A 115,343-nucleotide genomic window follows, 5' to 3' on the forward strand; every position below is an offset into this window, starting at 1 on the left:
ATGTGAACGAATACTTAATTAACCTTCACTTTTTGAAAACAGAATTCGATATTATGCCAGAGCTAGTTGCCAACTATCGTATTGAAATGAATTTAGATGGTCAGTGGCAAACGGTAGATTCAATCAAATCTAACCGAAAAAGAAAGCGCGTCCATCATTTAGAAACCTTTACTACTGATAAAATACGTATGGTTATCGAGGAAACCAATGGTTCACAGCACGCTGAACTGATCGAAGTGAGAGTCTACTAGTATCTAAATTAATAAACTCTCACAGGTGAACAGATATGCTATTGTAATAATATCTCAAAAGAAATCGAATTTTCAGGTAAGAAAGTCTGTCACCAAAGAACAGTCTAGGAGGGAATTCATGAATGCAAAAACAGCTGTAGAGTCAGAGAGGTCACTTTATACGAAATCGGAAACAAAGAAGAAAACGCTGATGACAAACTTATGGAAGTACAAAAGCTTCTACATTATGCTTGCACCGGGGTTAATTTGGTTTTTCATCTATAAGTATCTACCAATGTACGGCGTTATTATCGCGTTTAAAGATTACAACGTGATGGAAGGCATCACGGGGAGCAACTGGGCTGACCCATGGTATAAATATTTCCAAATTTTCTTTGATTCCCCTTATTTCTACCAACTATTATCCAACACATTGATCATTAGTTTATACAAAATTCTTTTTGGAATGGTTCCGAGTATTGTACTCGCTATCTTTCTAAATGAATGTAAAACAATGTGGTTTAAAAGATGGATACAAACGCTAAGCTACATGCCACACTTTCTATCTTGGGTAATCATTTATGGAATTTGTATCGCTTTCTTGTCAGAAAGCACAGGGTTATTTAATCGTTGGTTAACAGAAGGGGGAGCATCAAGCATTCCTTTCTTAACATCAACAGACTGGTTCCGTTCGATATTAGTAGGATCTGAAGCATGGCAAAGTCTCGGATGGGGAGCCATTATTTATTTAGCAGCGATAGCCGGAATTAATCCTTCTCTCTATGAAGCAGCAAAAGTAGATGGGGCGAATCGCTTTCATATGATCTGGCACATTACACTACCAGGAATACGTAACGTTATCATCCTTTTGTTTATTTTAAAGCTAGGACATATGCTTGATGCTGGTTTTGAACAAGTTTACATCATGTATAACGTCCAAGTATATGAAGTGGCTGACATTATTGATACGTGGGTTTTCCGAACAGGACTTGAACAGATGAACTTCAGCCTTGCTGCATCAGTAGGATTATTTAAGTCAGCAATTGGCCTTATTCTTGTCATCGGAGCGAACCAAATTGCGAAGAAATGGGGCGAAAACATATGGTGAAAAATAAAGGAGACCGCGCCTTTGATCTACTTGTAACGATATCTCTCATCCTAGTTGGTGTACTATCCGTTTTCCCTTTGCTTTTCGTCGTTGCAGTATCTCTAACCCCGATCGAAGAAGTATTGAAAAATGGTGGATTTGTTCTGATTCCTGAAGCGATTAACTTTGATGCGTATACTCACCTTTTATCTCAACCCAAAATACCAAAATCGTTTATGGTCACCATTTTTATTACAGTTGTTGGAACGATCATTAACTTGATTCTTACTACGTTAATGGCGTATCCATTAAGTCGTAAAAATTTACCTGGTCGCAACATTTTCATTTTCCTCGTCGTCTTTACACTCTTATTTAACGGCGGGATCGTACCAACATACTTAATTGTAAAAGCAACTGGTTTACTTAATTCGGTGTGGGCAATGATTATTCCGAATGCGATTTGGAGCTTTAATGTTCTGATCATGAAAAGCTTCTTTGAAAACTTACCAGAAGATATTTTCGAAGCAGCTCGAATTGATGGTGCAGGCGAATTTAGAATTCTCGGGCAAATTGTACTCGCTCTTTCGAAACCCGTTATGATTACAATTGGGTTATTCTATGTCGTTGGTCACTGGAACGAATTTTTCCAGGCTGTTATGTACATTACAGACCCTGCCCTAAATCCTCTCCAGGTTGTGGTTCGAGATATTCTTGTACAAAATCAAGACCAAATCGAGAACGTGGATGCAGTTATACCGACAGCTACCATTCAAATGGCAGCCGTTATTATTGCAAGCTTACCAATCATTGTGATTTATCCATTTGTTCAGAAGCATTTAACAAAAGGTATGCTACTAGGTTCGATCAAAGGATAGAAAACGATCATGTCAGAAGCAGAACATAGAATGAATGCCATACTCGTAGGGGAGAAACAATGAAACAAGTAAGAATTGGATTAATCGGTATTGGATTAAGAAGTTCTATTGCAAAATATTGGCATCAGCCGGATGGAGAATCTGTTGTTGTAGCAGCAGCAGATCTATCCATCTCTAGATTAAAAGCCTTTCAAGAAGACATAAACAAAGAAACATTTATTACGACAAATTATAAGGAACTTTTGGAACGACAAGACGTGGATGCCGTTGCTATTACAACACCTGATCACTTACATGAGGAACATGCCATTGCAGCATTTAGAGCAGGAAAACACGTGTATTGCGAGAAACCATTAGCCATTTCAGTGGAGGGGTGCGATCGTATTCTCGATGAGTGGGAGAAGTCAGAGAAGCATCTTATGATCGGGTTTAATATGAGGTACATGAATATGTTTCGAACGATGAAAGGAATTGTTGACTCTGGTGTAATAGGTGACATTAAAGCCGTTTGGGTTCGCCATTTTGTAGGGTTAGGTGGAGAGTATTACTACCATGACTGGCACGCTAACTCTGCAAATACGAATTCTCTTTTACTCCAAAAAGGTTCTCATGATTTAGATATTATCCACTGGATAACAGGAAGTTACACCAAAAAAGTCTCAGCATTTGGTAGCCTTGATTTCTTCGGAGGAGAAAAAAATAACAATCTTACGTGTCCCACTTGTGATCAAAAACATGACTGCACGGAATTTAGCACTACTCCATTGAATCAATGCGCTTTTCGCAATGAAGTGGATGTAGAAGACAATAACATGGTCATTATGGAATTAGAAGGTGGCATTAAAGCTTCTTATTTACAGTGTCATTTCACCCCAGATTATCAACGCAACTATACGTTTATTGGCACAAAAGGAAGAATTGAAAACTCCGAACCGGATGGAAAAGTATATGTGAAGACGAGAAAATCTAACACCTGGCATGAATATGCTGATCAAACGTACGACATAAAGACGGCAGAGGGAAGTCATGGTGGAGCCGATCCAGTCATATGTCAGGATTTTGTAAATCTTGTTCTTCATAATAAACAACCGCTCACAACTCCTTATGCTGGAAGAATGAGTGTCGCAGTTGGTTGTGCGGCGTCAGAATCCATTCGGGCTGGAGGAAAAGTGGTACAGGTCACTCAGCGAGTTGGATCTGAAAAGGCACAAAGCACAGGTATGACTTAACTAAACATCACGAGAAAAAGAAGGATAAAGAGGTGTATCTGAATGGTTGAATTAAATGGCTTATGGGGCAAATTTTATCGCATTACAGAATGGGTCGCTCGTCTTGTATACGTTCAATGTCTATGGCTCGTATTCTCGATTGTTGGGCTTTTGGTCGCAGGAATTTTCCCTGCAACAATAGGCATGTTTGCAGTCGTACGCCGCTGGCAACTCGGAGAGACAGATGTTCCTGTTTTCCCTGAGTTTTGGACTACCTATAAACAAGAATTTATAAAGGCCAATCTTGTTGGCTGGTTGACGACGATCGTGGGAGGGTTATTGCTCTTTAATTTAACCCTGTTCAGAGGCTATGAAGGAGTATTTTTCCTCATATGCTACCTCTTTACCTTAACAATCATATTTTTGTATAGCTTGACAGCGCTTTTTGTTGCTCCTGTTTTTGTTCAATATAAATTATCAGCCCTTAAAGTTATCAAATACGCGGCCATCATTGCATTATCTTATCCGTTACATGCTTTGATGATGGGGGCAATCATGATTGCCTTCTATTATGTCCTTTTATTAGTTCCAGGGTTATTACCGATTTTCAGCTTTAGCTGGCTTGCCTTTCTACTCATGTGGGTAGCGAATCTTGTTTTTCGTAGAATGGATCAAAAAGAAGTTCAAAAATAACATTTATGGGAGATGAAAATATGGAAATCAGACATGCAACAAACCCGACAGAAGCCAAACACTATACAACAGATCAATTAAGAGAACGGTATATGATGGAGAGGGTTTTTACTGAAGGGGAAATCAATATGCTTTATGCTCATGACGATCGTATGGTGATCGGAGGAGCTATTCCAACAAGTCAGGAAGGACTTTCGCTATCCGCAACAGAGACATTAAAAACATCTTATTTTCTAGAACGTCGAGAAATCGGGATCATTAACATCGGTGGGCATGGAACTGTTCAGGTTGATCAAGAAACGTTTGAACTCGATAAGCGTGATTGTCTTTACATAGGAAAAGGCAAGGAAAACGTTACGTTTTATCCTGGTAACGCCGAGAGTGCAGCGAAGTTTTATTTTGTCTCTACACTAGCTCATAAAGAATATCCTACTCAGAAATTAGCGATTAAAGACGCGGAGCCTAACCACCTCGGTTCTATTAAAGAGTCAAATGAACGAACGATTTACAAATACGTTCACGCAGAAGGAATTCAAAGCTGCCAACTCATGCTAGGGATGACAATGCTAGAGCCTCATAATATGTGGAACACGATGCCAGCTCACATTCATGATCGCCGAAGTGAAATCTATTTGTATTTTGATATGCCTGAAGAAGGACGTGTTTTTCATTTCATGGGAGAACCAGACGAAACAAGGCATTTGCTCGTTTCTAATGAACAAGCAGTCATTTCCCCATCCTGGTCCATCCATAGCGGTGCTGGAACTTCAAGCTATACGTTTATTTGGGCTATGGCTGGAGAGAACTACACGTTTACGGATATGGACTTTATTGATATGAAAGACTTAAAATAGGAGGCCAATGATGGGATACTTAGATCGGTTTTCATTAGAAGGGAAAACAGCACTCGTCACAGGAGCAGCTGGAGGAATTGGTCAAGCAATCGCCGTGGCTTATTCAAAAGCAGGGGCAAAGCTCATACTACTTGGTCATCGAAATAACTTAGATGAAACAACGCAACTGATTGAGGAAGGAGGTGGGAGTGCTCATCAAGTAATTATTGATTTAGAGGATGTTGAATCACTTCCAGCATATTGTGAAGATCTATTAAGTCAATTCCAAATCGATATCTTGGTTAATAACGCTGGGATCATTAGACGAGAAGAGGCTTCTAATTATTCAATAGACAACTGGAATGCTGTGATGAACACGAACGTCAATGCCTTATTCCTTCTTACTCAACACCTTGCTCGTCCGATGCTTGAACGAAAGGAAGGGAAAATCATTAATATTGCGTCTTTACTATCATATCAAGGAGGAGTGTATGTACCAGCATACACAGCAAGCAAACACGCTGTTAACGGTTTAGTAAAAGCGTTTTCGAATGAATGGGCAAAGGATGGAATTCAGGTAAATGGCCTTGCGCCAGGCTACATTGCCACAAATAATACAAAAGCCATTCGAGAAGATGAGAAACGCAACCAATCTATCTTAGAGCGCATCCCTGCTGGAAGATGGGGAGAAGCGGAGGACTTAACAGGCGCAGCTATTTTCCTAGCTTCTGAGGCTTCTAATTACATGAACGGACATACGTTAATTGTCGATGGCGGTTGGATGGCTCGGTAGTAAGTTGCTCTAAACGGAAGGGGGTGAGAAGTTGCAACGCATCTTACTTAGAGGAGGAAAAGTTTACACTCCTAATCCAAATCGTCAAGAAAATACTATTCTCATTGAAAATGATAAAATCACCGGTATCGGTTCAGATATTTCAAGAGATTTACCGGTTGATCAAGTGATAGATCTCCCTTCCCAATACGCTATTCTACCAGGTATGATCGATGTCCACATTCATGGTGCAGCAGGTTCAGACGTCATGGATAGTACCCCTGAAGCCTTAACAACGATTGCCAAGACTCTTCCCTTAGAGGGTACGACTAGCTTTCTAGCTACAACGATGACGAACCCCTCTTCAAATATTGAACATGCATTAAGAAATGCTGCTACTTATCATCAAAAAAATAACCATCCTGGCCAAGCTGAAATGATTGGGATTCACCTAGAAGGACCATTCATTAATCAAAACCGTGCCGGTGCTCAACCTACTTCCTCCATTATTAGACCTGATGTTTCAACATTCAAACACTACCAATCTCTCGCAAATGATTTAATAAAGCTTGTCACACTTGCTCCTGAGCTCGATGATCAATCAGAATTAACGAGGTATTTATATGAAAATGGGATGATCGCTTCAGTTGGTCATTCCGAAGCTAATTTTGTACAACTATCCCACGCTGTTAACTTAGGCATTCGACACGCGACACACCTTTTTAATGGAATGAACGGCCTTCATCATCGGGACCCAGGTTCGGCTGGTGCCATTCTATTAAATCAAAACATTTTAGCTGAAATCATCGTAGATGGGATTCATGTTTCTAAAGATATCGTAGATTTAACTTATCGGCTCAAGGGAGCAGAAGGACTTCTTTTAATCACAGACGCGATGAGGGCTAAATGCTTAAACGAGGGCATCTATGATTTAGGTGGTCAGGAAGTGGAAGTAAAAGATCATAAAGCCATACTAAAGAGCTCTGGCAGTTTAGCTGGAAGCATACTAAAAATGAACGAAGCTGCCCGAAACATGCTGGAATTTACTCATTGTTCCATGTATGACCTTATGAAGATGACATCTGAAAACGCAGCGAGAGAATTAGGTATCTGGAAGAGAAAAGGAAGTATAGAAGTGAATAAAGATGCTGACTTAATCGTACTTGATGAACATATGAATGTGCAATTAACGATATGTAGAGGACAAATAGCAAATCGATCACTTCAAGAGAGCAAATAGCATAAGTTGATCCGTCAACCAATCCACTAATTGGGAGGATATTATGCAGAAACCGTTTGGATACTCTTTACTAGCCGTCTTGACCTTAGTTATCTCCTTACTTGTTTCATCATCGCTTCATGCAGAAGAAAACAACATGATTCGTAATGGTAGCTTTGAAGATTCGAATGGTTCATTGAACAAATGGGGAGTATGGAAAGCCTCTGGAAACCCAACGATTGAAGCTATTACTGACTCGTCGATTGATGGAAGTCACGCACTATCTATTCAAAGTCCTGATGAAAATGCTCGCGCCTCGGTGTATCAAGATATTCTTGTGGAGCCAGGGGAAAGTTATCAAATTTCTGAGTGGATTAAGCTTAGCAATGTTCAATCCTCTTCAAAGGGAGCCTATATAAGAGTATCCTTCTATAAAGCGGATGGGCAAAGAAGTAAAGAATTCACGCTGTTTGAAGGGAAGGGAACAACCGATTGGGAGCAAGCCTCCCTAACGCTTGATATCCCTTCAAACATCACAAAAATACGCATCGAGAATTTTCTTGAAAACGGGACAGGGCAAATATTGATCGATGACGTTCAAGTTGTACCAACTACTAATATACTTCCAACAAAACTAGAATTGAATACTTCTTATAAAGCAATGGAAATTGATGAAACATTCCAAGCAGAAGCAACAGTATTACCTGAGAACGCTACAAATAAGGAAGTTACATGGACTAGTTCTGACAACACTGTTGCAGAAGTTAATCAAACAGGACTAGTGAAAGGTTTAAACAATGGTTTCGCAACGATTATAGCCACAACAGCATCTGGCGCGTTAACCGCCTCATTTACAGTAGAGATCGGTCAGGCTAATTATATTCTAAATGGAGCATTTGAGGATGGTGATCCTGGCTCCGTCCCTCCGAAGTGGAGTACGTGGAAGCCGAAGGGAAATGGAGAAATAAAGCTTGTTACAGATCAGGTGAAGGAAGGAACACAATCTGCTTATCTACACAATACAAATCCTGATGATAGAACGTCACTCGTTCAAAGAGTTCCGATACAAGCGGAAACAACATACGCACTATCTTATTGGATGAAGACGGAAGATATTAATGAAGGTTCAGGGTCTATGGCCGTACGTATTCAATTCAAAAATGAGACATGGCAAAATACGTCAGGCATGATTTTGGTTGGAGCAAGGGAAGGTTCAAATGAATGGACAAAAATAACTAAACTCCTGAACGTCCCTAAAAACACGGTTACATTATCCATTGAACCAATGATGGATAGTCGAAATGGGAAAGCGTGGATTGATGATATGCAATTAGTAAAAGTGAACTATGATGAGCCACCTGATATCAGTGCGTTTCAAGCAACGACAATCACAACAGGAGCTGTCAAGTTAAAATGGGATGTCCCTCCCGGATATAATGACCTTTTAACATATAACATTTATCGAAGCACAGAAGAGGAGTTTCCACTTGATGAGGAACATCTATTAAATAAGAGTGAAACAAACGAATGGATCGACTCGAGAACTTCCTTAGGTGCTACCTATTTTTATAAGATAGAAGCAATAATGAAAGCCACAAAGGAAAGTAGTCAATCCAATACTGCATCAGTTGAAATCACAAACGTCGAACCACCATCTAAGCCAGAGGCATTTAGCGTCCTTACTCATATAGAAAATGGCGCTGTAGGAACGTGGGGATTATCTCCAGAATCGCGCCTTGAGTTCATCAGAATTTATTCTTCTCCAAATAAAATTGAAAATTTAAACGAGGCCACTCTTGTAGCGGAAGATCAAGCTCAACATCCTTCACTTTGGATGAATGAAGACATTACTGATGAGTATTTCGCCATGACTGTCGTTGATGCGGAAGGAAATGAGAGCGATTTCATAACTGCTAAACAAAAAGATATTCTCCCTAAAGTCCAAGATGAACCAATAAGTCTTGATCATCCTTATTTGTATTTTAGTGAAAATGACATAGACGAACTAAAAGCTAAAATAGAAACAGAAGCATATGCAGAAGATGCATTTAAAGACTTACAGAAAAACGCAGATGAAGCAGTCCAACGAACCACAGGGGAATTTTCACTCCCGCCTACTAAGAATAACCTTCACTTGCATTTAGGAGAAATCGCAAGAGATGCCGGACTCGTTTATTGGATAACAGAGGATGATAAATACAAAGAAGCTGCCATTACGATAATGAAAGAATACGCAGATCATTACCCCGATTATCCCCTGACAGGAAGTTATGATGGGAGACTTACAGCACAAACTCTTGAAGAATCGGAATGGTTGATCAATATAGCTTGGGTATACGATATGATGCATCCTTTTCTAGATGATAATGAGAGATATAAAGTAGAAGAGAATGTATTGAAAAACGCAATAGAAGTAATTGATCGCTACCAACGAGGTCTCTCCAATTGGCAGGTCTGGCATAATGCTGCGATCGGTAATGCAGCACTCGTTTTGAAAGACATGTCACGCCTTGATCAAGTTATCAATGATCAAAAGCATGGGGCAATAAAGCAGCTTTCGGAAGGAATCCGTCAAGATGGTCTATGGTGGGAAGGTCCAAGTACGTATCATGAATATGCAATTAAACCCCTTATGTACCTTTCTGTTCCGCTCTATCAATCGAATCAAGACTTATTTCATGTGAAAAATGGTGAGCAATATGCTATTAAAGAAATGCTCGATTCATTAATGAATTATACGTTTGGAAATATGGCTCGCCCTGCAATCGGAAACGCTGCATATAAAACATTACAATCAAAAATGATATATGAAATTGGCTTCCATTACTATCAAGACCCAAAATACGCCTGGCTGATTAAACAATCCGTTGGAGAAAATCGTGAAGGTTCACTCACAGAGCCTTGGGCGATATTATTTGCAGATAAAGATCTTTCTTCTGCTGATTTTTCTATTGGTACAAATGTCTTTGCTCCAGAAGGGGAAAATAAGAACGGGAGCACCTTTTATCGAGATTCCGGTTTAACGATTATCCGCAATCATAAACCGGCTGAGGAAGCGATGAATGTTAGTCTTTTTTATAGTCCTCCCGGAACTCCAAATGGACACCTTCATGCAGATAAATTAGGCATTATGATGTATGCTGATTCGAAAATGTGGCTGAAAGATGCTGGTTCCCTTGGGTATGACAATCCTATGCATGTGAGCTGGGCGAAACAAACGCTAGCCCATAATACACTCGTTGTTGATCAAACGAGCCAGTATCCGCAGGGGGACTCAACATATTTATGGCAAGCTGATGAACCAGGAAACCCTTCTTCAGGTTACTTAGAACATGACTTCATTGGTCCAGTTGTGAAGCAAACCCGTGCAATAACTGAGGCAGTTTATGAAGGGGTTGCCATGGAACGTACCACTACGATGTTAGATGAGTATGTGCTAGATTGGTTTCATGCTGAAAGTGAAGACAATCATACGTACGATCTTCCTTTCCATATAGATGGAGACTTAAAGGATATCACTGTTGACGATCGAAGTAATGTCGATCAACTTCGAGATAAAGGCGGCTATCAACATTTGAATAGTTTGGAGAAGGGGATATCAGACGAGCTATGGGAAGCAACCTATCAAAAAGACGATCAGTTTTTTACCCTTACGATGCTAGGTGAAGAACAAACATCTATCTATACCGGAAATGTCTTCACTGAAATGTTGATGCCACGTAGATCGGCAAGAAAAACTGATTTTGTTTCTGTCATTCAACCTTACGAGGAAGAAAATGAAAAAGTAAATGTCATGGAAGTCCCTGTAGTGAGCGATCAATTTGCTAAAGGTGTTACTGTTTCTAGTTTGGATTTTGAAGATGCCATTATCATTGGAAACAAATTAGAACAAAAGAAGATGAACGAAATGGAATCCGACGGTGCTTTCGCTATGACAAGACATTCATTAAATGATCATAAACCAATAGGGCTTTCACTTCAGGAAGGAACTTATCTTAGTTTGGGTGAAACCAACCTAACACTAGATCAAGAGGGAAGTATCGAACTTAGTAAGATGGATGAAAACTTTCGAATTGACTATCAAGGTTCTGACAATGTGATCACTCTTTCAGGTGATTTGATAAAGCCACAGACAAAAGTATGGATGTATGATGAAGAAAAAGAGAAAATGAAAAAGTTGAAAATGAATCAGAAAAACCAGCTTACTATATCCGTTAAAAATAATGATCAATTTATTTTGACGGATGGTGGGAATCCGAAAGAAGTAGCACAGCTTTATTCACATGTAGAACCTATCTTTAAAGAGCAGCAAACAGAACCAGAAGTTACTGGAGAAGTTTCCATAACCTCTGCAGATGAAGGAGTTATTGTAGAGGGCGAAGATTTTGTTGATCAGGGGGGTGGAGAGGTCGTAATCACTCCAAAAGCCGGAGCATCAGAAGGATTAGCTCTGAAAAACTGGGATCATGAGAACCACTGGTTGAAATGGAAAATCACGGTTCCAGATGGAGGAACTTACAAGGCGATTGTACGCTATTCCACTGATATGCCGAATGCTTATCGAGAATTTAAGGTAGACGACGGCCCAACGAATAGCTTTCATTTTCCTTCCACATATGGATGGGAGAATTGGGAAGATGTACGATTGGGTACTTTAGATAACCAGCCGCTTCTATTTGAACTTGAAGCAGGTGAACATGTCATTTATATGAACAACTTACTTTCCCCTTTAAATATTGACTATATTAAATTAGTAAAGAAAAATAGCTAAAATTTCATCATTATCAAAAAGCAAGCCTGGATTCGAATGAGTTATTCGAATCCAGGCTTGTTGTTTTATGAAGCTTTGGATTGAACGAGAGAAGAGGAAGTTGTTTTTTCTTTTCTAAATACGTGAAAAACAATATTTAATGTAATTGCCGTTAAACTACCTGCTACAATCCCATTGTCTGTTAGAATTTGAAGGCTTTGTGGCAGTTTTTCAAAAACAGATGGAGCCGCTGTAACACCTAGACCAACTCCAATCGAACAAGCAATGATAAAGAGGTTCTCTTGAGATTGAAAGTCTACGCGAGAAAGCATTTTAATGCCATAAGCCATTACCATACCAAACATAACAATCATAGCTCCACCAAGGACTGGTGGCGGGATAATAGTTGTGACAGCACCGATTTTTGGCACTAAACCGATCAAAATCAGCATTGAACCAACGAGATAAATAATTTGCTTCTTCTTGACACCAGATAGTTGAATTAACCCCACATTTTGTGAATAGGTCGTATAAGGAAATGCGTTAAATAATCCACCTAATACAATCGCTAGGCCTTCTGCTCTGTAGCCGTTTCTCACATCTTTCTCAGTCAGTTTTTCATCACAAATATCACTTAAAGCAAAGTATACACCTGTAGATTCTACAAGGCTTACAAGAACAACGAGAATCATCGTCAAGATAGCCGTCCATTCAAATGTAGGTACCCCAAAATAGAGCGGTTGAATTAAATGAAACCAGCTAGCTTCTTTAATAGGTGTTAGGTCAACCATCCCCATGAATCCGCCAACGATCGTACCAACTGCAAGTCCTATTAAGATGGCAACTGAACGGATAAACCCTTTAAAGAATCGAGTCAATAACACAATAAAGAGAAGCGTACCAAATCCAAGACTAATATTCTGTAATGATCCAAAATCAACCGAACCTTCCCCACCTGCTATATTCCCCATAGCAACGGGAATCAAGGTAATTCCGATGATGGTGACGACTGAACCAGTCACAACCGGTGGAAAGAATGCTATTAATTTGCTGAAAATAGGTGAGATTAAGATCACGAATAAACCTGCAGCGAGAATGGCTCCGTAAATGGCAGTAATACCATATGTTCCACCGATCGCAATCATTGGACCAACTGCGGTAAAGGTACAACCAAGTACTACCGGCAAGCCAATACCGAAGAAACGATTTTTCCATACTTGTAGAATACTAGCCATTCCACACATAAAAATATCAATTGAGACAAGATAAGTGAGTTCCTTTCCACTTAACCCCAGGGCCCCTCCTACAATGAGTGGTACAACGACAGCTCCTGCATACATGGCAAGAACATGTTGAATGCCTAGTGATAAATATTTCAGGCTATTCATACGAAACTTCCCTCATTCACAAAGGTGACTTTTCCAGCTTCTAGTTTAGCGATTTTCGCTAACGATTCCACCCTAATCCCTTTTGAGCGAAGGCGTTTCCCGCCATCTTGAAATGCCTTTTCAATAACAATACCAATTCCAGCTACCGAAGCACCTGACTTAGAAACAACTTCTATGAGACCTTCAGCAGCTTGGCCATTTGCAAGGAAGTCATCAATAACAAGAACGTGATCTTCTTCATTTAAAAATTTACTCGAAATGGTGATTGTATTCGTTTCTTCTTTAGTAAAAGAATATACATCTGCCGTTAACAAGTCCTCCTGTAATGTGAGCGACTTTCGCTTTCGAGCAAAAATAAGCGGTACATTAAGGGTGAGGGCAGCAAAAACAGCTGGTGCAATACCAGATGATTCAAGTGTAACGACTTTTGTAATGGAGTCTCTTTGAAATTTACTCGCAAATGTCTCACCAATTTCCTTCATAAGTACTGGATCCACTTGATGATTTAAGAATGAATCTACTTTTAAGACAGCGTCAGATAAAGCTAAACCTTCCTGACTAATTTTGTTCATTAAATTTTCCATATAAATTCCTCCTTCAATACAAAAACCCGAAGAACATCGTTGCTCACAGAAGAGTGAGCAACATGCCTCCGGGAATATAGATAAAGAAAGAGTCTACAGTAATTAAACTGATGGTTGCTCACTCATAGTCGAATCATTTAAGGTGATCCGGTAGAAACTTGCAAGCCATATTCTTGCGGTTATATGAGTGATGTTCTTATTCAGGTTATGATTGGTATTATAAACCAGCACTCAAATCAATGTAAAGACAAATCTTAACTATGACTTACTATTAATTAAACTTCGTTCGGGTTTCAAAGAAATAACGTTATTTGCAAACACCAGAACATTTTAACTCACGTGTTATAGGAGAATTGATTAATCAGTCGTTAATTCTGATAACAACTTATAGGACTTTTTCCGCTTTTCATAATCATATACAGAAGAGATCACCATCATTTCATCCGCTTGCGTTTCATCAAGAAATTCCTGCATTTTTCGTTTGACTGTTTCAGGACTACCAACAATAGAAGTAGCTAGCTGCTGATCAAGTGCCGCAAGCTCATATTCACTCGCATTTAGCTTTTCAACAGGCGGTTGAATAGGCGCTTCATGATTACGAATCAAATTTAAAAATTGCTGTTGTAAAGTCGTAGACAGATAATTTGCTTCTTCATCTGTATCTGCCACAATCACGTTTACACCTACCATCGTATAAGGTTTATCGAGTGCTTTCGAAGGCGTAAAACTTCGGTGATACGTTTGGAGCGCACTAACTGTATTTTTAGGAGAAAAGTGACTTGCGAAAGAATAGGGCAACCCTAGTTTTCCAGCAAGCTCTGCACTGTATAGGCTAGATCCTAATAACCATGTTGGTACGTTAAGACCTTTACCAGGAATAGCTCGTACTGGAGATGATCCCGGGCTCATAGAAGGATCAAAATATGAGCGAAGTTCAGCGACTTGTTCTGGGAAATCCTGAGCCATGCTTCCAGTGCCTCGTCTTAATGCAAATGCTGTACGCTGATCAGTTCCAGGAGCTCGTCCAAGTCCCAAATCAATCCGTCCAGGGAATAGCGATTCTAGTGTTCCAAACTGTTCAGCAATGACAAGAGGGGAATGGTTTGGAAGCATGACTCCACCAGATCCAACACGAATGGTTGAGGTACCCGCAGCAACATGTCCAATCACAACAGATGTAGCAGAGCTTGCGATGTAGGGCATATTGTGGTGCTCAGCTAGCCAGAAACGATTGTAGCCAAGTTTCTCTACGTGCTGAGCGAGATTTCTTGTTCGTTCTAAAGCATCGGATATAGTTTCTCCATCCATAACAGGAGCTAAATCTAGTACTGAGTATTTAACATCAGATAATTTTTTTTGACTAGTTGACATAATTTCATCTTCTTTCTCTATTCAGAGTGTAAAAGGGAGATTTTCTTTCAAGAAAAACCCATTTTCAATTTTATCAGCAGGTATACTAATTGAAAAACAATATGCTCTAACACTCCTATCTTGACTCGCTACTCGTAAAACAGAGGTTTGCTTATCTACTATTTTGTACATACTGATAAAAAAATAGTAGGAGAGAATAATATGAGCGAAGCACGATATCGCATTATGTTTTCGTATCGAATGAGGAGCGTTGGATTTCTATGTATACACTGCTTCGATACACTAGATAAACAAATTGTAACTATTCCCATTTACTCGAGTTATGAAGGAATTGACGTCCATCACGAGACTTTTAAGAAGCTTCCGGAACTGTTGCAAAACACCCTATTAGAAGAGAAACAAAAGCTTGATGCTGGATTCTATTCAATTCGTACTTGGAACATCGAAAACTTAGGATAATCCTTTAAACGTTCTCACAGAGAGAACGTTTTTTGTAAATTCAAAATTACAAATGGGAGGGGGGAACTACTAAACTTTCAATCAATTGCATTTCCATCCAGATTTTGGTTGAAATAAAGTATAAATAAATGACTCTATATTCTATTCTCATAAGCTTGTATTATTTATATACTTAATTTAGAAAATTTAGAAAAATAAAAGCTAAACAGACTAAAGGGGGTAAGACACAATTGATCAAGGTGAGAAGTGAAGGCTCTAGTTTACCTTAAAAGCGAATGTAGAAGAGGATTTAATTAAATAATCAGAGCTTTATTTTTCCGTTAAGTTGACCCGACAACCCTATCAATCCAAAGCTGAACTGATTCATTATTATGATAAACTAGAAAAGATTGGTTTCAGGAAAAAGTGAAATGAACTTCATCTATTACGATTGAAAAAGGAGAGGTTTTATGAAAAGCAAAAAGTTGCGTCATGTCCTTATACCTGCGTTATCTCTTTCATTATTGCTTTCTGCTTGTAACTTATCGTCTGGAGCTGACAGCGAATCTGGTAGTGAGGAAGTAGAAGTCATTCGACAAGGGGTAAACTTACCTGACCCAGAAAATGACGTTATTAAGCAAGAACTAGATGAGGCACTTGGTTATTCTGTGAACCTCTCCGTTAATCCTAATGACTATGAAAACAAATTAAACGTTCGTTTATCGGCAGGGGATTATCCTGATTTGTTTCAAGTTAGTCGAGCTGCTCTAGTAGAATATGCTAACAAAGGTTTACTACTAGACCTTGACCCTTATATGGACGACCTTAAGGAAGTTGAGGATTTTATTGGAGAAGATAATGTTGAAAAAGCGAAGGTAAATGATAAAGTTTATGCGGTGACTGTTCCTGCAAGCATACCTTTCTATACGTACTGGGTTAGGAAAGATTGGTTAGAAGCATTAAACATGGAAATGCCTAAAACAGTAGATGATTTATATGAAGTAGCAAAAGCCTTTCGAGAAGATGATCCAGATGGGAATGGGCAAAAAGATACTTATGGTCTTACCGGATCAGGAGTAAGCGCTTTCCAACCGATACTTGGTGCTTATGGTGTAGGAATGCCAAAAAGCTTTTATAAAGAAGACGGTGAATTAGTGAACTCATTTCATGATCCTGATATGAAAGAAGCTCTCACTGCAGTTACAAAGTTTGTTGAAAACGATGTAACGGACCCTGAAATTTTTAGTAATACAGGTAACGAGCCTCAACAAAAAGCGTTTCAAGGTAAATTTGGGATTTTATTTGATGGATGGGCGAATTTAACGAGTGATGCTTATATTGAACAATACAAAGCAGTAGATCCAGATGCTGAGTGGGTACAGCTTACGGCAATTGAAGGACCTGCAGGAAAATCAGCAGGAACGTGGGATATAGGTCAAGCTAATGGCTTTTATGCTATTCCGAAAGCACTTGAAGACCAACCAGAAAAGCTCGAAAAAATATTTAAACTTCTTAACTATGTAGCATCTGATGAGGGCTCTAAACTCGTTCAGTATGGAATAGAAGGAGAACATTATAACAAAGAAGACGGCAAGATTGTTCCAACGGACAAACTGGCTGAAGAGGGTGGCTACTTTTGGCTTTACCAATTCACTGGTCGACCTGAAATGGAGTACCTATCAACGAAATTCTCAAAACAAACGGAATATATCGAAGCTTCCGCAGACGCTCCGCGAATTGAATCTCTAAATGGGTATATTGATTATCCAGAGGGCTATAATTCGGCAGATGCTGATCGATTCTCTGAAGAAGAAATGATTAAATTTATAAGTGGACAACGTGACCTTAGTGAGTATGATGAATTCTTGAATAAATTAGATACAACATTTAATTATCAGATGATGCTTGATAAAGCAGAAGAAGATATTAATAAACTAGATCAATAATTATACTACCAAAGAAACAGCGCCTTCTCTATCAATTGAGAAGGCGCTGTTCTTTAGTGAGACTTAGAGCAGCATAATGGCAATCCATCCAATCCCCCCTGTTGCAATAGCATAGAACAACATAGGACCAAGTGTCATTCGGATAATGGTTCCTTCTTTTCCAACCATGCCAACAACAGAAGCAGCTGCAACAACGTTTAATACACAAATCATATTTCCCGCGTTTGCTCCAAGTACTTGAAGTGAAAGAACGAGCTGTTCATTCATTTGAAGCTGATCAGCTACGCTAAATTGAAAAAGTGAAAACATCATGTTACTAAATGTTGCACTACCAGAAATGAATGAACCGAGAGCACCGATAAACGGGGCAACAAGTGGCCACGCATCACCAACCGCATTTGCAACAAGTGTCGCTAGCTCCATTGGCATACTCATAAGATCAGCACCATTCATTCCTGAGTTAATAAAAATCCGAACCATCGGAACAGCCGTTCCAAGTGCAATAACCGTACCAACCATCGTTTTCATAGAATCTACTACTGTATTCTTAACCGATTTTAGAGACATTTTATGAAGAAAGACTGTAGCTACTATGACAACAATAAATAGGCTTCCAGGTAGATACAAAGGTTCAAACGAAGTGCTGATCTCTGTACCTAGAATTTGGTTCCAACCAATTTTAACCGACCTTAGCCATCCTTTTAAAGGTAATACGTCCAAGCGTGTTAGCACTAATAAAAGCGCAACGAGTAAATAGGGCAACCACGCAAGCCACAAAGGTAGCGCTTTTGAAGGTTTCACATATGTTTCTTTTGCATTGTTGAAATTCCAGGCCTCATCAGGTAGAAGGAAGCCTCTTTTGGCTGCCGGAACGACAATTGTGAGTCCAACAAGACCACCAATGATGGATGGAAATTCAGGTCCTAAGAAGGTTGCTACGATAAATGCGGGCAGTGTAAAGCTCACTCCTGCAAATATAGCGAACTTCCATAAAGAAAGACCTTCCTTCCAAGAATGGTTTTCACCAAAAAAACGTGTTAACATCATGATTAAAATAAGTGGGATAAAAGTACCTACGAAAAGATCAATCATGACAGCACTTTGAGTGACTGCCTGCAAATATTCAGGCATCGATTGCTGTCCAATGGAAGCTGTTACTTGATCCGCGACAGCTGAACCCTGTCGGAGTCCTTGATCTACACCGACGATAATTGGTGTTCCAACTGCGCCAAAAGAAACTGGGCTGCTGTCAGCAATAAGGGCCATCGCAACTGCGGCAAGAGGAGGAAAGCCTAATGCTACAAGGAGTGGTGCTCCAATGGCTGCTGGTGTTCCAAATCCCGCTGCTCCTTCAATAAATGCCCCAAATAACCAGGCGATAATAATTAGCTGAACCCTTCGATCCATGGATATTCCCATAAATCCCGTGCGAATCGCGTCAATCGCTCCGCTATTTCGTAGCGTGTTTAATAATAAAATCGCTCCGAATACAATCCAAATAATCGACAAAGCTATGATTAATCCTTCAATGAATGCTGCTGTCATTTGTATCATTGGTATTTTCCATATCGCATAGGCCATTAATGCGGTGAGGAGTAAACTTCCCGGCATAGCTTTCGTTGCAGGTAAACGCAAAAGAACAAGTAAGATAAACACCGCTAAAATAGGAGTCAATGCTGTAAAAAGTTGAAGTCCATTCATTTTCATCACCTTTTCTTGTATATGCTTATATGTGACATCTTTCACATATAAGCATATACGAAATACAGTTCCCCATATGTGATAAAAGTCACTCTTCTAGTAAACCATTAAACCTAACAATAAAAAATCTGGTAAAATAACTGTGAAGCAATAATGAAGGAGCTGCTAATATGCTAAAAAAGGTAGATTATTTTTTCTATCCAGTCGAAGTTACTCAGCCTACTGGAGCAGAGGTGACGTATTACTGGGAAATTAGCGTGGCGGAATACGAAGGCAAAATCTATGCTTATGCAAAGGCAGATGAATTCGGAAGAAAAATCCGCTGGCATCAGAGTGATCAGCCTGACAAAGAAAGTGCTCTTGCTGTCATTCAAGAAAAGTGCAAATCGCAAAGCAAATAGCCTAAAAGCTAACGAAGCATATTTCGTTAGCTTTTTACTTTTAGCACATCATTACATATTCAAGCTGTTCAATTTAACATGCGTTCGATACATTCAGGGTAGGATGTTAAAAAGAGGCAACAAGATAGGGTGATGAAAATATGAATCAGAAAATCATAATCCTTAGCACACTTATATTAGCTCATATTCTGCTTTTTTTAAGCTTTGTTCGGTTCCCAGGAACATTTTGGCCTGTTTTTACAGTAACACTAGCCATCTTAATTTTCTTAAGTATTAAAACAGGCGCACTTAAGTTCAAAAAAATCACGTTCAAGCATTGGCTTTATATCGTCATTAGTGCCTTATTTCTATATATACTTTCCTATGTAGGGATAGAGGGAATCAAGTGGGTTTATCCCTCTTTATTCGAAGAGATGGAGCGGTTTTATGATGTGGTCCAACCCGTAAAAGCCTGGCATTTCATTAGTCTTGTTCTGATCGTCATTCCTGGAGAAGAAATCTACTGGCGAGGATATATTCAGCAACAGTTAAAGAAGTACAAAGAGGGAGACACCATCCTTATAGCGACCATTTTATATGCGACGGCTCATCTTTATTCCGATGCGTATTTATTAGTACTAGCTGCAATCGGAGGTGGGATGGCCTGGGGATGGCTTTATGAAAAAACAAAGAACTTCTGGGTGCCATTATTATCACATATCCTCTTTGATTTACTCATTTTAGTTATTATTCCATTACTGTAAGTAACACGATTAAAGACTTTTCCAGAAGGGAGAAGTCTTTCTTTGTTTTATAAACGTAGTCACTATATGTTACAGTCTAATAGGTAAACGAGCGAAGCTTCTTGAAAACATACGCTATTTTAAATAATGCACTTCACTATTCTGGACTAAGCGGTTGCGACTTGGTTATACTTCTAGTAATATTAGACTGAATGGCTAAGAATTGAAAAGAGGGTTATAAATGAAAGAATCTATATACGGATTAACGTTTGATCAGCTAACTGAATGGTTGCTAGAACGTGGTCACAAAAAATTCCGTGCCTCCCAAGTATGGGATTGGCTCTATAAAAAGCGTGTTAAAGAATTTTCTCAAATGAATAACGTAAACAAAGACTGTATCAAACTTTTGGAAGAAAACTTTGCGATCCAGACATTAACTCAAGAAATCAAGCAGGAATCTTCTGACGGTACGATCAAGTTCTTGTTCAAATTACAAGACGGAAACGTTATTGAAACGGTACTCATGCGTTTCCATTACGGTCAATCTGTCTGTGTAACAACACAAGTAGGGTGTAATATCGGTTGTTCCTTCTGTGCAAGTGGACTTCTTAAGAAGAGCCGTGACCTTACAAGCGGTGAGATTGTTGAGCAAATCATGAATGTGCAACACGCACTTGATGAAAAGGCGAAAGAAGAACGCGTAAGTCATATTGTTATTATGGGAATCGGTGAACCTTTCGATAACTATGATAATATGATGGATTTCCTTCACATCGTTAATTCTCAAAAAGGACTTTGTATTGGCGCGCGCCACATTACGGTTTCAACAAGTGGTCTTGCGAAGCAAATTTACGACTTTGCCAATGAAGATCTTCAGGTGAACCTTGCGATTTCTCTACATGCTCCTAATGATGAGCTGCGTACGAAGATTATGAAAATCAATAAGGCTTATCCACTTGGAAAATTAATGCCTGCGATTGATTACTATCTTGAGAAAACCAACCGCAGAATTACGTTTGAGTATATTATGTTGAGAGACGTCAATGATCACGTAGAAGAAGCGAAACAACTTGCCAATCTTCTCGCTGACAAACGTCATCTTTCTTACGTAAACTTGATTCCATACAATCCAGTTGATGACCATTCTTATCAGCGTAGTGAAAAAGAATCGATTCTTGCGTTCTATGATACGCTTAAGAAAAACGGTATTAACTGTGTGATCCGTCATGAGAACGGAACAGATATCGATGCTGCATGCGGTCAGCTTCGCAGTAAACAAGTAAAGAAACTTGAAAATGCAGGTAAATAATTCAATTAAGACGCACCTTTAACGGTGCGTCTTTTTTATGTATAGTAGGTGACACACTCTCAAACGGGGGAAGCATACACTGTAAACAAAAACGTTTATTTTTAGAAAATAGATGTTTATATATGGGAGATGAATTATGAAAGGATTTATTATTGTCCTTTGTTTTCTCTTTTTATGGATTGCTTCAGGTATTTCTTCCGATTATAACCGCTCAAATCCACCTTTCGAATTAAGTGGTGAGGAAGCAAGCGTAAGATCTGGTTACAATTATCTTCACGTCATCATGACGAACGATCAATTATCAAGATTGGACGTTTATGATCAAAATGGTGATCTTGTGAAGGTTTATTATGAGGAAAGCTTAAAAGAGCTCTATCCATCTGCTACCTATCTCAATGCAGAAATTGATGATGATAAATTGTATCTCATTTTTGAAGAAGAGAATGGTCAAATCATTTCAAAAAGGATTGTCGTGGGGGCGAGAGGATCTTTATCGTTTATGCCTGAAAGAAAATAGAAAGGGCTGATAGAATAGATCAGCACCCTCCATGACACTCTTTGTTCACACAGTCTTGTTTCTTATGTGACTTCTTTTTATATCCATTTACATGGTAATAAATAGTTAGACAATAGCGTCCCGTACAGACGGAGTGCTTCTTATGTCCATGGGGGTGATGAATAGAACCGGTTTCTTTTCGACGATCTCTTGCAACAATCGTTACTTTATAAAGTTGTTGATATGTTCTCGTTCTCGTATTCCCCTCTGGCACATAAAATGCGGGTTCATGACAGTGATCTATTAATACCTCAACTTCCTCACAAACCCCACCATCGTAATAAATTGATAGAGTTCCTGATACTGGTCCTATATCTCCAACCGCCTCCCATATTGGGGCATAAGGATTGAGAAGTGGATCAATTCGAAAGACACCACAGATATTTTCTTCTACCAGCTCTCCCTTTGATTGATGGGGGCGACGCTTTTCACATAAGGGGTGATCTTCTTGAAACAACGATTTACTTCTTGACATAAGAGCACATCCTTAAACTTCCTTTTATATAGTAAATGCATGGACATTTGTTTTGTATAGATAAGCGTCCAAGTAGACTTTAAAAATTAAGTATGATAATAATTCCTAATAATGGTTTACTATATAAAAAAACACTCTCCGTCGTAAGACTTCATCGAGTGCAATATATTATAGTCCTGCCGTATATTGAAGATCCATTTCAACTGTAGCTGTACAGAAAACATCTGGAGTTGGAGGTGCAGCAGAAGTACACTGAATTTGAACCAACGTTACGTTCGTTAGTTCTAATACTAAAGAAGATTGTGCATCAATCGTATACTCCGTTGCAGCGCCAGTATCGTCCGTTACAATAAGAGTCATAACACAATCATTTGCTACTGAACTAGTGTTAATAATTGATAAAAACCCACTAGCTAGTGAAGGTGCTGGAGTACCTACTGGAGCAACTAGCAGGTCAACTGGAACTGGTGCTGCCTCATCTTGACATATAGTACGAATTGGAAGACATCTTTTAATAGCCATTAACGTTGGGTTGTTACCAAAGAAGTTCGGAGTGGAACAAGGGGCAGGACAGCAAAACGATGAAGCTGAGTTTGAATTACACATAAAATATTTCCTCCTGAAGACTTTTATTTTTTCTTTACATCCTCAATGTATGTCCCAGGATATGTACATGTATAAACGGATGTCCAAGTTTTACGAATTAAGTTGATTAAACTTGAAAAAATGTTTAATTAGGTCCATTCACCCGTGTCTCCTGAAGCATTTTCTACTATTTTCAAAATTTTTATTTGAATTCCAAACATTTATTAACAATTATAGGTAAACTAACATTGGGTAAAATGCTTCAATACTTAAGGGGGAATACATATGAATATTCAGGGTACCGAATATGAAGGTATTCCAATTCTATCCGCAGGCGCTCCATTTAAAGCGGGCGGTCGAGGGGGTTCGTCCTACTATACAGATATTCCTGCTGGGGACATTGCGATTAAAAACACAGCTGATCTTTACGTTTATCCCAATACACTGAAAGCGGTGCTGTTAAATGGTGACGAACTGAAGGATTGGCTTGAAATGTCAGCAGGCCAATTTAATGTGATCAACAAAAAAGATAAACAGGAACAGCCTTTAATTAATCCTGATTTCCCTTCTTATAACTACGATGTGATTGATGGCGTTACCTATCAAATCGATGTTACTGAACCGGCGAAATATGATATGAGTGGGAGTGTAGTAAATGCTGATGCGAATCGAATTAAATCGCTAAAATACAACGGAGAAAAGGTAACGAAAGATATGTTCTTTATCGTCGCTACAAATAATTACAGAGCAACAGGCGGTGGGCATTTCCCGCACTTAGACGGTTCGAATATTGTCATTGATTCACCTGATGAAAATAGACAAATTTTAATTGACTATATTCTTGAAAACAAGACAATTAATCCAACAGCTGATCAGAACTGGTCATTTCACACAGTCAATAAGAAGAAACTGAACGTCACTTTTGAATCCTCGTTACAAGCCAAAACCTATGCGGAAAGCATTCAAACGATTCATTTTGTTGATGAAACAGAAAATGGTTTCGCTAAATATACACTCGACTTAACGAAACAGAAAAAAGAAAAGCATCATCATAATCATAAGGGCGAGCACGGCCGCCATCGTTAAGAACGAATTCACGCCAATTCATCAGAATTGGCGTTTCTTATTTTAAGAATTTATCCGATGCAAACAATATTGGAATATTTACTGATATAATGGCATTACTATCGTACAGAAAGGGATTTATATGACACAAAGCCTGACAAGCACCCAAAGAGATGAGCTTTTTTCAGATCTGACAAATGAGCAACAAACGTATGTAATGAATTTTCTTAAACGCGGTAAAAAAACGGCTTTTGCGAATGTAATTGCTAGAAGTAAAGGGCGGATGATTCCAAGTGGGGCAACGGATGAAGAAATCAGGATGCTGCTTGATGATTGGATACTAGAAGATTACATCGATGCGGGCTTCGTTTCAGATGATTTAAAATGTGAGTGCGGTCGCTCTTTACGGTATCAGTATGTTGTTCGACATGCAAAAACAGGAGAAACGCGGCGTTTCGGGATTAATCATTTCGAAGAGCATACCGGATTATCCGCTTCCATTGTGAGAGAAGTTGTGAAGGGATTTATGGAAATAGATTATGAGTTGGATGAGCTACTGTTGAAAAGACAGAACGGCTATCCTACATACGACATTCCTGAAGGATTGAACCTTCCACAAGACATTGAACAGCTACTTTCATTAAATCTTCCATTACTAGATTTACAAGAAAAAAGGCTAAACAGTTTAATCAGATCTTATCGTGAAGAAAAAGAAGCTCTTCAAAGAGGAAGCAACACTGTAGAACAAGTAGTCAACCCGAAAAGCAACCAGGAAGAACCGAAACCAGAAGAGGAATTACAAGGCGCTTTTGATTTGTTCGCGGAAGATGTTCAAGAACCTTTACAAGAAAAGACAAGCGAGAAACCTAAGGAAACCTATTTTGTAGGGGACCTTTCATTTACAACACAGGAAGAGGTAGACTCTTATATTCAGCAAGGTATGGAAAGCGCCCTAATGATTTGTGAGCTTTTGATTAAGGAAGGAAAGGTACAAGACAAGAGATACTCCACAAAGAAACCAAAAATTTATTATGCTGTTTGTACCTACCTCGATTCATTTGTTGCATCTGGATCAATGTCAGTCGAGCCGATAGGGCGTGAAGATCGCATCTATCGTTTGAAAAGCAAGTGAATATCCTAACATTTCGTAATTATCAGATAAGTGATTGACATTTCCAGTTAACCGGTCTATAATTTCACACATGTTCAAAAATTAAATCAACACTCTTATCAAGAGCGGCGGAGGGAATAGGCCCTATGATGCCCGGCAACCTTTCAACTTCAGTTGAAGCTGGTGCCAAATCCTACAGGTGATATCACCTGGAAGATAAGAGGAGGATTATGTTAGCAATCCCTCTTCTTATTGTTTAAGAAGAGGGTTTTTTATTTTATCCAGAAAAGGAGCTGTTACACATGAAAAGAACACTTGAAGAACGATTGCAAGATGGTCCAGTTATTTGCGGGGAAGGTTATCTATTTGAACTAGAGCGTCGTGGTTATTTACAAGCAGGATCATTCGTACCCGAAGTTGCCCTAGACAACCCTGAAGCGCTAAAACAAACGTATCGTGATTATATGCTTGCAGGTTCAGATGTCGTACTTGCTTTTACGTATAATGGTCATCGAGAGAAAATGAGGATTATTGGAAAAGAAGATTTGTTAGAACCGCTCAATAGACAAGCCATCCGCCTGGCTAAAGAAGTCGCGAAGGAACACCCTGAAGAAGAAGCGCTAGTTGCTGGAAACATTTCAAATACAAACTTATTTGATCCTGAAGATGAGGAAAGTAAGGAACAAATTCGGTCAATTTTTGCTGAAATGGTGAAATGGAGCAAAGAAGAAGGCGTTGATTTCATCAACGGCGAAACCTTCTACTTCTATGAAGAAGCCAAAATAGCGCTAGAAGAGATTCAAAAGCAAGGTCTTCAAGCTGTGATTACACTCGGACTTATGAGTGAGAACATTTTAAGGGACGGCTATACGGTTGAGGAAGCTTGCCGTTTATTAGAAGAGCAAGGTGCACTAGTTGTTGGCATGAATTGTTTTAGAGGGCCTGCCACAATGCAGCCTTACATTGAAAAAATTAGACAGTCTGTTAACGGCTATGTTGGTGCTCTTCCAATCCCTTATCGTACAACAGAAGAACACCCAACATTCTTTAACTTACCAGACGGTGGCTGTGCGTGTACATTGCCAACAGAGACGACCTTTCCAACCTCTTTAGACCCGCTTTATTGCAATCGCTATGAACTAGCGGAATGGGCTAAGAAAGCAAAGCAGGTTGGCGTCAATTACTTCGGACTCTGTTGCGGGGCTTCTCCAAGTATGCTGCGAGAGGTGGCTGAAACAGTTGGCAGAACAACTGTAAACTCGGTATATTCTCCAAATATGGAAAAGCACTTTTTGTTTGGAACGGATGAGACATTGAAAGATCACAATACGGCTTATCGAACAAAGGCCTAATTTATAACAACAACCGGAGAACTTAATTTCTCCGGTTGTTGTTTTTTTACCAAAAACCCTATCTGTACACCTGTACTACAGTATTAAAATACATTCATACATAGGATATTATATCTACTACATTTTTTCTATAAGCTGATTATTTTTGATAACGTTGGCGATGATTAGTAACAGTATCTGTAGAAGAGTAACGAATACAATGATTTATGCATTTGATAGGATAACAGCATTTTTCCAATCACGATGTCTGAGATTGATTTTTCCGCTATATAAGTTTCTTTCCAAGTAACATTCTTTTCGAATTAAAGGCTTCTTTTATGAAAAACATCATATTTATCAAGTAGTTGTGTTATTATTTTAAATGTGTTTGAATATGTCCATGAAACATTATTGAACTCAAACCACAATGAAAACGAACTGTTTTATAAGCGAGGTAGCCTATGAATAATCAAAATGTATTAAATGAACTCCGCTCCATTTTACCCAGTGCGGAACTGAAGATAAATGAGCCATTAAATGCACATACGTATACAAGAATGGGTGGATGTGCGGATGTCCTTGTGTTTCCTAACACGTTAGAGGACGCACGAGCAGCAGTTGAGTACGCCTATCAATCTAATTATCCATTAACCATTTTAGGAAAAGGCTCTAATGTTATTATCCAAGATGGAGGCATTAGAGGAATTGTCCTGAATCTTTCTTCACTAAAAGCCATTCAAAAAGATGAAGAAAAAGTTATTGCTCAAGCTGGCGCACGTATTATTGATGCTTCTGAATTTGCTCGTGACAGCAAACTAAGTGGACTCGAATTCGCATGCGGAATCCCAGGCTCTGTCGGCGGAGCTGTTTATATGAACGCAGGAGCATACGGTGGAGAAATCGCGGATTGTCTCGAAAGCGTTCTTGCTGTAACAAAGGAAGGAAAGCTCGTTAAATTGACAGCTGATGAACTTGATTTATCTTACCGTCATAGTAATGTAGAAGAAAATGGTCTTCTTGTCCTTGAAGCTACTTTCAAGCTTAAAGTTGGAGAGTATGAGGATATTAAAGCAATCATGGATGACTTAACGGAAAAACGTGAAACAAAGCAACCGTTAGAATACCCTTCATGTGGCAGTGTGTTTAAACGACCTCCTGGCCTTTTTGCTGGTAAGCTCATTCAGGACTCACAGCTTCAGGGTACACGAATCGGTGGAGCTGAAGTCTCCAAAAAGCATGCTGGCTTTATTGTAAATATCGATAATGCGACAGCGACTGACTATCTGGACGTGATTCATCATGTGCAGCGAACAGTAAAAGAAAAGTTTGATGTCGATCTTGAACGTGAAGTTCGCGTGATCGGGGAACCACCTGAAAAACCATAATTCACATGACAGCCGCTCTTACAGAAAGAGCGGCTTTAGCGTTTTGTACTGATGTTAAAACATCGGCCGTTTTCCATAGAACTGATCATTATCATTTTACATATAAGGTGTTTTTACACATGGGAATACGCACCAGTATATTAAGGCCGAGTTGACTTAAACTAATCTGTGTGACTAACAATTGATTAGAAACACACCTTTAAACTTTTAGTTAAGGAAGTGACCTGAAGTGTACAATAAAAAGCGTAATCAAAAAGGGAAAGGGAAAACCGCTACCGTCATGGCTTTAAGTGCATTAGGAGGAGCGGCTGCATACGCACTAACTAGTCGGATGCAGGATGGGTTTATGGGCATGCAACAGCATCATTCTCAACAAAATTCTTCCCATCAATCTCACTCTCAACATCAGGATCCAGAATCTTTGAAGCAAATGGCTTCCGCTCAAGGAATTGATAATGATGCCATTGCCCAATTCACAAACGCAATAAAAGACGATTTGCGCTAATTTAAGCACTCCCACTTGGGGGTGCTTTTCTTACGAATTACCTATATCAGCTTAAACTGTTAAATGAAGAGAACGGATCAGCTGAATCCCCTATAATTAGTTGGGATTACCCTTACCTTTTACGTTAAGAAGAATAGAACTTAAAGAGACAGCAAACCGTTCTTTTATCAATTACTAAAGGTCAGTCACTTCTTTTGTAGAATAGATAGAATAGTACGAGATTACCCTTAAACAAAAGGAGTGTTTAAATGATTAATCAAATCGGTCAAATCATGCTGTACGTGGACAATCAGGAAGAAGCATTAACATTTTGGACGGAAAAAATCGGTTTTCACTTAGTTTCGAAAGAAGATAACGATAGTCCAATGAAATGGATGGAGATTGCGCCTACTATGGAAGAAAGAGCGGCAAGTATCGTCCTTCATGATAAAGCATTCATTGCCAAGATGGAACCCGAGTTAAATCTCGGAACACCATCGCTTATGTTTTTCACTGACGATATAGATCGGCTATATGAAGATTTTAAAGGCAAGGAAATAACTGTTGGAGAGATCGTATCGATGCCTTCAGGACGAATTTTTAACTTTGCAGATCCAGAAAATAACTATTTCGCGGTAATGGAGAGAAACAAAGCATAAAAGAAAGATCTTCTCTTCACATGATTTTATGACGAACACTGTCGACTACTCGATAGTGTTTTTTTGATGTAATGAAACAGAATCTTATATAGGGTGGTGATTAAAATCAGAATAATCGAAAATAAACTAGCACTGAAGTATTTAATGCACTATAATAACAAACAAGAAGGATATACTTCACAAAATCAAAGGAGTAGTTATGAAGAATTTATCGATTAATCAAATGGTTAAAAAACACTATTCATCACTTTCTCCAGGTCAGAAGAAAGTTGCAGAATGGATCACTCAAAATGATGAGGAAGGAGCATTGCTTACTGCTTTTCAAATGGGGAGGAAAGTAGGTGTAAGTGAAACAACTGTCATTCGATTCGCCTATGCACTAGGATTTAAAGGATATTCTGAAATGCAAGAATCCGTGCGGCGTCAGTGGTTAGAGAAAAAGCAAGATCATGAAGAGTTTCCTTCACACGTACAAGAACCAACAGAGCAGACTCTTTTCAAACAGGTGATAGAAAAAGAAACATCTGTCCTAAAGCAATTATTAGCACAATTGGATGTAGAAGAGGTCTGGAAGGTAGTCGATCATTTCATTGAGGCAAAAAGTGTATACATTGCAGGATTTGGGAGTTCCTACGGAGCGGCGTACTGGTTGTATTATAACTTAAAGCAATTCAGAGCAGGTGTATTTCTATCTGAATCAATGGCTTTTTCTCCTGAAGATCTTTGTGACCTTACGCAAGATTCAGTCGTTGTTATTCTTTCATTCCCTCGTTATCACAAAGAAGCGATCGAACTTGCTACATTTACTCAAAGGCTAGGAATTCCTGTCATATCCATTACTAATCGGCACTTATCTCCAATTGGTCCGCTTTCTACAATAACGTTAACAACCGAAGAGAAGATGGACTCAGGACACCATTCCATTGCCTCTGTCATTAGCCTTCTAGAAGTGATCATTCAAGGGGTACAATTCAAAGATCGAGAACGAATAAGTCTTCGCCAACAAACGTTGGAACAACTTTATAGTGAGCGTAATTGGTTTGTGGAATAAACTTTGAGAATAAAGGTGGAATGGGAATGAATGAATTATCAAAACGTAACGAAACAGTTAAGGTTTCACATTTTTCTACAAAAGATATCTTAACCTTTTTAATTCCGTCGTTAATAGGGATCCTCTTATTTATTGTGCCGATAACACAGGATGGAGGTATCACGATCCCTGTGGCGTTTCTAGCGGGACAAATTAACGCTTCAATCGGCGAACTCATACCTGCTATAACGGTTTTTATTATGGTGGTAGCGACAGTAGGATCATTTGTAGCAGTAACGATTAAACCTCAATTTTTAGCAAGAAACCCAGCTTTACATACGTTATTACACGTTCGTCCATTCTGGTTAATTGCGCGTTTACTCGGAACAATATTTGCTGTCATGACGCTATACCAACTAGGACCAGAAATGATTTACTCTGAAAATACTGGTGGGCTTTTAATTTATGACTTAATCCCAATCTTATTTTCAACATTTTTACTAGCTGGGCTATTGTTGCCGCTTCTTCTCAACTTTGGACTTCTTGAGTTTTTTGGGGCATTGCTTATTAAAATCATGAGACCGCTCTTCAAATTGCCTGGTCGATCATCTCTTGATTGTCTTGCATCATGGGTAGGAGACGGAACAATCGGTGTTCTTCTCACAACAAAGCAATACGAAGATGGGTATTACACAAAAAGAGAAGCCGCTGTTATTGCGACCACTTTTTCAGTTGTTTCCATTACATTTACAATCGTCATTATTTCCTATTTGAATTTGGAGCAGTATTTTCTACATTACTATGCAACCATCATTTTTGCTGGACTTGTAGCGGCACTCATCATGCCACGCATTCCACCATTGTCTCGAAAGTCAAATAAAGGATATGAACATACAGAATTAAAGAAAGAAACGGGGATTCCAGAACAATTTTCACCCGCTAAATGGGGCTTTCATCAAGCGGTTTCAAAAGCCCAAAAGAATAAAGGACCGATGAGCGTAATAAAAGAAGGTGTACAGAACGTATTAGACATGTGGTTAGGCGTTTTACCAATCGTAATGGCTATAGGTACCATTGCTTTGATTACAGCAGAATTCACCCCATTCTTTACGATTCTAGGGAAGCCGTTTGAACCGATCCTAACATGGATGCAAGTGCCAGAAGCTGGTGAAGCCGCTCAAACAATGGTTGTCGGATTTGCGGATATGTTTCTACCAGCTGTGATTGGTAGTGGCATTGAAAGTGAATTAACCCGCTTCGTCATTGCCTGTGTATCTGTAACACAATTAATATACATGTCTGAAATGGGTGGATTACTCCTCGGATCTAAACTTCCTATCAGCATTGTCGATTTAATCATCATTTTCTTAATTCGCACATGTATTACACTGCCGATCGTTGTTGCTATCGCTCACCTTATCTTTTAAAAGAAAGGAAGTTCGAATGTGAATTTCGTAGAAGAAAACCATGATAAGATTTTAAAAACATATCATGAGCTACATCTACTTGCTGAGCCAAGCTGGCAAGAAGAGAAAACAGCTCATTACTTAAAGGAAAAGTTAGCGGAAGTCGGTTATCACATCCAAACCTTTCAGGGGCACTTCGGATTTGTTGCAGAGTTTAAAGGAAAAAAGGCTAATGTGATCGCTCTTCGTGCAGATATGGATGCGCTTGTTCAAGAGGTAGAGGGGGGTGTTAAGCCCAATCACTCCTGCGGTCATGATGCGCATAGCACAATGGTGCTATTTGCAGCATTATCACTCATAAAAGAGCCGATGCAGCATACCATTCGCTTTATCTTTCAACCTGCGGAAGAAATGGCTGAAGGAGCACTAAAAATGATAGAAGAGAATGTGCTAAAAGACGTTATGTTTCTAGCCGGGATTCATTTGCGTCCATCGATGGAGATTTCTTACGGCAAAGCCGCACCGATTATTTCGCACGGCTCAACCACCAGTATAAAAGGTTGGATCAAAGGCGTGCCTTCACACGCGGCTAGACCTGAGACAGGTAATAACCCGCTTGAAGCAGCAGCGGTTTTAATTCAGGAAATCCAGCGTATTCGGTTAAATGTTCCTGATCCTTTTTCAGTGAAGATTACTGAGCTTCATGGCGGGGAAGCATCTAATTCGATTCCCGCTAAAGCTCGCTTCACACTGGACTTAAGGTCAAGGTCCAACGAAACAATGAAGAAACTGATCGACCAAACGAAATACATCATTTCTAAAGTAGGAGAGCTAACAGAAACAGAAATAGCGTCTGAAATAGCCGAATATTCTCCAGCCGCTGTTAAGAACGATTTGGCCATTACCCTCGCTAGAAAGGCAATTGCTTCTTCTTTAGGTGCTAACAATGTAGTGGATGAGTGTGTATCACCAGGAGCGGAGGATTTTCATTTCTATTCATTAAAGTATCCTCATCTTACTGCAACCATGATTGGGCTAGGATGTGATTTAACGCCTGGATTACATCATCCTGATATGCAATTCAACAAGGAAGCATTGATCGATGGCACGAAAATCCTCACTCAATTGTTGTTAGAAGCCGATCAAAATGAATGGTAAGAAAGAAGGGATACGAGTTGAAAGCAAACGTACTTAAATCATTAACGATCCGTACCCTTCATTCGGTTGAAGAGCTTGAGGAAGTGAGACGATTAGAAACAATCGTATGGAGCTTTAATGATTCCGTACCAGTGAATCAAAGTATGGCCGTTGTCAAAAACGGTGGATTTATATTAGGAGCCTATTATCAAGACAGACTTATCGCTTTTCAATATAGCTTTCCAGGATTTAATGGTGAGAAAGTGTATCTTGTTTCTCAAAGTTTAGGCATTCATCCAGATTATCGAAGACTAGGAATTGGTGAAAGACTGAAAATCGAACAAAGAAAAACAGCGTCAAACATGGGATACGATTTCATTACGTGGACGTATGATCCGCTAGAGACGGTTAACGGCACGCTAAACTTACACAAGTTAGGGGCCGTCGTGAGCACGTACCTTCCAAATGTCTACGGTCTCATGGATGATAATCTCAATGCAGGGATACCAACTGATCGCTTTTTAGTTGAGTGGGATACGAATGAGATGAAGCGAAGTACTGAAACGAATCCAACGATACCTTATGCTCTTATACCAGGTGGAGAGAACCTTTTTAGCAAGCCTGAAAAACTAGACCTTTCCCTTAATGCTAGTAAGATATTTGTACCTGTTCCAGGAAACTTTCAAGAAATCAAAAAGTTCGATCTATCACTAGCTATTGACTGGAGAGAACAAACAGGACTTGTTTTTTCTAACTACCTAAAGAGAGGGTGGAAAGTGACTGATTTACTAAAAAGTGAAGAGTATCCACATCATTATGTATACCTCTTAGAGAAAGGTGATCAAAACAATGAAAATTAGTAGCATTATCTTAAGACAAATCAAGATGGACCTACTTCATCCTTTTACAACAAGTGTTGGAACCGAGCGAGACAAAGATATTATACTAGTTGAAGCGAGATCTCATTCTGGCCAATCAGGATGGGGCGAATCGGTCGCCATTATGGAACCAATTTATAACGAAGAAACCGTTCGTACCAATTGGCACATGATGAATGACCATTTAATTCCGCTGCTTCATCAACAAGACATCACTCACCCTGATGAGGTATCAGAACGTTTCAAGAAAATTCGCGGCAATTATAACGCCAAAGCGGCGATTGAATGTGCGATATGGGATCTTTATGCTAAAGAAAACAACCTTCCGTTAGCTCAAGCACTTGGCGGGGTGAAGAATAAAATAGAAGTTGGCGTCAGCGTAGGAATTCAATCTTCACATGAAAACATCTTAAAGCAAATAGATGAATATCTCCAGAGCGGGTACAAACGCATTAAGATTAAAATCATGCCTGGTTGGGATATTGAGATTCTAGCTATGATACGCAAAAAATTCCCAACGATCGAGTTAATGGCCGATGCGAACTGCGCTTATACACTCGATGACATTGAACACCTTAAGAAGCTAGATCAGTTCCATTTAATGATGATTGAACAGCCTCTTGCTCACGACGACATCATTGATCATGCCAAACTTCAAGCTCAATTGGATACACCTATTTGTTTGGATGAAAGCATTCATACTTATGAAGATGCGAGAAAAGCCATTGAACTTGGAAGTTGTCGAATCATTAACCTTAAAATCGGTCGCGTTGGAGGCTTAACTGAATCTAAGAAAATCCATGACCTATGTACAAAGCATCATATTCCTATGTGGTGTGGCGGGATGTTGGAAGCAGGGATTGGCCGAGCCCATAACCTCGCCATCACTTCACTCAGTCAATTTACATTGCCAGGAGATACAGCTCCATCAGCTCATTACTGGAAGCGGGATATTATTAAACCAGAAGTAGCAATGAACAATGGTTATATCGACATCCCTGAAGGTCCGGGTATAGGATTTGAGCCTGATCTAGAATATATTAACGAATTGACGGTACATAAACATGTAGCAGTGTTGAAATAGAAATTAATAAATGCGGAAGTCACTTATTTTAATAGAGATAAGTGACTTTTTTGTTTTCTAAGTACCTTTTTTGGAAAAAGAACTGTAATTCATAACAAATATGAAGATTATAAGATCAAAAAGTGCCAATTTTACGACCACGGAACATTTGTTCTCCGTCAAATTTGTTTAGTATTTTGTGTAGGTGAGCTATTTTACTAAAATCAACTAAAAGTGAGTGGAATTTAGTAAAATATGACGTTCTAGATACAAAAGTGCCAATTTTACGAGGTGGCGAACATTTGTTCTATCTTGTGTTTATAATATAAAATAGATGAAAAGGAGGTTATAAAATGTCTAAAATGAAACTCAGTATGAATGAAGTGATATCTCTCTAAGAGAGCGGTTCTAGTACTAGCGAAATAAGCTTATTAGCAGGAGTTTCTGACAGACACATTCGGCAGCTACTGACCACTAATGGCGTTGAAAAGCGAGCAAGAGGGAGCTGGAAAAGGAAATACTCCTTTAATGAAGATTATTTTAAGCATTGGACGAACGACATAGCTTATTTACTTGGATTTTTTATTGCTGATGGATATATTGCCTCTCAATCACAACCTAATGCTTTTACGCAGAAAGATCCAACTATTCTGGAAGAAATCAAGAACGTTTTCGATTCAAATCAACCTTTATATAAAAATATCGGGGTATACACTTTGCTTTTTCACAGCAAAATTATGAAAAACGATCTTCGAACGCTATTTAATATTACATCTTAGAAAAGTTACAATATCACGTTTCCGATTGTATCAGAACAATATATTCATTATTTTATAAGAGGATATTTTGACGGCGATGGTCACGTAAATATATGGAGACTTTGCTAACAACGCTAACGCAGTATGGATTTGATCCATATATGAGTGAAAATGGAAAACACTACCGAGTTTTTATTACTAGCAGGAAATCAATTAAACAATTCGCCGATTGGATTTATCATGACAAGTCACTTTATTTAAAACGTAAATATGAAGCTTTTGCTCAGGAAACATTTACAGCTGATGAACTGCATGATCGAAAACGAAACCGAGATCGCAAGTAAGTGTTCAATGAATTGATATGAATCCAAATGAAGCAAGTAGAGGAGTACACAAAAGTTCATTTGTACTCCTTTGCTGAATTTTTATTTTAGTTTACATATTATATATTATAGGAAGTCGATCCAAAATAGTGAATTCCGTCTCATTCGTTAAGTAAACTTAAGATAGTGAGACGGAATTGAAATTTTATCCGATTTTTAAAATACGCGCTAAATCATCGTTTAAATCATAGCTATTAATTAAATAAGAATGAAATTCTTTATTTTCATTATCGTTTCTAGAAATAATAACAGTATCTTCATCTAGGTTGATTCTAAGTTCTTTGCCAGTTTTTAAATAAATGATGAAATCAGCATCTTTAACTTGAACACGATGATTCGGTAACTGTGTTAAATCATTGTTATCTAGTTTATTAACCCAACTAACTAATGTTGATTCATCCTCATTTGACGTGATAACTTCACTTTCTTGCTGATCGCTTCTATGTACCTGTATTTCATAGATGTTCTGTTCATCGATCTTTTGATGCAAGCTGCTTTCAAGACTTGTGGCACTTGCAGTATGCGAATATTTATCATTCTTGTAGTCTATATAAACTTCAGCTGTTTTTAGATATCCAAATGCGAGAACAGAGAAAAGTAGGATGGTTAGAAGTCCTTTTGTTGCTTTTTTCATACAAATCACCCGCTTTCCTTTTCCAGCTAATGCTGTGGTTAAATGCCTAAACACTTCACCTCTTTCATCATAACAAAATTTTATTATATTTCATTCAATTATGGGAGTTTTTTTATAATTTTCTTAGCGTTTTAATAGTACTTTTGTTTTATTTTCGTAATCATCTTATCCTATTAAAGGGGTAAAACATTGGATAGCGAATTAGTGCATAGTACATCTATTCTTGTTAAATCGGTATAGCACTTCTATTCATCTACTTACGAAGGAGATTATTCCATGCCATTTTTTATTGCAGTCCTCCCTCCTCACCAGATTATCGAGAGAATTCATTCCTTTCGAAAGAAATGGGATTATCATGAACCTTCGCCACCACATATCACAGTAAAAGCTCAAAGTGGTTTAACAGCAACCGATGATTGGGTTGAAAAAATTGAGCGTATTTGTCGGAACTTTCCCGCTTTTGAATTGAAGCTAGGTGCCCCAGCTACATTTGGCTCAAATGTTTTGTTTAGTAGCGTATTATCTAAGGAGATCATCTCGCTTCATTTACTATTAGTTGATGCTATTAAGCCTTCACTACAAGAACAAAAAATGTATTATGAAGTAACTGATTTTATTCCTCATTTAACGATTACTCAGCAACATGAACCAATAGATCCCATTCAATTCAATAAGATAAAACGAGATGCAGAACAAACACTAGACGAATTCGAGCCCTTTTTGGTTCAATCCATTCATATTTTTTCAATGAATGCCTCCAAAACTTATACACCTGTTCTTGAACTTCCTTTACGTCCAGTAAACAAACTGTATTAAGGTTAGCCGGTCCCTCTAAATCAAAAAAACGCCCGTGATGTTCCAGGGCGTTTTTTGAATCATTATTTTGATTTCAAGGCTTTCTCCAAACGTTCTAAGCCTTCTTGCAATACTGAACGTGGACAGGCAATATTAATGCGCTCAAAGCCTTTTCCACCTTCCCCAAATATATAACCTTCATCAAGAGCCAACTTAGCTTCTTCCTGAACGAATTGTTCAAGTTCTTCATGTGTCATCGACAGGTTACTGAAATCCAACCATACAAGGTAAGTACCCTCTGGTTCAATCACTTCTATTTCTGGTAGACGCTCATTAATAAATTGAGTAAGATACGACAGGTTACCTTGTAAGTACTCCATCAACTCTTCAAGCCATTTCTCGCCATGAGTGTATGCCGCTTCTACAGCAATAATACCAAATGGACTTGGTGCAAACAGACCCAATTTCCCCATATAGGCGTTAAATTGCTCCCGCTTCTTCTCATCTGGAATAATGATCGTCGATAGCTGCATGCCTGCAAGATTAAATGTTTTACTTGGTGCGATGCACGTAATCGTATTTGCTGCGATCTCCTCTGAAAGAGTTGATAGAAGCGTGTGCTCATACCCTTTGAAAATAAGATCAAAATGAATATCGTCTGAAACGACTAGCACATCGTTCGCTAAACAAAGCTCAGCAAGCTGTCTAAGCTCATCTTTCTTCCACACTCTTCCTACAGGGTTATGCGGATTACATAGTAGTAACATGGTCACTTCAGGATCTTTAAGCTTTGTTTCGAGGTCATCAAAGTCCATCGCATACTTGCCATTTTCTTGTATGAGAGGATTATCAACGACTTCCCGCTCGCTCTTTTCAACCATATCACGAAACGGATAGTAGACAGGCGATTGAATAACCACTTTCTCTCCCTTGTTCGTATACGTGTTAACAGCAGCGGATAGCGCTGGAACAACTCCTGGCGTGAAAACGATCCAATCCTGTTCAATTGACCAATTATGACGTCGACTAAGCCAGCTTTGCACCGCTCCCTTCGTGTCTTCTGTCGGCATAGAGTAACCAAATATCCCATGCTGAATTCGCTTTGTAAGAGCATCAATTACTGCCTGTGGAGCACGAAAATCCATATCCGCTACCCACATTGGCAGCAAGTTTTCCTTTTCAAATATGGTATCTGTGTGATCCCACTTTACTGAATGTGTATCAAATCGGTTAATTCGTTCATCAAATACGCTCATAGTGTGCCTCCATTTGTTCAATAGTCCATCTTTTACTTTATCAAAACTTATCCGATCTGTCAGAGACGGCGCTTCTCTCTATCTTCTCGTACATTTAATTTAAAAAGACAGTAACATAGGTTGATGGTAGAATGAATGAAAGTAAGAATACTTATAGCTTATATCCATTTCAATAAGGTATACCTGAGATACTATGTTTAAAGTGAGGGTTAATTCATTATGAATACATTACACCATGCCTTCTGGAGCTATTTTTTCTTTCGGAAAAAAAGTAGGCGTACCGTTAAGTATCTTGTTATAGGTGGCATTGCACCTGACATCATTTATTATGTGATGTTTTTATACTTATTAGCTGAACGAAGTATCGAGAAAATCATCAATCCAGAAATAGAACTGTCCCTCCATTATTTTATCCACGGCTTGTTTGAACATCCTATCGTTGATGTATTGCGGAAACTTGGTCATTCTATCGTGATCTGGTTCATTGCCTTTATTCTTCTCATGATCATTCATCGAGGTTTTAAGCTGACCGCTCTGTCTGGGTTTATATGGGGATGGTTTTTACATGTTTTAGTGGACTTTTTAACACATGTGAGTGATGCTGTGCCGATCTTCTATCCTATTAACAATACCGTAATCCCTGGAGTTGTTTCTTATTGGAATCGTGATTACTATGGTACTGAGTTTAGTATTACTCATGGTATTGTTCTCGTATCAACGATCATCTACCTTATCCTGGAACGGCGTCGTACAAAGAAAGTGATAAATGAAGCTCGAAGTAAAGAAATTCAATCATAATAAAAAAGGAGCAAGCGTCGGTTAACGACCTGCTCCTTTTGTTATTTCGTATTCTCGTCAAGCGTCGGATCCTTTTTGGTTACTCGATTCCGAATGAGTATTGGAATAACCGAAAGTAAAATAAAAACGCCTACCGCAATGGCAATAATCTTTGGATCACCTGAGACTAGGCTACTACCTAAAAAGTTGTATGCAAATGTCCCTGGAATGATACCAATAAGCGTACCAAAAAAGAATGATGCAAAACGAATTTTAGATAGTCCTGCTGAATAACTAATTAAGTCAAAGTTAAAAAGAGGAACGAACCGAAAGAATAATACATAAAAGAATCCGTTCTTCTCAAGCTGTTCTTGTAATTTACGTCCTTTTCCTTGCCAATCTTTATTTGCGATCGATTTACCTAGCTTTCTTGCTACAATAAATGATAACACTGCTCCTCCTGTTGCCCCAATCACTGTATAAAAGGTTCCAAACAAAGAACCAAATGCTAGTCCACCTGCAATGGACAAGACAGAGGCTGGGAAAAAAATAAGAGGACGAATGGTGTAAATCACTATATAAACAATCGGTGCGAGTATGCCAAACGATAATATCCAATCCCTGATCTCTTCTACTTTAAAATCAAGGTACGAACGGCTGAACCAAATTAATAAACCAACAACGATGACTATTGCAAACCACTTGAACCATACCTTTGGATGTTTCATCTTCCCATCCTCTCTCAACACTTCTCATGTCTACCTTAACTGAATGACATGAAATTTGCTGTAACATGGCTTACATCATTTGTTTGTATACTAGAAAAAGCGTTAGGATGATCAAACTACTTGATACGACACCTTCGCCCTTCGATGCCGTTTTCAAATAAAGCGGAAATCGTACGCGAAGAGGGATGGGGTAAAACAATTGAATACCTCTTACTGTCATGGCATCCAGCACAATATGACTAACGATGCCAACTAGAAGTCCAATTTGAATCAAGTGGTCGAATTGAAAGCTGAATGTTGACATCAACCAGTAGATTAGAATGATAAAAAGAATACTGTGAGTGATGGTACGATGACCAAAAAACCTGCTTATCCCTTTGGATAATGTCCTGGCCCTGCGTCCCGTCCATGATCCCGGATGACATATGTCCGGAAGAAGTGAACCAAAAAGACACGCTCCGTAAAAGACGATCAGTTCTGGTGCATCTAATTTATCTGTTATGTAGTAGCTTTGAGCGGCTACGCCAAGGCATATACCACCAATGGCGTGTGTTTTCCCCTCCATTTTATTCCTCCTTCATCTGTGTTTTCTTGTTCGTATTGTTGGAAAGTGCCATTTTAGAGGGGGTGCAATCATATGTTCGCATATCATTAAGTATAACACAAATCGATCACCACAAATACTAAAAAAAGACCCGCTCTGAAGCGGATCTTTTGATTGGTTATTCGGGTTTGTCGATTTTTTTGATTTCGATGGCATCGCCAGTTTCACTTATATCTACAACGAAAGAACCATTACTATAGCGATCATTAGGTCTGTACGTAGATGGATCGACTTCTACCGGCTCACCTTTTTTCGTTCGAACGATAATCAAGTCTTGTTTAGTTGTCGCGGCCACACCAACGACACGATGAGGATTTGATTTTAATTCTCTTAGCATCACGACACCACGCTTGGCCCTTGTGGTAATCTCAAATTCACTTAACTGCATTTTCTTGACTGCCCCTCTATGAGTGACAAGGAAAATGTCATGCTTAGCTGTTGGTTCATAAATAATTCCGCTCACAACGTAATCATCTTCTTTTAAATTAATGCCCTTCACTCCGCTTGCCCGCTGCCCGACAAGACTTATCTCTTCTTCTTTAAACCGAAGTCCGTAGCCGAAGTGTGTAGCTAGAAAGACTTCTTTACTTCCGTTTGTCCGGTATATATCAATCAATTCATCTTCTTTTTTTAACTTAAGAGCCATGAGAGGCTTTGAATAACGCTGAGCTTTGTATTGAGAAAGCTCTGTTTTCTTAATCATCCCTTGCTTGGTCACAAAGACGAGGAATTGATCATCTTTAAACTCTTTGACTTCCATAGCTTCAATAATTCGTTCGTCAGATTCAATGGAAACAATGTTTGCAACGTGCTGTCCTAAATCTTTCCACCTGATTTCTGGTAGCTCATGGACAGGCAAGTAAAGATAGCTTCCTTTATTCGTAAATAGCAAAATCGTGTGAGTCGTATTGCTATCAAATTGCCGTAGCAGCGTATCCGTTTCTTTCATTCCGAAGTCTTTTCCATTCGATGCCGCGTAAGAACGAGGGCTCGTCCTCTTAACATAGCCATCTTCTGTCACCGTTACAATCACGTCTTCAGATGGAACCATGACTTCAAGATTAACTTTGATATCTTCAATTTCATCTTCGATCACAGTCATACGACCATCTGCATATTTCTTACGGATTTCTAATAATTCTTTTTTGATAAGATTGACAAGTCTTTTCTCACTTCCAAGAATCGTTTCAAGCTTGTTAATAAGCTGGCTAAGCTCCTCAGATTCCTTTTGAAGCGTTGTGATATCCGTGTTTGTTAAGCGATATAGCTGTAAGTTTACAATCGCTTCGGCCTGAGCGTCTGTAAATTCGTATTGAACCATTAAATTGTTTTTAGCATCACGCTTATCCTTTGATGAACGAATCGTCGCAATCACTTCATCCAGAATAGAAATGGCACGAATGAGGCCTTCTACAACGTGCTGACGGTCTTTCGCACGTTTTAAGTCATATTCTGAGCGACGAATAACAACTTCCTTCTGATGTTCAATATAAGCCTTTAGAATTTGTTTTAATCCCATTTGCTTCGGTGTTTTGTTGTAAATGGCCACCATATTATAGTTATACGTAATTTGAAGGTCAGTTGCTTTGTATAAATATTTCAATATACCGTTAGCATCTGCTTCTTTTTTCAACTCAATAACGAATCGAAGACCTGTACGATCCGTTTCATCACGGACCTCTGAGATCCCTTCAATTTTTCGATCTACTCTTAGTTCATCAATTTTCTTCACAAGGTTCGCTTTATTGATTTCATATGGAATTTCCGTCACAACAATTTGTTGACGTCCTCCGCGAACTTCTTCAATCTCTGCTTTGCCTCGTAAAATGAATTTTCCTTTGCCCGTTTCAAATGCTTTACGAATGCCTTCTGTTCCCTGGGCAATGCCACCAGTTGGGAAGTCAGGTCCTTTAATAACGCCCATTAACTCTTGAAGTGTTACGTCAGGATTCTCCATTTGCATAACGGCAGCATCGATAACTTCTCCAAGGTTATGAGGAGGAATGTCCGTTGCATAACCCGCTGAAATACCCGTTGAGCCGTTAACGAGCAAGTTAGGAAAACGTGCTGGTAAAACAATAGGCTCATTTTGTGTATCGTCAAAGTTTGGAGCAAACTCAACTGTATCTTTATCAATATCTCGTAGAAGTTCTGATGAAATTGCTGCAAGGCGAGCTTCTGTATAACGCATCGCAGCGGGTGGATCTCCATCGACACTACCGTTATTACCATGCATCTCAACAAGGATGTTCCTTACTTTCCAATCCTGCGTCATTCTGACCATTGCATCATACACGGACGTATCTCCGTGTGGATGGTAGTTACCAATAACGTTACCGACCGTTTTAGCCGATTTTCGAAATGCTTTCTCTGCTGTGTTACCTTCATGGTGCATCGCATAAAGAATACGACGTTGCACAGGCTTCAGACCGTCCCTTGCATCGGGCAGGGCACGGTCCTGAATAATGTATTTACTATAGCGACCAAAAGCGTCTCCAAGGACATCTTCCAGTGGGAGATCTAAGAATTTTTCTGCGTTAGCCAATGTTACGCCTCCTCTTCAATAATGGAAATGTTCTCATTCTCGATGATATTTGTTTCTTCATTTAATCCGAATGCCACATTGGATTCAATCCACTGTCTTCGCGGTTCGACTTTATCTCCCATAAGAACGGAGACGCGTCGTTCTGCACGAGCAATGTCTTCAATCTTTACGCGAATCAATGTGCGGCTCTCAGGATTCATCGTTGTTTCCCATAATTGATCGGCGTTCATTTCACCTAGACCCTTATAGCGTTGAATCGTATAGCCTTTACCAACCTTTTTCATAGCCTCTTTCATGCCATCTTCATCCCAGGCGTATTCCACAACTTCCTTCTTGCCTTTACCCTTACTAATTTTATATAGCGGTGGAAGAGCAAGGAATACCTTTCCATGTTCAACTAACTGCTTCATATAGCGGTAGAAGAAAGTTAATAGAAGCACCTGAATATGAGCGCCGTCGGTGTCGGCATCCGTCATGATAATTACTTTATCGTAATTTGAATCTTCTATAGTAAAATCAGGTCCGACTCCCGCTCCAATAGCATGAATAATCGTATTGATTTCTTCGTTCTTAAAAATATCCTGCAACTTCGCTTTCTCCGTGTTGATAACTTTCCCTCGTAGCGGAAGGATAGCTTGCGTACGACGATCGCGTCCTTGTTTAGCTGAGCCTCCAGCTGAATCTCCCTCAACCAAGTATAGCTCATTCTTTTTGGGATTACGCGAAGTAGCTGGAGTCAGTTTTCCGCTTAGAATGGTTTCCTTGCGTTTACCCTTCTTACCAGATCGTGCATCTTCTCGTGCTCTTCTTGCAGCTTCCCGAGCTTGAGCGGCTTTAATTGATTTTTTTATTAGCATTTCACTAATGGACGGATTCTCTTCTAAGAAATAAGAAATCTGACCGGATACGATCGCATCAATCGCTGAACGTGCTTCACTTGTCCCTAGCTTGCTTTTCGTTTGCCCCTCGAACTGCAGCAATTCTTCAGGAATACGAACAGAAACAATGGCCGTAAATCCTTCGCGAATATCGTTCCCCTCAAGATTCTTATCCTTTTCTTTAAGGAGGTTCACTTTCTTAGCATAATCATTGATCACGCGCGTAATGGCTGTTTTCATTCCAGATTCGTGCGTTCCACCGTCTTTCGTTCGGACGTTGTTTACGAATGAGAGAACATTCTCTGAAAATCCATCATTGTATTGGAAAGAGAAATCTAGTTCAATACCATTGCTCTCACCGGTAAAGGTGACAACTGGATGAAGCGTCTCTTTGTCTTCGTTTAGATAGTTGATAAATGCCTCGATACCGGTTTCATAATAGAAGACTTCTTTACGGTCATGACGCTTATCATTCAGTTCAATCTTTAGTCCTTTAAGCAGAAATGCAGCTTCACGTAAACGTTCACTAAGGGTATCGTAGTTATAGTTTAGCGTGCTAAACATCGATGTATCCGGCTTAAAATGAATCGTCGTTCCCGTTTTGCGCGTTTTCCCAATATTTTCGAGAGTTGTTGCCGGCTTACCCCCATTTTCGAAACGTTGTTTGAAGATGAATCCATCGCGATGAATGGTCACTTCAAGCCATTCAGAGAGAGCATTTACTACAGATGCGCCTACACCGTGTAGTCCACCGCTCGTTTTATAACCACCCTGTCCAAATTTACCACCAGCGTGGAGAATCGTAAGTATAATTTCTGGTGTTGGTTTGCCAAGTTTGTGCATTCCAACTGGCATACCTCGACCGTTATCTTCTATACTGACACTATTATCTTCATATAAAGTAACGTTGATTTCATTCCCATGTCCTGCAAGAGCTTCATCAACTGAATTATCAACGATTTCATAAACTAGATGATGCAAACCTCTTGAGTCCGTGCTTCCTATATACATACCTGGACGCTTTCTAACCGCTTCAAGGCCTTCAAGAACCTGGATTGAATCGTCACTATACTCTTGCTTTTGTTTTGTTACCATGTTTTTCCCCTTTCAACTTGCTGTATAGACTAGCCTACCATACGAGAACGGGTGTTTCTATATTTTCTTATACCCTATCCTTTTTTTAAAGCATTGCCACATCGCAGTCATTTTAATAGCCAGGCAGTGGTTTACAGCTTCTTACTGAATGCGTCTCAATAGAAAAGGAATGATTCCTCTAAGCTTTTATTAGCAAAAGACTTTCTTTGTTCCTTCAAGTTTTCCCACTATGAGAACGACGATTATTTCCGTATTAAAAAATCCTGCACAGTGGCAGGAGAGAAAAAAACATCGAACCGTATTGTACCTTATTGTCTATTCTTCATCAATTGTTTTCACGACATGCACGTTACCTTCTTCATAACCAAGCGTAACGATATGACCTTCTTCAACCGACTCCCAATCAGATTTATCGGCTAAATAAGGAGTTTCGTTAACAATAAGATAATAATAAGGTTTTTCAACTGGCGTATTTGTCGCCTCTTCTGCATTTTCACTTGTTACATCTGCTTCATTTTCAACATTACTTTCATCTTTTTGAGCCGTCTCATTCGTAAGTTTTGGTTCTTCATAGCGGATCATCTTTTTTTGAACCTCACCTGTTACATTTTTAAGCTGTTCATCCTGTCCATTTGCGAAAGCAGTGCTAACGGCAAGTACGAAACATAGCAATAAAATAGACAGGAGAGTTCCTCTTAACAAGTTCATACAGAGGCTCCTTTCAACATACTTTCGCTCTTAGTTTACCATAGATTTTTTGTTGAGTAGTGCGTTTTCTCATAATCGTCTTCATTCCTCCGCAAAAAACATTTCGTTAAAATAACAATTCATTGACCGCACTTGGAGAGATCTTGACTGAAGTTTTCGTTTCCACAAACAAAAATATGTTAACTTTATATAAATAAAGGGTGTCGTTTAAATGTATATAAACTATTTAAATACTAAATCCCATTAAAACCAATTAAATTTATTCACTTGCTAACATTAATGTTAACTAAATATAAATTTATGTTGACACAATTTGATTTTTCTTTTACGATTCATTATAGTGATAACGAAAGTGAGGATCAGTCATGAGGAAAATGAAAACAATTGATTTAGTTTACGCAGGTATGTTCGCAGCATTAATGGCCGTTGGAGCAAATATTGCTCAATTCCTTGTTGTCGGTGGCGTGCCCATTACACTCCAAACTTTTTTCGCTATTTTAGCTGGCCTTTTACTCGGCAGTCGACTTGGCGCTATTTCATTGACTGTTTACGCATTCGTTGGTCTTGCCGGTGCGCCAGTTTTTGCGCAGTTTACTGGTGGTCCTGCCGTCTTATTTAAACCAACATTTGGATTTATTCTATCTTACATTTTAGTTGCTTATGTTGCAGGGAAAATCGTAGAATCAAAATCTAAACCAACTATGAGAACATTCATGATCGCAAGCTTTACTGGATTTATTTTGAATTATGTTCTAGGAACAAACTATATGTACTACGCATACAAGTTTTGGGCTGAAGCGCCTGAAGGATTTACTTATGGAATGGCATGGATGTGGATGGTTGCTCCACTACCGAAAGATGTGATTTTATCAATTGTAGCTGCTCTCATCTCACCGCGCATCTACAGTGCTGTTACGAAAACAGCAAAGCGAGCGCAAGTAGCTTAACACTGCATTCCTCTATTCCCAATAGATGAATATAAATTTACCGCCGGTATAACTACCGGCGGCCTTTTTTTACGTGTGAGTATTATTCACTTGCAGTTTGCTTTGTATTACTTGAATTTAAGAATAGAGAAACGATAAACATTAGTGCAAGGAAAACAATGACGAGACCAAATCCACCTTTCTCTCCGAAAGCTTCTGAAACAATTCCAATGATGTATCCTGCGATACCACCACCAATACCAGATGCTACATAGATTAAACCTAGTGCAGTACCGGGATTTTTTGAAATAGTCGTTCCAAATGCCGTAGCGGTTGGAAACAATGTAGAGAAGAAAAGTCCTGCTCCAGCAAATAAATAAGGTACCTGGTTCGCAAAGAAGAAGCTGACCGCTACGATAATGACTGATCCTAATGAGAAAGAAATCATAATCAATCGTTCGTTGATTTTATTCGCAAGATAAGCCACTCCTAAGCGCCCAATCATAAAGAATACTGAGAAGAGTGATAGAATCGTTGCGACCATATCCGATTTTGCCTCGGTAGATATGCCTCCTAATTCAAGAGATTTTAAGTAAGGCGGGAAGAAATTAGTAAACGAAACTTCTGCAGATACTTCGAAAATTAAGAAGAACATTAAGAAAATCATTTGTGCATCTTTTAACATTGGTATAAATGCTTTTAAATTGATTTTTTCTGCTTTTCCATCAGGGAATTTAACCGATGTGACATAAAAAATAACGAGAATATTTAAGATGGCAATAGCAAGATAGAAATATCGCCATGATGCAAATTGGAACATGTAGTTAAGGATTTGTGGAAAGACGATCATCCCAAGTCCATAGATCCCCATCGCTAAATTGAACATTTGATTCTGCTTCTCTGGATATGCAGCCGGTACAATCGCATTGGAAGCAACACCAAGCGCTCCAAGCCCGAACCCAATTAACATATAGAAACCTAAGAAGAATGTAATGTTTGGCGCAAATCCGGTACCTGCAAAACCGAGTCCCATGACAATCGTTGCAAAGACCACCATTATTCTTAACCCTTTTTTATCTGTTAAATAACCGAAAATCAAACTCGCGAGCGTAAATCCTAGTTGGAATATCAAGACAACTAATCCGAATTGACTCATATCAAGTCCAATATCCGTTTCAACTTTATCAAGTACAATCCCCTTTGTATTCGTCACCCCTCCAGAAACGAACTGGGTAAATAATAAAATAATTAACGCGTGAATACTTTTCCCTTTTGACATTGATCGTACCTCCATAAATTAATCTATCACAGGGGATTCCACGGTATATTTAACTTAAAACTTGCAATTATTTTCGGACTATTTTTCGGTAGCGTTACCATCTCTGTCACATCGAGTATTCTAGATAAGAAAAAAAGTTGCAGAGAGTATTAACTCTCTGCAACTTACTTCATCTGATAGACGAAATACGTAGCGACAAAATAGATCAAGACAATTAAAGTGGATGGCACCATATAAAAAAGCGTGCTACGTTTTTGTTTTCTTGTAATACTATATAAAATGACGAGCACCACCACAATTGATGATACGGTTGTCACAATATTAGACATGCTAGCATGCCTAAATAAGTTTGTCTTAAGATAAATAGCATCTGTAAACGAAAGCAGCATGATATTAAAGGCGTTACTTCCTAGAAGTGAGGTTATTCCCATACTGTAATTCTTAAGTTTCAACGCTGTTGCAACACTTACAGCATCAGGCAAAGAAGTACTCGCTCCTACAAGAAAGGATCCAACAAACGAAGCTCCTAATCCTGTGCTTTCCGCAATTCGATCGGCAGTTAATGTTAATACCGTTCCGACAATCATAATACCGACAGCGGATAAGATGAACATCGTTAGAACTTTTTGGTATGAAAACTCACCGTATTTTTCATTCTTTCGACTTCTCCGTTTCACTTTTTCTTCTGTTAATTTGTTAATCCATTTCACACCAGCAAAATACACAAGAACAAGAATGATCGAACTATATCCTATATGATAAATGCTCGCTGGTAGCGTTAATGATAATCCAGCTACAACGATTAACGTCATCACAATGACAAGATAGATGTAGAGCTTACTTCCTATATCTGTTTGTCCCATAATCTGTTCGCGACGGTAGACCATATCAAGAACGGCGAGGGCTAATAGATTAAATAAATTACTCCCAAGCAAATTCCCGATAGCAAGATCTGGACTATCAATAGCAATTGCCGTCACGCTTGATGTTAATTCTGGCAATGATATAGCAGCACCAATAATAATCCCCATAAACGCTGATGACGCTTTTGTTTTCTCGCTAATGGCATCGCCATACATAGCAAGTCGAGTAGCAACGAAATAGGTGGCAATCGCTGCTAAAATAAATAGAAGTATTGTGAACAATAAATTCATAGATGATCTCCTTAATACGTTCGATTTCCTTGTTCACCATTTCCTTCCCAAGTTAATACTAAACCATAATAAATAGAATGACTCGAAAATGTAATGTTCCATAATTGTAAAAGATTCACAAGTAAGATTTCCAAGGTATGAGTATACGTTTTGGGACATGAGTTATTAAGAAGCAATTTAGGCATGATGAGCAGGAAAATGAACCCCCACACTTAAAGAGCGGGGGTTTTGGTAAATGAATAGTTGTGAGCAAGCAGTTCAAAACGCCAGTGAAGACCTAAGGTACTTGAATTAGTTTAAAGTGTTGCCACTCATACGGTATTAATTGCTGGTAGCGTTTTTCTAAATAACGACTATCAATTAGCAATAAAAGACCTCGATCGGTTTCTGTTCGAATGAGTCGACCGCCTGCTTGTTGAACACGGTTCATGCCTGGGTAAACGTAAGTGTAGTCAAAACCATTTCTTCCAGCTTGATCAAAGTAAGATTTCATTAGCTGCCGCTCGGTATCAAAATTAGGGAGCCCTACTCCAACGACCACCACTCCTGTAAGGCGATCCCCTTTTAAGTCAATCCCTTCTGAGAAGATGCCACCTACAACAGCAAACCCAACTAAGCTACCTTTTCGATCAGATGTGAATTTTTTTAAAAACGACTCCCTTTCTTCTTCCGTCATCCCGCTCTGTTGAATGACTGTTTCCACTTCGTCAGGAGAAGTGAATGCCTCAAAAACTTGTTCCATATAGCCATATGACGGGAAAAAGAACAAATAATTGCCGGTTTTTTCATGAAGCACTTTTTGAAGAAGTGTAACAAGTCTTGGTAGTGTGCGCTCACGATCGCGGTACTTCGTCGAAAGAGGAGCAATATAAATATTCGCATGTTCACGTGGAAAAGGAGAAGGTATTTTCACAGCGTAATCTTCTTCTTTCCAACCTAGCATGTTTTGATAATATGAGAAAGGTGTAAAAGTAGCTGAGAAAAAAACATTCGATCGAAACCCTTTCCGCATCTTTTGAAGGAGATGTGAAGGATCGAAACAAAAGAGCTTGATTTTCACCTCGGACTTTCCTGCCTCTACATACGTCATATATCGCTGATCATAAAGTTTGGCAATCCGAATAAAGTTCTGTGCTAAAAAATACGTTTCAAGTAGAAGCTCATCGCTTCCTTCCTGAAGCAACTCGACTTCACTCACTTGCACAAACGTATCAAGCTGAACAATAAGCTCTTCATCAATTTCGGATAGAACTAGCGAACCATTCTGCGTCGATTTTCTGTACGTAATAAACGTGTTATTTATCGATGCTGCTGCGCTCGATACTTCGCTATTTTGTCTTTTGTAATTCCGCTTCAACTCAAGAAAGGGTGACTTCATTAATTCGGCAGAATACATTTCTCTCGCCCGATCAACGAGATTATGCGCCTCATCTATAAGAACCGTCGTTTGTTTCTTTTGCTCCTCAATAAGTCGCTTTAAAGAAACGCGAGGATCAAATAAGTAATTGTAATCGCATATAACCGCATCAGCCATGTAAGACAAATCTAGAGATAGCTCAAACGGGCATAGTCGGTGCTTATGAGCATATTTTTCAATAACCTCTCGAGTGATACGCGTCTCATGATGCAAAATATCAAGCATTCCATCATTAATTCGATCGTAATAGCCATTGGCATATTCACAATACTCTTTCTCGCAAATGGTTTTTTCCTTGAAGCAAATTTTATCTCTTGCGGTAATGGTCACTGATGAAGCATGTAGTCCTTTCGTTTCCATTAATTCAAAAGCTTCTTGAGCGGTTTCTCTCGTTATCGTTTTGGCTGTAAGATAGAAAATTTTATTACCATAGCCTTCTCCCATTGCTTTAACAACTGGAAATAGCGTACTAATCGTTTTTCCTATTCCTGTGGGCGCCGTAGCGAACAACGTCGCTTCATCTTGAACTGTTTTATAGACGCTTGCTGCTAACTTCCGCTGACCTTCTCGATAGGAATCAAAAGGAAAAGTGAGTGCTTTGCTGCTCTCATCACGCATGGTTAGATGCTTTTGCTTCCACCTGGCAAATGGAGCATACTGTTCGACAACCCATTTCATAAACTCATTTAACTCAGAGGCTGTTGTTTCCTGTTGATATCGTATAATCTCATTTGTTTCTGACTGGATATATGTTAACTGAATCGTGATTTTCTCTAAGTTGTATTCCTCAACAGCCATGTATCCATAACATTTCGCTTGCGCCCAATAAACTGGGTGTGTCCCCTCATCCACTTCAGTAAGCGGGAGTGACGTGGATTTAATCTCATCGATAATAAATTGTTCATCGTTTTTAAGTAAGCCATCACATCGACCTTCAATATGAAAAGTCATCTCTTCATAAATCAAATTTGTTTCAAACGGTACTTCTTTTTTGTCATGTTCTCCATAAGTCTTCTGAATCATCTGGTGCAATCGAGTTCCTTCCGTCATCGTTGTGGCTGTACGGAAACGAGCATCGATACTTCCCCTTCGAAACGCATACTCGACAAGAGGTCGAACGGACACATTAATCATTTCATTCATCTTATCACCTAATATTTTCGTTTATGCACATTCATTAATAGCCCATTCTTAATTCGTAAAGAAACAAGCGGCTCGGCTTCCACTCGTTGATCGCTCGAAGCCTGTTGAAGGTGAAACCTTTCTCCAATTGTAGCGAAAATGAGTTGAGCCTCATATGTTGCAAACTGACTACCAATACAGCTTCTCGGACCGCTGCCAAACGGGATGTATGTGAACGGAACTTGTTTTCTTTTCATTCGATCAATAGAGAACTGCTCGGGGTTTTCAAAAAAAGCAGGATTACGATGCATGATATAAGGACTGATTAAAAACGACGATCCAGATTTGAACGGATGGCCCATTATCTCAACAGGTTCTAACGCTTCTCTTAATAATACCCATGCTGCAGGATAAAGTCTTAAAGTTTCTTTAAAAAACTGGTCTGTTAATGGTCGATTCTTAAGGTCGTGATCGTTTATAGAGCGCCATTCAGTCACTAATTGTTTTTCTAATTCGGAATGTACAGAGAGTTCATACCACATCCATGACATGACATTGGCTGTTGTTTCATGTCCCGCGATTAACATCGTCAAAATCTGACTTCTTATTTCTTCTCTTGAAATCTGCGAGCCATCTGAATACGTGGTTTCTTGAAGGAGAGCTAATAAATGATCACCTTTTGGAGTCTGGGCAATAAGTTGATCAGCCAATTCGTTTAATCGCTCTTTCCCAGCTTGGTAGCGTCTATTACGTTCTGAAGGAATAAACGATGGAATAGGAAAAGGTAAGAATAAATCCCCGGCTGATTTTTCAATAATATGGGTTACTGCTTTAACTAGCTTAGCACTTTCTGGTTTTGAGACATCTTGTCCAAACATTGTTTTCGTAATAATTCGTAATGTTAACTTCATCATCTCGGAGCTAATACAGATAACATCTCCGTCATTCCATTCTTTGATAAACTGATTTGTTTCACCTAGAATAATTTCTACATATTGCGCCATTTTCTCTTTATGAAAAGCAGGCATAATCAATCTTCGTTGGCGTTCATGAGTTTGCCCTTCAGAAGTAAGCAAGCCTCTTCCGATCGTTTGACTGAGTAATGAAGCGGAGTTTCCTTTATGAAAAGATGCTGCGTTTGTAACTAGTATTTGCTTAATCGCCTCTGGTTGATGAACAACAAAAGAGGAAGCTCCTAATTCTACAAAATCAGCTACTTCCCTCGTCTTCAATAAGAAATCTAATGGAGCTTTACGAAAATCAAGGTAATTTTTCAAACGAATGCCAGTTAGCTTCTCAACAGTTCCCATCATATATCACCACTCACTGTTTTTCTTTATTATAGAAAGATCTTCATAAGACTTTCAATTTTCAACAGGTTAAACTAGATAAAAAACGCTCTATCTGATTAAACCAGATAGAGCGTTTTTTTCGTTAGTTCACATCAATTGCCCAATTTCCATCACGGAAAATCGCTTCTGTGGATCCATCTTCCTTCACACCATCAATATCCAGTTCTCCAGAACCCATCATAAAATCAACATGAGTTACGCTGTTATTTACCCCATTTTGATCTAATGCTTCATCGTCCATGTTAGCTCCACCTTTTACGCTGCTTGGATAAGCTTTACCCAGAGCAAGATGGCAGGAAGCATTCTCATCATACAGGGTATTAAAGAAAATAAGTCCTGATTGAGAGATAGGAGATTGATGTGGCACAATGGCGACTTCACCGAGTCGACGAGAGCCTTCATCCATGTTCAATAAATTCTCAAGGGTTTCATATCCTTCTTTTGCAGAGAATTCTACCACTTTACCTTCTTTAAAAGTAAGTGAGAAATCATTGATTAAGTTACCACCATAGCTTAGTGGCTTTGTACTTGAAACGGTACCATTCACACCATATTTGTGCGGTAATGTAAACACTTCTTCTGTTGGCATGTTGGCATTAAATTCGATGCCCTGCTCAGAAATAGATGAACCACCTTTCCAAATATGCCCTTCAGGCAATTCAATTTCAAGATCCGTCCCTGGAGCCTTATAGAGGAGCTTTTTATAATGTCTGTCATTCAATACTTTTCTTGCTTTTGCAAGAGTGGCATTATGTTCATTCCAGGCTGCTACTGGATTTTCTTGATCAACACGAGTAATTTTAAAGATTTGCTCCCAGAGCTTTTCAACAGCTTGTTCCTCTGATGAATCAGGGAAGATTTTTTTCGCCCATTCATCATTTGGAATAGCTACAATTGACCACGTAATTTTGTCATTCATCGTATATTTACGGAAGTTCTTCATCGCTTCTCCGCTCGCTTTATTCGAGGCTGAGATACGAGAAGATTCAATTCCTTTTAGTAGATCAGGGTTTGTAGAGCGGATTGATAGTATCGCTGCCCCTTCACTTGCGAAATGATCAAACATTTTCACACGCCATTCTGGTACGTTTTCAAGCACATCCTGGGCTGCGTTTTCATACCATAAACGGTCAAGATCATCATCGCTCCAATTGATATGTACAGTCCTAGCGCCTATTTCGTAGGCTTTTTTTACGACGATTCGTGCGAAATCAGCTCCTTCAATAGAAGCGTTTACAACTAGCATTTGATCATTTTGTAAATTAACTCCACGTTTAAGAGCAAGTTCTGCATACTTTTCTAACATGATTTTTTCTGGCAACATGCATTCCTCCTTAGTATCGAAACGACTACTAAAATTTTAACAAAAGAGAAGCTTTCTGTCCTCTTAATCGCAATGATTTGTTTAGAATAATAGAAAGAAGTGTGAAAAATGACAAAATCGAATGTAAGTATAAATAGTGAGTGTCAATGCGACAATACAATAACAGTATTTGGAACGGGTGAAGTGAGTGCTACTCCTAATATCGCCACTATCATTACAGGTGCTACCACAACTTCTAAGCAGGTTACGGAAGCTCAAGAAGAAAACGCAGAATTAATCGCTGCGATTGTATCGTCTTTGCGATCAATCGGAATACCGACAGAAAGCATTCAAACGTCTGATTACAGGATCGAAGAAAACGTCCGGTATGAAGACAACACTAAAATCTTTCTCGGATACAAAGTTACACACTTACTGACAGTTACAGTTGAGCCAGTGAAGAAAGCAGGAGCAGTCATTGACGTTGCGGTAGATTCTGGCGCTAATGTCGTCTCAGATATTCGTTTCGAAATAAAAGACCCAGATATTTACTATCAAAAAGCGTTAAGTGCCGCTATGGAAAAAGCCAATCAAAAAGCTCAAACAATCGCTCAGTCTCTCCACATCTCTCTACCACATACACCACACCGAATCATTGAAACCGGTTCTGCAGCGCCATCACCTCGCATGTTTAGCGAAATGCAAAGTACGCAAATACAACCTGGGCAGTTAACAATTGGTGCGCAGGTGACATTAATTTTTCTTCTTACCTCATAAAAAAAGGGCGTACCAACGCCCTATTTCGTCATAGCATGTTCAACTTTAATGCAGCGATCCATAATCATTTTCATATTATGCTTTTTCCCATATTCATAAGCTTCTTCATTCATTACGCCAAGCTGTGCCCAGAAAACGTCCGCACCAATTTCTACGGTTTCTTTCATAATATCAGGAAGAAATTCGCTTCTTCTAAATACATTCACGATGTCTACGTGACCTTTAATATCTTTCAATGAATCTACCGCTTTTATGCCGAGCGCTTCATCAATTGTCGGATTAACCGGGATGATTTCATAACCTGCATCCATCATAGCCTGCGAGATCATAAATGAAGTACGTCCTGGATTATTTGATAAACCAACGACGGCAATTCGCTTATTTGTTTTTAGAATCTTGCCGATTTCTTCTCGAGTCGGGTTTTCAATTGCCATGTAGTTCTCCCCTTTGCAATTTATGGTATATCTCTATTATAGAAGATGTATGAGCATAGAAAAACTATTTCGCTCAAAGCTCTTGTGAGAGCCGTCTCATCTCCATTATTACAAGCTCAGGGCAGTCATAAGGAATATTATGCCCCGATCCTTTTGCCTTTATGTATCGTAAACCAGTAGCGAGTTTCGCTTGTTCGAAATTCAGTTCCTTCCAAATTTGCTCCAAAGTGACAGCTTCATTTGCAGGAGTCCCTGCTTTTATCTGCTGTTTGGAATCATGTTCTCCATCTCTTCCAATGACAGTAAGAGGAAGATTTGGGAAATTCGATTTCTCTAATTGATTGGCACTAGAAACCATGTTGCGAATCTCGCTTCCGACAGCACGATACAAATCAGGACATGTATTATAATCGAACAAACCAGTTTGAATATCATCCTCCCATCTACGGAATAGTTCCGGCAACTCTGGTTGAAGTTCTGCGATCAATTCTTCTTTCGTCATTTTTGCGTAATTGGTCTATTTCTTTTAACCTGCTCTAGATTTACATATTTTGTTTATTAATAGTCTCGCTTCTGTTTTATCTATTTGTTATAATTTTCTTAATTAACTGAAGGGAGATTTCAATATGTCAAAAATCCTACGATTAATCTCATCAAACGGGAGGGACGTATAACGAAAATCTAACTGTACCCCTCCTATCTTTCTATTGTCGGAACTTATATTGAAAGTTGGAGGAACATGTCATCTCATTCAACACGAAATCTTACCCTTTTATTCTGGGTGAACTTTTTTGGTACCATCAGTTTTTTGCAACCGGTTCTTACACTTTTTTATGTAAAAAACGGCTTAAACGAAGCTGATATCCTCATCATCTTGATGTGCTGGAGCGGCGCTGTCTTCATCGGTGAAATCCCAACTGGAGTTTTCGCGGATGCATATGGAGCTAGAAATGCATTTCTAATAGGAGCCATCATCAAGATAAGCAGTATAGGTATTCTTTTAATGGCAGATAGCTTAACAATGTTTATGCTGTTTAGCATCTTAAATGGATTATCGGTCACCTTTTTTTCTGGTGCAGACGAAGCATTAATTTATGAGTCATTAAAGAAAGATAAAAACCATCACAAAATGGATGAAGTCATGGGGAAAATTCAATCAGCGGGATTTATAGCTATGATGATTGCTGTTCTAGTTGGATCATTTCTTGCTAAAGATTTACAGAGCGAACAATTTCAGCTACTTATTCTCTTCAGCCTCATTTCTTATATTATTGAATTCATTCTCTTGTTATTCATCCGTGAACCATCAGGCAAAGTAGAAGTTAAAGGGACATCTTTACAAAATGTAATTGAAGGGATTCAGGTGATTAAGAAAGCACCTGAACTGTTATTCCTTTTCCTCAACCTCACGCTCGTCTTTATTCCTACCGTTGCGGTGTTTCAAAAATTTGATCAGCCATTGATGATTAATGCTGGTCTGCCTGTCTACATCATTGGGCCTATTTATGCTGTTGGTGCATTACTTGCATTCTTTTCATCTAGAAGTATCAATATGCTTCATAGGAATTTCTCTTATAAGGTGCTTATGTACTTTTCTGGTTTTCTTTCAGCATGCGGGCTAGTCGTCGCTGCAATTTTTCAAAATCAGCTCTGGGTTATTTTGTTTGTAGTCTTGTTTCTAAGATGGGTAGGCGCCATTAGATATCCGATTTATTCCAAGTTGAGCAATGACCTCATCCCTTCTCACATAAGAGCAACTACGATCTCTTTGCTATCCATATTAGATTCTGTATTTGATTTAGTTGTCTTTACCTTATTAACTTTGTTTGCAACGAGCGGCATTCAGGGTATTCTCATCGGATCTGCTATTGTCGCACTGATAGGATCAACTCTTCCAATTCAAATCAACAAAAGGCGAGCAAAACTGGGATCCAGTCTAATGAATCGGTAAATAAATTTCCAGAATGATTTGCAATTTATAAGAGGCGGTGCTATTATATATTTAAACCATTTTACTATTAATATATTTAGGATTTAAATTAGCTGTAGCTTCGAAAGAGGGTAACAAAGTTAAATCCTCTTAAAAAGCTGCAGTTTTTTAATGTAAACGTATTACAATGGTAAATGGTGAATTTTAAATTATGTACGATGAGGTACATTAGGAGGCAATTTTTTATGCAAAACGGTAAAGTAAAATGGTTCAACGCTGAAAAAGGTTTCGGTTTCATCGAAGTTGAAGGTGGAGACGACGTATTCGTACACTTCTCTGCAATCAATGGTGAAGGTTTCAAAACACTTGACGAAGGCCAAGAAGTTAACTTCGAAATCGTAGAAGGTAACCGCGGACCACAAGCAGCTAACGTAACAAAAGCATAAATCGCTTTACAAGCCCCAGACGATCTTTCGTCCGGGGCTTGTTTATTTTCTATAAATGATTAGCTTTAATCCTTTATTAGACCAATCATCCAATACATGATGCACAGACTGACATTGATAAGGATGGAACATCGTTTGACCATTTTTATTTAACAAAACCCTCTCATTAATCGCATAACAGCCATGAACAGGCGTGTCATTGTTGAACCACACAAATACATCCTCAGAATTCACGGTATTTCGACTGCTCACTTTTTTATATCCATACGATTCTAAAGAGGAAAGAAACTCATCGCCCACTACCCACGATTGTGCTAAGTGTTTTCTTCGAACAGCTTCCTTTTCAAGATTCATCAATGTAAAAGCAAAACAATTCGGTCCGTTGCATCCCGTAAAGGTATTAATCAAGGCTGAATTTGTTGTTACTTCTTCGTTTGTTTGTATCGAAACAGATGCAGATGAAATAAAACTTTTTGAGATGCTTTCTAGTAGCTTAAACCTAAAGGAAATAGGTAGCAGGTTCCAACTCCAACCTTGAAACACTACGATTTCTTCTCCTTCATAGTTTAGTGAAATTTCCTCCAAAATGGCTAAAGCACTTGGTTCAGGATTAATCTCTAAGAGCTCCCGAAATCTAAAATGAAAACCACGTCCATTTTCTACTTGGTCGAGAAGAAGTTCTATTTGCACGGCTTTATGAAGTGATAAAAATGATCCATTCGATACCTTTGCAATCCACTTGCATTTAGGATGAACATTCTATGTTAAGAAAGACGTTCGCTCATCAAGACTTAATTGGGAGTATCCATCTTTTCTAGAAACAGCTGTGAATTTCTTCGGTTTATTTTCAAAGAATAAGAGATCATAATTAGGTACAAATTTAGCGTCCCATTCTTCAAGAACTTCTTCTGATAATCGGTTATTTTTCACTTGTTTTATTTCCAATTCTCACCCGCCCTTTCAATCAAAGTCTTATCAATTACGTTGCTTATTAGAAGAGAGCTTTTTACTAAGGAGTATTTCGTCATGAATAGGTATGTTTTGATGACCGGTTAATGGAATCTCGGGCTTTACTTGACGAGCTAAATCAACCGCTCCCCTAGCAACATCTTTCATTCTGTATCGCTTTCGCTGATAAAATTTAAGAGCGCTAAGGTTATCGTTGGTTGTGATTACCTTTATTTCTGAACATTCATTCTCGACTGCCACAAGCTCTATTCTCATCAATAATCGACCGCCAATCCCTTCCTTTTCGATCAAACTATCAAGAGAAATAATTTCAACATGATCTTCATACAATCGATAGGTCGCAACACCTATTATCTCTCCAGCTGAATCATAAGCTAAGAATCCATCTAATTCATGTAAATTATACGTTCCGGTAGAGATCACCATTTCTGTGCTGCCCCACAATTGAACAAATAATCGGGACAACGTCTTTCTATTACAATGATTAATGGGCACAATACGGTATCCAGCAAAATCATAAGCCATTAGGGTGCAGTCGTTCCAAGAACCTTCATGCAATTCATGTTTAGGAAGGATACCTAAATTCGCAAAACCTACCTGCTGATAACATCGTATCGCCCTCTTATTCCAGTGCTGTGGATCCATGACTATAAGAGAACCTTTTAAAGTTCTTTCAATATAATACACAACTGATCGAATGAGCTTTTTCCCAATATTTTTATTCCAATATGAGGTTTCCCCGATAAACTGGTCCATGCCATATGACTGATCAGGGAGCTTGATCCCCTCTACCTCTGCTAACAAATAAAACTGTATGTATCCGATCGGAATATCATGAAACAACACAAGGCACCTTACTTCATCGTCTTCTATAAAATAATCTTCCAAAACTTTTTCTCTTGTATATGGCCGGTCTCTTCCTTCGTAATAAGCAAGAACTTGTTGATCTGTTAACCATTTTAATAGAAAGAGCTCATCCCCTTCTTGAAGATAACGAATACTTAACTCATCATGTTGGATAATGAAATTCATTTTTTAACCTCCACCACACGCTTCATTTTATAACTTATGTAAACTCCTAACCCTACTACTATCGGTACTTTTCGCATTAGAGTGAATGCCTGATTGTTGATCATTCAAAAAAAATTAAAAAAAATACGCATAAACAGTAATACTTCTCCTCGTTTTAGGGTATACTAGTAAGTTTAGGTTGTATCAATACAAAGATGAGTGTGTTACACTTAGAGGAACTTATTAGAGATGGGACTTGATAAACATATATGGGAAAATACATGATTGACCACCAAAAACAAATTGTCCATAGGACAGCCTACGCTGGTGATGAATGTCATTTACCCGAGACGCCGATCAAAGATCGTTCTGAAGCCAACCATGAAGAAGAACTTCTCGTTTTTCTTAGACAAAAAGGCTATCGCAAATGTGCATCCTGTTTCTTTGGCTCAACTTTTGAAGAACATTATGAATTTGACACTCCTCCAAGATACGTATAAACGTTCATTGACTATATAAAGCAAATAAATTAATAGATAAATTTGTCAAAGACAAGGATCAGCTGATCCCTGTCTTTTTATTTTGGAATAGTTAGATATGATCGTTCATTTCTCAAGTTTAAGGTTGATTAATTTGAAAGAAGCGTTATATATCTGTTTCACCCTTTTATTGTGAGCGTTTTCAAGATATAATGCAATTGGTCGCTCTTTTCTGAACACTTTTTCTATTCAAGAGTTTGTATTTTCATGTTACATAAAAGGGGTTGATATGTTATATTCATAATTATGTTTTTATAAAAATACGTTTTAGTTGATAGAAAATCCGTTGCAAAACGACAGAGGTGACACTACGTGAACAGTACTCATCAAAGAAAAGTAACTTCAGAAGGATTATTAAAATTTATTATCCCATCTCTCATTGGTATTTTCTTATTCATGATTCCCATACCAAATGATGAAGGTGTTACGATTCCAATAGCAAAACTAGCTGGTTGGCTCCAGGGCCTATTTGGGACAGCTATCCCTTTCTCTCTTCCCGCAATTATGACCATTGTTATTACAATTACAGCAGTACTTAGTTTCCTAGCAGTAGTAGCTAAACCTGATTGGATTACGAAGAGTTCATTCCTGACAAGTCTATTACAAGTATCAGGTATTTGGTTGCTTGCTCGTATTCTGGGTATGATTTTCGCGATATTAACACTATTTAAAATTGGTCCAGAATGGGTTTGGTCAGACGCGACTGGAGGATTATTACTAAATGATCTTATTCCTATTCTTTTTTCTGTATTTTTATTTGCGGGGCTTTTCTTACCTCTTCTACTAAACTTCGGTTTGTTAGAATTTTGCGGAACACTTCTTACGAAAATCATGCGTCCGATTTTCACTCTACCAGGTCGTTCTTCAATTGACTGTCTTGCTTCCTGGATGGGCGATGGTACAATCGGTGTTCTTCTAACGAGTAAACAATATGAAGATGGTTATTATACGAAACGAGAAGCAGCCGTCATTGGCACAACATTCTCGGTAGTATCGATCACTTTTAGTATTGTTGTACTTCAACAAATGAAACTTGAGGAATACTTCTTACAATATTATTTAACGATTGTGTTAGCTGGAGTTGTGGCAGCTGTTATTATGCCGAGAATCCCACCCCTCTCGAGGAAACCCGATACTACTTACGAAACAGAAGCAGATGCACCTGATGATACGATACCTGAAGGCAAATCTCGTTTTCAGTGGGGAGTAATCCAAGCAACAAGAACAGCGGTAGATAATCGTGCCTCGAACGTTATCAAAGGCGGATTTCAAAATGTACTCGACATGTGGATGGGCGTTATTCCAATTGTTATGGCGATCGGGACCATTGCTTTAATTATTGCTGAAACAACACCACTATTCAGTTACCTTGGTGCTCCGTTCGTTCCTATTCTAAATTTAATGCAAGTTCCTGAAGCCGCTGAAGCAGCTCAAACTATGGTAATAGGTTTTGCAGATATGTTCTTACCAGCCATAATTGGTGCAGATATCGAAAGCGATCTTACTCGATTTGTTATCGCGAGTCTGTCTGTTACTCAGTTAATTTATATGTCTGAAGTTGGTGGCTTGCTCTTAGGATCAAAAGTTCCTGTACGTTTTATTGACCTATTTATTATTTTCATTGAACGTACGATTATTTCTTTACCTATTATTGTAGTCATGGCACATATTATTTTTTAAATTAGTAAATCCGGGACAAATAGTTCCGGATTTTTTATTTTGTTTCTTGCTATTATTTATATAATTGATACTTTTATAAACCATTTATATATTTTTTATTATAAATACGATATATGAAATTTTTCGTTTGCGTAAAAAAACAGCGGCATACTAGCCGCTGTTCCCTTATTCTTTATCAAACAAAATAACAATTTTCCCTTTAGCATGATGTGATTCACTTAGTTCGTGTGCTTCCTGAATGCCTTCTTGACTAAATGGGAAACGGTGACCGATCGTCGCTTTAATATGACCATTTTCCATCAATGAAGAAATTTCATTTAACTGTTCTCCATTTGGTTCAAGCCATACATTTCCTGAGCGAATGCCTTTTTCCTTGGCTTTCTCTTTATCAGGCTCTCCTACAATCGAAACCAATCGACCTCCGCCACGGAGAACTGTAAAGCTTTTTTCTTGGATTTCGCCACCCATCGTATCAAGAACTACATCATATTCTTCTAATTCTTCTGAAAAGTCCTCTTCACGATAATTAATAACTCGATCTGCTCCAAGTGACTTTAGATAGGCTTCGTTTTTGCCACTCGCTGTTGTCGCAACATATGCCCCTTTATGTTTTGCAAGCTGGATGGCAAAACTACCGACACCACCGGACCCAGCATGAATTAACACCTTTTCATCTTTTTGAAGATCAGCGAAATCAATTAAGCACTGCCATGCGGTTAAACCTACAAGCGGAACCGATGCTGCTTCTTCATAAGAAATATTATCTGGAATGAAGGCAAGCAAATGATCATCTACCACGACTTCTTCTGCATATGTACCATTTGCAGTTGTTGCTGGCCTTGCAAATACTCGATCTCCTTCTTTGAAACCTTCTACGGCTGAGCCTACTTCTTTTATGACACCTGCAATATCCCAACCAAGGATAATTGGAAATTGAAAAGGTAGCATTTCTTTCAAGTAGCCTTCCCTCAATTTCCAATCAATTGGATTGATCGACGTTGCATAACTCTCAACAACAACCTGGTTTTCTCCTGGAGAAGGTGAGGCTACCTCTTTTTCAACTAACTGATCTTTTCCTCCATACTGTTCAATAACAACTGCTTTCATAGTAGAAAACTCCTCTCAATCATTGATTCTCTACTATGTTCCCGTTATATCCCTCATTCTAAACAGACTAACTTTCAATACGACCGAATTTTGACAGTGTTATTAAGTTCTGAACTGTTAAAAATCCCTGCCATTCTTTTTTTGCGCCTTCCCAACTGTCTTCGTATTGTCCCCATGACCAACTTGGTTCCCAACTGCCATTAGAAAGTTGTTTTTGAATTAAATAATCCAAATTCACTTGAAGCTCTTGATTGAGCTCTTTAGCAAAAGGAGATTGATCAGACTCAACAAGAACAACGGGTTGTACACCATAATGATCCCATTTTTCAGGACGATCTATGATATATGGCAATTTCTGCTTAATTTTCTCGTGAATTTTTTTGTTAATCTCACCACCAGCTAACTGAGCTAAACGAAGATAGCACTGTACCTCATGAATTTCGTATTCATTTAGGCTATCCAGGTGATTCATCACTTTAGCCAATGATTCTGAAGTGATCGAATAATTACTCCCATAGTGTAAAAAATACCCTACAATTTCTGCATCGGGATTGGCAGAATAAGCGACATCTCCTTCCGTTACCTTCCACCACGGAGCGTGTGGCACTGAATTCACTGAATGAGGTACAGCTTGCCAACTCTGCTTTTCAACTTGATATGTACTTCTCAAATAGTGAAGACCATCCTTAACAAACGGGTGATCAGAATCGAGGTCAAGCTGAGTCATGTATTGAAAAGCAACTGAGGTTGCCATAGGAGAAGACTCTTTCAGGCGAAAATCAGGTTCAAGATTGTTCCCAAATCCCCCATCTTTATTTCGGAATTCTTCCAGTTCTTTCAGCACACTTTCTTTGTCGCCATTTCCTTTCCAAAAAGCAAAATACTCTCGATCAACCGGCCTCGCATGATTACGAACAAAGGAACACGCTGCTTCAAAACGTTCTTGTGATAATATCTTCACATTAATCAACCCTTTCTACTTTTTCGGTCACTTATAGCTAATTTCTGGACAACGTTGTCATTTCCTTTTATCCCTACTTGAATTTATTTGTAAGAATAAGTAGAGTGTTATTAGAAAGAAGATTTCGACAAGGAGGATACTTATGAATATTATAATTTTTGGTGCTGGTGCACTTGGTACATATTTCGGGTCAAGATGGTCTGAAACTGGTGAAAACGTCTCCTTTTATGTTCGTGAAGGAAGAAAAGCGCAAATTGAACAAGAAGGGCTACAAATAATAAGTGTAAAAGGTAATACGAAGGTGCGCTCTCCTAAACTCATCACAAATGCGTCTGAAGTATCTTCCGTTGACCTTGTTCTTCTGGGCGTTAAAGGGTATCATCTTGAAGATAGTCTTCCAGTTCTCAAGGAGCTTGTTGCGAAAGGAGCAAAGGTTCTTCCTATACTAAATGGAATTGAACATATTTCCATCCTCAAAGATGAACTCGGGGAAGAAGCAGTACTCGGTGGATTATCGTACATTATTGCTACTCTTGATGACCATGGACACGTACAACACACGAGTGAACTACATGAACTAATCTTCGGTCCGCTCCACCCTTCTCAAGAAGAAATCTGTGCTTCATTAAGCAAAATAAATGAGCATGCGAATTTTAATTCTCAATTAACTTCAAACATCGAAGAAGAGATGTGGAAAAAGTATATGTTCATTTCAGCGATGTCTGGTGTAACTACGGCTGGAGATTTTCACACGGGCATCATAAGAGATGTACCCGAAACCCTCAAACTAGTTGAAAATGTGATGAGTGAGATCAGAACACTTGCATCACAGTATGACATACACATCAATCAAGAAGATATTGATCGCCGCATGAAGTCATTCCAATCCCTTCCTTACGAAGCGACTTCCTCCATGCATCAAGATAAAAGAAAAAAGAACAAGCTAGAAGTCGAGCATCTTCAAGGAGGGGCACTTCGTCTTGCTGAGCAGGTGCAGATGAAACTTCCTTATACAGAGACGCTATATCGTTTAATGAAACCGTACGAAAACCAAATGAAATAAAACAGCATAAGAAAAAGCGAGGATTCACCCTCGCTTTTTTCTTATGCTTTTACTTTTGCTTCTGAGGAAAATAATTTCTTTGGATTTTCTTCAAACAAAATCGTCAACGTTTCGTCAGATATTCCAGCTGCCTTCAATTTAGGAATGATTTCTTCAAAAATATACGCTGGTTGCCAATTAGCCATGATTTTTTCCACTGCCTCTGGAAGAACTGGTGGGCGGCCCATCCAATAGTTTACGGTATCATGTGAGAGCATGACTTGGTTTTCAAATCCGCTATTCAATAACCCAATTAATGTAATAAGACGTTCTTTATCATAAGGAGCCCCAACGAGTCCCTGTATGCCAAAGCGGTCAAAACCGATATTTACCCCCATTTCTAATGTCTTCAAATGATAAGCAGCATCTGTATTTCCACACATATGACCAATGATGATGGATTGTGGGTGGACACCTTCTTCAATCAAAAGCTGTGCTTGCTCTGGCCCCATTGTCCCCTCTTGTGTATGCGTTAAAATTGAAATGCCCGTTTCTTTATGAACACGTGCAGCGGCTTTAAAAAACATCATTTCATAATCTGTGATTTGATCTTTACTAGAGGCTAGTTTAATAACCCCTGGTTTAATTCCAGTTGTTCCAATCCCATCCGAAATTTCCTTGCTAAACATCTCATAAATATCTTCTTCTGCCGTTCCAAGACCCTGTCTAAATTTGAAATAAGGGGTCGCACCTTCCCCTTCATAGTAGTATCCGGTCGCACAAATTATTTGTAGTCCTGTTTCAGTTGATATTGTTCGAAGAAGTTCCGGATTTCTACCACACTCGTTCGGCGTAGGATCCACTACCGTTTTCACACCGTGTGCCATGACACTTTCGGCAACTGATATACCTACCTGAAGTGCTTCTTGAAAATCAAATGCGCCAAGAGAAACATCCCCACTAAAACCTGGATAACCAAATGCAAAATGCTCATGAACTAGCGTTTTCCCGAGCTGATCTACCGGAATTGGACCCGTCACTGTTTCTACTGTTTTCCCCATATTATTTCACTCCTTCTGCTTTTTGGCGCTCGTTATCCTGGAGTTTTCTCCATAAAATCTTTCCACTACTCGTAGTTGGAAATGCATCCATAAACTCAATCATTCTTGGATATTTATAAGCTGCCATTTGTTCTTTTGACCATTCGATAATCTCTTCTTCCGTGACTTTTCCTTTATCACCCTCATTTAGAATGACAAAAGCTTTAACTGTTTCACCTCGACGAGGATCAGGAACACCGACAACGCAAGCTTGCTGAACAGCTGGGTGCTTATATAAGATTGACTCGACTTCTGTTGGCCACACTTTAAAGCCCGAAGCATTGACCATTCGCTTTACGCGATCAATCATAAAAAAGTATCCTTCTTCATCATAGCGTCCTATATCACCCGTTCGGAAGAAAGACTTCCCATCAAGGTCTATAAACGAATTGCGATTTTCATCCTCTCGATTATAGTATCCATCAAACACTTGTGGGCCGTTCACTACGATTTCACCTGGCTCACCTGGTCCAAGCTCTTTCATTGTATTAGGATCGATTACACGAGCATCCACGTCGAATGAAGGAACGCCTAAGCATTGAAGTTTTGGAAAATCAGGTGGATTGAAATGAGTGTGAGATATCGTTTCAGATAAACCATACCCTTCTATAAATCGTAAGCCTGTTAAGTTATATAATTTCTCCCCAACAGCTGCTGGTAATGGAGCACCGCCCCCAGCTAGTATTTTTAGGGATGAAATTGAATAGTTTGGTAGATTAGGGTTTGATAGAAAATCAATTAGCATTGTACTAATATTAACCCAGTTAGCAACCTCATATTTTTCAATGTATTTAGCAGCCAAATCCCGATCCCAACGTGTCATGACTACCATTGGAGCCCCGCTATAAATGGGGGCATGCATGCTGTGAAGCATACCTGTCACATGAAATAAAGGTAGCGTTACAAGATGCAAGCCATCTGCTGTGATATTCATCCATTGAGATGCTCCTACAGCATTTGCTTGAAGCGTGCGGTTTGGATGAATGCATCCTTTTGGAAGACCCGTTGTACCAGATGTATAAGGCATGACCGCAACGTCATGAATAGATCTTACATATTCTCCGGGTGAATGTTGGTGATTGACGGCATCTTCCCACGTATAACGATTCGGCTTGTCCACTCTTTTAGCTTCTAGTGAAACTTCTGCTGGTATATCGCTTTCGTTACCGGCATAGTGAGAATAAGCTGCCGTGATAACATTAGTAAGTGTGGTTGACCCTACTAAAGGTTCTACCTTTTCATAGAGCTCCTGACCTACGATTGCGGTTTTAATATCGCAATCCTTAATATAGAAAGAGAGTTCCTCTGCTGTTAACATCGGATTAATGGGAACAACGACAGCATTCGCTCTTAGGATCGCATAATAGGAAATGATAAACTGTGCAGAATTTTGCATGAAAAGAAGAACGTTTTCACCCTCAGTGACCTTCAGCTGCTCAAGAAAAGCAGCCGTACGATCAACTTCCGCTAGTAGCTCTTTGTATGTTAGTGTTGCTCCGTAATAAATTATTGCTTCTTTATTCGGATATCTTTTGGCAGAAACAGCGAGGTTATCATAGATAGTCGTTTCAGGAACGGTAAGTGAATATGGTACTCGTTTAGGCCAGAATTTAAAATGATTTGTTTGCATTTTTTCGATCCCCTTTCAAGTCCACTTAATTTTCTATCTTAACTACTTTTCCGTCTTCAACAGCTCCGATAGCTGGTTTCCAGTCAAATGCACCACCGTTATAAATGCCAGTTAAATGCCAAACCATTTGCTCGTCGGGAAGTGATTGAACGCCTGCATCCATGCTTTCCATGATTTTGGCTGGATCGTCAACTGACCCGGCTTCTTTCATCGCATTTACGATGACATGCATCGCTTGATAGTTAAATGCACCTTCAGCAGTAGGAATCCGCTCGAATCGTTCTTTGTATTGACTAATAAAATTCTCTGCCCCTGGAGCATCACTATCAATAATTGGAAGAGCACCTATCGTACCTTCTAACTGATCAAGCCCGCCTAGTACAGGCTCAATTTCTTCAATTTTTGACTGATCCATCAGCATGAAACCGCCTTCAAAACCAAGCTCTCTTGCTTGTTTAATCACGAGCGCTGTAGGCTGCGAAGGTCCTCCTACAAACATTACGTCAGGATTGTTGCTTAATGCTTTTGTAACGATAGAGAAGAAATCGGTATCCTTACTAAAATCAATAGAGCCTTCAAATACAACTTCTCCGCCATTTTCTTCCCATACCGGCTTTAATGCTTCTGTCCAATCTTTACCGTATTGAGAGGAAGTAGGCAGAAGAGCTATTTTCTTTCCAAATCGCTCCATTTGATAGTCTGTAAAAGGCTCAGGATAAGCATTGTAAGCTGGCGGAATCCCTAATGTCAGCGAATTATTTTGTTCCATAATTTTCGGTTCACTCGTATAGCCTGCAATAAGAAAGTCTTCTTGTTCGTTAAATACTTGAGTAGCGAATACGCCTCCACTATGAGGAACGAAAATAATTGGTGTATCATTTTCTTGTACAAGTCTTCTCGCATTTGTACCTGTTTCATTCGGTAGATATTGATCGTCTAGTGTCACAAGGTTAATGCCATATTGTTTGCCATTCACTTCGAAACCTTCTTGATTAATCTCATCTACGGCCATTTCTAATCCGCTCAACGTATTTTCCCCATAATATGCTGCAGGTCCACTTAGTGGGCCACTAAACCCAATGTTGACCGTGTTCTCTGCAGAAGATGTTGCATCTGCATTTGTACTAGTGTCTTTTGATTTATTTTCATTAGAAGATCCTTCTGAATTACTGGAGTTACTAACGGACCCCGCCGCACAACCGCCCACAACCATCAGTCCAATTAACACCATCATGAATACAAAAAGCTTCATCCCAATTTTCATCGTTATCCCCCTATACTAATCGATTCCAATTATGCTCCAATATAAGCTTTTCGAATCTCATCATTAGACAAAAGTTCTTCCTTGCTTCCTTCTAGTACAATTTTGCCACTCTCAATGACATAACCCCGATCAGAAATCTGGAGTGCTGCATTTGCATTCTGCTCTGCCAGCAGAATCGTTGTTCCCTGCTCATTGATATCCTCGATAATGTGGAACATTTGCTCAACGATCAATGGTGCTAGACCTAATGATGGTTCATCAAGGAGAAGGACTTTCGGCTTGGCCATTAATGCGCGACCTATGGCAAGCATCTGCTGTTGACCACCACTAAGAGATCCAGCTGCTTGATGGCGCTTATCGTATAAGATAGGAAAAAGAGAATACACCTCCTTTAACTGATTTTCCATTTCCTTTCGATGCTTTCGATGAACATAACTACCCATCTTCAGATTTTCATAGACAGACATTTGTGGAAATAACTTTCTCCCTTCAGGACACTGGACTATGCCTTCCTTCACAAGAGAGTGAGGCGGTTTTCCCGTTACCTTGCGATCCATAAATAGAACATCACCAGATACTGGCTTCATCAAACCACTGATCGTTCTAAATATAGTGCTCTTTCCTGCCCCGTTAGCTCCAAGTAAAACAACCGTTTCTCCTTTGTTAACATTTAAGGAAATCTGGTGAAGAACGTTCGATGCACCGTAGTTGACGTTAATTGTGGATAGCTGGAGCATGCGCTGCACCCCCTAGATAGGCTTGAATCACAGCTTCATTTTGGCGAATTTCCTCTGGTCGCCCTTCTGCAATTTTCTTCCCGTGATTCAAGACCACAATTTGATCAGCTAGACTCATAATCATCGGCATCTTATGCTCAATAAGACAAACCGTAATGCCGTGGTCAGCCATCTTCCTCATTAAATACGCAAGTCCATCTGTTTCATCTGGATTCACTCCGGCAGCTGGTTCATCAAGAAGAACCATTTCGGGATCAGTCGCTAAAGCTAGAGCAAAAGCGAGTCTCTTTTTTTCTTCCTGTGATATAAGGGTTACAGGATGTTCAACAACATGCATCATTTCAACAAACTTTAGCGCTTCTAATGCCTTTTCGTAGGACTTTTTTTCTTCATCTTTTTCTCTTTTCGTACGGAAAAGCGCATCCCATATTCCGGATTTGGTACGAAGCCTATGGCCGATCAGCACATTATCTAGAACAGTCGATTGCTCAAATAAGTTTGTTGTTTGAAAAGTTCTTCCTATTCCTAGTCTTGCAATTTGCTGTGGAGGTAACTTTGTAATCTCTTTTCCTTTGAAATTAATTCTTCCAGATGTCAGTGGGTGTATCCCACTAATCAAGTTAAAAAAAGTTGACTTCCCGGCGCCGTTAGGTCCAATGATTGCTGTAATGGTCCCTTTTTCTATAGACACATTCACATCTTCAACAGCAGCTAGTCCCCCGAAGCGCTTCGTGATTCCTTCTGTTGAAAAAAACATTATCCTGCCTCCCCTACGTTCCTTTTAACATCACGCTCTTCCTTAGCGGTTTTCACCTTTTTCTGCCGCTTTTTTTGCATATACGCTTGAATACTACCTGTTATTCCACGAGGGTAGTATAAGACTAATAAAACAACTACAGGACCGAAAATGAGCATTCGATACTCTTCAAGAAACTGCAAGGATTGCGTAAGAGAGATGACAATGAGTGTGCCAACAATCGGACCTGCTAGAGTTCCAATCCCTCCCACAAGAAGGTACATCAACATCTCGAACGTAACGGTAATAGCTGAGATTTGTGGGCCGATAAACCGAATAAAAGACGCGTACAAAGCCCCAGATAATCCAGCAAATAATGCTGATAGGGTAAAAGCAAGCAACTGATTTTTCATGATTGAAATACCAATCGTTTTCGCAAGCTCTTCACTATTACGGATCGCAATAAATGTCCTACCAAGTAATGAATGTACGATGCGATAACAAAGAAAAATCGTAAATGATAGAAAAAATAGAGCCAGATAATACTGAGATGTTAACGTATCAAAAGTGATGGGACCGATACTCCCAGGAGCGGGAATTCCAATTAACCCTCGAACTCCTCCAGTTAAACTATCCCATTTATCTATTAGGAGATAGATGATAACGCCTACACACATCGTATAAATTGCAAAGAAATGAGATTTCGTTCGAAGAGCAACCACACCGACAATAGCGCCTGCTATAGAGGTGATCGCGACAGCAAGAAATAAAGCCATCCAATAAGGCATTCCAGCTTTTGTTGTCAGTAATCCAAGTCCATATGCTCCTATTGCAAAAAATCCTGCATGAGCGAGAGATAAATAACCCACATAGCCCGAAATGATGTTAAAACCGTAGACTGCAATGGACCAAATAAACACAAGTGTCAGTAATTGCAGCACATACATATTTGGGAAAACTAGCGGAAAAAGAACAGCAACACACGCTATCAAAAGTAAAAGGGTTCGTTTTGAGAGAACATTTAGCATTACTGAACCCCCTTAGTAAACAACCCGGTCGGCTTGGCTGTGAGAATCACAACGAGTAAGAGAAACGCAATCACATCTTTATAGTCAGAGGATATGTACGTTGCTCCAATGCTCTCCGTTAATCCAAGTAAATAACCTCCAAGTATGGCACCAGGGATACTCCCCATTCCGCCAATGATAATGATGACAAATGCTTTCATGATGACGAGGTTTCCCATAGTCGGGAATACGAGATTAATTGGCGAAGCAAGTGAAGCTGCTGCAGCCGCTAAACCACCAGCAATCGCGAACGTGAGCCATGCTACCTGATTTGCATTAATTCCTACTAGAAAGGCCCCTTCTCTATTTTGAGCCATGGCAATAATAGCTGCCCCAATCATTGTTTTGGTTAAGAAAAAATGAAGCGCAAGCATAAGGATCACGGCTGCCACGATAATTAAGAGTCTTTGCAGAGTTACCGTTAAACCGAATAAGTTAACGACAGAACCATATGGGGTGTCCATTCTGTGGTATTCTGTTCCCCACATAAATTGACCAAATGCTTCTAGAAAAAGAAGGATACCAATGGCCGCAACCATCATTCTCATCCCATCAGCGCCTTCTAACTTTTTGAAAATAAGCTGTTGCGTCACTACTCCAAGAAGAGCAACGACAGTAATCGATGCAATGATAGCGATCCAATAGTGAAAACCAAAACCTACCATCATCATTAAGGTAACGTAAGCACCCACCATATAAAAAGCACCATGAGCAAAATTGGGAACATGTAAAATACCGAAAACCAGTGTTAAACCAAGGGCGACAAGCGTGTAAACGCTTCCAATTGTAAGTCCGTTAAAAATCTGCTGGAAAAGGAGCTCCATGTTATTCCTCCTCTATTAGATAGGATCCAGACTAAGGGGACGGCGGACTTATGAAGAGAATTCAAGATGTGGGAATTAATCTGGATTGAAGAAATCTTCAATCCAGATTAACAATTTTATTTACCTTTAAATTGAGGAGCACGTTTTTCTTTAAACGCATTTGCGCCTTCTTTGTGATCTTCTGTCGTTACCATTAAAGCCTGAGTAATACGTTCTTGTTCAAGCACTTCAGATAAAGATGAAGTGAGTGAAGCATCGGCAATCTTTTTAATAAAACCATATGCTTTACCAGGGCCTCTAGAAAGCTTATCAGCATATGCCATTGCTTCTTCCTCTAAGCTAGCTAAAGGATAAGTTTGATTTACAATATTTAATTGTTTCGCTTCTTTTGCAGTAATAGGCTGGGCAGAGAAGAAAAGCTCTTTCGCCTTATAAGGACCGATTAAACGTGGAAGGAAAGATAGTCCCCCACCATCTGAAATTAATCCGACCTGAGAGAAACTTAATACGAAACTACTATCTTCTGCTGCTAGAATAATGTCACTAGCGAGCGCTAGATTAAATCCTGCTCCAGCAGCAAAACCATGAATAACTGAAATAATCGGCTTCTCAAGGTCCCTCATCGTAAGAACCAGTTCATTTAACTTACCAATATGTTCATAAACTTCTGTTGAAGAAGTATCCCCCATCGTTTTTACATCACCACCGGCACTGAAAGAACGGCCGGCACCTGAAAGCATAACAACTCGAATGTCGTCGTTTTCTTTGGCATCTTGAATCGCTTTTGTTAGTCCTAAGATCATTTCGGGACTAAACGCATTTAGCGCTTCAGGTCGATTAAGTGTAAGATGAAGCACAGCACCATGTACATTTACTTTAAGATGATCCGTTTTTACTGTTGTTTCCATTTTTAAACACTCTCCTTATTTTTTATACGATGAGCCAGCCACCGTCGGCTAATAGATCAGATCCAGTCATATAACTCGCTTCAGGTGAAGCAGCAAATGAAATAACGTTTGCAATTTCTTCAGCCTGTCCCACTCGATTCAAAGCGGTATTTCGCTTAATTGACGCCTCAAACCTTTCATTCTTCAAACCGTCTTCTGTTAACGGAGTTTCAACAAATCCAGGGGAAACTGAATTCACTCGAATGTATGGGGAAAGTTCTACCGCCAGTGCTCTTGTAAAATTAATAACGGCTGCTTTCGCTGCACTATAATGAGGAATTTGTGCACCAGCCTTATGCCCTGATAACGAGGCTACGTTCACGATAGAGAAATCTACCATTTCTTCCTCTTTCTTTGCGGTTTCTAGCATTAATTTCCCCAGCGCCTTCGAAACGAGAAAAACACTTTTTAAATTCACATTTTGTGCAAGATCCCAATTTTCTTCCGTCATTTCAAGAATGGGGGAACCTTGAGACCCTCCAGCATTATTAATTAATACATGAAGAGTTTCAGTACTTTCTTTAACGAATGTTGTTAGGTGATCAATTTGTTCCTGCTTTGTTACGTCAGCTACAAAAGTAAGAACTTTTCCTTCAAGTTCTTTAAGCTCGTTAGCCGTTTGCAACAGCTTAGCCTCTGTACGGCCAACAAGAATAACCGTTCCTCCTTCACTCGCTATCCGCTTTGCAGTCATGGCACCGATTCCGCTGCCACCCCCGGTTATCACTGCCGTTCGTCCTGAAAACCTTCCCATTTCTTTCACCGCTTTCTAAACTTCGTACTTTAATTTATTGTAGCTTTGTTTTGCAATTAGTCGATTTCGTTCTAGCGAACTTCCAAAGTCATATTTCGAAAGTTCTTGAATAATTAATCCTAATGTTTGTTCCTTTTCATCTTGAGAGAGTACGCTCATAACCAGTTTGCGAGCTGACGTTTCTACTTGCAAAAGAGCTTCTTCAAGGAAAGTTCTAGCTAGCATCTGCTTCAAATCACCGGCTGATTCATCCTTCTTAAATGCTCGGAGAACTGCAGCTTCACTTGCATAAAGCATAATCGCTATATTCGCAAGCTTCATAAGGGATTCTTGATGCTCCATCAGTTCTTTACCATGCTCTTTGTAGGCTACACCTGCACATACAAGAAATACATTTCGTATGCTTTGAATAGCCGCTTCTTCATTTAATAAACGATTGTTCGGCTGCATTAATGCCTGCTTCGCTTTTTCAATGTGCTCTTCAAGAAGAATTTCGCCTTTCATCGCTTTCTTAAATAAATTTCCTGGTATTAACAAACGATTTACTTCATTCGTTCCTTCAAAAATTCGGTTGATTCTGGAATCGCGGTACATCTGCTCAATTGGGTATTCCTGAATAAATCCTGCCCCGCCATGAAGTTGTAATGACTCATCAACAACTTGATCGAGCGTTTCAGATCCAAATACTTTACAAATAGCGCACTCCACGGCATACTCCATCATTTGCTTTCCAACAATCCTGTGGTCTTCTTCGTCATATAAACCTTCCATCGCACCTTCAAGTAGAGAGGCTGTCCGATATTGTAGTGATTCTGAAGCATAAATTTTAGCCATCATCATCGCTACTTTTTCTTGAGTAGCTGAAAAACCGGCAATGGTTCGACCAAATTGTTTACGCTCACTTGTATGTTGTAACGCCAGTCCTAGAGCATGTTTTGCTCCTCCAGTACAAGCAGATCCCAGATTAAACCTTCCCAAATTCAAGACATTAAGAGCAATAACGTGACCTTTCCCTTTATCACCAAGAAGGTTATCAATTGGAACTAGGCAATCTTCTAAAATAACCGATCTTGTCGATGATCCTTTTATACCCATCTTCTTTTCTTCTGGCCCAAGAGAAATACCTGGAAAATTCTTTTCTACGATAAATGCCGAGAAGTGCTTTCCGTCTATTTTGGCATAAATAATAAAAGTATCTGAAAAGACCGCATTCGTGATATAAAGCTTTGTCCCATTTAAAATATAATGAGTGCCTTCCTCATTTAAAATAGCCGTGGTTTGGGATGCAAGGGCATCAGAGCCTGCGTTAGGTTCAGTTAAACAGTAAGCACCAATGTATTCGCCTGAAGCGAGTTTCGGTAAATAATGATTCTTTTGTTCCTTCGTTCCAAAATGTGTAATTGGAAGCGTAGCGATGCAAGTGTGGTTGGATTGAGCAACGCCATAACTACCTGTCCGGCCAACCACTTCTCCTACAATCCCTTTTGAAACTTTATCTAGTCCAAGACCACCATATTTCTCAGGAATGCTATGACCGAGAAGACCAAGATCACCAGCTTTTTTTATCAAAGTTACAACCTTGTCAAACTGTTGATTTTCAATCGATTCTCTATGCGGTTCAACCTCTTTAGTAATAAACTGGTGAGCTGTTTTTGCAATCATTTTATGTTCATCGGTAAAATCTTCTGGTGTGAATATTTCTTCTGAACTAGAATGTTGAAACATAAAATCCGCACCAGAACGACTAGACTTGGTTTGTGTCATGATGAACCTCCTCTCGAACCACCGTTTTTTGCGCCTTCACATAAGGGACGATTGAGAAAATCCCTTCGGAAGCAACAAAACTTACTTCTTCTTCAAATCCGTACCTCTTAATCATTTCACCGACTCGCGAGGAAAGTAACACGTCCTCACCGCTTTTCGAACTACCTTCATAAAATGAAACAGCAGCACGTGAGGAATCAGTAAGCTCCCAATCGTGAGTAGTAAGCATTTGATGTATAAGATATCCAGCACCGTAGAAGTCCTCCAAGGCAAATTCGCCGGATGAACCCGAGCAAACAATCACAATCGTTTCCTCTCGGTGACTATCATTGAGCTTTTTTGCGATGGCATGACCGTTCAGTAACGAAGCCACATACACTCGTTTAGCTTCTCTCGTTCGTTTAATTGCTACGGTTCCATTTGTAGTTGATAAAATTAACGTTTTTCCTTTAACAGCTTTCTTTAATTGCAATGGATTAGGATCTAGAAACCCTTCAATTGTTCGCCCTTCATACTCACCTGAAAGCAAATAACTTCCTTCAGGTAACGTTTTCGCTTCTTGCAATGCTTCGTGTTGATCTAGAACAGGAATAACCCGTTCTGCACCAAATTCAAGTGCTGAGGTTATGGTTGATGTTGCTAGAAGAATATCAAGCACAACCGCAATTTTTTCTTCACTAATTTTTGCCTGATCAATATCTTCCTTTTTTAAAACGACATGTATTTTTCCCATATGAACTCCTAACGCTTTACTTTGGCATTGTCACGAGCATGCGCAATTAAACTCGCTACGAACTGATTAAGATGACGAAAGCGTTCATCCGATGTTTGACCCATTTTCCAACGATAATAGATTTGCTGACAAATGACAGCAAGTTTGAAATAAGCAAATGTTAAATAGAAGTTCATTTGCGAGACATCACGCCCTGATTTAGTAGCATAAGACGCAATAAATTCTTCTCTCGTCATAAATCCATTCATAACAGTTACCGGTGCTTTACCCATGCCCTTTTTTAAGATTTCTGGGTCATCTTGTTGCAACCAGTACCCCATTGCGGCACCAAGATCAGCCAGAGGATCACCAACAGTTGTCATTTCCCAATCGAATAAACCTACCATTTTGCTATAGTCTTCCTGATCAAACATCGCATTGTTTAATTTATAGTCGTAGTGAATCACAGTAGGGCTTTGTGATTTAGGGATATTCGAAGCCATCCATGTCGTCAATTCATCAATACCAGGAATATCATCTGTTTTCGAGCGGTTATATCGTTTGATCCAGCCGTGCACCTGACGTTCCATGAAACCATCAGGGTGAGTTACTTTACTTAAATTTGTCTTCTGATAATCAACACTGTGCAAATCAACTAGCGTATCTACCATCGTTTCTGAGATCCTTCTGCACAACTCTTCAGTAGGTTGAACGCCATCAGGAAACGAGGTGTCAAGCACAATTCCCCTTCTTCTTTCCATAAGAAAGAATGGGGCATCAAGTAAAGTTTCATTATAGATGTATGGTTTTGGTGCTAGTGGGAAAACGGGATGTAATTCTCTTAAAATCGTATACTCTCGTTCCATGTCATGCGCTTTTGGAGCAACTGGACCAAGAGGCGGTCTTCTGAGAACTGCTTCCCACTCACCAATCGATAGTTGATACGTCAAATTTGAGTGACCTGTTCCAAACTGTTCAACTATGAGAGGATCATCACTCAGATGTTCAATGTTTTCCTTAATAAACCTCTCTAGTTTATTTAGATCGAGCTGTTCTCCATCTCGGACAGGTATCGTATCGTGTGAATAGGTCATACGCCACTCTCCTGATTACGTAATATTCAGTCATTTACCCTTAAAAAACACCACGCTTATAGCAGTTGATAAGATTCCTCAAGCTTACTTCGCAATTCATCCGGTATAACTTCGCTTACTTGTTTCTTAAAATCATAATAGACGACAGTCGCTTCACCTTCAGCTACTACACCATCACTCTCCGTATCCTTTATATAGTGCATGAGTGTAAAACTTTTTGTGCCAATTCGCTTAACAGTCGTTTCTACATGAAGTGACTGTTTAAAATAAGCTTGTTTTAGAAAATCACATTTCGTAGAAACGAGAATAAATGGCCAATCATCTGTTCCAGAACGTTTACCTAGATAATCAAAAAATTGTACACGTGCTTCCTCGAGGTATATAAAGTAGCTTGTGTTATTAACATGGCCAAGCGCATCCGTTTCACAAAATCTTACTCTCACACTTGTATGAACGCTCATATCGATTCCTCTTTTCTATTACTTATGAGTAAAAGCAGGCTTTCTCTTTTCGATAAATGCTTGAACGCCTTCTTTAATGTCATCTGTTTGGAAAACTTCCTCGAACAATTCCGCCTCAAGCTCAACAGCTGATTCAATTGGAAGATGAGCTCCTTTATTCACAGCGTGCTTAATTCGTGATAAAGCCTGTAGGGATTGTCCGGTTATTTTGGCAGCTAGGCCCTGCGCATAAGCCATTCCCTGGCCCGACGGTACAACGTGATTTACTAGGCCATATCGATCGGCTTCTTCTGCAGAAATCGGTTCTCCTGTAAACATCATTTCTTTTGCTTTTGCTTCTCCAATCAGTCTAGGGAGCCGCTGAGTTCCCCCACCACCTGGGAAAAGACCTAGCTTTATTTCAGGAAGTCCGAGTTGAGCATGCTCTTCAGCAATACGCATATCGCATGTCATCGCAAGTTCACATCCACCGCCGAATGTTAAACCATTAAGAACCGCAATTGTTGGCTTAGGAAAGTGATCAAGATAGTTTAATACCTGATGAGTTTCCATCACGATATCTTTAAACCCTGTATGTCCAATCCACTCAGGAAATTCCTTAATATCTGCACCAGCCATGAATGCTTTATTACCAGCACCTGTTAAAATCACTGCAACAGCATCTTGATTGGCTTCTAACTCTGTAAATACTTCAAAAAGTTCTGTAGATACTTGCTTACTCATCACATTTAAAGGGGGATTATTAATCGTCACAACCGCTGTTTTCTCATGAATTTCATACGTTACCATTTTCATTAATTCTTCACTCCTTCTTTTGTATAGTCATACCAGCCTTTACCTGTTTTTCTTCCTAATGTTCCAGCTTTCACTTTATCTTCTATCGCCTTTGAAGGTTTATCCTCTGGATTACCTGTTTCATTATAGCGTTGCTGCATCACGTAATAACCTACATCAATTCCTGATAAATCCATCAATTCAAACGGACCGATCGGATGATTTAAGGCTTTTCTACAGATGAGGTCAATATCTTCAAAATCAGCGATGCCTTCCTCATATAAATACATCGCTTCTTTTTGTAAGGCACCAAGAATGCGATTCGCAACAAAACCGGAAATCTCTTTCTTTAACAATACACCTGTTCGATTAATTTGCTCACAAACAGCCATTGTAAGCTTAGCTGTTTCTTCCGACGTTGCATCGCTCATAACAACTTCCACACAATCCATCACTAGTGGTGGGAAGAAAAAGTGCATATTCACAACTTTATCTTTACGATTCGTTGCGGACGCAATTAACGAGTTCACAATCGTTGAACTATTCGTAGCAAGAATTGTATTCGGATCAGCTAGTTGATCGAGCTTTTCAAATACCTCTCGTTTCACATCTAACTTCTCTACAATTGCTTCAATGATAAAATCAGCTCGGACAGCAGCTTCTTCAAGACTAGTCGTGAATTGCAGGCGTTCAAATGCTGCTGATTTTTGTTCTTCGGTTATCTTCCCTTTTGAAACCCACTTTGACATAATTCCTTCAAGCTTTTCTCCAGCTTCTTTTAGTGCTTTTTCATTGATATCTTGAATGGTTGTTTCATAGCCACCAAGTGCGCAAAGCATCCCAATTTGGTGACCCATTGAACCTGCTCCCAATACTGTAATGTTCTTGACTTCATCGATTTTCATACCTTTTCCTCCTTAATTAACTAACCGGTTAGAATGTTCGGATCGAAAGCGTTTACATTATAGTGGAATGAGAAAGGAAAGCTTATTCGCTTTCCTCTATTCCGTTTAGTACCATATCCACAAAAATGCTAGCTACTTCCTTATCTGAAACTGGACCGTTTGGTTTATACCACTGATACGTCCAGTTTGTAATGCCAAGAATGGCAAACGTCACAATCCCAATATTGAGATCACTTTTGAATTCTCCGTTTTCAACACCTTGTCTTAATAGATCCTGAAAGTAATAGCGAATTTGATCACGCTTTGGAAGAATTTCGGCTAAGTTTTCTTCTTTCAAGTTTTTCATCTCACGGAAGAAAACTCGTGCACTATGACCTTCTAATTCGACGTTGTGAATTAACATGTACACCATATCGTATAGCTTAGTTTTACAATCTTTCGACACATCTTCTAAAATTTCCTTTTGTTGCTTAATCATTCCGTCGATATAAGAAGAGTGAATATCCATCAGCAGTTCTTCTTTACTCTTAAAATAGTAATAAAATGTGCCCTTCGTTACGCCAATGGCATCGACAATATCTTGAATTGACGTTTCACTAAAGCCTTGCTTCTCAAAAAGCTCAATACTTTTGACAGTCAGTTTGTGTTTCATGCTAGTACCCTCTCAATCTATCAATGTTCATTGATTAAGATTATATCATATGGAGGCTACTCAGAAGCATCCTTAGCTATACTTGACGTGCTTCATCGCGAATGGATCTTCTTAAAATTTTCCCTACGCTAGTTTTAGGGAGCTCGCTACGGAATTCGACGATCTTTGGCACTTTGTATGGAGCCATTTCATCCTGACAATAAGAAACAACTTCTTGCTCTGTTAATTCAGCTCCTGGCTTCTTAACGATAACCGCTTTGACAGTTTCACCACGATAAGGATCCGGAACACCTACTATGACAGCTTCCATAACAGCAGGATGTTCATATAGAACCTCCTCAATATCACGCGGATAAATATTATACCCACTAGCAATAATAAGGTCCTTTTTGCGATCAATAATGGAAATATACCCATCGCTGTCCATCTTTGCAATATCGCCTGTATATAGCCAACCATCTCGCAATGTATTAGCCGTTTCTTCTGGCATGTTCCAGTACCCTTTCATAATTTGTGGTCCTTTAATCACCAGCTCCCCTGACTCACCAAACGGAAGCTCTGTTTTCCCTTCACCTAGATCGACAACCTTATAATCCGTTGAAGGAAAACCAATTCCAACACTACCAGGCTTACGTTCACCGAATGGGGGATTTACATGAGTCGTCGGTGAAGCTTCACTCAATCCATATCCTTCGAGTATTTTGGCCCCAGTTTTCCTCTCAAATTCCTTCATTAATCCAACGGGCATTGGGGCGCTTCCGCTATTACAGGTCCGAATGCTACCGAGATTATACTTTTCTGCATCAGGATGATTTGTAAGTCCTACATACATCGTTGGGACGCCTGGAAACATTGTTGGTTTTTCGGTTTCGATCGTCTTCAATACTTCATCAACATCGAATCTTGGTAAAATCACGCTCTCTGCACCAATTCGAATTGATAAATTCATACAAGACGTCATTCCAAAAACGTGAAATAACGGAATGACCGTTAGGCACTTCTCTTCCCCAAAGATAAACTCTCCTTTAAAGAATTCAAGGCTTTGCTCTACATTTGCAATTAGATTACGATGAGTGAGCATTGCTCCTTTTGATCTCCCAGTTGTCCCGCCAGTATATTGAAGAACGGCGATTTCTTCCTTTGGATCGACAGAAATTTCGTTTAGTTGCTGAGTTGAGCTTTGAATAAATTGGTCGAAGGTCATATCTGGAGCGAAAGATGCCTCGGTAGGCTGAAGGGAAACAACAATAACGTTTTTCACATTCGTTTCATTCTGTATCGCTTTTAATCTTGGATAAAGGGCATCATAGATCACAATCGTTTCCGCACCTGAATCCGCTAATATGTACTGAAGTTCGCGTTCAACGAGCATTGGATTAATTTGTGTAATGGTTCCTCCTGCTCTTAATACACCATAGTAGCTAATAGCAAACTGTGGACAGTTAGGTAGCATGAGGGCGACACGATCTTTTGGTTGCATTTGAGAGGTATTCTGAAGCGCAGAACCAAATGCTGAAGAAAAGTGCCCCAGCTCACGGTACGTTATTTTTTTCTGATAGAAAGATAGCGCAACATGATCTGGATAATCGTTCACTGTTTTCATTAACATATCTTGAAGTGAAATGTTCGGAATATCAATCGTACTGGAAATCGATTCAGGGTAATGCTTAAACCAACTCTTTTGCTCGTTCATGCTTACACCTCCGAATAATTAAAACGTTAATCCTCCTCCGTCAACAAGAAGGCTAGTTCCTGTTACGTATGAGGCCTCATCCGAGACTAGAAACAGCACGGCGCTTGCAATTTCTTCTGGTTGTCCTACCCTTTTTAGTGCATTGGCTTTTGAGATAATGGGCCATTTACGATCGTCTTCCTTCCATGGTGTAACAATATTCGTATCGATAACACCTGGACACACAGCATTCACTCGAATATTCTTACCTCCGTATTCAAGTGCAGCATTTTTCGTTAATGTAATCACCCCGCCTTTAGAGGCATTGTAAGGGGCCATGAATTTTTTCCCCTTTAGTCCTAGAAGGCTAGATGTATTAACAATGGAACCACCATTTCTTTTTTCCATTAACGGAATACTGAATTTCATTCCTAGAAAAACGCCTCGTAAATTAATCGACACGACACGGTCCCATTCATCAACGGACATATCAGCTAACTTTACTTCTTCATTACTAACACCAGCATTATTAAAAAGAATGTCGAGTCCACCATAATGCTTTCCACATTCTTCTACAAGCGCTTTCATATCTCCTTCATTTGCTGTGTCTGTTTTTACAAAAATGGCATCACCTCCCATTTTCTTCACTTGTTCGACAGTTTCCTCTCCAGTTTCAGAGTGAATATCTGAGATAACTACTTTCGCCCCTTCATTTGCAAAGCGAATGGCAGTCGCTCTTCCAATTCCTCCTCCGCCTCCAGTAACAATCGCGATTTTATCCTGCAGCCTCATTTTACGCCTCCCTTATTCTCTTTCAAGTATTGTAGCGATCCCCTGACCTCCACCAATACAAGCTGTAATCAGCGCATATTTTCCATCTCTACGATCAAGCTCATAAACTGCCTTTGTGGCTAAAATCGCTCCTGTTGCCCCTAATGGGTGACCATGAGCAATAGCGCCCCCATTGACGTTCAGTACATCATGGTTCATGTTAAGTTCTCGATCACATGCAAGTACCTGTGCAGCAAACGCTTCATTAATTTCAATTAAATCCATTTCCTCAAGAGATAATCCAGTTTGCTGCATAACTTTATTTGTAGCAGGAACAGGTCCAATTCCCATAATATTAGGATCTACTCCGCTTACAGCATATCCTTTAACTACGGCAAGTGGTTTCAAACCGAGCTGCTCTGCTTTTTCACGCGACATGACAATGAGAGTGGATGCCGCATCATTTAAGCCTGAGCTAGATCCAGCTGTCACCGATCCTCCCTTCTTGAAGACAGGTGCCAAGGAAGAAAGCCGTTCCAAAGTAGTTTCGGGTCTAGGATGTTCATCCTTTTTCACTTCAATTGGGTCACCCTTACGAACAGGAACATGAACAGAAGCAATCTGCGAGTCAAAATATCCCTCTACCATAGCTTTACCCATTCGTTCCTGACTTCTTAGTGCAAACTCATCTTGTTCTTCTCTAGAAATTTGATATTTCTCTGCTAAATTCTCGGCTGTAATTCCCATTGGAGGATCTCCAATTTCATGAGGGGAAAGCCTGGATTTCATAAAGCGTGGTGGCATTGTACTATATGGTTTTGAAGGCTTTTCCATTAAATAAGGCGCTTGACTCATACTTTCTGCCCCTCCGACAATATAAACGTCTCCGTCTCCCGATTTAATCGCCTGTGCAGCAAGATTAATCGCATTCAGTCCGGATCCGCACTGTCGATCGATTGTTAAACCTGGTATAGAAAGCGGAAGACCAGCCTGCAATGCTGTCAGTCTAGCGATATTTCCGCCACCGCCAATAACATTTCCAAAGATCACATCATCGATTGATTCAACCTCCAGATTGATTCGAGCAACGGCTTCCTTAAGAGCGATTGCCCCAAGCTCTTGTGCTTGAATCCCAGCAAACGCTCCTCCTTGCCTACCAATAGGTGTTCTTACGCTTGAGACAATAACTGCATCACGTTTCATATTAGCTTCCTCCCCCCATTACATTGCATGTTGTCCACCATCAACAATTAAAATATCTCCTGTTACATAATTAGAAGCATTTGATGCTAAAAATAGTGCTGCCCCTTTTAGATCATCATCTGAACCAAAGCGATTAAGTGGAGTCGTTTCTAACATTTTTTCGCCACCTGCATCAATCAATCCCTTCGACATTTTTGTAGGGAAGAATCCTGGTGCAATCGCATTAACATTTATGTTATAGCCACCCCACTTTACAGCAAGGTCTTTTGTAAATGTGATAACGGCTCCTTTACTCGTGTTATAACCAATCGCGTCCATATAGCGTGGATCAGCACCACCAAGACCTGCGACAGAAGCAATGTTAATGATTTTTCCACTTTTTTGGTTAATCATTTCTTTTCCAACGGCCTGTGCAAAGAGAAATGTCCCAGTTACATTAACTTCCATAACTTTATGCCATGCTTGAAGTGGCATTTCAACGACTGGCGCACCCCATGATGCACCGCTGTTATTGACAAGAATATCAATACGACCAAATTCTTTCATTGTTTCATCTACAACATGCTGAACTTGCTCTTGATTCGTTACATCACATTCAAAAGCTAGAGACTTTACTCCGGCTTTCTGTAGCTCCTCACTAACAGCTTCACAAGCCTCTCGTTTCCTTGAACAAATAACTACATTAGCTCCAGCTTCTGCAAATCCTTCTGCGATTTGCTTACCAAGTCCTCTTCCACCTCCTGTAACAATCGCAGTCTTACCAGTTAAGTCAAACAGTTGCATGACGTTCATCCTATATCCCCCTCGTTATCTATACTTCTTCAATTCTTGTCTTGCTACTGCGCTACGATGCACTTCATCCGGACCATCAGCCAGTCTTAGCGTTCTCGCATTAGCCCAGTGAGCAGCTAGCGTATAATCATCACTAACTCCAGCACCGCCAAAAGCTTGGATGGCGCGATCAATAACACGAAGCGCCATATTAGGAGCCACTACTTTGATCATCGCAATTTCTGCTTTCGCTTCTTTGTTCCCAACTGTATCCATCATATATGCCGCTTTTAAGGTAAGAAGTCTTGCCTGTTCAATTTCAATACGAGAATCAGCGATCCATTCTCGAACAACACCTTGCTCAGATATTTTCTTCCCGAACGCTTCTCGTTCTTGTACACGCTTACATAAATCTTCAAGTGCGCGCTCTGCCGTACCGATTAATCTCATACAGTGATGAATTCGACCAGGACCTAGTCGCCCTTGAGCAATTGCAAAACCTTTTCCTTCTTCCCATAGCATGTTTGTAGCTGGTACTCGAACATCTTTATATTCAATTTCAGCATGTCCGTGCGGTGCGTGGTCATACCCAAAGACAGGAAGAACACGTTTTATTGTCACCCCTTTCGTATCAAGAGGAACAAGAATCATCGACTGCTGTTCGTGCTTTGATGCGTTCGGATCGTTTTTGCCCATTACAATAGCAATTTTGCACCTAGGGTCACCTGCACCTGACGACCACCACTTTGTTCCGTTGATAACGTACTCATCACCATCACGTTCGATTCGTGCTTGAATATTTGTAGCATCAGATGACGCAACATCAGGTTCTGTCATTGAGAAACAGGAGCGGATGTCCCCAGAAAGAAGAGGTTCAAGCCATTGTTCTTTTTGCTCGACTGTTCCGTAACGGACTAATACTTCCATATTTCCAGTGTCAGGTGCCGCACAGTTAAATACTTCAGGCCCAATCATAGAACGCCCCATTACTTCACAAAGAGGAGCATATTCAGCATTGGTAAGACCTGCGCCATACTCACTATCTGGAAGAAAAAGATTCCATAATCCAGCATCTTTCGCTTTCTGTTTTAACTCTTCCATAATTGGTGGAATGGCAGACCACCTACTATCTTGCGCTGAAAGCTGTTCTTCATAGACTTTTTCATTAGGGTATACATTCTCATCCATAAATGCCGTTAATTTTTCAAGATACGATAAGCAACGCTCTGAATAGTCGAAATTCATCATTTGTTGGCTCCTTTTACCAGTTATCTAACTAACCGGTTGGTATGTTCTTGTAATAATTATAAATTTATTATTCCAAATATTCAATACAAATGTTAAAATTTAAAATCCTGTTGGCCAATTAGCTAAATTTCTATTGCTTTTTGAACCGTTTTTATAACACGCCAGTTCAAGGGTTCTGGCAAGAAACACCCGCGTTTCGCCTGGATCAATGACATCATCGATTAAATGCTTCGCGGCTGCTTTATAAGGAGAACTATCAAAGCTCCATTCCTCTAAAAGCTTCTCTCGATCCTGTTTCGGATTTTCAGATTGCATTAATTCTCTGCCATAAACGACATTCACACCAACTTCTGGTCCAGTAAAATTAATTTCTGCTGATGGCCAGGCGACGACAAAATCCGCTCCCATTGTTGGGCCACACATATTCCCGTAAGCTGCCCCTACACTTTTTCTGATGACTACGGAAAGTTTCGGAACCGTGGACTGCGCTAGAGCCTGATTCCACATCATAATTTTCGTCGGGATTTTTCCCTTTTCTGCTTCGGAACTTACTCGGAACCCTGGAATGTCGTGAAGGAAAATCAAAGGTATATGAAATGAATCACACATACAGATAAAATCAGTCGCCTTTTCACATTCCTGTACACCAGCAGCACCTGCATATTTCATCGGTTGATTTGCAATAATCCCTACTGTCCTTCCTCCTATTCTTGATAGAACAGTTAAGAGAGCAGGTCCAAACTCGGGTTTAAGTTCAAAGAACTCCCCGTTATCGACTAACTCTTTCAACACCTTTTTCATGTTATACGCACGATTCCGTTTCTCTGGAACAATTGAAAGTAGCTGATCAACTCGCCTTTCGAGCGAATCCTCATTGTGACATAATGGTGGTTCCTCTTCACTATGCGAAGGAAGATAGCTTAAGAATAACTTCAATTGATCAATGCATTCCTCTTCCGAGTCTGCAGATTGATCAATCTGACCTGTGTGCTTATGATGAATTTCAACACCTCCTAGCTGATTCTCTGTTATTTTCTCTCCAGTTGCAATCTCAAGCATTCTTGGACCAGCTACCCCCATGCACGTCCCATTCAGCTGTGTCACAAAATCCGAAGACACCGCTAGCCATGTTGGTCCTCCGAAACTATCACCTAAAATCGCTGTGACCATCGGAACTTCACGATGATGCATTAACATTTCTTGAGGGAAAAGCTTATCACTAATACCATCAGAGCCCATTCCATCTGGCATTCGGAGACCTCCCCCTTCACTTAAATTAACTAATGGTAAACCTCTCTTTAATGCATACGCATGAGCAGCTTTTGTTTTTCGAATATGGACAGCACCTTCTGTACCTGCAAATACTGTTTTATCACCAGCTTGAACTACTATCGGGCGTCCATCTACCCGAGCAACTCCACAGATCACACCGTCACCTGGACTTTTTTCCTCGAGTCCTGGAATATCAGACGAGGTTAATTTACCAAGTTCAAGAAAGGACCCTTCATCAACTAGTAGGGCAATTCGCTCCCTAGCTGTCTTTTTACCTTTTGCATGAAGCGCGTCGATTTTATGTTGTCCCCCCATACGCTCTGCAAAAACTCTACGATTCTTTAACTCTTCTACAATATTCTCCATAATCTCACTCTCCTTATCTATCTTTTAACAGTCTTCTCAATACTTTACCTGAAGATGTTGCGGGTAAGCTCTTTCGAATTTCAATCACTTTTGGTGCTTTATAAGCTGCCATATGAGCTTTCGCCCATGCTAATAATTCTTCTATAGATCGATTTGAATCGTTAGGGTCAAGGACAATGACAGCTTTAATGATTTCTCCTTTTTGCTGATCAGGTATTCCGATAACAGCTGTTTGCATAATGGCTGGATGTTCATTCATTAGTACTTCTACATCTTCTGGAAAAACGCTATATCCTGAGCTCTTTATCATTTCTTTTACTCGACCTTTAAAATACAAATATCCTTCTTCATCAAGGTGACCAATGTCGCCTGTATGAACCCATCCGTTTTTAAGCGTAGCCGCAGTCTCTTCGGGTCGATTGTAGTACCCTTTAAACACACCAGGGCTTTGAATAATAATTTCTCCTTCTTCATAAGGTGGTAGCTCATCCCCACTCTCAAGACCGACGATTTTAATGGTAGTATGATGAATCGGAATGCCACAACTCCCATACTTAATGTTTTCTTTTGGCATAAAAGTGTCACATGTATGTGTTTCACTCAATCCATAAGAAGCTTCATAAAGCAAACCGCCCGTTATTTTTTTCCATTGATTTGCTAGTTTTTCAGTTACTTGGAGCCCGAAACTCGTCGCTAGGTTTAGTCGAAGGGAAGTAAAATCACGCTGTTCAATATTTGGTATTTGCATGATCGCTCCATTCATTGGAGCAATGCTATACCACATTGTAATACGATGATCCTCAATTGTACGAACTACGGTTTCTGGGTCAAATCGACTTAGTAACACCGTTTCATTGCCACTATAAACTGGAAGATTGACGCCCATAACCATTCCAGCAATATGACATAACGGGGCATTGGCCAGTAGCTTTTCACCTTCCCCTACTTGATTACATGTCATTGTTGCAGCGGTTTTATATAAAGCGTTTTCATAAGTTAACATAGCTGCTTTCGGTCTTCCTGTTGTGCCAGATGTAAACACCATCAGAGAAACGTCATCTAATTGAACTTTAGCAGACTGAAATAGATTCGATTCTGTTTCAAAAAGTGATTCAAGAGTCGTAAACCTTGAGGCTTCCTCGGAGTTAAGTAATTCTTGCGGTACGAGAGAGAGATTTTCCTGCTGAATAAGTGATTGATAAGAAACCGTAACAATAAAGGAGAGACTATCTTCCATTTCGTGAAGCATTGGCAACAGTTCTAGGCCGGATACTATACCTTTGATATCTCCTTCGCTTATTAAATATGAAAGCTCTGATGATTTATACATTGGGTTTAATGGTACAACAACTGCCCCGAGCTTTTGGATCGCATAATGGGAAATAAGATATTGCGGACAGTTTTGCATAAATACTGCCACGTGATCGCCTTTCGTTACCCCGATCCTTGCCAAATAATTAGCCAATTGATTTGATCGCTCACTCCATTCCTTCCATGTCAATTCGTAACCATAGTAATGGATTGCTGTTTGATTTGGTGAAATTTCGGCATTTAATGCAAGATATTCATGAAGCGGCTTTTTCCCATTTAAGTATTCTAACGTTACTGGAACAGCTTCTGGCCAACTCGTTTTCATTTTTTTCATAATAGCCTCCTTCATACTGACCGTATGGTATGTCTTTCGTTTATCATACATGTAGCCGTTCTCACTATTCAATATAAAATTCATGTTTTACATAGATAAAATTGGGAAATAGTGTTTTATCACTTTGAAAGGAAGAATGAAGATGAATAAAAACTTATACCAGCTCACACAAGAATATGAAAAATTCACCGATGACTGCAAAGGTGAAACCGTTCCAGAATTTGTAGAGAATTTCATATATGGCTCAATGGACTACAACGAACAGAACCTTCCTAAACTAACGGAAGAAATGGGGAAACAAGCTCAGAATCAAGAACCAGAAGAATTTAAAAGAGCTTTTGACGAAATGCTCCTATATCTAAGAGATCGATTTATGGCGCTCGATCCAGATAAAGAATATTGGCCACTTCACTACCGTGAAGGCGTTAGCGCATTTGTAGCGATGATTGATGGGTTAATCGTTCAATATTTCTCAGGACTATATACAGTAGAAGAATTGAAAGAGCGTACTCCACTATTTGCTGCGGTCATTCTTAATGGATTCGTTGGTGTTAACGAAAACGAATATGAAGCTCTATCGACAGATTAATTGAAAAAAATCCTGCCATGCCGGCAGGATTTTTCATCTATTATTTTTGCAGGCGATAAACTTGTGAATACTTCTCTTCAAGATATTGAATCAAATATTCAGCATTTAGCCCTTCGCCAGTAATGTCTTTAATAATATCAATTGGTTGCTTTAGCTTACCGTACTGATGGATGTTTTCTGTTAACCATTCTTTAATAGGCACCAAGTCACCCTGTTCTAATAGCTCATCAAATTGTGGGATGTCTTTTAACATAGCATTCTTAATTTGAGCCGCATAAATGTAACCTAGCGCATAGGAAGGGAAATAACCAAATGAGCCACCTGACCAGTGGACATCCTGAAGAACGCCGACCGCATCGTTATCTGGAGTAATGCCTAAATACTCCTCCATTTTTTCGTTCCAGATCGTTGGCAAATCCTTCACTTCAATTTCTCCATTAATCAATCCTTTTTCAATTTCGTAACGAACCATGATATGCAGCGCATACGTCATTTCATCTGCTTCAATTCGAATCAAAGAAGGACCCGCAACGTTAATGGCACGGTAATAATCTTCTAATGAAACATCATCAAACTGTCCAGTTGAATAGCTTTTAAGCTTGTCGTAATTGTTTTTCCAAAATGATTGATGACGACCCACGAAGTTTTCCCAGAAAAGAGACTGTGATTCGTGAATCCCCATAGACGTACCAGTACATAAAGGCGTGCCAATCAATTTGGGTGATAAATTCTGTTCGTATAAAGCATGACCGCCCTCATGAATCGTACCAAATACTGCTGTGCGAAAATCACCTTCATCATACTTCGTCGTAACACGCACATCACCAGGATTCAGTCCAGTTGCAAATGGATGAACCGTCGTATCAAGACGACCAGCGTCAAAGTCATACCCCATTTTCCTCAATACTTCCATACTGAAGGCTTGTTGCTTATCTTGTGGGAAATGTTCAAACAAAAAGTCAGTTTTGGGCTGATCACTCGCATTAACAACTTGTTGTACAAGTGGCACAATATGTTCTCTAAGTTGGTTAAATACGCGATCAATCATTTTCACTGTTACACCTGGTTCAAATAGGTCAAGCAGCGTATCATATTTATTTTCATCGTATCCCCAATATTCGACAAATTTCTGATTGAATGCAACAAGCTTTTCGAGATACGGTCTAAACAATTCGAAGTCAGCTTTTTCCTTCGCTTCTTCCCAGATCGTCTCTGCTTTCGAACTTAAAATGACATATTCAGAGTACTCTTCTGCAGGAATTTTTATGTTCCGATCGTAGTCTTTACGGCACTCTTCTACCGTTTTACGAGTGATTTCACTTAATTCAGTTTGCTGGTCTTCCTTTGTAAGCTCATCAAGATACCCCTTCATTTCAGGAGATACCGACATTTCAAAAACTTCAGAAGACATCATTCCAATAACCTCAGAGCGCTGTTCAGCACCTTTTTTTGGTGCGCCAGTGCGGAGATCCCAATACATAACCCCAATCGCTTCATTAAAACTCGTCATTTTCTTTACATAATTTAAAAATTCCTGCTCGGTTTGTTTGATTTCTGTTGCCAAATCGTTCAACTCCTTAAAAAGTAATTTCCTTCATAACAATAAATTCGACATATCTCGTTTAACTATGTAAGGATTTGTCGGAAGTTAAAAAATTCTAAAATAATGAATATAAACTTTCTCATGTTATCCTTTGGATAAGCTCAATAGTTCAAGGAGGGATTCAGATGTCATTGCAAAATCTGATAAACACATTTGATCAGGAAAAAGGAAGAAAGCCTGCTAGTGCAGACGAACTACTCGACTTTATCCAGGTGAATTATTTACAAGGTTCGATTTCTTTATATGAGTATCAAACCTATTTTAAAGAGCTCCACTCACAAGGCGCAAAGAAACCAGAGTACTTCACGCATGAAGAAATGAAAGCCTTTTAATCCCTCTTGTTCTATCCTACCATAAGTTACTAATGATACGTACATGAAAAGCCATGGGCAATGCTGCCCATGGCTTTTCTACATTTCCAAACTTCTTTATACGGCATTCATAATAATTGCAATCACCAGACCAATAAGGGCAATTGTTGCAATAATTGATAATATAGAAAGCGCTATAAAAATCCACCCAGCCACTTTACGTCCCGTTTTAAGTAGATAAATTCCAAGTGTAAGAAATGTAAATAGGAATCCTAATACTCCCCATAACCAGGGATTCTTATCATGCTTTGGAGCGTCCATTATTAGAAATATGGCGACTGCAATAGGTACAATAAGACCAATAAACTCGATTGTAAACCCTCCTTCCGTCATTCCCGACCCGGAAAGAATACACGATATTTTATGATTCGTCTATAATAATTTCTAATTTTTCTTTATTTATGTAAAAATGATGAAATAATCCATAAGCTACTATTTCTTTATCATTCCATAACTTTGTTCGATATACAGAAAACACGTACATATTCGTTCTAGTGGTATTTGCTTCAACATATGGAATGACAGCCAAATCGACGCCTATTTCCATAAGCGCATTTTGGTCTTTTTTAAGTTGATCCCCTACCCACCTACTATAATCAGTCTGATTAGGATTTGTATGAAACATTACGAACCCTAATACGACGATGATAATAGACATAGTTTTTTTCATTCATTTCACCCCTCTCTTGTTTCTTTAGCTCTTTTATACCATATACATATTATTCCGTTTAAATGTCTATTAGACGTGGGAACAAATAAGTACATCATAAGTTAAGGGGAGGAAAAATGAAAATGAGACAACATCGAATCAATACGCTAAAACCAGGTGAACACTATACCGCCAAAGAACTGGATAGCTTTGTATCAACGACGGATGTTCTTTTACTTTCAAGTAATGCTTCACAACTTTTTTCTGATCCGGAACGTGAGTATAAGGTGACCCATGAAGTGGAAGGTTTTTTTGAACATTCTTCTGATGAAGGTGAGAAGTACTTTCGGGATAAACGTGCTTATGTTGTTGAAAAAGTATAATGACCTGTTATAAAAGATAATTACTATCAAAAAATCCAAATTAAAACACCTCTCGTTACTAGAGAGGTGTTTTTTACAGTCTTATTATATTAATCTTTCTTTGGCGGTCTCGGTCCAAAGTATTGATAGTAATGCGTTTTGATATCACCATTGTAGAGTTTGCGGTTCTTTGTTGATCTCTTTCCATAAACTTCTTGGAAGCGAGGATGTGAAGTTAGAATATAAACAGACCATGTATCAAGACGCTCACGGAAGGCTTTTCCCATCTTTCGATACATGTCTTCCACTTCTTCTCTTTCACCAAGACGCTCACCATACGGTGGGTTTCCGATGAGAGTACCATACTCAAACTTAGAGCTAACATCCGTAACTTGCATCTGCTTAAATTGAATCATATCTCCAAATCCAGCTTCAAGAGCATTATTCTTAGAAAGGTCGACCATTTTAGGGTCAAGGTCGCTACCAAAAATGTGAAGAGGTTGATCATAATTTGCAAGGTCCTCCGCTTCAATCATAGCTTCTTCCCAGCGCTTCTTCCCGATCCACTCCCAATCTTCAGAAGCAAATTCTCGATTAAAACCGGGTGCGATGTTTTGGCCGATCATAGCTGCTTCAATTGGAAGAGTTCCTGATCCACAGAATGGATCCATGAATGGTTTATCTGCATTCCAATTCGTTAGCATCACCATTGCTGCTGCCATAGTTTCCTTAAGTGGAGCTGCACTATGGAGGTACCTGTACCCTCTACGGTGCAAGCCTTTGCCACTCGTATCAATTGTAAGAATAGCCGTATCCTTGTGAATCGCAACTTCGATTTTAAATAGTGGTCCATCTTCATCAAACCACGAAACGTTATATTTTTCCTTCATGCTCTCTACGATCGCTTTTTTGACAATCGCCTGGCAGTCCGGAACACTATATAATGTCGACTTTACAGATCGACCACTTACGGGAAACTCAGCATTTTCGGGTAGTAAATCTCCCCACGGGAGTGCTTTCGTTGCTTCGAAAAGCTCATCAAATGTCGTTACTTTGAATTCCCCGACTTTAAGCTTAACCCTGTCAGCTGTTCTTAACCAGTAGTTCGATCGACAGATTCCAATTTCATCACTTTCATAAGTGACTTTTCCGTTATCGACACGTACATTTTCAAAACCAAGATCCTTTACTTCACGAGCAACCAATGATTCGAGCCCCATGGTGGCCGTTGCAATTAGTTCCATTTTCGCCATTTTACCCACTCCAATCTTTTGCTCTTTTATGTAACGTAGGTTTACCCTATTATCATACAAAAATAAATTGTTTCATGTTAGACCTATTTCGCGTGGAGGAGAGAATGTATTCTTTTAAGTCTTTTTATTATGCTTTCCAATCCATGCGCATTCATAGCCTTAACGTACAAAAAAGCCCCTTAAGGGCTTTTCATCAAAGATGATAACGTTCTGTAAGCCATGTTCTGTTCCATCGTACTGCGAACGGGTCTCCCCTCGTACTCAGGTGGTAATCATCTATCTCCAGACGCGTCCTCACCGCCTGGCTTTCTCTCCGTTCAATTCCTTCAAGAAAGCTCCCCTACCATAATTTGGGTTTCTCGCTCGTGGGGTTTACCTCGTTCCACTCTTAATGTTTCCATTAAGACTTCGTCACTGTGGCACTTTCAAAGTATTCGGGCCTTATCCGTGAAGAACTTAGGCCGTTTCCCCGCCGTTAGCCCAATTGGACTACCCTGACTTATTGTTTCATCAGGCACGAACACTACGATCATCTCAGATCGTGCGAGCATGGACTTTCCTCTACATGCCACTTAATTGCGACATACAGCGACTACCCGAACGTTATCATTGTTAGGACAGCAAAAGCAATTATATCTTATATTCTACAATGATGCAAGGTTGCTTAAAGAATTGTTATGTTTATTTATATTAGTATAGTACGGTAATTGAAATTTTTATAACTGTAAAAAATAAACCGCCGTTTGGTGGTTTATTCGTACAACTTACTACCGAAAACGTGTTTCTCTAGGTTTGATAGTCGTTTTAGGATATCATAATTGGTATTTCCAGGCTGCGTTTGAGAACGCGTCTGCTGTCTCTTTTGTTGCTCAGACATACGATCCATCTCTCTTCTAAGACGCGTATTTTCTTGTCTCAGCTGTTCAATGTCATTTTCAAAACGCTCATAATCTTTAATTACTACGTCCAAAAACTTGTCGACATCATCCTGATCATAACCGCGAAATCCGCTTTTAAAATCTTTTTCAAGAATATCTTTAGCTGTTAATTGAGTCGGTTGTTGCTCTGCCATTTTATCACCTCTGTATGTATGCAGTTATTGTCTTTATTTTATTCTTCCAAAAGAGCTTCCTCTTGTCAATCGGAATCTCTTCTATTCTCCTTATTGACTGTAGAAATCGGGATTACTTTCACGTAAATCCTGCTCTAATAAATCAAGGTCAATAGGTGTGATGGTAAAAACTTCGTAACCTTCATCCGTTCTCTGTCTGTTCTTTGCTTCTTTCAAGTAATAATCAGGAGAACCAGGCGTATCTTCGTCATATAATACGAGCATAGCATGACTCTTACGAACGAGAAATTCATTCTTTGCTTTCAATTGCCCTGGATTTTCGTAAGGTCGACTTGTGATTGATTCAACAAAGTCAGCTTCTCCCATGATCATTTGATAGAATTCTTGAGTAGGCTCTTTCCATTTACTTTCTTGATCTAGGAATGGCGTTAAAACGGCTAGCTTTAAATCGGGATACATTTCTCTTAAATCAAGTGCAACTTCAGCAGCCCAGAGCTCAACACCAGTTTGCCCACTGATTAGTATCCACTCAAAATCTCTCTCTTCGATAAGCTGAGACATGCGACTCTGAAGGGCTGCCTTTATAATTGGAAGTCCAGGATGATCGTCGTTAAATATTCCTAGTTCGTGTGCCTTATAGCCAGTAACAAGTAAAACGTTTGCCACTTAGACACCTCCTATGTAAAAACGAACTGGAAGACCAGTTCGTTTCATTATTTCGTTATTTTCTTCTCTTTTGAGCAGGACTTACTTGACCTGGCATACCATTGCCATTTGGTCCTTGCATAGCTCCTGCTACTTGGGAAGGATTAGTAGGTGCGTATCCAGCCGGCATTGCGCCTGTCGGGCGTGGTGGCGGATAATTGTTCATGTGTGAAGCTAGCACTTCCTCTGACTCTGTTAAAGGATAACTATGATTGTGCTCATACATGTGATGATGGACGTTTTTAATATGCGTAGGATGAATATGATCTACGTTGTGCTTATAATAGTGATTTTTGACACAACATTTTGTCGGATATACAACAGGACTTGTCGGACATGGACCTCCAGGACCTTGCATTGCTGGACTTACCTGACCTGGCATGCCGCCTTTCATGGCCGGACTCACCTGGTTTGGCATATTCGCATTTGGACCCTGCATTGCTGGACTTACTTGATTTGGCATATTCGCATTAGGTCCCTGCATTGCTGGACTTACCTGATTTGGCATATTCCCATTCGGGCCCATGCGATGATGTCTATGAAACATAGTGTAGGTTCCCCCTTCTTAAATTGGTGAATTCCCTACTAGCCTATGTTGATCACGATGTACATGTACTGTGTATTCGTCCTTATTTCCTCAATACAAACGCAATTTCCACGCCTATTTTTGTACGACTACTTCATTGTCACTATAAATCTGGGCCGACTCACTAATTTGACTCATAACGACCACTGTTAACGCAATTACCATAAAAAACATTACCATAATGACCTGCTTCAATTACCATCTCTCCATTACATCAAATCTGAATCCTTTTCTTAAAAAAACAGAAACTTCAATATACTACTCAAAGTTACAACAAGAGACGACAATTGTAAACGGTGTTTCTACATGTTTTCTAAAAGAAATCGTCGAATATCATCTCTTTGTGCGCTTGCCCGGGGAATAATTAGGAAAATGAAGCTATTTCCTACCAAATACGAGATTATCTCTAGCAATTCGCCGTCTTATTTCTTGTTCATGACCGTCCTTCATGTCCAATTTGTGAAACATTTTCAAACAAAGCTCCGCTGTCATTCTTGCGTCGTTTAGGGCATGATGACGTTCATGACGTTCAATATTTAATTTCCTTATCAACGAATCAAGCTGCGGATTACTGCGAGGAAATAATTCCTTCGCCAGTGCTTCCGAATCCAAATAAGGTGGTAAATAATCTGGCAACCCCCATTTTTGAACGAGTGTTTGTAGAAAATAAACATCAAATTTAACTGGATGAGCAATAAGGGTCGTCCCTTTACTAAACGCCATAAATTCTTCAAATACTTCAATAAATGTCCATCCCGCTCTTATTTCATCAAATGATAGACCCGTTAGATGTCTAACAACTCGCGGTACTTTATGAATAGGGCGAACAATTCGATAGAAAGTTTCCTCGAGAATCCTTCCTTCAACAAGATCGATTTTAACCGCACCGATCGAAATAACTTCATCTCCGATAGCTGGATAAAAACCCGTCGTTTCGAGATCGTAAACGGTAAAATATCGACTGCTTGATTCTTGATATAATAACAGAGACTCCTGTAAGCGATCATAAACTGGTAAATCCTTGTCCCTTTTGATCTTTTTCTGCCATTTCACACGATCATATAGATAATAGCGCAATAATTTCAAACCTATGGACGACATTGTTAAATACTCCGATTCCTTCGAAAGCTTAATTCACTTACCTGCTGCATCCGTTTTGCTACAAGCAATGCTTCCCTCATTTTCCTTCTCTCTTCTTTTTCCCATTCGATTGGCCTTACTTGATTCGAAATCTCTACCCCTTTTTCTAGTTGATAAAGGTTTTGCCTAACACGGAACGTATAAAGGTAATGAAGAGATGTTTCGATATTGATCACATCACGATGATGAAAAATTTCTTTTTTCTTTAACTCATGAAGCCTTTTGATTGTATTAACTTCTTCCACTCCATATTTCATTGCAAAAATTCGAATACCGTTCACGATTTGCATAATAGCAGCTTTTTTCAAATCAAGCGTTTTTTCTTTCCCACGAAGTTGAAGCTTTCCAAGAGGATTTAACGGCACGCGAAAACGAATCGTATCCTTCATTAACAGCATTTGAAGCGTTTGAGCTTTCTTAATTCGTGCAGTAATGCGACTTCTTAATGTTCGTGCGAGATCAAAATCTCCGTAAACAGGACGAAAATCCATAAAAATTGTAAAATTCCGGATCTCTTCAGCATCTGTTTCAGTAATCCAACGATTTACTTCTGTTTGCCAATTAGAAACAGAGCGTCTCCATTTCTCATTTTTCGCCATTATGCCACCCTCACACTCAGGGAGACCACATGTCGTAAGCATCGTATTGATTTTCTTTGCAAATATCGAGAAATACGTTTCAATTTCCTGTTTATGCTCGAGGTGTTCATAATCATCAATAATAAGTCCGTTGTCTTGATCTGTACTAAAAGCCTGTTCTTTGCGCCCTTCGCTCCCCATAACGATGAAGCAAAAGTTCACTGGCGCCCGTCCATATCCCTCACTGATCATTTCCTTCTCTGCAAGTAAAATAATGCGTCGATGCATTTCATCATTATAATTGGACATCATCTCACATATTTCATAACCCAACGTATTTGCGTCAAGTAACTCTTGAATAAATGAGCGGAATTCTTCATGTATTGGTGGTGAAAGATTCATTATTTCATTAAGCTCTTTAGCTCGTGATAGTCGATAAGACAGATCTAAATAGGCCGATTCCTGAATCCCTAAGAAAGATTTGGCTGAAACCATACCGACAATACGATCTCGCTTTACAACAGGTAGCAAAGAGACTTTGTGAAATTTTAAGTACGCCAATGCTTCATAACTAAAGGCATCCTCTTCTACCATATTAGGTTTTTGATACATCCACTTATGAATAGGATCTTGAAATTGTCCCATTGTAAGTGCATTTATGACCTCTAGCGGTGTTATTGTACCAAGAACACTTTCACGATCTTCACTTACTATCACACCGTCATAATTTTTCGTTCGAAAGAGCTCAGCTGTTTCTAATACCGTATAAGTTGGTGGGATCGTCACCTTCGTATCCATAATCGCGCTCACTCGTGTTCTATACAAGGCAATGTTTTCACCATCGGCCTCCCGATCTCGCTCTTGCTTAATTTCATCATAGAGGCTTCTCATACGTTCACCAATGGTATCGAGAACATTATGTGAAAAGGCAGGGTTTTCTGTCATGATCTTTAGCATGACTTCTTTTTTGATTCGAATCACCTGGCAATCTTCATTAGCTTGAACAGAAAACGTCATAGACGCATCTGTAAGCATAATCATGAGCCCAACTAGATCTCCGGGATAGTAGAAACGCATTGTCGTTTGTTGCCCATTCGCTTTGTGTACGATGTTTTTAGCAATACCTGAGACGAGGAGATAAAGCGTATTCGTATCTTCATCTTCGTGATATAAAAATTCACCCTTCTGATAAGTTGCGAAATGTGCTGATTCCATTAGACTTTCGATTTCAGCATCGCTCAAAGAATGAAATGGTTCCTTTTTCTTCAACACTTCATAGAAATCCTGCATAACAACCTCCTATCGTTAGCGAGCTGCTTTTTGCTCAATTCTCTCGATTCGCTTCATATATTGCAGCCGCTCGTTCTCTTCTTTATCTTTAAGAATCCGTTTCTTCTCTTTCCACTTTTCGTATGCAGACAGAGCATAGTGAAGGGCTTTCTCATAGTCTTTCGCTTTATGCTCATAATATTTAGCTAATTCAATGTCGCACTCTTCATCATTTGTGGATTGTGATAGCGTCAGCCAAATCTCAATGGCTTCTTGAACGTTATCCTGCTTCTTATATATCCGTGCAAGCGCCTTTTTTGCGTCCTGTTCATGACGACCAGTTGTCTTTTCATATAGTAAAGCCGCATGATCCTCTTCACCAACAGCTTCCCACCATCGAGCAGACTGGTATTGTTCACCAGCTGTTAAGGACTTTCCTTCCACATCAAGAAGGAGATTAGACAAACGAGTATATAGCGTGATTAAAGATAAGATATCTTCTTCATTGTGTTTCATCACGCCTGCGATCAGCTCTGGATCTGGATCTTTTACAAACTCGAAATAAAGCATAGGAGCTAAATAGCCTGGAATATCTTCTTCCCGTTCAAAACCTAGCTGCTGTTCTTCTACGTTCGCGAGTCTAACAGACTCCATATCATTTTTCCAGAATCGCCTCGCTCCGTGCAACAGATCGAAATGACCAAATTGCGGTAACTTAGGGACTTGTTCACGAATAAGCGTATGACGTGTTTTCACCTGTGGCCAATCAAACGCTTTGCCATTGTAGGTAACTAGGTTCTTCAATTCTTTTACATCTTCTAAAAAAGCTTGATACATCGGAACTTCTGCACCTGGGCCAGGCAAGAAATACTGATTTACAGAAATTCCTTCTTCTGTATACTGGCTATATCCAAGTAGAAAGATAGTATTTCCAACCCCACCTCCTAAGCCAGTTGTTTCTGTATCAAAAAACAATAAATCGGATGGCTGAAGGTGTTTTGAGGAGAGTGGATGTGCACGATAGTGACGATTCCAGCGTTCGACAACTTGCTCAAGTTCTTGGAAAGTGTAACGTCCATGCTGATAGGAAGTTGGATACTGTTTTTTTCTCACTAGCGCATATTCTCCGTCAAAGAAAAACGGGTGAGCATCTAAATCACGCCACTTGTTCAAATGAGGCACTTCGTGAATCGGCTGCTCTACTTTCGCTTCCACTTCTTCTCCTTCGTTCAAGTTCATATGCTTTTTCATTCGATTTAATTTAGCTTTCAGTGACATCAGAATGTTCACCTCTTAAATATTTAAGTAAATAAATGGCTGTTTGCTTACTATTTTCACCCGTTTCACCGGAAACGCCCACACATGAAGGACAGCCACTTTCACATTCACAATTAACAACAATGGATTCGGCTTCTTTTAATATAACCCCTAGCTCTTTGTAAACTCGCTCCGATAGCCCAATGCCACCAGGGTAGCGATCATAGAAGAAAACGGTAGGCTTGTTTGAATGGACAGCTTTGATTTGTGGTGTCACATGGAGATCCGATACATCGCACATGACAAACAGCGGAGCAACGTTACGAAGAACGTTACCAAGTCCTAACAATCCTTCCTCTAAGCGATTTTCTCCCATTGTTTGAACGAAGCTTTCAGGAAAGTCAAACCAGCAAGCATTCGTGTGAAGCTCTTCCTCGGGTAAGTGAATCGGACCTGATCCAATATTTTCGTGAGTTTCAAATTTAATTTTCTTAAAAATAGTTGCCATAGCATTTACCATAACTTCTCCATACGTTGCGGTTGTGTGTGGGAGCGGTTCATGCTTGTCTTCTTCTAGAACCTTCAGTTGAACAGCAAGATTAGCATCCGTATAGTAATCCACATCAACTTCCCTTACCCAAGCTTTTTTCTCGTCATAGTCAAGAAGCTCCACTTGATATTGCACACCCTGGTGAAGGTAAATCGCTTCTTCATGAAGAAGCGTCATGGCACTAAATCTGTCCATTTCTCCAATGACTTTTACATTAGCAGCCGTTGTTTGATCAATAATAACGACATTTTCCTGCGAAGCAGAACGAAGGCTTACGTTGTGAGCCGGGAATGCATCGTTCATCCAGAACCAGCGATTTGCCCGATGATGAAGCAGCTGTTCGTCTGTTAAAAACTCAAGAACATCCTCGATGTCTTCCCCACCAAACGTATCCCCTTGTTGAAATGGAAGCTCATACGCTGCACATTTAACATGATCTACAAGAATAATTAAGTTATTGGGGTTCACTCGCGCCTCTTCTGGGTTCCGTTCAAAAAAGTAATCCGGATGTGTAATCATATATTGATCAAGCGGACTAGAACTAGCGACGACAAATACAACAGACTCATCTTGACGGCGACCCGCACGTCCAGCCTGCTGCCACGTGCTCGCAATGGTGCCTGGATAGCCTGTCAGCACGCACGCTTGAAGCTGTCCAATGTCCACACCAAGTTCGAGGGCGTTCGTGCTTACCACGCCTTTAATGTCTCCATTTCGAAGTCCTCTTTCAATTTCCCTTCGCTGCTTCGGTAAATAACCACCCCGATATCCCATAATGGAACGCGGTCCTAATTCACGCTGTTCTAGCTGCTGTAAGTATGTGAGAAGGATCTCAACCCGAACACGACTACGCGCGAAAACAATTGTTTGAATGTTGTTTTTTAATAGTTCCGCCGCTAAGTTTCGTGCTTCAAGCGTAGCCGATCGTCTAATGTTCAAGGCTTGATTTACAACAGGGGGATTATAAAGAACAAAATGCTTTCGTCCAGTAGGAGCCCCATTGTTATTAATTAACGTAATTCCTTCACCAGTAAGCTCCTCTGCAAGCTCTTTTGGATTCGCAATCGTAGCCGAAGTACAAATAAATATGGGATTACTTCCGTAGAATTGACAAATCCTTTTCAATCTTCGAATCACATTGGCTACGTGACTCCCGAAAACACCACGATACGTATGTAGCTCATCGATGACAATCACTTTAAGGTTCTCAAAAAGAGAAACCCACTTCGTATGGTGTGGGAGAATAGCAGAATGCAGCATATCTGGATTCGTCATCACAATGTGCCCTGCTTTTCGAACGATTTGTCTAATGGTTGGAGAAGTGTCCCCATCATACGTATACCCTTTTAAATCCACTTCCATTTCATCAATCAATTCATTTATTTCACTTTTTTGATCTTGCGCAAGGGCTTTTGTTGGAAATAAATACAGTGCCCGACTTGACGGATCCTTCAAGATCGTATCCAAAACAGGCAAGTTATAGCACAAAGTTTTCCCAGAGGCGGTTGGTGTAACAGCGACAAAACTGTTCCCCTTTGAAGCTTCTTCATATGCTGTAGCCTGATGAGTATATAGCTGCTGCACTCCTCTATCTTCAAGTGCTTTCTTTAACTCAGGCTGCAATTCTGCAGGATATGGCGCTGTTTTAGCTTCTTTCGGTTCAATCGTTTTCCAATTAACAATATTGGATCGATACTTTTCCTCCTGCTGAAACATCTCCAGTAGCTGGGGCAGTTTCTTTTTTCTTTCCATCCGATCACCTCAAAAATTATTCTATTTCTATTGTAGCGAATATGCGTTCGAATGGATACCGTTTTGATTTGAAAGTAAAGCTTTTCCATTACCTACTAACTAATAATCGAAAACCTTCGTCAATGCTATTACAATCGAGCTCATTTCTTTCTTTAAGAGAACACGCTTTTCTCTTAAGGTACACGTATTCATCTTCAAAATAGAAACATATCAAATCAGGGTGCAATAGAAGCTTTCTATCGAGAATTTATCATCACCATACTTTTTCTCGTCCGACAACTTTACTAGTGACAAAGAAGCTACCATGGTCTCACAACCTGGGTAGCTTCTTTGTTTAATTATCCAATTCTTTTATTACCTTCTCTACATTCGTCTCAGGAAGCGAACAACTAAAATTCTCACAAACATAGATCGTTGTCGTATCTGTCTTTTCAAATTCAGCTACAAATGGAGCTGCTTCTTTTAACAAGGTAGGATCTTCAGTACTAATCACTGTAAGTTCAGGGAAAAAGTTCTGCTGTAAAAACTCTGCAATCTTTTCTTTGCTTGTATCACCATTTTTCCCAACAATAACAACTTCTTTTGGAGAGGATAAAGTATAAAGCTTGCTCATTAAGAAATAAGCGTGTCCACTGGAATACGAAGATACATCACCTGAAAAAGCGGTAAACATCTTGTTAGCCCACACATCATACTTTGCCTCCCCCGTTAACTTCGACAAACGAAGCAGTTGAAGAACAGCTACACTATTTCCAGACGGTAGCGCCCCATCATGCACATCCTTAGGTCGTGCAATTAATTCATCTGCATCATGGCCGTAAAGATAGAAACCTCCAGCGCTATCGTCCCAGAATAAATCGTGCATCTCATCTGACAGTTTTTTCGCTTTGACGAGGTATTCTGACTTAAACGTAGCTTCATACAATTCGTTTAATGCCCATAATCCATAAGCATAATCATCATGGTATGCTTTAAATTTCACTTCACCATCGCGGTAACGAGCCATTAATCTACCGTCTATGACGAGATTTTCTTCGATGAATCTGAATGATTGCTCAGCAGTTTGTGTGTAGGTATGTTGAGCGAACACCCTTCCTGCCTTAGCGAAAGCTGCAATCATAAGCATATTCCAGCTTGTAAGGATCTTATCATCCTTATAGGGGTGAATCCGTTTTTCACGAACCTCATACAGCTTCTTTCTAGCCTCTTTTAACTGCTTATTAACATCTTTTTCTGTCATGCTAAATGATTTAGCAACCTTTGAAAGATCGGTTTGAATCAAGTTAGGAATGTTTTTCCCTTCAAAGTTCCCTTTTGACGTGATGTCATAAGCTTTGCAATATAGGGAGCCTAGCTTATCGCCAAGGATGTCGTGGACCTCACTCTCTGTCCAAACATAAAACTTCCCCTCTTCTCCTTCTGAGTCAGCGTCTTCAGCGGAATAAAAGCCACCTTGCTCACTAGTCATATCTCGCGTCACATACTCGAGAACATCACAAGCGACTTTCTTATAGTGTTCTTCTCCCGTTACTTGATAAGCTTCCGTGTAGGTAAGGGCAAGCATGGCGTTATCATACAACATCTTCTCAAAGTGAGGCACTAGCCATTCCTGATCTACCGCATATCTTGCGAAGCCATAGCCAACATGATCATAGATCCCGCCCTTTGCCATCGCGTCAAGCGTTCGTGTAACCATTGTTAATGCGAGATCATTATCGTATTGTCGATAATATCTAAGTAAATACATCAGCATATGAGGTGATGGGAATTTTGGAGACTGACCAAAACCACCAAAGATGGTATCAAAGGAATTTTGCATCTGCTCAAAAGCTTTATGTAAAGGTTCCTCTGTTAATTCCCCACCTTCTGCATTCATCCGCTCTTGCAAGGAGGCTGTAATTTTCTCCCCGATTCCTGTAATTCGATCAGGGTTTTCCTTATATTGCTGATAAAGCTGCATAATAGCATCTTTAAACCCAGGAATATTGTATCTGCTTTCTTTCGGGAAGTACGTTCCTGCGTAGAATGGTTTTTGATCAGAAGTTAGAAAAACGTTCAATGGCCACCCACCCTGACCCGTTAATCCCTGACAAACTTTCATATATATTGAATCAATATCTGGACGCTCTTCGCGATCGACCTTAATCGCTACAAATCGATCGTTTAAAAGCTTTGCTGTTTCCTCATCCTCAAAGCTTTCTCTTTCCATTACATGACACCAATGGCAGGTCGAATACCCGATCGAAACGAGAACAGGCTTATCCTCCCGCTTCGCTTTTTCAAACGCTTCTTCTCCCCATGGATACCAGTCTACTGGATTGTGAGCATGCTGAATCAAATAGGGCGATTTTTCATGAATTAACTTATTTTCGTATGGCTGATTGGCTTGATTTTTCACGTTACACCCTCCGTCTCTTGGTTTATCTATCTTCAGTGTATCAAAATGTGCTACATAATCCTAAAAACAAAAATAAGCGGGATTACCGCTTATCATATGTCTGATCAATATATTTTTGCTCTTCTTCTGTTGTCATTAATCTTTTTGCTTTTCCAATTGTTCCCCCATTTAGATCCCATATGTAATTATGAACTTCTACCGCATTAGAAAAATCTCCCTCGTCCCATTCTTCTAATGTTTCAACGTAAAAATCTTGATATTTGTATTCTTCATTCGTACCTTGTACTTTCTCTAATACTTCTAACATATTATCGATGCGTTCTTCTGAAATTTGATAGATTCCCCATTTATCTTTAGCAACCACTTTTTGATGAGTCATGCCGTGAATGTAATCCTGAAATTTGCTTTCCTTTGGTATGCCTTCAGCGCTAATCGGTTCTTCATTGTCACTTACATAGCGCGCAGGGTCAACAGATGATCCAGTCGCTTCATCAACGGTATCCGCTTCATTCGTTGTTTCTTTTAAATCCCAACCTAAATCAGAAATAAACCAGTAAGTGAATCCAAATATGAAGACCAAAATAGTAGAAATGGAAATGATTAATGTTTTTGTAGATGGCATTGACTGTTCCAACTCCTTAAACAAATCGATCCCTCTCAAATCGGGAAGGGATTGTTTAGATTTAACGTTCCGCAAGTCCAAAAAGGACATTTATACCTATTTTTACATACATTTCTAAAAATACAAGGTTAATAAACTATTTTCTGAAAATTTATTCAAAACTTGAATATTTGCATGTTTTATTAGGCTAATGGATAAGCATGTCCAGCTCTTTCGACATAAAGTATTGAGAGACAGGAGGTGTTAAAATGGGAAATCGCCGTAATGCAAGTAACCCTAGAACATATGTTAAACGAAACAACCAAACAGAAGGTGAAGCAACTGGTCGTAGATCTAGAGGATGTGGGTCAAGAGATAGTGACACAAGAGGTCGCCAAACTGGTCCGAGCTGTTCTAGATACTGCTCTAACGTTTGTCGTCGTTTATTTCCTTTAGACTTCACACGATGCTTCAATGACTGTGTATCCTGTCAGGAAGAAGTTCTCTTTGAAACGGACCACGAATTTTACGAAGATTAAGAGATGACGTTGAAAAGGACAATCCTATTTAATAGGCATTGTCCTTTTTAGCTTATTTCACTATTTTCTCCTCTGATTAGCTACGCCTTATCCTGGAATTAACTGACGATTAATGGACCAATCAAACTGATCTGTCTTTAACCATTTTGTAAGAGCTTCGATATCCTCGGAGAAAACACGATCTTCCTTGATGGAAGGGACAACTAATCGACCTTCTTCATAAAGCTTCTGAGCTGATACAGAAGCTAACGAGATTCCGCGAATTTCTAATGCTTGCATCCCGCAAATCATTTCAATGCCGACTACCTTTTGGGCATTCAATATAATTTGATAAGCATGACGAGCCCCTATTGTCCCCATACTTACGTGGTCTTCCTGATTTGCTGAAGATGGAATGCTATCAACACTTGCTGGGTGTGCTAACGTTTTATTTTCTGATACAAGAGAAGCAGCCGCATATTGCATGATCATGGCGCCAGACTGCAAACCAGGGTCCGGACTTAGAAATGCTGGGAGATCATTTAGCTGAGGATTAACGAGCCTCTCCACTCGTCGTTCCGAAATATTAGCCATTTCGGCTACAGCTATTTTTAAGAAGTCCATCGCAATTGCAATGGGCTGACCGTGAAAATTCCCTCCGGACACAACCGTTTGTCCATCCTCTAAGATGAGTGGATTATCTGTTGCAGCATTCATTTCGATTTCAAGTTTTTCTTTAATATACGCTAAGCTTTGTCTAGAAGCTCCATGTACTTGCGGGATACAGCGCAGCGAGTAAGCATCCTGTACTCGTTTCTCTCCTTGATGTGTCACGAGTTTGCTATCGTTTGTGAGCGTTCGTATTCGCTCTGCAACTTCCATTTGTTCTGGATACCCACGCGCTTCATGTATCGCTGGATGGAAGGCATCTACTATACCTTCAAGCGCTTCAAACGTCATTGCTCCAATCCAATCACACTGATTTATTAAGCGCTCTGCTTCAATATAGTTAATGACTCCCATCGCCGTCATCGCCTGTGTACCGTTAATTAGTGCAAGCCCCTCTTTTGCCTTTAAGGAAAGAGCAGGAAAAGAGAGAGCATCATACACACTTTTTGTAGGAACGATGCTGCCCTTATAGTGCACTTTTCCTTCCCCTACCAGAACTAGCGCAAGGTGAGATAGGGGTGCTAGATCCCCGGAAGCACCAAGAGAACCTTGACTTGGTATAACTGGAATGATATTTTCATTCGCAAGATGGCAAAGGCCCTCCACAATACAAGGACGCACGCCAGAATATCCTTTGAGTAAAGCGTTCAATCTTAATACAACCATTGCTTTACTCACTGATTCTGGGAAGTATTCACCTATCCCGCACGCATGAGAACGAATGAGATGGAGCTGAAGTGTATCAACATCTTTATCCTGTATACGAACATCGCTAAATTTACCGAAGCCTGTATTGATCCCATATACAGTCTTTCCACTAGCGACAATCCGTTCTACAGCCTCTCTGCTCCGCTTCACTTTATTCATGCTGACTGGATCAATCGTAATCTGTTCTCCACCATAAATAAGTTGTTTCATTTCGATTAATGTTAAATTAGTTCCGTTTAATTGAATCATGTCGATCCCCTTCTTTCAGTAATTTGATCGCCATAAAAAAAGAGACGACAATGGAACAGACTGTTCCATTGCCGCCTCCTCATCGCTAATGACTTTAGGCAGCTTTTAACCTATATGATTTATTCCTAGTCCAAACGTTTCATGTTCAAGACCTTTCACCGGAGCACCAATTGTTCCATAGAAAGCTACCGCAAGCCACTCACCTTCGTCATAATGCTCATAAGGAGAGCCGCGTACTATTGCAAAACGCAAGCCTACAGTCCTCATCATGTCACCTGCTCCAATTTGCCCCCGCATGACCCCTTCTAATGCTTCTAAGATGGCGTGATACAACGCATGCGTTTCTCGATAGAGGTCTTCCGAAATAATATTATTCCTTTTTGCGGATGTTTCGACAGCTGATATTACTTTTTGCATGCTCATAGATCCTGACTTTCCCTGACAGTAATCAACATCTTTTAGCTGAGCTAAAAATGGTTCTAACTCTTCAGGAGTTAAAGAAGCTACAAGCATCGCTAATTTTCCAATCAAAATTTTTTGTGCCAATACTCTCACCTGTCTATCATTCTACTATTCACTAATATCTCACTTAATTGTAAGCGCTACCAACACGTGCGGTCAAGATGATTTAGTTTGGATCATATTCCTTATCTTCTGCAAACGCCTGTTAAAAATGAGAGCATCGTATGAACGGCGCTTTTCACCCCCATCTCCCCTACATCTTTTCTGGGATCAAGGCACACAATGTCCATTGCTTTTACTTTCGAATGCTCACCAGCTAACTGAACAGCCTCAAACAGCTCTTCCGTACTCATACCACCAGGCGTTGCTGCTGGTGCTGCCGGGTTATAAGCGATATCAAGGACGTCCATATCAACCGTTAAATAAATCGTATCAACCACTTTTTCTAATTGAGCTAAGGCATCCGTCACAATGTGGCGAATCCCGTTTTTTCTTACCTTCTTCATCGTAGTGTAGTGAACGCCGTGTTGATCAGCATAATTCTTCAACTCGTGACTATTAAAAAAACCATGCAATCCGATCGTATGAACATGCTTTCCTTCAACTGTGTGACTTTCTACTAATTGACGAATCGGCGTTCCATTTGCTGGACCGATATGTGCTAAATCACGTAAATCAAAGTGCGTATCCAATTGTAAAATGCCAATCGTTTCGTTGTTATGAACTTGCTTCCAGCCTTTAATTAACATAGCAGTAATCGAATGATCCCCACCCATCATTAACGGTATAGTATGTGGATGGTGTTCTCTCATAGCTACCATCGCTTGCTGAATTTGCTGGTGTGTGTACCTGATATCCGTCACATGCTGCTTGACATCTCCAAGGTCTATTGCTTTTATACGAGCTAGATCAACCTCTTCGTCAAGGTTATAAGTGCCAAATGCCCGCCAAGCTCTTCGCATGGCATCAGGATTTTCACTAGCAGCAGACGTACTAATAGACGATTTAGATAAAGGTACCCCGAGAATGGTAACGTCATATTCCTCCCAGTGTGGTTTCCTCTCCCCTATTGTCTCAATCCATTCATGGACTTTTAGATCAACTCGTTTATCTGTTTGCTTAGACCAAATCATACTAGGGCGATTTAACATTGGGTATGGATAATCGTTCATTGCAGGTAGCCTCCTACTACGAGTGGCACTCCCCCTTTAATGACGGTATCGACATGATTCATTCCATATTGATAGGAGAGAGTTAGATAATTCGGAACATCAAATATTGTGAAATCTGCTTTTTTTCCAAACTCAAGACTTCCAGCCACATCTGCACAACCAATTGCATGGGCTGCATTGATTGTAGTCGCAGTCAACACTTCTTCAGGTGTCAATCCCATTTTCAAACAGCCTAAGTTCATAATAAATGGGAGAGAAAGTGTGGGAGATGACCCTGGATTCGCATCAGTAGATAACGCAATGGCTATTCCTGCATCAATCATTTTTCTCCCCTCTGCAAAATCAGCCATTAAGAAAAATGCTGTTCCTGGAAGTAATACGCCAATAACTCCAGCGTCTGTCATGTCCTTTATCCCCTGATCCGATGCTCTGAGAAGGTGATCTGCTGAAATGGCCCCAACGGATGCAGCTAGTTCCGCTCCGCCATAAGGTTCAATTTCATCTGCATGAATTTTGGGAATTAGTCCATGAGCTTTACCTGCTTCAAGGATTCGCTTTGATTGATCCGGTGTGAAAACACCCCGTTCACAAAAAACATCATTAAAAGTAGCCAACTTCCGCTTTGCTATTTCAGGGATCATTTCAGTGATCACTTTCGAGACGAATTTTTCAGGATCGCTTTTCTCTGATAAAGGAACAGCATGAGCACCCATAAAGGTTGAAACGATATCTATAGGATGCGACTCATTTAATAGTTTAGCTACCTCTAATTGCTTTATTTCATGATCTAGCGTTAGCCCGTAACCACTTTTGGCCTCAAGTGTTGTCACACCGTGTAACAAAAATTTGTTCAAGCGTTTTTTAGACTGTTCGAAAAGTTCTTCATGACTCGCTTCTTGGGTCGCGCGAGTTGTTGCATGAATCCCCCCGCCTGCTTCCATGATTTCCATATACGTCTTCCCATGTAATCGCATCGCATATTCATTTTCTCTCGTCCCTGCATGAACTAAATGCGTATGAGGGTCTATCAGTCCTGGCGTTACCACTTTCCCTGTTGCATCGATGATCTCTGACGCATGAATAGAATCTTGATACTTATTAACTATGTCGGCGCTTGGTCCTACTTCAATAATAATTCCATTTTCCATATAAACCGCACCATCTTCAATCATTCCAATTTGCGACATTTCTTCTTTTCTAGCAGGATGATTGGAATAACCTTCCATCGTAATTAGCTGGGCCGCATTCTTTATTAATAGTCGCTTTGTCATTACCATCCACCTCCTATTTCTTTCGTAGCATCGGGACTTGAATACCTTTCTCTTCTGCTGTTTTCCTTGCTAGTTCATACCCCGCGTCAACGTGTCGAATGACACCCATACCAGGATCAGTTGTTAACACACGTTCAAGACGTTTTTCCGCTTCTTTTGTGCCATCTGCTACAATGACCATCCCTGCATGGAGAGAATATCCCATTCCAACACCGCCACCGTGGTGAACGCTGACCCAACTTGCTCCACCTACACTATTAATCATGGCATTCAAAATGGGCCAGTCGGCTACAGCATCGCTTCCATCTTTCATGGCTTCTGTTTCTCGATTTGGTGAAGCTACAGAGCCAGAGTCAAGATGATCACGTCCAATCACAATTGGTGCACTCAATTCTCCGCTCGCTACCATATCATTTATAATTTTTCCGAATTTAGCTCGTTCTCCATAGCCGAGCCAACAAATACGTGAGGGAAGTCCCTGGAAACTAATTTTCTTCCTTGCCATTCGAATCCAATTGCACAAGTGTTCATTATGACTAAACTCTTTTAAAATCACTTCATCTGTTTTATAAATATCTTCTGGATTTCCCGACAAAGCTACCCAGCGAAATGGACCCTTTCCTTCACAAAATTGCGGGCGAATATAAGCCGGTACAAAACCTGGAAAATCGAATGCATTTTGAATCCCTTCGTCTTTTGCCACTTGACGAATGTTATTTCCATAATCAAAGGTGATGGCTCCGAGTTTTTGCATATCAAGCATAGCTTGAACGTGTGTAGCGATACTTTTCTTTGCCAGCTTATTATATTGGACTGGATTTTCTATCCTTAACTTATTCGCTTCTATTAGATCTAATTTCACTGGAATATATCCATTAAGGGGATCATGTGCCGAAGTCTGATCTGTTAGAATATCTGGAATAAAACCCTTTTCGATCATTTTAGGTAACATCTCTGCTGCATTACCAAGTAAACCAATCGAAAGCGCTTCTCCTTTGTCACTTGCATTCTTCGCCATTTCAATCGCTTTAGCAAGACTATTAGTAGAAGTATCAAGATAGTTTGTTTCAATTCTCCGCTCCATTCGCTTTGAATCCATTTCTATCGCAATACAAACGCCACCATTAAGAGTTACAGCTAGCGGTTGAGCAGCCCCCATCCCGCCTAAGCCAGCTGTTAGGGTAATCGTATTCTTTAAAGTTCCATTGAAATGCTGTTTGGCGCATTCACCAAACGTCTCATATGTCCCCTGTACAATTCCCTGACTTCCAATGTAGATCCAGCTGCCAGCCGTCATCTGGCCATACATCATTAACCCTTTTCGATCAAGCTCATGAAAGTGCTCCCAATTGGCCCATGCCGGAACTAAATTAGAGTTAGCAATTAATACCTTCGGAGCATCTTTATGAGTTCTGAAAACAGCAACCGGCTTTCCAGACTGTATTAACAACGTTTCATCATTTTCCAACACTTTTAACGAATTCACGATCGCCTCATAACAATCCCAGTTACGTGCCGCTTTTCCTATTCCTCCATATACAACAAGTTCATCTGGATTTTCTGCCACATCAGAATGTAGATTATTACTAAGCATCCGTAAAGCTGCCTCCTGAACCCAGCCTTTTGTATGAAGCTCTGTGCCTCTATACTGCGTCACTCTCTTTGATTTGATATCCGACATACTCCCCATCCTTTCGAAATGCGTTCATATTGAAATCGTAGCATGACAATCACTATGGAAATAGATGACCAATTTTCGAATAATAGCACATTATTTATAAAAAACGATATCAGTTTAAGCTGCTATCAAAACGAATAGTAATTATTTTATAAAGAGTAATTAAGCTATTTCCATCACATGATTAAAAGTAACCCGAGTCGGGTAAGTTTCATGAATGTAGGGAACCATCTGTTTAAGAACGTCTATGAAAATAGAAAAAGCGATATTTTATATCGGTTTTATTAGTATTCTGTTATCTAAGAAATTCCGTGTTATGTATGACGTAATATTGGGAAGAGTATAGGTGGTTGCTTTATTAAAGTTTAGAATCAAAAAGGAGTGGAGAACATGAATAACAGTCAATTTGACAAAATCAAGAACGGAAAAGGATTTATCGCAGCGTTAGACCAAAGTGGTGGTAGTACTCCTAAGGCGCTCGCAGAATATGGCGTTCCTGAAGATTCCTACTCTAACGAAGATGAAATGTTTGACCGAGTACATCAGATGCGTACAAGAATTATTACTTCACCCGCTTTTAGTGGAGACCAAATTCTAGGCGCTATCTTATTCGAACAAACAATGGACCGCGAAATCGAAGGAAAGTATACAGCAGACTTTCTTGCAGACAAAGGGATCGTTCCTTTCCTAAAAGTGGATAAAGGACTAGCAGATCAAGAGAATGGCGTACAGCTTATGAAACCAATTCATGATTTAGATGAGACGCTAGGTCGTGCATCTGAGCGAAAGATTTTTGGAACTAAAATGCGCTCTGTCATCCATGAGCCTAATCCAAGTGGCATTAAAGCAGTCGTAGATCAGCAGTTTGAAATCGCCAAACGAATTTTAGCGACTGATATTATGCCAATTATTGAACCAGAAGTTAATATTCATAGTGAAAGCAAAGAGAAATCTGAAGAGATTTTGCGAGATGAAATTTTGAAGCAACTCAATGATTTATCTGAAGATCAAAATGTCATGCTAAAGCTTTCAATTCCAACGCGAGCAAATGCTTACAAAGAATTGATTGAACATCCACGCGTTCTTCGCGTTGTAGCACTTTCAGGCGGCTATTCTCGTGATGAAGCCAATGAAAAACTGAAAGAAAATGATGGTCTGATTGCAAGCTTTTCGAGAGCATTAGCAGCTGATTTAAATGCGAATCAGTCTGATGCAGAATTTAATGAAGCGTTGCAAAGTGCGGTTGATTCCATTTATGATGCTTCAGTTAATAAAAAATAGTAACAAGAAGATATAGTAGTGTATTTCTTTTATCAATATGAAACGGGTGCGAATACGAGAATGTATTCGCACCCGTTTGTTATGTGGAGAATTTCTTGACTTTCGGTTCATTCGACTGAAACCGTCGATACTCTCCTGGAGTTTGCCCTGCGACTTCTTTAAAAACTCGACTAAAATAGTTCGGGCTCTTAAATCCTGATTCACGCGCAATGAATTGAATAGTTTCTTGTGTAGTCATGAGCAACTCTTTTGCTTTTTGAATACGGGTATACGTTAATATTTCACGAAACGACCGTCCATATTTTTGTGTTAATGTATGGCTTAGGTAAGCTGGATTGCGAAGGACATGATTAGCTACTTCTTCTAATGATAGATTAGGATCATTGGAATGATCATCAATGTAAGCGAGCGTTTCCTCAATGATATTTCTTTTTAAAGGTGGGTTATCGGCTAATTGATGAAGAAGTTGTGTGATGAATAATATTAAGTCCTGTACAATTCGGTAGAGTACAGAACTATATAATATCGATTCAAACACTTCTTTATACAAAGTTTCATTACGGACATCCGTCAACCCTTTTCGAACCATAAATCTTCGAATTTGAGCAAGAATGCTTGTTAAACGTGTTCGAAGCAATCCTGGGTCTGGATATGGAGGTTCCATTCCATAAAATTGCTCATACATCCACTTTTTCATTTCATCTACACAAGATTCATCAAGCATGAAAACCCACTTCCGCTGTTCTGTAATCGTCAAAAATGGATCTATCTCCTCCCAGGCTTCATCTTGATCAGCACGAAGAATTTGTTGGTAGCCAGTGAAGAACACCATTTCCATAACTTTCTTTAACTTCATATAAATTTGGTGTAGTGACAGATCTGACTTCCCATGATGCACCGCTATTACGAGGGACGATTCATTCAACTGC

The 115,343-nt window shown here is 39.6% G+C and carries 108 protein-coding genes, 1 other RNA gene, 1 pseudogene and 2 riboswitches (2 of these 112 cut by a window edge); of the genes and pseudogenes, 41 read left to right on the forward strand and 69 right to left on the reverse strand.

Going from position 1 to position 115,343, the window contains the following annotated elements:
* The 9 genes from AC0VYH_RS11835 to AC0VYH_RS11875 form a co-directional block, all read left to right on the forward strand.
* Positions 1-251 carry the 3' portion of an FAD-dependent oxidoreductase gene (locus AC0VYH_RS11835; RefSeq protein WP_475365244.1) on the forward strand. Its footprint begins 1,984 nt before the window's first position, so only the last 251 of its 2,235 coding nucleotides appear in the window; its start codon lies beyond the left edge, outside the window; its stop codon occupies positions 249-251.
* 190 nt (positions 252-441) lie between these two features.
* Complete coding sequence (locus tag AC0VYH_RS11840; RefSeq protein ID WP_236690353.1) at positions 442-1,338, forward strand: ABC transporter permease; 897 nt, start codon at positions 442-444, stop codon at positions 1,336-1,338.
* Entirely contained in the window at positions 1,332-2,192 is an 861-nt protein-coding gene (locus AC0VYH_RS11845; RefSeq protein WP_048309424.1) for a carbohydrate ABC transporter permease, read from the forward strand. Before AC0VYH_RS11840 ends, AC0VYH_RS11845 begins: the two co-directional genes overlap by 7 nt.
* Before the next feature lie 59 nt (positions 2,193-2,251).
* On the forward strand, positions 2,252-3,421 hold the full coding sequence (locus tag AC0VYH_RS11850; protein ID WP_475365245.1) for a Gfo/Idh/MocA family protein: 1,170 nt from the start codon (positions 2,252-2,254) through the stop codon (positions 3,419-3,421).
* 42 nt (positions 3,422-3,463) lie between these two features.
* Entirely contained in the window at positions 3,464-4,093 is a 630-nt protein-coding gene (locus AC0VYH_RS11855) for a YesL family protein (protein WP_475365246.1), read from the forward strand.
* 20 nt (positions 4,094-4,113) lie between these two features.
* On the forward strand, positions 4,114-4,947 hold the full coding sequence (kduI, locus tag AC0VYH_RS11860) for a 5-dehydro-4-deoxy-D-glucuronate isomerase (RefSeq protein ID WP_430245344.1): 834 nt from the start codon (positions 4,114-4,116) through the stop codon (positions 4,945-4,947).
* A 10-nt stretch (positions 4,948-4,957) separates the two neighbouring features.
* Positions 4,958-5,719: a 2-dehydro-3-deoxy-D-gluconate 5-dehydrogenase KduD gene (kduD, locus tag AC0VYH_RS11865; protein ID WP_283154206.1), complete on the forward strand. Its 762-nt coding sequence runs from the start codon at positions 4,958-4,960 to the stop codon at positions 5,717-5,719.
* 31 nt (positions 5,720-5,750) lie between these two features.
* Positions 5,751-6,938, forward strand: a complete 1,188-nt coding sequence (nagA, locus tag AC0VYH_RS11870; protein ID WP_475365247.1) for an N-acetylglucosamine-6-phosphate deacetylase — start codon at positions 5,751-5,753, stop codon at positions 6,936-6,938.
* 43 nt (positions 6,939-6,981) lie between these two features.
* Entirely contained in the window at positions 6,982-11,688 is a 4,707-nt protein-coding gene (locus AC0VYH_RS11875) for a carbohydrate binding domain-containing protein (protein WP_475372557.1), read from the forward strand.
* Positions 11,689-11,753: 65 nt separating this feature from the next.
* Here AC0VYH_RS11875 and AC0VYH_RS11880 read toward each other — a convergent pair whose 3' ends face one another.
* The 3 genes from AC0VYH_RS11880 to AC0VYH_RS11890 form a co-directional block, all read right to left on the reverse strand.
* Complete coding sequence (locus tag AC0VYH_RS11880; protein ID WP_475372558.1) at positions 11,754-13,055, reverse strand: nucleobase:cation symporter-2 family protein; 1,302 nt, start codon at positions 13,053-13,055, stop codon at positions 11,754-11,756.
* The gene (locus tag AC0VYH_RS11885; protein WP_194221737.1) at positions 13,052-13,639 is read right to left on the reverse strand and encodes a xanthine phosphoribosyltransferase; all 588 of its coding nucleotides are present in this window, start codon (positions 13,637-13,639) and stop codon (positions 13,052-13,054) included. The genes AC0VYH_RS11880 and AC0VYH_RS11885 overlap by 4 nt, the downstream gene beginning before the upstream one ends.
* A gap of 105 nt (positions 13,640-13,744) precedes the next feature.
* A riboswitch (purine riboswitch) is annotated at positions 13,745-13,846 on the reverse strand.
* 150 nt (positions 13,847-13,996) lie between these two features.
* Positions 13,997-15,010 (reverse strand): LLM class flavin-dependent oxidoreductase, encoded by a 1,014-nt coding sequence (locus AC0VYH_RS11890; protein ID WP_194221738.1) that lies wholly within the window; start codon positions 15,008-15,010, stop codon positions 13,997-13,999.
* Between the two features lie 201 nt (positions 15,011-15,211).
* Here AC0VYH_RS11890 and AC0VYH_RS11895 point away from each other — a divergent pair, with 201 nt between their 5' ends.
* Together AC0VYH_RS11895 and AC0VYH_RS11900 are read left to right on the forward strand one after the other, a co-directional pair.
* Entirely contained in the window at positions 15,212-15,469 is a 258-nt protein-coding gene (locus AC0VYH_RS11895; protein ID WP_283154203.1) for a hypothetical protein, read from the forward strand.
* 449 nt (positions 15,470-15,918) lie between these two features.
* Entirely contained in the window at positions 15,919-17,394 is a 1,476-nt protein-coding gene (locus tag AC0VYH_RS11900; protein ID WP_475372559.1) for an extracellular solute-binding protein, read from the forward strand.
* A gap of 63 nt (positions 17,395-17,457) precedes the next feature.
* On the opposite strand, the gene AC0VYH_RS11905 is transcribed toward AC0VYH_RS11900, so the two are convergent.
* Positions 17,458-19,095: an L-lactate permease gene (locus AC0VYH_RS11905; RefSeq protein ID WP_475372560.1), complete on the reverse strand. Its 1,638-nt coding sequence runs from the start codon at positions 19,093-19,095 to the stop codon at positions 17,458-17,460.
* A 170-nt stretch (positions 19,096-19,265) separates the two neighbouring features.
* On the opposite strand from AC0VYH_RS11905, the gene AC0VYH_RS11910 reads away from it, so the two are divergent.
* From AC0VYH_RS11910 to AC0VYH_RS11925, 4 genes are all read left to right on the forward strand, one after another.
* Entirely contained in the window at positions 19,266-19,496 is a 231-nt protein-coding gene (locus AC0VYH_RS11910; protein ID WP_194221742.1) for a hypothetical protein, read from the forward strand.
* 140 nt (positions 19,497-19,636) lie between these two features.
* On the forward strand, positions 19,637-20,239 hold the full coding sequence (locus AC0VYH_RS11915) for a CPBP family intramembrane glutamic endopeptidase (RefSeq protein WP_475372561.1): 603 nt from the start codon (positions 19,637-19,639) through the stop codon (positions 20,237-20,239).
* A 220-nt stretch (positions 20,240-20,459) separates the two neighbouring features.
* Positions 20,460-21,527, forward strand: coding sequence for a dual-specificity RNA methyltransferase RlmN (rlmN, locus tag AC0VYH_RS11920; RefSeq protein ID WP_226613275.1), 1,068 nt, complete (start codon positions 20,460-20,462; stop codon positions 21,525-21,527).
* Positions 21,528-21,663: 136 nt separating this feature from the next.
* Positions 21,664-22,044 carry a hypothetical protein gene (locus AC0VYH_RS11925; RefSeq protein ID WP_475372562.1) on the forward strand — a complete coding sequence of 127 codons (381 nt, stop codon included), beginning with the start codon at positions 21,664-21,666 and terminating at the stop codon, positions 22,042-22,044.
* A 19-nt stretch (positions 22,045-22,063) separates the two neighbouring features.
* Here the strand turns inward: AC0VYH_RS11925 and AC0VYH_RS11930 are convergent, their stop codons facing one another.
* Together AC0VYH_RS11930 and AC0VYH_RS11935 are read right to left on the reverse strand one after the other, a co-directional pair.
* The gene (locus AC0VYH_RS11930) at positions 22,064-22,558 is read right to left on the reverse strand and encodes an S-Ena type endospore appendage (RefSeq protein WP_475372563.1); all 495 of its coding nucleotides are present in this window, start codon (positions 22,556-22,558) and stop codon (positions 22,064-22,066) included.
* Positions 22,559-22,726: 168 nt separating this feature from the next.
* Positions 22,727-23,164 (reverse strand): hypothetical protein, encoded by a 438-nt coding sequence (locus AC0VYH_RS11935; protein WP_475372564.1) that lies wholly within the window; start codon positions 23,162-23,164, stop codon positions 22,727-22,729.
* Positions 23,165-23,422: 258 nt separating this feature from the next.
* On the opposite strand from AC0VYH_RS11935, the pseudogene AC0VYH_RS11940 reads away from it, so the two are divergent.
* The 13 genes and pseudogenes from AC0VYH_RS11940 to AC0VYH_RS12000 all read left to right on the forward strand — a co-directional run.
* Positions 23,423-24,229, forward strand: a pseudogene (locus AC0VYH_RS11940) (5'-nucleotidase C-terminal domain-containing protein); the annotation flags it as partial.
* A gap of 121 nt (positions 24,230-24,350) precedes the next feature.
* Positions 24,351-25,340 (forward strand): DUF3895 domain-containing protein, encoded by a 990-nt coding sequence (locus AC0VYH_RS11945; RefSeq protein ID WP_475372565.1) that lies wholly within the window; start codon positions 24,351-24,353, stop codon positions 25,338-25,340.
* Positions 25,341-25,432: 92 nt separating this feature from the next.
* Positions 25,433-25,542: riboswitch (SAM riboswitch) on the forward strand.
* A 79-nt stretch (positions 25,543-25,621) separates the two neighbouring features.
* The gene (locus AC0VYH_RS11950; RefSeq protein ID WP_475372566.1) at positions 25,622-26,671 is read left to right on the forward strand and encodes a homocysteine S-methyltransferase family protein; all 1,050 of its coding nucleotides are present in this window, start codon (positions 25,622-25,624) and stop codon (positions 26,669-26,671) included.
* A 440-nt stretch (positions 26,672-27,111) separates the two neighbouring features.
* The gene (gene murB / locus AC0VYH_RS11955) at positions 27,112-28,035 is read left to right on the forward strand and encodes a UDP-N-acetylmuramate dehydrogenase (RefSeq protein WP_475372567.1); all 924 of its coding nucleotides are present in this window, start codon (positions 27,112-27,114) and stop codon (positions 28,033-28,035) included.
* Between the two features lie 229 nt (positions 28,036-28,264).
* Positions 28,265-28,540 (forward strand): hypothetical protein, encoded by a 276-nt coding sequence (locus AC0VYH_RS11960; RefSeq protein WP_475372568.1) that lies wholly within the window; start codon positions 28,265-28,267, stop codon positions 28,538-28,540.
* 248 nt (positions 28,541-28,788) lie between these two features.
* Positions 28,789-29,178, forward strand: a complete 390-nt coding sequence (locus AC0VYH_RS11965; protein ID WP_475372569.1) for a VOC family protein — start codon at positions 28,789-28,791, stop codon at positions 29,176-29,178.
* A 199-nt stretch (positions 29,179-29,377) separates the two neighbouring features.
* The gene (locus AC0VYH_RS11970) at positions 29,378-30,229 is read left to right on the forward strand and encodes a MurR/RpiR family transcriptional regulator (protein WP_475372570.1); all 852 of its coding nucleotides are present in this window, start codon (positions 29,378-29,380) and stop codon (positions 30,227-30,229) included.
* 26 nt (positions 30,230-30,255) lie between these two features.
* A complete protein-coding gene (locus AC0VYH_RS11975; protein WP_475365265.1) occupies positions 30,256-31,635 on the forward strand; it encodes a YjiH family protein in 1,380 nt (459 codons plus the stop codon).
* An 18-nt stretch (positions 31,636-31,653) separates the two neighbouring features.
* On the forward strand, positions 31,654-32,772 hold the full coding sequence (locus AC0VYH_RS11980; RefSeq protein WP_475365266.1) for an amidohydrolase: 1,119 nt from the start codon (positions 31,654-31,656) through the stop codon (positions 32,770-32,772).
* 17 nt (positions 32,773-32,789) lie between these two features.
* On the forward strand, positions 32,790-33,611 hold the full coding sequence (locus AC0VYH_RS11985; protein WP_475372571.1) for a GNAT family N-acetyltransferase: 822 nt from the start codon (positions 32,790-32,792) through the stop codon (positions 33,609-33,611).
* Positions 33,601-34,713 carry an o-succinylbenzoate synthase gene (gene menC, locus AC0VYH_RS11990; RefSeq protein ID WP_475365268.1) on the forward strand — a complete coding sequence of 371 codons (1,113 nt, stop codon included), beginning with the start codon at positions 33,601-33,603 and terminating at the stop codon, positions 34,711-34,713. The genes AC0VYH_RS11985 and menC overlap by 11 nt, the downstream gene beginning before the upstream one ends.
* Before the next feature lie 578 nt (positions 34,714-35,291).
* Positions 35,292-35,471 carry a hypothetical protein gene (locus AC0VYH_RS11995; protein ID WP_475367484.1) on the forward strand — a complete coding sequence of 60 codons (180 nt, stop codon included), beginning with the start codon at positions 35,292-35,294 and terminating at the stop codon, positions 35,469-35,471.
* A gap of 92 nt (positions 35,472-35,563) precedes the next feature.
* Positions 35,564-35,794, forward strand: coding sequence for a hypothetical protein (locus AC0VYH_RS12000; protein ID WP_475365269.1), 231 nt, complete (start codon positions 35,564-35,566; stop codon positions 35,792-35,794).
* 184 nt (positions 35,795-35,978) lie between these two features.
* On the opposite strand, the gene AC0VYH_RS12005 is transcribed toward AC0VYH_RS12000, so the two are convergent.
* Entirely contained in the window at positions 35,979-36,521 is a 543-nt protein-coding gene (locus AC0VYH_RS12005; RefSeq protein WP_475365270.1) for a hypothetical protein, read from the reverse strand.
* Positions 36,522-36,743: 222 nt separating this feature from the next.
* Here AC0VYH_RS12005 and AC0VYH_RS12010 point away from each other — a divergent pair, with 222 nt between their 5' ends.
* Positions 36,744-37,283 carry a 2'-5' RNA ligase family protein gene (locus AC0VYH_RS12010; protein WP_194221765.1) on the forward strand — a complete coding sequence of 180 codons (540 nt, stop codon included), beginning with the start codon at positions 36,744-36,746 and terminating at the stop codon, positions 37,281-37,283.
* Positions 37,284-37,345: 62 nt separating this feature from the next.
* On the opposite strand, the gene AC0VYH_RS12015 is transcribed toward AC0VYH_RS12010, so the two are convergent.
* The gene (locus AC0VYH_RS12015) at positions 37,346-38,518 is read right to left on the reverse strand and encodes a MalY/PatB family protein (RefSeq protein WP_194221766.1); all 1,173 of its coding nucleotides are present in this window, start codon (positions 38,516-38,518) and stop codon (positions 37,346-37,348) included.
* 219 nt (positions 38,519-38,737) lie between these two features.
* On the opposite strand from AC0VYH_RS12015, the gene AC0VYH_RS12020 reads away from it, so the two are divergent.
* Positions 38,738-39,316, forward strand: a complete 579-nt coding sequence (locus AC0VYH_RS12020) for a hypothetical protein (protein ID WP_475365271.1) — start codon at positions 38,738-38,740, stop codon at positions 39,314-39,316.
* Between the two features lie 41 nt (positions 39,317-39,357).
* On the opposite strand, the gene AC0VYH_RS12025 is transcribed toward AC0VYH_RS12020, so the two are convergent.
* From AC0VYH_RS12025 to AC0VYH_RS12045, 5 genes are all read right to left on the reverse strand, one after another.
* On the reverse strand, positions 39,358-40,023 hold the full coding sequence (locus AC0VYH_RS12025) for a TVP38/TMEM64 family protein (RefSeq protein ID WP_475365272.1): 666 nt from the start codon (positions 40,021-40,023) through the stop codon (positions 39,358-39,360).
* A 70-nt stretch (positions 40,024-40,093) separates the two neighbouring features.
* The gene (locus tag AC0VYH_RS12030; RefSeq protein ID WP_194221769.1) at positions 40,094-40,588 is read right to left on the reverse strand and encodes a metal-dependent hydrolase; all 495 of its coding nucleotides are present in this window, start codon (positions 40,586-40,588) and stop codon (positions 40,094-40,096) included.
* Positions 40,589-40,745: 157 nt separating this feature from the next.
* Positions 40,746-43,172: a DNA topoisomerase IV subunit A gene (parC, locus tag AC0VYH_RS12035; protein WP_475365273.1), complete on the reverse strand. Its 2,427-nt coding sequence runs from the start codon at positions 43,170-43,172 to the stop codon at positions 40,746-40,748.
* Between the two features lie 2 nt (positions 43,173-43,174).
* Entirely contained in the window at positions 43,175-45,145 is a 1,971-nt protein-coding gene (gene parE / locus AC0VYH_RS12040; RefSeq protein ID WP_194221771.1) for a DNA topoisomerase IV subunit B, read from the reverse strand.
* 315 nt (positions 45,146-45,460) lie between these two features.
* Entirely contained in the window at positions 45,461-45,853 is a 393-nt protein-coding gene (locus AC0VYH_RS12045) for a hypothetical protein (RefSeq protein WP_283154182.1), read from the reverse strand.
* A gap of 365 nt (positions 45,854-46,218) precedes the next feature.
* On the opposite strand from AC0VYH_RS12045, the gene AC0VYH_RS12050 reads away from it, so the two are divergent.
* The gene (locus AC0VYH_RS12050) at positions 46,219-46,800 is read left to right on the forward strand and encodes a biotin transporter BioY (protein WP_475365274.1); all 582 of its coding nucleotides are present in this window, start codon (positions 46,219-46,221) and stop codon (positions 46,798-46,800) included.
* 82 nt (positions 46,801-46,882) lie between these two features.
* Here the strand turns inward: AC0VYH_RS12050 and AC0VYH_RS12055 are convergent, their stop codons facing one another.
* From AC0VYH_RS12055 to AC0VYH_RS12075, 5 genes are all read right to left on the reverse strand, one after another.
* Positions 46,883-48,058 (reverse strand): MFS transporter, encoded by a 1,176-nt coding sequence (locus AC0VYH_RS12055; protein ID WP_475372572.1) that lies wholly within the window; start codon positions 48,056-48,058, stop codon positions 46,883-46,885.
* 164 nt (positions 48,059-48,222) lie between these two features.
* Positions 48,223-49,212 (reverse strand): sodium:calcium antiporter, encoded by a 990-nt coding sequence (locus tag AC0VYH_RS12060; RefSeq protein ID WP_194221775.1) that lies wholly within the window; start codon positions 49,210-49,212, stop codon positions 48,223-48,225.
* 277 nt (positions 49,213-49,489) lie between these two features.
* Positions 49,490-51,772: an ATP-dependent DNA helicase gene (locus AC0VYH_RS12065; protein ID WP_475372573.1), complete on the reverse strand. Its 2,283-nt coding sequence runs from the start codon at positions 51,770-51,772 to the stop codon at positions 49,490-49,492.
* An 8-nt stretch (positions 51,773-51,780) separates the two neighbouring features.
* Positions 51,781-53,061, reverse strand: coding sequence for a cytochrome P450 (locus AC0VYH_RS12070; protein ID WP_475372574.1), 1,281 nt, complete (start codon positions 53,059-53,061; stop codon positions 51,781-51,783).
* A 124-nt stretch (positions 53,062-53,185) separates the two neighbouring features.
* Entirely contained in the window at positions 53,186-54,409 is a 1,224-nt protein-coding gene (locus tag AC0VYH_RS12075) for an aminopeptidase (RefSeq protein WP_475373789.1), read from the reverse strand.
* A 126-nt stretch (positions 54,410-54,535) separates the two neighbouring features.
* Here AC0VYH_RS12075 and AC0VYH_RS12080 point away from each other — a divergent pair, with 126 nt between their 5' ends.
* Positions 54,536-55,183: an SIMPL domain-containing protein gene (locus AC0VYH_RS12080; protein WP_475367610.1), complete on the forward strand. Its 648-nt coding sequence runs from the start codon at positions 54,536-54,538 to the stop codon at positions 55,181-55,183.
* A 20-nt stretch (positions 55,184-55,203) separates the two neighbouring features.
* Here the strand turns inward: AC0VYH_RS12080 and AC0VYH_RS12085 are convergent, their stop codons facing one another.
* On the reverse strand, positions 55,204-55,617 hold the full coding sequence (locus AC0VYH_RS12085; RefSeq protein WP_194221780.1) for a CoA-binding protein: 414 nt from the start codon (positions 55,615-55,617) through the stop codon (positions 55,204-55,206).
* A gap of 73 nt (positions 55,618-55,690) precedes the next feature.
* On the reverse strand, positions 55,691-56,104 hold the full coding sequence (locus tag AC0VYH_RS12090) for a hypothetical protein (protein WP_475372575.1): 414 nt from the start codon (positions 56,102-56,104) through the stop codon (positions 55,691-55,693).
* A 252-nt stretch (positions 56,105-56,356) separates the two neighbouring features.
* Here AC0VYH_RS12090 and AC0VYH_RS12095 point away from each other — a divergent pair, with 252 nt between their 5' ends.
* Entirely contained in the window at positions 56,357-57,568 is a 1,212-nt protein-coding gene (locus AC0VYH_RS12095; protein WP_475372576.1) for an MFS transporter, read from the forward strand.
* A 224-nt stretch (positions 57,569-57,792) separates the two neighbouring features.
* Complete coding sequence (cspD, locus tag AC0VYH_RS12100; protein WP_048309367.1) at positions 57,793-57,993, forward strand: cold-shock protein CspD; 201 nt, start codon at positions 57,793-57,795, stop codon at positions 57,991-57,993.
* Between the two features lie 42 nt (positions 57,994-58,035).
* Here the strand turns inward: cspD and AC0VYH_RS12105 are convergent, their stop codons facing one another.
* The 3 genes from AC0VYH_RS12105 to AC0VYH_RS12115 form a co-directional block, all read right to left on the reverse strand.
* Positions 58,036-58,536 carry a hypothetical protein gene (locus tag AC0VYH_RS12105; protein WP_475372577.1) on the reverse strand — a complete coding sequence of 167 codons (501 nt, stop codon included), beginning with the start codon at positions 58,534-58,536 and terminating at the stop codon, positions 58,036-58,038.
* Positions 58,537-58,752: 216 nt separating this feature from the next.
* Positions 58,753-58,938, reverse strand: a complete 186-nt coding sequence (locus AC0VYH_RS12110) for a hypothetical protein (protein WP_475372578.1) — start codon at positions 58,936-58,938, stop codon at positions 58,753-58,755.
* Between the two features lie 30 nt (positions 58,939-58,968).
* Positions 58,969-59,994: a GNAT family N-acetyltransferase gene (locus tag AC0VYH_RS12115; RefSeq protein ID WP_475372579.1), complete on the reverse strand. Its 1,026-nt coding sequence runs from the start codon at positions 59,992-59,994 to the stop codon at positions 58,969-58,971.
* Between the two features lie 260 nt (positions 59,995-60,254).
* Between AC0VYH_RS12115 and AC0VYH_RS12120 the strand changes: the two genes are divergently transcribed.
* Positions 60,255-60,473 (forward strand): hypothetical protein, encoded by a 219-nt coding sequence (locus AC0VYH_RS12120; RefSeq protein WP_430242829.1) that lies wholly within the window; start codon positions 60,255-60,257, stop codon positions 60,471-60,473.
* Positions 60,474-60,824: 351 nt separating this feature from the next.
* Positions 60,825-62,192 (forward strand): YjiH family protein, encoded by a 1,368-nt coding sequence (locus tag AC0VYH_RS12125; protein WP_475365285.1) that lies wholly within the window; start codon positions 60,825-60,827, stop codon positions 62,190-62,192.
* Positions 62,193-62,357: 165 nt separating this feature from the next.
* Here the strand turns inward: AC0VYH_RS12125 and AC0VYH_RS12130 are convergent, their stop codons facing one another.
* Together AC0VYH_RS12130 and AC0VYH_RS12135 are read right to left on the reverse strand one after the other, a co-directional pair.
* Positions 62,358-63,299, reverse strand: coding sequence for an NADP-dependent oxidoreductase (locus tag AC0VYH_RS12130; RefSeq protein WP_475365286.1), 942 nt, complete (start codon positions 63,297-63,299; stop codon positions 62,358-62,360).
* A 67-nt stretch (positions 63,300-63,366) separates the two neighbouring features.
* The gene (locus tag AC0VYH_RS12135) at positions 63,367-64,260 is read right to left on the reverse strand and encodes a hypothetical protein (protein ID WP_475367618.1); all 894 of its coding nucleotides are present in this window, start codon (positions 64,258-64,260) and stop codon (positions 63,367-63,369) included.
* Between the two features lie 142 nt (positions 64,261-64,402).
* Here AC0VYH_RS12135 and AC0VYH_RS12140 point away from each other — a divergent pair, with 142 nt between their 5' ends.
* Positions 64,403-65,323, forward strand: coding sequence for a ketopantoate reductase family protein (locus AC0VYH_RS12140; protein WP_430242837.1), 921 nt, complete (start codon positions 64,403-64,405; stop codon positions 65,321-65,323).
* 41 nt (positions 65,324-65,364) lie between these two features.
* Here AC0VYH_RS12140 and AC0VYH_RS12145 read toward each other — a convergent pair whose 3' ends face one another.
* From AC0VYH_RS12145 to AC0VYH_RS12255, 23 genes are all read right to left on the reverse strand, one after another.
* Positions 65,365-66,363, reverse strand: coding sequence for a phosphotriesterase family protein (locus AC0VYH_RS12145; RefSeq protein ID WP_430242839.1), 999 nt, complete (start codon positions 66,361-66,363; stop codon positions 65,365-65,367).
* 1 nt (position 66,364) lies between these two features.
* Positions 66,365-68,032 (reverse strand): long-chain fatty acid--CoA ligase, encoded by a 1,668-nt coding sequence (locus tag AC0VYH_RS12150; RefSeq protein ID WP_475372580.1) that lies wholly within the window; start codon positions 68,030-68,032, stop codon positions 66,365-66,367.
* Positions 68,033-68,057: 25 nt separating this feature from the next.
* On the reverse strand, positions 68,058-69,296 hold the full coding sequence (locus tag AC0VYH_RS12155; RefSeq protein ID WP_430242841.1) for an ABC transporter substrate-binding protein: 1,239 nt from the start codon (positions 69,294-69,296) through the stop codon (positions 68,058-68,060).
* A gap of 29 nt (positions 69,297-69,325) precedes the next feature.
* Positions 69,326-70,033, reverse strand: a complete 708-nt coding sequence (locus AC0VYH_RS12160; protein WP_194221791.1) for an ABC transporter ATP-binding protein — start codon at positions 70,031-70,033, stop codon at positions 69,326-69,328.
* On the reverse strand, positions 70,011-70,790 hold the full coding sequence (locus tag AC0VYH_RS12165; protein ID WP_430242845.1) for an ABC transporter ATP-binding protein: 780 nt from the start codon (positions 70,788-70,790) through the stop codon (positions 70,011-70,013). The genes AC0VYH_RS12160 and AC0VYH_RS12165 overlap by 23 nt, the downstream gene beginning before the upstream one ends.
* Entirely contained in the window at positions 70,790-71,797 is a 1,008-nt protein-coding gene (locus AC0VYH_RS12170; protein ID WP_283154167.1) for a branched-chain amino acid ABC transporter permease, read from the reverse strand. The genes AC0VYH_RS12165 and AC0VYH_RS12170 overlap by 1 nt, the downstream gene beginning before the upstream one ends.
* Positions 71,797-72,660 (reverse strand): branched-chain amino acid ABC transporter permease, encoded by an 864-nt coding sequence (locus AC0VYH_RS12175; protein ID WP_194221794.1) that lies wholly within the window; start codon positions 72,658-72,660, stop codon positions 71,797-71,799. The genes AC0VYH_RS12170 and AC0VYH_RS12175 overlap by 1 nt, the downstream gene beginning before the upstream one ends.
* 116 nt (positions 72,661-72,776) lie before the next feature.
* Positions 72,777-73,568 (reverse strand): enoyl-CoA hydratase/isomerase family protein, encoded by a 792-nt coding sequence (locus tag AC0VYH_RS12180; protein ID WP_194221795.1) that lies wholly within the window; start codon positions 73,566-73,568, stop codon positions 72,777-72,779.
* Between the two features lie 22 nt (positions 73,569-73,590).
* Positions 73,591-74,361, reverse strand: coding sequence for an SDR family NAD(P)-dependent oxidoreductase (locus AC0VYH_RS12185; protein ID WP_475372581.1), 771 nt, complete (start codon positions 74,359-74,361; stop codon positions 73,591-73,593).
* A gap of 15 nt (positions 74,362-74,376) precedes the next feature.
* Positions 74,377-76,125: an acyl-CoA dehydrogenase family protein gene (locus AC0VYH_RS12190; protein ID WP_475372582.1), complete on the reverse strand. Its 1,749-nt coding sequence runs from the start codon at positions 76,123-76,125 to the stop codon at positions 74,377-74,379.
* On the reverse strand, positions 76,106-76,858 hold the full coding sequence (locus AC0VYH_RS12195; protein ID WP_226613382.1) for a 2-phosphosulfolactate phosphatase: 753 nt from the start codon (positions 76,856-76,858) through the stop codon (positions 76,106-76,108). Before AC0VYH_RS12195 ends, AC0VYH_RS12190 begins: the two co-directional genes overlap by 20 nt.
* A gap of 8 nt (positions 76,859-76,866) precedes the next feature.
* Complete coding sequence (locus AC0VYH_RS12200) at positions 76,867-77,931, reverse strand: phosphotransferase family protein (protein ID WP_475372583.1); 1,065 nt, start codon at positions 77,929-77,931, stop codon at positions 76,867-76,869.
* A gap of 56 nt (positions 77,932-77,987) precedes the next feature.
* Positions 77,988-78,392 carry an acyl-CoA thioesterase gene (locus AC0VYH_RS12205; RefSeq protein WP_194221800.1) on the reverse strand — a complete coding sequence of 135 codons (405 nt, stop codon included), beginning with the start codon at positions 78,390-78,392 and terminating at the stop codon, positions 77,988-77,990.
* 18 nt (positions 78,393-78,410) lie between these two features.
* Positions 78,411-79,187 carry an enoyl-CoA hydratase gene (locus tag AC0VYH_RS12210; RefSeq protein WP_194221801.1) on the reverse strand — a complete coding sequence of 259 codons (777 nt, stop codon included), beginning with the start codon at positions 79,185-79,187 and terminating at the stop codon, positions 78,411-78,413.
* The gene (locus AC0VYH_RS12215) at positions 79,187-80,071 is read right to left on the reverse strand and encodes a 3-hydroxyacyl-CoA dehydrogenase family protein (RefSeq protein ID WP_475372584.1); all 885 of its coding nucleotides are present in this window, start codon (positions 80,069-80,071) and stop codon (positions 79,187-79,189) included. The genes AC0VYH_RS12210 and AC0VYH_RS12215 overlap by 1 nt, the downstream gene beginning before the upstream one ends.
* 82 nt (positions 80,072-80,153) lie before the next feature.
* Positions 80,154-80,723: a TetR/AcrR family transcriptional regulator gene (locus AC0VYH_RS12220; RefSeq protein WP_475372585.1), complete on the reverse strand. Its 570-nt coding sequence runs from the start codon at positions 80,721-80,723 to the stop codon at positions 80,154-80,156.
* Between the two features lie 76 nt (positions 80,724-80,799).
* Entirely contained in the window at positions 80,800-82,416 is a 1,617-nt protein-coding gene (locus tag AC0VYH_RS12225; RefSeq protein ID WP_475372586.1) for a long-chain-fatty-acid--CoA ligase, read from the reverse strand.
* Between the two features lie 18 nt (positions 82,417-82,434).
* The gene (locus AC0VYH_RS12230) at positions 82,435-83,187 is read right to left on the reverse strand and encodes an SDR family NAD(P)-dependent oxidoreductase (protein WP_475367629.1); all 753 of its coding nucleotides are present in this window, start codon (positions 83,185-83,187) and stop codon (positions 82,435-82,437) included.
* A gap of 12 nt (positions 83,188-83,199) precedes the next feature.
* A complete protein-coding gene (locus AC0VYH_RS12235; protein ID WP_475372587.1) occupies positions 83,200-84,369 on the reverse strand; it encodes a thiolase family protein in 1,170 nt (389 codons plus the stop codon).
* 18 nt (positions 84,370-84,387) lie between these two features.
* Positions 84,388-85,161 carry an SDR family oxidoreductase gene (locus tag AC0VYH_RS12240; protein ID WP_194221807.1) on the reverse strand — a complete coding sequence of 258 codons (774 nt, stop codon included), beginning with the start codon at positions 85,159-85,161 and terminating at the stop codon, positions 84,388-84,390.
* Positions 85,162-85,176: 15 nt separating this feature from the next.
* Complete coding sequence (locus AC0VYH_RS12245; protein WP_475367486.1) at positions 85,177-86,385, reverse strand: acyl-CoA dehydrogenase; 1,209 nt, start codon at positions 86,383-86,385, stop codon at positions 85,177-85,179.
* Between the two features lie 102 nt (positions 86,386-86,487).
* Positions 86,488-88,026: an acyl-CoA carboxylase subunit beta gene (locus AC0VYH_RS12250; protein WP_475365297.1), complete on the reverse strand. Its 1,539-nt coding sequence runs from the start codon at positions 88,024-88,026 to the stop codon at positions 86,488-86,490.
* A 13-nt stretch (positions 88,027-88,039) separates the two neighbouring features.
* Positions 88,040-89,671, reverse strand: a complete 1,632-nt coding sequence (locus tag AC0VYH_RS12255) for a class I adenylate-forming enzyme family protein (RefSeq protein WP_475372588.1) — start codon at positions 89,669-89,671, stop codon at positions 88,040-88,042.
* 142 nt (positions 89,672-89,813) lie between these two features.
* Between AC0VYH_RS12255 and AC0VYH_RS12260 the strand changes: the two genes are divergently transcribed.
* Positions 89,814-90,260 (forward strand): hypothetical protein, encoded by a 447-nt coding sequence (locus AC0VYH_RS12260; RefSeq protein WP_430242888.1) that lies wholly within the window; start codon positions 89,814-89,816, stop codon positions 90,258-90,260.
* A 40-nt stretch (positions 90,261-90,300) separates the two neighbouring features.
* Here AC0VYH_RS12260 and AC0VYH_RS12265 read toward each other — a convergent pair whose 3' ends face one another.
* Positions 90,301-91,824: a carboxypeptidase M32 gene (locus tag AC0VYH_RS12265; protein WP_475372589.1), complete on the reverse strand. Its 1,524-nt coding sequence runs from the start codon at positions 91,822-91,824 to the stop codon at positions 90,301-90,303.
* Between the two features lie 164 nt (positions 91,825-91,988).
* On the opposite strand from AC0VYH_RS12265, the gene yppF reads away from it, so the two are divergent.
* Positions 91,989-92,195 carry a YppF family protein gene (gene yppF / locus AC0VYH_RS12270; protein ID WP_475365300.1) on the forward strand — a complete coding sequence of 69 codons (207 nt, stop codon included), beginning with the start codon at positions 91,989-91,991 and terminating at the stop codon, positions 92,193-92,195.
* Between the two features lie 96 nt (positions 92,196-92,291).
* Here the strand turns inward: yppF and AC0VYH_RS12275 are convergent, their stop codons facing one another.
* Both AC0VYH_RS12275 and AC0VYH_RS12280 read right to left on the reverse strand, forming a co-directional pair.
* The gene (locus AC0VYH_RS12275; RefSeq protein ID WP_283154157.1) at positions 92,292-92,567 is read right to left on the reverse strand and encodes a hypothetical protein; all 276 of its coding nucleotides are present in this window, start codon (positions 92,565-92,567) and stop codon (positions 92,292-92,294) included.
* Positions 92,568-92,595: 28 nt separating this feature from the next.
* Positions 92,596-92,904, reverse strand: a complete 309-nt coding sequence (locus AC0VYH_RS12280; RefSeq protein WP_475367632.1) for a hypothetical protein — start codon at positions 92,902-92,904, stop codon at positions 92,596-92,598.
* 116 nt (positions 92,905-93,020) lie between these two features.
* Here AC0VYH_RS12280 and AC0VYH_RS12285 point away from each other — a divergent pair, with 116 nt between their 5' ends.
* Entirely contained in the window at positions 93,021-93,266 is a 246-nt protein-coding gene (locus AC0VYH_RS12285; protein WP_371017220.1) for a hypothetical protein, read from the forward strand.
* An 89-nt stretch (positions 93,267-93,355) separates the two neighbouring features.
* On the opposite strand, the gene AC0VYH_RS12290 is transcribed toward AC0VYH_RS12285, so the two are convergent.
* From AC0VYH_RS12290 to hutU, 17 genes are all read right to left on the reverse strand, one after another.
* On the reverse strand, positions 93,356-94,498 hold the full coding sequence (locus tag AC0VYH_RS12290) for a THUMP domain-containing class I SAM-dependent RNA methyltransferase (RefSeq protein ID WP_194221817.1): 1,143 nt from the start codon (positions 94,496-94,498) through the stop codon (positions 93,356-93,358).
* Between the two features lie 208 nt (positions 94,499-94,706).
* Positions 94,707-95,102: RNase P RNA component class B (gene rnpB, locus AC0VYH_RS12295), an RNA gene on the reverse strand.
* Between the two features lie 147 nt (positions 95,103-95,249).
* The gene (gene gpsB / locus AC0VYH_RS12300) at positions 95,250-95,570 is read right to left on the reverse strand and encodes a cell division regulator GpsB (protein ID WP_048309322.1); all 321 of its coding nucleotides are present in this window, start codon (positions 95,568-95,570) and stop codon (positions 95,250-95,252) included.
* Positions 95,571-95,660: 90 nt separating this feature from the next.
* Positions 95,661-96,236 (reverse strand): SLOG family protein, encoded by a 576-nt coding sequence (locus AC0VYH_RS12305; protein WP_430242902.1) that lies wholly within the window; start codon positions 96,234-96,236, stop codon positions 95,661-95,663.
* A 55-nt stretch (positions 96,237-96,291) separates the two neighbouring features.
* The gene (locus AC0VYH_RS12310; RefSeq protein WP_194221819.1) at positions 96,292-96,822 is read right to left on the reverse strand and encodes a CotD family spore coat protein; all 531 of its coding nucleotides are present in this window, start codon (positions 96,820-96,822) and stop codon (positions 96,292-96,294) included.
* A gap of 417 nt (positions 96,823-97,239) precedes the next feature.
* Complete coding sequence (locus AC0VYH_RS12315; RefSeq protein WP_475372590.1) at positions 97,240-97,962, reverse strand: 3'-5' exonuclease; 723 nt, start codon at positions 97,960-97,962, stop codon at positions 97,240-97,242.
* 2 nt (positions 97,963-97,964) lie between these two features.
* On the reverse strand, positions 97,965-99,869 hold the full coding sequence (locus tag AC0VYH_RS12320) for a DUF294 nucleotidyltransferase-like domain-containing protein (RefSeq protein ID WP_475372591.1): 1,905 nt from the start codon (positions 99,867-99,869) through the stop codon (positions 97,965-97,967).
* A gap of 15 nt (positions 99,870-99,884) precedes the next feature.
* Complete coding sequence (locus tag AC0VYH_RS12325) at positions 99,885-101,126, reverse strand: ribonuclease H-like domain-containing protein (RefSeq protein WP_475372592.1); 1,242 nt, start codon at positions 101,124-101,126, stop codon at positions 99,885-99,887.
* Positions 101,110-103,407, reverse strand: coding sequence for a DEAD/DEAH box helicase (locus AC0VYH_RS12330; RefSeq protein ID WP_475367635.1), 2,298 nt, complete (start codon positions 103,405-103,407; stop codon positions 101,110-101,112). The genes AC0VYH_RS12325 and AC0VYH_RS12330 overlap by 17 nt, the downstream gene beginning before the upstream one ends.
* A 334-nt stretch (positions 103,408-103,741) precedes the next feature.
* On the reverse strand, positions 103,742-105,805 hold the full coding sequence (locus AC0VYH_RS12335; RefSeq protein WP_475365306.1) for a thioredoxin domain-containing protein: 2,064 nt from the start codon (positions 105,803-105,805) through the stop codon (positions 103,742-103,744).
* Positions 105,806-105,887: 82 nt separating this feature from the next.
* Positions 105,888-106,451: a DUF6241 domain-containing protein gene (locus AC0VYH_RS12340; protein WP_430242915.1), complete on the reverse strand. Its 564-nt coding sequence runs from the start codon at positions 106,449-106,451 to the stop codon at positions 105,888-105,890.
* 163 nt (positions 106,452-106,614) lie between these two features.
* Positions 106,615-106,881, reverse strand: coding sequence for a hypothetical protein (locus tag AC0VYH_RS12345; RefSeq protein ID WP_430242918.1), 267 nt, complete (start codon positions 106,879-106,881; stop codon positions 106,615-106,617).
* A 151-nt stretch (positions 106,882-107,032) separates the two neighbouring features.
* Positions 107,033-108,550 (reverse strand): histidine ammonia-lyase, encoded by a 1,518-nt coding sequence (hutH, locus tag AC0VYH_RS12350; RefSeq protein WP_475365308.1) that lies wholly within the window; start codon positions 108,548-108,550, stop codon positions 107,033-107,035.
* A gap of 105 nt (positions 108,551-108,655) precedes the next feature.
* Entirely contained in the window at positions 108,656-109,096 is a 441-nt protein-coding gene (gene hutP, locus AC0VYH_RS12355) for a hut operon transcriptional regulator HutP (protein WP_226613503.1), read from the reverse strand.
* A gap of 101 nt (positions 109,097-109,197) precedes the next feature.
* Positions 109,198-110,184 (reverse strand): agmatinase family protein, encoded by a 987-nt coding sequence (locus AC0VYH_RS12360; RefSeq protein ID WP_430242923.1) that lies wholly within the window; start codon positions 110,182-110,184, stop codon positions 109,198-109,200.
* The gene (hutI, locus tag AC0VYH_RS12365; protein WP_475365309.1) at positions 110,181-111,455 is read right to left on the reverse strand and encodes an imidazolonepropionase; all 1,275 of its coding nucleotides are present in this window, start codon (positions 111,453-111,455) and stop codon (positions 110,181-110,183) included. Before hutI ends, AC0VYH_RS12360 begins: the two co-directional genes overlap by 4 nt.
* Positions 111,456-111,468: 13 nt before the next feature.
* On the reverse strand, positions 111,469-113,136 hold the full coding sequence (hutU, locus tag AC0VYH_RS12370; protein WP_475365310.1) for a urocanate hydratase: 1,668 nt from the start codon (positions 113,134-113,136) through the stop codon (positions 111,469-111,471).
* A gap of 387 nt (positions 113,137-113,523) precedes the next feature.
* Between hutU and AC0VYH_RS12375 the strand changes: the two genes are divergently transcribed.
* Positions 113,524-114,414 carry a fructose bisphosphate aldolase gene (locus AC0VYH_RS12375; RefSeq protein WP_475367652.1) on the forward strand — a complete coding sequence of 297 codons (891 nt, stop codon included), beginning with the start codon at positions 113,524-113,526 and terminating at the stop codon, positions 114,412-114,414.
* Between the two features lie 79 nt (positions 114,415-114,493).
* Here the strand turns inward: AC0VYH_RS12375 and AC0VYH_RS12380 are convergent, their stop codons facing one another.
* Positions 114,494-115,343: the 3' portion of a helix-turn-helix domain-containing protein gene (locus AC0VYH_RS12380; protein WP_475365312.1), read on the reverse strand. The gene runs 641 nt beyond the window's last position; the window shows 850 of its 1,491 coding nt (coding positions 642-1,491); the start codon falls outside the window, past its right edge — the gene reads right to left on this strand; it ends in the stop codon at positions 114,494-114,496.

This window comes from Anaerobacillus sp. QJM3NY_32, from assembly GCF_056173645.1.

Bases quoted from the DNA above. Each gene is read 5' to 3' on its own strand.
- AC0VYH_RS12145 (WP_430242839.1), bottom strand. From the start codon at position 66,363: ATGGGGAAAACAGTAGAAACAGTGACGGGTCCAATTCCGGTAGATCAG.
- AC0VYH_RS12065 (WP_475372573.1), bottom strand. From the start codon at position 51,772: ATGAATGAAATGATTAATGTGTCCGTTCGACCTCTTGTCGAGTATGCG.
- AC0VYH_RS12190 (WP_475372582.1), bottom strand. From the start codon at position 76,125: ATGACACAAACCAAGTCTAGTCGTTCTGGTGCGGATTTTATGTTTCAA.
- AC0VYH_RS12045 (WP_283154182.1), bottom strand. From the start codon at position 45,853: ATGAACTTGTTAAGAGGAACTCTCCTGTCTATTTTATTGCTATGTTTC.
- AC0VYH_RS12245 (WP_475367486.1), bottom strand. From the start codon at position 86,385: ATGAATTTCGACTATTCAGAGCGTTGCTTATCGTATCTTGAAAAATTA.
- menC (WP_475365268.1), top strand. From the start codon at position 33,601: ATGAAAATTAGTAGCATTATCTTAAGACAAATCAAGATGGACCTACTT.
- AC0VYH_RS12055 (WP_475372572.1), bottom strand. From the start codon at position 48,058: ATGTCAAAAGGGAAAAGTATTCACGCGTTAATTATTTTATTATTTACC.
- AC0VYH_RS12070 (WP_475372574.1), bottom strand. From the start codon at position 53,061: ATGGGAACTGTTGAGAAGCTAACTGGCATTCGTTTGAAAAATTACCTT.
- AC0VYH_RS12230 (WP_475367629.1), bottom strand. From the start codon at position 83,187: ATGAGGCTGCAGGATAAAATCGCGATTGTTACTGGAGGCGGAGGAGGA.
- AC0VYH_RS12240 (WP_194221807.1), bottom strand. From the start codon at position 85,161: ATGAACGTCATGCAACTGTTTGACTTAACTGGTAAGACTGCGATTGTT.
- AC0VYH_RS12095 (WP_475372576.1), top strand. From the start codon at position 56,357: ATGTCATCTCATTCAACACGAAATCTTACCCTTTTATTCTGGGTGAAC.
- AC0VYH_RS11970 (WP_475372570.1), top strand. From the start codon at position 29,378: ATGAAGAATTTATCGATTAATCAAATGGTTAAAAAACACTATTCATCA.
- AC0VYH_RS12010 (WP_194221765.1), top strand. From the start codon at position 36,744: ATGCCATTTTTTATTGCAGTCCTCCCTCCTCACCAGATTATCGAGAGA.
- AC0VYH_RS12115 (WP_475372579.1), bottom strand. From the start codon at position 59,994: ATGAATTTCATTATCCAACATGATGAGTTAAGTATTCGTTATCTTCAA.
- AC0VYH_RS12220 (WP_475372585.1), bottom strand. From the start codon at position 80,723: ATGAAACACAAACTGACTGTCAAAAGTATTGAGCTTTTTGAGAAGCAA.
- AC0VYH_RS12280 (WP_475367632.1), bottom strand. From the start codon at position 92,904: ATGAAAAAAACTATGTCTATTATCATCGTCGTATTAGGGTTCGTAATG.
- AC0VYH_RS11975 (WP_475365265.1), top strand. From the start codon at position 30,256: ATGAATGAATTATCAAAACGTAACGAAACAGTTAAGGTTTCACATTTT.
- AC0VYH_RS12310 (WP_194221819.1), bottom strand. From the start codon at position 96,822: ATGTTTCATAGACATCATCGCATGGGCCCGAATGGGAATATGCCAAAT.
- AC0VYH_RS12195 (WP_226613382.1), bottom strand. From the start codon at position 76,858: ATGGGAAAAATACATGTCGTTTTAAAAAAGGAAGATATTGATCAGGCA.
- AC0VYH_RS11950 (WP_475372566.1), top strand. From the start codon at position 25,622: ATGAAAAGAACACTTGAAGAACGATTGCAAGATGGTCCAGTTATTTGC.
- AC0VYH_RS12275 (WP_283154157.1), bottom strand. From the start codon at position 92,567: ATGACGGAAGGAGGGTTTACAATCGAGTTTATTGGTCTTATTGTACCT.
- kduD (WP_283154206.1), top strand. From the start codon at position 4,958: ATGGGATACTTAGATCGGTTTTCATTAGAAGGGAAAACAGCACTCGTC.
- AC0VYH_RS12025 (WP_475365272.1), bottom strand. From the start codon at position 40,023: ATGAAACATCCAAAGGTATGGTTCAAGTGGTTTGCAATAGTCATCGTT.
- AC0VYH_RS11890 (WP_194221738.1), bottom strand. From the start codon at position 15,010: ATGTCAACTAGTCAAAAAAAATTATCTGATGTTAAATACTCAGTACTA.
- AC0VYH_RS12330 (WP_475367635.1), bottom strand. From the start codon at position 103,407: ATGGAAAGAAAAAAGAAACTGCCCCAGCTACTGGAGATGTTTCAGCAG.
- AC0VYH_RS12285 (WP_371017220.1), top strand. From the start codon at position 93,021: ATGAAAATGAGACAACATCGAATCAATACGCTAAAACCAGGTGAACAC.
- AC0VYH_RS12315 (WP_475372590.1), bottom strand. From the start codon at position 97,962: ATGTCGTCCATAGGTTTGAAATTATTGCGCTATTATCTATATGATCGT.
- AC0VYH_RS12180 (WP_194221795.1), bottom strand. From the start codon at position 73,568: ATGGAAACAACAGTAAAAACGGATCATCTTAAAGTAAATGTACATGGT.
- AC0VYH_RS12290 (WP_194221817.1), bottom strand. From the start codon at position 94,498: ATGGCGAAAATGGAACTAATTGCAACGGCCACCATGGGGCTCGAATCA.
- AC0VYH_RS12165 (WP_430242845.1), bottom strand. From the start codon at position 70,790: ATGTTTTTTTCAACAGAAGGAATCACGAAGCGCTTCGGGGGACTAGCT.
- AC0VYH_RS11855 (WP_475365246.1), top strand. From the start codon at position 3,464: ATGGTTGAATTAAATGGCTTATGGGGCAAATTTTATCGCATTACAGAA.
- AC0VYH_RS11945 (WP_475372565.1), top strand. From the start codon at position 24,351: ATGACACAAAGCCTGACAAGCACCCAAAGAGATGAGCTTTTTTCAGAT.
- AC0VYH_RS12020 (WP_475365271.1), top strand. From the start codon at position 38,738: ATGAATACATTACACCATGCCTTCTGGAGCTATTTTTTCTTTCGGAAA.
- hutI (WP_475365309.1), bottom strand. From the start codon at position 111,455: ATGACAAAGCGACTATTAATAAAGAATGCGGCCCAGCTAATTACGATG.
- cspD (WP_048309367.1), top strand. From the start codon at position 57,793: ATGCAAAACGGTAAAGTAAAATGGTTCAACGCTGAAAAAGGTTTCGGT.
- AC0VYH_RS12260 (WP_430242888.1), top strand. From the start codon at position 89,814: ATGAATAAAAACTTATACCAGCTCACACAAGAATATGAAAAATTCACC.
- AC0VYH_RS12360 (WP_430242923.1), bottom strand. From the start codon at position 110,184: ATGAACGATTATCCATACCCAATGTTAAATCGCCCTAGTATGATTTGG.
- AC0VYH_RS12255 (WP_475372588.1), bottom strand. From the start codon at position 89,671: ATGAAAAAAATGAAAACGAGTTGGCCAGAAGCTGTTCCAGTAACGTTA.
- AC0VYH_RS12075 (WP_475373789.1), bottom strand. From the start codon at position 54,409: ATGTTAGAAAAGTATGCAGAACTTGCTCTTAAACGTGGAGTTAATTTA.
- AC0VYH_RS11850 (WP_475365245.1), top strand. From the start codon at position 2,252: ATGAAACAAGTAAGAATTGGATTAATCGGTATTGGATTAAGAAGTTCT.
- AC0VYH_RS11840 (WP_236690353.1), top strand. From the start codon at position 442: ATGACAAACTTATGGAAGTACAAAAGCTTCTACATTATGCTTGCACCG.
- gpsB (WP_048309322.1), bottom strand. From the start codon at position 95,570: ATGGCAGAGCAACAACCGACTCAATTAACAGCTAAAGATATTCTTGAA.
- AC0VYH_RS12140 (WP_430242837.1), top strand. From the start codon at position 64,403: ATGAATATTATAATTTTTGGTGCTGGTGCACTTGGTACATATTTCGGG.
- AC0VYH_RS12170 (WP_283154167.1), bottom strand. From the start codon at position 71,797: ATGCTAAATGTTCTCTCAAAACGAACCCTTTTACTTTTGATAGCGTGT.
- AC0VYH_RS11930 (WP_475372563.1), bottom strand. From the start codon at position 22,558: ATGTCAAGAAGTAAATCGTTGTTTCAAGAAGATCACCCCTTATGTGAA.
- AC0VYH_RS11965 (WP_475372569.1), top strand. From the start codon at position 28,789: ATGATTAATCAAATCGGTCAAATCATGCTGTACGTGGACAATCAGGAA.
- yppF (WP_475365300.1), top strand. From the start codon at position 91,989: ATGTCATTGCAAAATCTGATAAACACATTTGATCAGGAAAAAGGAAGA.
- hutU (WP_475365310.1), bottom strand. From the start codon at position 113,136: ATGTCGGATATCAAATCAAAGAGAGTGACGCAGTATAGAGGCACAGAG.
- AC0VYH_RS12155 (WP_430242841.1), bottom strand. From the start codon at position 69,296: ATGAAAATTGGGATGAAGCTTTTTGTATTCATGATGGTGTTAATTGGA.
- AC0VYH_RS12150 (WP_475372580.1), bottom strand. From the start codon at position 68,032: ATGCAAACAAATCATTTTAAATTCTGGCCTAAACGAGTACCATATTCA.
- AC0VYH_RS12250 (WP_475365297.1), bottom strand. From the start codon at position 88,026: ATGGAGAATATTGTAGAAGAGTTAAAGAATCGTAGAGTTTTTGCAGAG.
- kduI (WP_430245344.1), top strand. From the start codon at position 4,114: ATGGAAATCAGACATGCAACAAACCCGACAGAAGCCAAACACTATACA.
- AC0VYH_RS12210 (WP_194221801.1), bottom strand. From the start codon at position 79,187: ATGAAAATGGTAACGTATGAAATTCATGAGAAAACAGCGGTTGTGACG.
- AC0VYH_RS12000 (WP_475365269.1), top strand. From the start codon at position 35,564: ATGGAGACTTTGCTAACAACGCTAACGCAGTATGGATTTGATCCATAT.
- AC0VYH_RS12030 (WP_194221769.1), bottom strand. From the start codon at position 40,588: ATGGAGGGGAAAACACACGCCATTGGTGGTATATGCCTTGGCGTAGCC.
- parE (WP_194221771.1), bottom strand. From the start codon at position 45,145: ATGGTAACAAAACAAAAGCAAGAGTATAGTGACGATTCAATCCAGGTT.
- AC0VYH_RS12205 (WP_194221800.1), bottom strand. From the start codon at position 78,392: ATGAGCGTTCATACAAGTGTGAGAGTAAGATTTTGTGAAACGGATGCG.
- AC0VYH_RS12120 (WP_430242829.1), top strand. From the start codon at position 60,255: ATGATTGACCACCAAAAACAAATTGTCCATAGGACAGCCTACGCTGGT.
- rlmN (WP_226613275.1), top strand. From the start codon at position 20,460: ATGAAAGAATCTATATACGGATTAACGTTTGATCAGCTAACTGAATGG.
- AC0VYH_RS12050 (WP_475365274.1), top strand. From the start codon at position 46,219: ATGAGGAAAATGAAAACAATTGATTTAGTTTACGCAGGTATGTTCGCA.
- AC0VYH_RS11925 (WP_475372562.1), top strand. From the start codon at position 21,664: ATGAAAGGATTTATTATTGTCCTTTGTTTTCTCTTTTTATGGATTGCT.
- AC0VYH_RS12080 (WP_475367610.1), top strand. From the start codon at position 54,536: ATGACAAAATCGAATGTAAGTATAAATAGTGAGTGTCAATGCGACAAT.
- AC0VYH_RS11875 (WP_475372557.1), top strand. From the start codon at position 6,982: ATGCAGAAACCGTTTGGATACTCTTTACTAGCCGTCTTGACCTTAGTT.
- AC0VYH_RS11910 (WP_194221742.1), top strand. From the start codon at position 19,266: ATGCTAAAAAAGGTAGATTATTTTTTCTATCCAGTCGAAGTTACTCAG.
- AC0VYH_RS12215 (WP_475372584.1), bottom strand. From the start codon at position 80,071: ATGAAAATCGATGAAGTCAAGAACATTACAGTATTGGGAGCAGGTTCA.
- AC0VYH_RS12185 (WP_475372581.1), bottom strand. From the start codon at position 74,361: ATGGGAAGGTTTTCAGGACGAACGGCAGTGATAACCGGGGGTGGCAGC.
- AC0VYH_RS12015 (WP_194221766.1), bottom strand. From the start codon at position 38,518: ATGAGCGTATTTGATGAACGAATTAACCGATTTGATACACATTCAGTA.
- AC0VYH_RS11895 (WP_283154203.1), top strand. From the start codon at position 15,212: ATGAGCGAAGCACGATATCGCATTATGTTTTCGTATCGAATGAGGAGC.
- AC0VYH_RS11900 (WP_475372559.1), top strand. From the start codon at position 15,919: ATGAAAAGCAAAAAGTTGCGTCATGTCCTTATACCTGCGTTATCTCTT.
- AC0VYH_RS11885 (WP_194221737.1), bottom strand. From the start codon at position 13,639: ATGGAAAATTTAATGAACAAAATTAGTCAGGAAGGTTTAGCTTTATCT.
- AC0VYH_RS11880 (WP_475372558.1), bottom strand. From the start codon at position 13,055: ATGAATAGCCTGAAATATTTATCACTAGGCATTCAACATGTTCTTGCC.
- AC0VYH_RS11905 (WP_475372560.1), bottom strand. From the start codon at position 19,095: ATGAATGGACTTCAACTTTTTACAGCATTGACTCCTATTTTAGCGGTG.
- AC0VYH_RS12160 (WP_194221791.1), bottom strand. From the start codon at position 70,033: ATGCTCCAGCTATCCACAATTAACGTCAACTACGGTGCATCGAACGTT.
- AC0VYH_RS12200 (WP_475372583.1), bottom strand. From the start codon at position 77,931: ATGACCTATTCACACGATACGATACCTGTCCGAGATGGAGAACAGCTC.
- AC0VYH_RS12175 (WP_194221794.1), bottom strand. From the start codon at position 72,660: ATGGAGCTCCTTTTCCAGCAGATTTTTAACGGACTTACAATTGGAAGC.
- AC0VYH_RS11935 (WP_475372564.1), bottom strand. From the start codon at position 23,164: ATGTGTAATTCAAACTCAGCTTCATCGTTTTGCTGTCCTGCCCCTTGT.
- AC0VYH_RS12375 (WP_475367652.1), top strand. From the start codon at position 113,524: ATGAATAACAGTCAATTTGACAAAATCAAGAACGGAAAAGGATTTATC.
- AC0VYH_RS11845 (WP_048309424.1), top strand. From the start codon at position 1,332: ATGGTGAAAAATAAAGGAGACCGCGCCTTTGATCTACTTGTAACGATA.
- AC0VYH_RS12225 (WP_475372586.1), bottom strand. From the start codon at position 82,416: ATGAACGAGCAAAAGAGTTGGTTTAAGCATTACCCTGAATCGATTTCC.
- AC0VYH_RS11915 (WP_475372561.1), top strand. From the start codon at position 19,637: ATGAATCAGAAAATCATAATCCTTAGCACACTTATATTAGCTCATATT.
- hutH (WP_475365308.1), bottom strand. From the start codon at position 108,550: ATGATTCAATTAAACGGAACTAATTTAACATTAATCGAAATGAAACAA.
- AC0VYH_RS12235 (WP_475372587.1), bottom strand. From the start codon at position 84,369: ATGAAACGTGATGCAGTTATTGTCTCAAGCGTAAGAACACCTATTGGT.
- AC0VYH_RS12325 (WP_475372592.1), bottom strand. From the start codon at position 101,126: ATGTCACTGAAAGCTAAATTAAATCGAATGAAAAAGCATATGAACTTG.
- AC0VYH_RS12130 (WP_475365286.1), bottom strand. From the start codon at position 63,299: ATGAAAGCAGTTGTTATTGAACAGTATGGAGGAAAAGATCAGTTAGTT.
- AC0VYH_RS12320 (WP_475372591.1), bottom strand. From the start codon at position 99,869: ATGCAGGATTTCTATGAAGTGTTGAAGAAAAAGGAACCATTTCATTCT.
- murB (WP_475372567.1), top strand. From the start codon at position 27,112: ATGAATAATCAAAATGTATTAAATGAACTCCGCTCCATTTTACCCAGT.
- AC0VYH_RS12060 (WP_194221775.1), bottom strand. From the start codon at position 49,212: ATGAATTTATTGTTCACAATACTTCTATTTATTTTAGCAGCGATTGCC.
- AC0VYH_RS12085 (WP_194221780.1), bottom strand. From the start codon at position 55,617: ATGGCAATTGAAAACCCGACTCGAGAAGAAATCGGCAAGATTCTAAAA.